Consider the following 88,217-nt stretch of genomic DNA (forward strand, 5'->3'; position numbering starts at 1 on the left):
CGGCCGGCGACAACCTCCGGATCCACGTCTACCACCTGCGACGGCTCCTGGGTGACGAGGGCAGAATCGTCCGGCGCGTGTACGGCTACGCCCTCGACGTCCGGCCCGGAGAGCTGGACGCCGACACTTTCAGGGACATGTCCGATCGGGGACTGGCCGCCTCCGCCGCCAACGACCTGGCCGCCGCGAGCCGTTCGTTCGGCGGCGCGCTGGCGCTGTGGCGAGGCGGCACGTCGTTCGCGGAGGTGCCGCGGCGCGGGCCGATCGGCGCGACGGCCGACGCGCTCGACGAGCGACGCGGCCCTGCTGCCGACATCGGGGCCACTGGCACCGGGGCCACGGCCGGCGCGCTTTCTGGACGTCCTTCTCAGATGAGGCCCGGCCCTCCGGGGCGATCACCGGCCGCGCAGATACCGCCAGCCGAGCACGCCGAACCACAGCATGACGGGCAGGTGAAGGGCGTACCCGAGCTGCTCCATCTCCACCGACGGTCCCCTGACCCCGGTCGTCCACGGGAGCGCGACCGCCGCCAGCCCCGGAAGCACGACGATCGCACCGGCGCGGCGGAGTGCCGTGGGCATCGGGACAGCGGCCGCGGTGGCGGCGGTGGCCGCGACCCACAGCAACCCGGCGAGGTTCACCGTCCACTTGGCGGTGAGGATTGTCGCGGTGGCCGCGGCGGCGACCTCGGGGACGGCGGTCAGCCGGGTGAGCGCCAGGTTGCCCGCGTCGTGGAGCATGCCCGCCAGCCCGGCGGCCGCCAGCAGCCCTCCGGCGAGCACCACCAGGTACGGTCTGGGCGCCCCGGCCGAACCGGCGGCCGTCACCAGCCCCGCGGCGGTCAGCGCCAGCCAGCCCAGCACGTCGAGGGCGAGCTCGATCAGGTGCGGGCCGACCCGCTCGCCCACCGCGGCCAGCGCGGCGGCGGGGTCGGAAGGATTCAGGGTAAGCCCCGATGGCACCGCGACGGCCGCACCGGCGACCATGGCGATGAGCGAGCCCAGCAGCAGTACGCCGGTGAGCCGGTTTCCAGGGTTCGAGTCGGTCATGGACGGGACGGTAGAACCCTGACACAGGGGCAAGGTCAACACGAGAGGTCGAGATGTGGCGGATCGGACAACTGGCGCGCATGGCCGGCGTCTCTGAACGCACCCTGCGGCACTACGACAGGACCGGACTGCTCGCGCCCGCCGCGACGGACCGGGCCACCGGCTACCGCTGGTACGGCGTGGCCGAGCTGTCCCGGCTCGAACGCATTCGCGCGTTGCGGCGCCTCGGCCTGCCGCTGCGCCAGATCGCCGACCTGCTGGAGGCTCCCGAGGCACAGCTGCGGCAGGCCGCGGCCGAGATCCTGACGAGCATCCGGCGGGACATCGCCACCCTGTCCGCGACCGCCGCCCACGTGGAGGACCACCTCGCGACGCCGATGTCGATCCTGCCGCGGCAGACCACGGTGGGCCCGCGCCACCTGCGCGTACACCGCCTGCGCCTCGACCACCCGGCCGGGCTGGCCGCCGTCTGCCCGGCACCGCCCGCGACCCTGCTGACCTGGCTGCGCCGGCTCCCGGCCGGTGGGTTCGACGCGGCGGTGACCACCGACCGCGACGGGGAGCGGCTCGTCCTGCCCGCCCGCACCGTCGTACGCGCCGTCGTCCCGCCCGCCGCCGGTGTGGTCCGGGCCGGGCGGGAGCTGTTCGGCTGGCTGGAGCGCCACCGCCTGGACGTCGCCGGTCCCACCGTGGAGGAGCACCTGGTGGACGCCGACGGCACGCGGGCCACCGTCCTGGAGATCTCCGTGAGCGGGGGTCCGGCGCCGCTCGCGTGACCGCCCGCGAGGTGACGGGGGCGGGGAGGAGCCGTCCGGGCGACGTCTCCTCCCCGCCTTCGATCGAAAGAGTCTCCTCCGATCAGAGGAGCCCTCCGACCTGACCGCCGATCAGAGGAACCCTCCGGCCCGCCCTCCGGTCACCCGCAGGTGGGTGAGATCGCGCCGGTGAGCGCCCGGTTGGCGTCGCGCACCCGCTTGGCGTCGGGCTTGGTCACGGTCCTGTCGTAGGTCATCAGCCCGTTGATCTCGGTCTCGACGTCGGTGGTCTGGGTGTAGATCGCCGCGCTGAGTCCGTCGCAGGCGTGCAGCCTCTCCAGTTCCCTGTTCATGGCGACGTACCGCGTGGTGAGGGCCTCGGGGTCGGGCTCGGTCGCGTAGCCCCAGCCGCCACCGGTCCAGGTGTGTCCGATCACCGGCAGGGCGAGGCCGCCGTACTCGCCGAGAACGGACGCCCTGGTGGCGCTCGGCTGTCCGGGACTGCCGGGCCCCGGGTAGATGTGGTAGTCGGCCACGTCGCCGTTGCCGCCGTCGACCGCGCCGCAGCAGTTGATGCCGCTCATGTTGTTCACCAGCCGTGAGGGGTCCCAGCTCTTGACCTGGTCGGCGAGCCTCGCCTGGTCGTACTGGCCCCAGCCCTCGTTGAGCGTCACCCACATCACGATCGACGGGCTGCTGCGGTGCTGGTCGACCATCTCGCGCGTCTCGGCCTCGAACTGGGCGCGCTCGGCCGCGTTCGAGGTGCCGAACATCGACGGCATGTCCTGCCAGACGAGCAGCCCGAGCCTGTCGGCGTGGTGGTACCAGCGGTCGGGCTCGACCTTCACGTGCTTGCGCACGGCGTTGAAGCCGAGCCTCCTGGTCTCCTCCAGGTCGTACCGCAGCGCCCTGTCGGTCGGCGCGGTGTAGATGCCGTCGGGCCAGAAGCCCTGGTCCAGCGGGCCGATCTGGAAGACCGGCTCGCCGTTGAGCAGGATCCTGGTCCTGCCGCCCACCTGGCCCGTCGAGATGGTGCGCATCCCGAAGTAGCTCTCCACCCGGTCGGCGCCCCTGAGCTCGACGGTGAGGTCGTAGAGGAACGGATTGTCCGGCGACCACAGTTTCGGGTTCGGGACGGGCAGCCGCAGCTCAGTGCCGACGGGGCCCGAGACCCTGCCGACCACCCGGTTCCGGTCGCGGGCGGTGACGACGGCCACCCGGCCGGCTGCACCGGAGGCCGCCACCGTCACCTTGAGGGCCTGCCCGGCCACGTCGGGCGTGGTGTGCACCGCGTCGATGTGCGCCCTGGCGACGGGCTCGATCCACACCGTCTGCCAGATGCCGGAGGCGGGGGTGTAGAAGATGCCGCCGGGGTTGAGGCGCTGCTTGCCGACCGGCTGGCGGCCGGTGTCGGTCCCGTCGGCGACGCCGACGACGAGTTCCTGCTCGCCCTTGGGCTTGAGCGCGTCGGTCACGTCGACCGTGAACCGGTCGTAGCCGCCCTTGTGGGTGCCGACCTGCTTACCGTTGACGTAGACGGTCGACTCCCAGTCGACGGCGTCGAGGTGCAGCAGCAGCCGGTCCTTCTTCCAGGACGGCGGCACGGTGAAGGTCCGGCGGTACCACATCCGGTCCTCGTGCCTGCCGATCCCGGAGAGCGTCGACTCCACCGGGAACGGTACGACGATCCGCTCGGCCAGGTCACGGCCGGACGGGACCGCCTCGCCCGCCTCGGCGGCGGCGAACTGCCAGACGCCGTTGAGGCTGCGCCACCTGTCCCTGGTCAGCTGCGGGCGGGGGTACTCGGGCAGCGGGTCGCGCGGGTCGACGTCCTTCGCCCACCGCGTCCGCAGGGTGTACGTCGAGTTGTTGATCACCAGCGCGTGGGCGAAGGCCTCCAGCAGGATGCCGTCGTCCCGGACGATGCCGCCCTCTCCGTCGTAGGAGGCGCGTACGGCGTTGCCCGCCCGGCCGGGTACCGCGAACCCGAGCTTCAGCCTGATCCTCGTCTCCTCCTCCAGCGCGGCCGCCGTGACCGGCCACCTGGTCCCCGCGACGGTCAGTCCCAGGTGCTCGTGCGCCCCGGCGGGCAGCGGCCTCAGCCGGACGTCGCCGAAGTCGAGCGTGACGGTGTCGCCCGCGGCGCCGACCGTGGCGCCGGCCGGTCCCGGCGGGTCGAAGCCCTCGGGCAGGAAGAACGCCCCGGCGGGCACGATCTCCCTGGCCTGGCTCGGGCTCTGCCAGCGCAGCCGCAGGTGGGCGCCGCCGAAGTGCTCGAAGTACTCGATCCTGATGTCGTACCGTCTCCCGGCCTCCAGGGCGATGGGGGTACCGACCTGCTCGACGTCCCAGTCGTCCACCCAGTGGTCGATCACCACCTGGCCGTCCACCCAGAGCCGGAAGCCGTTGTCGCCGATCATCGAGAACGTGTACGTCTCGGAGTACTCGGGTTCGATCCGGCCCGTCCAGCGGACGGCGACGTCGTCCTCCCTGCCGGTGAGCTCCCTGAGCACCGGGTTGAGGTCGGCCAGCTCGATGGCCGGGTCGACGACCGTGGCCTTGAGCTCGGCGAAGTCGAACGTCCCGGGGGCGGAGTTGAGGTGGTAGTCGCCGCGCAGCCCCTGCCGCCCGGCCTCGGCCGAAACCGAAACCGAAGCCGAGGCCGAGGCCGAGACTGAGGCTGAGGCTGAGGCCGAGACTGAGGCTGAGGCTGAGGCCGCCGGAACCGCGACGACCTGCACGACGAGGGCGAGGATCATGGTCAACAGGAGGGAGGTTCGTCCGCGCATACGGTGATGCCTTCCTGGTCACAGTCGAACAGATGCCGATCCGTTGTGACCTAAAAGAAACATCCCTGACGATCCGCGGTCAAGATATTTGATCGGATTCGTTCATATTCGGTCAGAGATGACCTCGCCGTGCGGCCCCGAGCCTCACTTTCCCTTCGGAGGAGCTTCGAGCGTCACCGGAAAATCTCCGAACAGATCGAGCGTGGGAAGATCCTCGGCCTCGACGACCAGGTCCTCGGGCGGCGGCTCGACGGTCACCCTGGCACCCCAGCCGGTGAAGCGCAGGTCGGAGCCGAGGCCCAGTTCGTAGTTGTCGTTCGTCCGCTGGGAGGTTTTGGTGGTCAGGCGGGTGACCCTGCCCCTGGCGTCGAACCAGAGCGCCCAGGCGAGCTTCTCGCCGCGTTCCGACGGGATCCCGCCGAAGGGCAGGCCGGGGATCTTGGAGGTGTAGATGGTGCCCTTCGCGGCGCGCGGGCCGACGGAGGAGGCGGTGTCGAGCAGTGCCCGCAGCGTGCCCGGCTGGAAGAGATCGACCGTGACGTCCGTGGGACTGGATTCGGGCCATCTGCTGCGCACCCACTTCTTGCCCAGCGGCAGCCTGCCGACCAGCTCACCACCTGAGGTGTAACTCGCGTCTTTGACCCTGATGAGCAGCGTCGGGAAGAGCACATCCGACTTAATCTCCTCCGGGACGTCCGGCGCGTAGTACGTGGTGCTGTCATCCGTCTCCACCAGCCCTCCCCTACGGAATCCGGTGACCCGGTCGGTCCGGATGGTCATGAATCGCTTGCCGTCGGCCGACAGGTGGGTGACCAGGGAAACGGTGACGCCCCTGCCCGGCGCGACCTGGTCGCGGAGCACCTTGACCGGGTCGGGAGCGGCGGCATGGGCGGGCAGCGGCGTAAGGAGAACGAGGCTCGCCACGAGGCCGGCAATAACCCTTTTCATATGATTTCCTTCGGCGTCCGGAGAGGAAGGGAATCCTTCCAATCGAAGATCACGACGCCATCTCGGATCCGCGCTGACCCACATGAACGGGATCCGGACAATCGCGTTCTCCCCCGTTACGGAAGTCACGGAAAAGCGCGTCGGCACCTGGGCGGCGAAAACGGCTCGCGCCCGCGACTTCCCGTCCGCCGGACTGGTCATCTGTCCGCGTCCTGTGTCAGGGTGACCGGCATGTTGGCGATCACCGTACTGACGGAGGGCGGCCACCGGCACGTCCGGGCGAGCGCCGGGAAACTCGCCGAACTGGTCGACCGGCTGGGCGGTCAGGACGACAGGTTCCTGGTCGTCCAGCGGATTCCCGACCTGCCCGAGGTCTTCGTCCAGGTATGGCACGAGAATGGCGGCGACTACACGCTGGAACACCGTGACGGGGCACCCGACCGGCACTTCCAGGCGGTGTTCGACAGGCCCGAGCCGGTGATCGCGGCCATGACCCGCTGGGCGCTCTCGGAGGACGGATGGGACTCCGAAGCGAGCTGGACCCCGTTGGACCTGAACCCGCCCGAACCTCCGCCCCCTCCCGAACTCGACGAGGACGAACGTAAGGCGCTCGACGCGCGCCTTCGTGAGGTGATCGTGGGCGGTTACGCGACGCGGGCACAGCTGGCCGAGATCGCACAGGACCACCTGGTGTCGGGGGACCACCGGCCGGTCTCTCCGGAACAGGCCCGCCTGCTGGTGGACCGGATGTGGCTGGAACGCGTCGAGGAGCAGGCCTCCTGGGAGGGGGAGACGGACCCGGAACGGCTCAGCCGGGCCTTCAACGCCCTGGAGGCAACGGGCATCACGGCGAGGGAGAACTTCACCTGCTGCCGCACCTGCGGCCAGGCGGAGATCGCGGCGACAGGCTCACCGAACGCCCGGGGCTACGTCTACTTCCACAGCGGGTGCACGGACTCGGCCGCGGCCGGACACGGGCTGACACTCCTGTACGGCGGGTTCGACGGCTCGCCGGACACGACGGCGTCCATCGGACGGGAGGTCGCGGCCGCGCTCGGGGAGACCGGCCTCCCGGTGGAGTGGAACGGCGATCCCGCGCGGGCCATCACCGTCGTCCCCCTCGACTGGCGCAGACGCCTCGTCGGCTGAGCACGCCCCCGGCCACACCTCGTCCGTACGTCCCGGACGGGGTCCGGGGGGTGAACCGGTCATGAGCGGTGACGGCAGGACCCCTCACGAGAGAGCGGGCCGGTCAGGCCGGTGCCTGCGCGTAGGAGCCGGACGTCAGGTCCTCCAAAATGTCGGGGGCGGCGGGGTTCCAGCCGAAGATCTTCCGGGCCCGCGACGAGTCCTGCGGTGACGAGCGGGTGAGTATGGCGGCGAGCGGCCCCAGCGCCTCGACCGCCTGCTCAAGGGTGATCGACGTGGCACGGACGCCCGTGAGCTCGGCGACGGCCTCGGCGATCCGCCGCATGGGGGTCCGTTCGACCCCGACGGCGTTGACGACGGTCCCGGGCACGGGGCGCTCCAGCATGGCCAGGTACAGCTCGGCGAGGTCGTCGACGTGCACCGACGACCACTCGTTGGCGCCGTCTCCGACGTAGGTGGCCACGCCCTGCTGCCGGGCGAGGGCCACCAGGCCCTGCAACAGCCCGGACCCGCCCCGGCCGTGGACCAGTGAGGCCCGGATCACCATGCCCGCCACGTGGCCGGCGTCCAGGACCTGCCTCTCCCCGAGGATCTTGTACGGCTGCGGCGAGGTCCGCGGGTCGACGGGGTGATCCTCGTCCGCCGTGACGCCCTGGGTGTCCGGATAGACCAGGCCCGTGCTGGTGTAGAGGAACGTCCCCCCCTCACCCAGCCCGGCCAGCAGCGCCCCCAGGGCGTCGTGCTCGATCTCGCCCATCTCCGGATGGGTGTAGTCCACGGCGGCGTGGACCACGGCCTCGGCGTCGGCGGCGCCCGCGCGCAGGACGTGGAGGTCCCGCAGGTCCCCGGCCACCGCCCTCGCGCCCAGGTCCTCGACCCGCTCGCGAGCCTGGTCGGACCGGGCCAGGGCGGCCACCTCGTGGCCGGCCCGGACGAGACGCTCGGTGACGACTCCGCCGAGATAGCCGCTCGCGCCGGTGATGAAAATACGCATGGGTTTGAATGCCTTTCCGTGGTGATGTGACCGCCGACGCCAAATGGCTTCTGGAGGGCCAGGGCCGGGGAATCCGGCCCTGGGCGTCCCGCCGGTCGCCGACAACCTCACCATCGCGCTCCCCCGGCTCGCACAGCCAGGGACCGGGAGTCCTTGGCTGAGGTCCGGCACCGGGACGTATGGTCGAAGGCATGGACAAGCGTGCTTTGGCGGAGTTCCTGCGCAGCAAGCGCGAGCGGGTCGATCCCTCGGACGTGGGTCTGCCCCGGGGGCCCCGGCGGCGCACGCCGGGGCTGCGGCGCGAGGAGGTCGCCCAGCTCGCCTACGTCTCGGTCGATCACTACACCCGGCTGGAGCAGGCGCGTGGCCGGCATCCGTCACGGCGGGTGCTCGACGGCATCGCCCGCGCGCTGCGCCTTTCCGACCAGGAGCGCTCCCGGCTCTTCCACCTGGCCGGGGAGAGAGGCGAGAACCCGGACGTCGGCCCGGTGCGCGAGGTGCAGCCGAGCACGCTGAACCTGCTCGACCGCCTCACCGACGCCGCCGCGATCGTCGTCGACCAGACCTGCAGGGTGCTGGCCTGGAACCCGCTGGCCGCGGCGCTGTTCGAGGACTTCTCCGCCCTGGCCGGGCAGGAGCGCAACATCATCTGGCGCTACTTCCTGCACCCGGATCCGGAGCAGCGGCACTACGGCATGGGCAGCCCGGGGCGGTTCGTCGTCACGGCGGTCAGCTATCTTCGCCTGGCCGTCACCCGCTACCCCGACAATTCGGAGCTGAAGCTCCTGGTCGACGAGCTGGTGACCGGAAGCGAGGAGTTCGCCCGCCTGTGGAACTCCCACCGGTTCCACATCGAGAGTCACCTGCGCCAGACCGTACGGCATCCGCAGGTCGGGCCGATCGAGCTGGACTTCGACGTCCTGACCGTGCCCGACCAGGAGCAGCAGGTGGTCATCTTCACCGCCGACCCCGGGTCCTCCGCGTACCAGTCCCTCCAGCTCCTGAAGGTCATCGGCACCCAGCGCATGACCGTCGACAGCTGACCCGCGCGTCGGCCCGAGATCACCGGAAGGAACCGCGAGGCCGGGCCGACGCACGCCGGCCGGGCCTCGCCGGTGGTCAGGCCGAAGGCGCGGAAGCCTCCGGCCCCGCCGAGGCCGCGGGGACGGCCGGCCTCGCACCCGGCCTGCCAGGTGTCCCGAAACCCATGGTGTCTCGAAACCCATGGTGTCCCGGCACCCGCGGTGTCCCGGCACCCGCGGCCCGTGATCGTCACGCGCGGCCCGCGATCGTCACGCGCGGCCCGTGATCGGCGGCCGTCAGGAGCGCGCCTTCACGGACCTCAACAGGGCCTTCACGGACCTTCACGGACCTTCACGGGCCCTTGCCCCTGGCGCGGAAGGCTGCCGTCTTGACGCGGTTCTGGCAGGTGGTGCCGCAGAACCGGCGGGTGCCGTTGCGGGAGACGTCCACGTAGACCCGGTCGCAGTGCGGCGCCGTGCACACGCCGAGGCGGTCGTGGTACTCGCTCCCCAGCACGATCGCGAGACCGGTGGCACAGCTCGCCGCCCAGTCGCCCGCCATGGTGCCCCCCGGGCCGTGGAAGTGCAGGTGCCACGACTGCCCGTCGTGGCGTTCGAGCATCGGCCGGGCCCGGCTCTCCTCGAGAAGACCGTTGACCCGCAGGGCGGCGGTGTCGACGTCCCCCGCCGCGAGGGCGTCGAAGACCATGCGCAGCCGCGCCGCGATCCCGACGAGCTCACCGGCCTCCGCCTCGGTGACCTCCCGATGGCCCGGGTAGCCGGTGCGCAGGCCCTCCGCGGCGGCGGCGGCGAGATCGCGCGGCGGCGGGAAGTCGCGGCCCCGTCTCTCTCCCGGGGTCAGCTCGTTGACCAACCCCACCGCCACCCGGACGATCGCATCAGCGTGACTGTTGAAATCCACTTGACCAGTTACATCCTCGCGTTCTAGCTTGTAACTGCCACAAGCTTAGACGACAGTTACAAGGAGACGATGGTGCTCACCCACGATGCCGCACTCGAGTGGATCGCACGATGGGACCGCCAGCAGGAGGGCTACCTGCCCGACCGCGAGGAGCGCTTCACCACGCTGATCGACGCCGTCGAGGCGACGGGCCGCCCCGATCCACTGGTCATCGACCTCGGCTGCGGACCGGGCTCGCTGTCCGCCCGCCTCCTGGAGCGGCTGCCCGAGGCGACGGTGATCTCGGTCGACGCGGACCCCCTCCTGCTCGGCCTCGGCCGGGCCGCCTACCCGCACCTCACCTTCGTCTCCCTCGACCTGCGCACCCCCGGATGGACCGGCTCCCTGGGCCTCAGCGGGCCGGCCGACGTCGCGGTGAGCACCACCGCGCTGCACTGGATCTCCGGTCCCGACCTCCGGAAGATGTACGCCGAGCTCGCCACCGTGCTGCGTCCGGGCGGGCTCCTGCTCAACGGCGACCACATGGAGACCGACGACACCACCCCGGCCATCGCCCGCCTCGAACGCGCCGTGCACGACCGGGAGACCCGGCGCGCGTTCGCCGGCGGCCACCCCGAGGGCTGGCGCCAGTGGTGGGAGGCGGTCGCCGCGGATCCCGCCTTCGCCGAGCTCCACACCGCCCGCACCACCGCGGGCGCCGACCATCACGGCTCGGAGTCCTCCCTGCTCTCCGAACACGTCGACGCCCTCCGCGGCGCCGGATTCACCGAGACCGGCACCCTCTGGCAGCGCGGCCACAACCGCCTCCTCTGCGCCGTCCGCGACTGATCCGGCCACGGCCGGGGTGCCGGCAGCATTCGGGGCCTCGGCTCAGGCGGCGGGGGCCCGTGGCGTCAGGCGAACCTCGACATCCGCGTCCAGGGCACGCGCCAGCCGCTCCAGAACGGGCAACGTGGGAATGGTTCCCCCCGCCTCGAACCGCGCCACGGCCGACTGTGTCATACCCGCCGCACGAGCCAGGTCGTTCTGACTCCAGCCTCGCCCCTCGCGCATCCCCCGGACCGTCTTGCCCAGTTCGTGGGCGAGACGGGTGGCCTCGTACGCCTCGGCCGCGCCCGGCTCGGTCATCCGACGATCCCTGAGCTCTCGCCAGCCCCCCTGCTCGCTCATGCTGTTTCCTCCTCGTCGGCGGTGTGCGCCAGTTCGACACAGCGACCTCGTCGCACTCGCTTTCAACCGAACACAGCCGCCGAAGGCCAAAAGGTGGGCGACCCTGAGGTCCGTCGCGTCAGCGTCGATCGTCGGTGAAGGCCGCGCGCGGGTCCAGGAGCCGACCTCGCGCGTACTCCTCGTCGAAGGCGGCCCGGCCGAGCGCCTCGACGGCGGCGGCGCGCACCTTGGCGAGGTCGGCCGCGTCGTCGGGGTCGGGTACCTGCCCGAGCGACGCGAACGCGGCGTCCGCGACCCCGGCCAGCCGCGCCGCCCGCGCGTGATCGCCCTCGGCCGAGGCCAGCGCGGCGCCCGCCAGGCAGACGTACGGCACGAAGTCGTCCCAGCCGTTGCGGAACACCCGCTCGCGGCCCTCGTCGAACAGCTTCCTCGCCACGTCGAGATTGCCCAGGCCCAGCTCGCAGAACGCGAGGTTGTGGTACTCGGAGTTGACCATCATGGGCCGGTCGAGCGCCTCGTTGAGGGCGATGCTCTCCAGGTACAGATCCCGGGCGCGGAGCAGGTCGCCGGACATGCGCGCCACGGCGGCCAGCACGTGCCTCGGCCGTTCCTCAAGGCTCCGGTCACCGGAGCGCAGCGCGACCGCGAGCGCCTCCCGGGCACGGGTCTCTCCGCCCGGCAGGTCACCGCCGCGGATGGCGACCCGGGCCAGGCTGTAGCGGGCCTCCACCTCGCCCGCCGGGTCTCCGGCCGCCCGGGCCCGCTCGATCTCGGCCTCGCTCATGCGCACCACGGCGTCGCTCTCACCGCGCCGGAAGGCCGAGCGTACGTTCTCACTGAAGTTCATGGATTCTCCCCCACAGGTCCGGCCCGGCCGCTGGAACCCCGTCGGGCCGCGGCCGGACGGTCTCGTTCGTCACCGTGTCCTGAACACGGTCCACTCCTCCACGAGGCGGAAGCCCATCGACTCGTAGAGCGGCCGGCCCATCGCGCTGGTGTGCAGGTAAGCCGCGTCCGCTCCGGCCGCGACGCCGTCCAGCAGCACGGTCTCGGTGATCGACCGGCCCAGGCCGCGGCTCCGCGCGGCCGGGACGACGGCGATGTTGAACACGCCGACCACGCCGGAGGTCAGGATCCCGAGCCCGGTGCCGACGGGCCGTCCGGACTCCTCGGCCAGGTAGCCGGTGACGGGACCGGCGTCGAGCACGCCGCCCTTCATCAACGAGCCGAAGACGTCGTCGGGAGCCTCGAAGCCTTCGGCGAGGGCCTCGGTGTAGAGGTCGCTCTCGGCCGCGCCGACCCGGCGTACCGGCTTCCGCTGTGCCGCGCCGTCCCGGAACGGGATGTCGCTCACGTCGCAGGCCAGCAGCGACAGACCATCGCGTTCGACCAGCCCGTGCCGGGCCGCGAGGCCGGCGACCTCGTCGCCCGCCTCGCCGCGAACCATGATCGACCATGGCACGGCCTTCCCGCCGACCTCGGCCGCCAGCTCGTCGAGCGCCGCGAGATCCGGTTCCGGTGCCGTGTCGTAGGCCGCGTTCAACGTCGCGACGCCCGCGCCGGTCACCGCCGCGCGGGCGGTGCCCCGCTCGGCGTACCAGCCCGCCGGCGTCACCCCGCAGAGGAACCCGATGGCGTCGAAGTACGCCGCCGCCATCCGATCGGCGGTGGTGTCCATGGTCGTCTCCCTCGTGTTCTCCATGGTCGTGTTCTCCATGGTCGGCGGCGATCCGGAGGACTCGCACCGCCGCTCGGACGGCCTCGTCCGCACCCCGTCAGGGCCGTGCGGGTCGTCACGAACATCCCGGGGGGACCAGGAGAAAGAACAGTCGTTCTAGCGCGGCCCAAAGTAGCCGTAACCGGACATTTCAGCAAGCCAGGAGTGGCTCGGCATCACCCCGGGATCCGGCGATGGGACACACCCGCCCGTGGCCCTCTCCTGGCGACGGCGAGCCGCCCGTTCCGCGTCGACGGCATCAACGGCGCGGGAGCCCGACCGCCGCTTGCTCGGCAGCCCCGACGCCACCGGCCGCGCGTTCACCCGCGACGCGCGATGGACGGCCGGCCCGCGCCGGACGGAAGGCGGCACCCGTGAGGTCAAGGCCAATTCTCTACTAACCCTATACAAAAGGTAGGATTAGTAGGCATACTTGCGGCCGTTTGCTTCGTTCTCCGAGGAGCCCCCTTATGCGCCGCGTCGTTGCCCTGTTTGGCGTGCTCGTTCTGATCGGCAGTCTCACCGCCTGCGGGGGAGGTGAGACGAAGGCCGAGAAGGAGCAACTTCGCGTCGGCTACCAGCGGTTCGGCGGGCAGAGCCTGCTCAAGGCCAAGGGGCTCGCTCCGAACGCCTCCTGGTCGCTGTTCGAGAGCGGCCCCGCCCTGACCGAGGCGCTCAAGGCCGGCGCCATCGACATCGGCCAGACGGGTGAGGCCCCGCCGATCTTCGCCGCGGCCGGCGGCACCAAGTTCAAGATCATCGCGACCTCCGAGCCGGTGCCCAAGGGCGAGGCCGTCCTGGTCAAGGAGAAGAACGGCTTCGCCTCCTTCAAGGACCTCAAGGGCAAGAAGGTCGCGCTCAACAAGGGTTCGAACGTCAACTGGCTGCTGGTCAAGCTGCTGGAGGCCAACGACATGAAGATCACCGACATCGAGGTTCAGTACCTCAAGCCGGCCGAGGCGCGTCCCGCGTTCGACAACGACCAGGTCGACGCCTGGATCATCTGGGACCCCTACTTCTCCCTCGCCGAGCAGCCGGGCGTGAAGGTCCTCGCCGACGCCACCGGCCTGGCCAACAACCGCGAGTACCTGCTGGTGTCGCCCGAGGCCCTGCAGAACAAGCCCGACCTGGTACGCGAGTACCTGAAGGTCTACCGCGAGGTCACCGACTGGGGCATCGCCAACCCGGAGGAGCGCGTCAAGCTGCTCGCCCCCGAGCTGAAGATCCCCGAGGACGTCGCCCGCCGCGCCCTGGAGCGCAGCGCCCAGCCGCTCGCTCAGGTGGACGCCACGATCGGCGACGAGCTCCAGCAGATCGCGGACGGCTTCGCCGACCTCACGCTCATCCCCGGCAAGGTCGACGTCAAGAGTCTCATCGACCCGACCTTCTCGGACGTCCTGAAGTGAGGTTCAGGCCACGGAGACTGATCACACCGATCGTCCTCCTCGCCGGGTGGGAGGGCACCGCGCAGGCCGGTCTCCTCTCGCCCGACAAGCTTCCCCCGCCGAGCGAGATCGCGGCGGCGGCCTGGCGGCTGTCCCTGGACGGATCCCTCGGCCTGCACCTGCTGGAATCCCTGGAGCGGGCCGCCCTCGGGCTGCTCATCGGAGGCTCGCTCGGCCTCGTCCTGGGCGCGGTCGCGGGGTTGCTCCGGCTCGGGGACGACCTCGTGGACCCGCCGGTCCAGGCGGCCCGGATGCTGCCGCACCTCGGGCTCGTCCCGCTGCTCATCATCTGGGTGGGCATCGGGGAGTCACTGAAGGTGTCGCTGGTGGCGCTGGGCGCGTTCTTCCCGATCTATCTCAACACCTACGCCGGCATCCGCGACATCGACGAGAGACTGGTCGAGGCCGCCCGGACCTGCGGCCTCACCCAGCTGGAGCGGATCCGGCACGTCGTGCTCCCGGGCGCGATGCCGTCCCTGTTCCTCGGCCTGCGGCTGGCGTTCGCCGCGGGCTGGCTCAGCCTCGTCGTCGGGGAGCAGGTCAACGGGCAGAGCGGCCTGGGCTTCATGATGATGGAGGCCCGCGACTTCAGCCAGACGGAGATCGTCGTACTGGGCCTGGTCGTGTACGCGACCCTCGGCCTGCTGTCCGACCTGGCGTTGCGCACCGCCGAGAGGAGAACGCTGTCATGGCGACGCGGCCTGCAGGCGTCGTAGCCGCCACCGGGGTGCGCCGGGTGTTCGCCGGCACGACGGTCCTGGACGGTGTCGACCTGCGGATCGGGCGGGGCGAGGTCGTCGCCCTGCTCGGGGAGAGCGGATCGGGCAAGAGCACGCTCCTGCGGATCCTGGCGGGACTCGACGAGGAGGCGACCGGCGACTTCACGACCACCGGGTCGAAGGCCGTCGTGTTCCAGGAGCACCGGCTGCTGCCGTGGAAGCGGGTGGCCGACAACGTGGCGCTGGGCGTCCGCGGCCGGGACGCCCGGGAACGCGCGACGACGGCACTCGAGGAGGTGGGGCTGGCCGACCGGGGCGACGCCTGGCCGTCGGAACTGTCCGGCGGGCAGTCCCAGCGCGTGGCGTTCGCCAGGGCACTGGTCCGCGAGCCGGACCTGCTGCTGCTCGACGAGCCGTTCGGCGCGCTCGACGCGCTGACCAGGCTGAAGATGCAGGCCCTGTTCGGCAGGCTGCGCGCCAGACACGGCTTCGCCGCCCTCCTCGTCACCCACGACGTGGAGGAGGCGCTCCTTCTCGCCGACCGGCTCCTCGTCCTGGACAGGGGCCGCATCGCCGAGGAGATCGAGGTCGACCTCGGCCACCCCCGCGCCGTCGACCTCCCCGGCTTCGGCGACCTCCGCCGCCGTCTCCTCACCCTCCTTCACGTCCCGGCCGACCCCGAGGAACCCCAGGCGCACAGCCCCGCCATGCGCGGGGGAGGCCGTTCGGAGGGCTAGGTCGCGCCCGGCGGAATCCGGCGCCGGGCTATGACGGCGCCGGGCTATGACGGCGCCGGACTGTGACGGCGCGGGCACCACGCCGTCACAGCCCGGCCGATGCGACACAGGCGCGGGATCGAGCGGGATCGAGCCGTCGCCGCCCGCCCGGCCGGTGGGACCCCGGTCCCACCGGCCGCCCCGGATCCGCCGTGACCCGGCTTCACCGCTCCCCCGGACAGGCTCCCCGGTGACGGGCGTCAGGTCATCACCGACTCCCCGCCCGGATAGGTGAAGGACGACCGGGGCGAGTAGAAGCCCCACTCGATCTGCAGCGGGTCGGCGGGGCGCAGAGCGTAGACGGAGTGGCTCGGCTCCAGGAACTCCAGTGACACGACCTCGAACGGGTCGACCGGTTCCGCCACGAACGGGTAGACACCGCTGTGCCGCTGCCCGCCGACCTCCGTGATGTAGCGCAGCTGGCCACGGTTGACCGCCGTGCCGGTCTCCCCGACCCGCGCGGTCGTGCGGATCACCGGCACACCGTCCGCTTCGGTCGTCGCGACCAGCTTCCCGTCCGCGACCTCGATCGTGGTACGGCCCACGCTCGCGGGCACGCCCCGGGCGGCGGCGTACTCGCGCACCACCTCGCTGGAGTTGAAGTAGTGCGTCCACCAGCGGCCGGGGGTCTCACCGTCGGGTGCGTAGGCGTCCTCCAGGTCCGGCCCGATGTAGGTGAGCGAGTACGCGCCGAAGCCCGAGGTCTGCTCATCCCGGTCGACGACGTACTGGTTCATGAAGACCTGGCGGTTGGCCGGGGGCTTCAGACCCTCGGGCACCAGGGCCGCGACGGCCTCGGGATCGGCGGGCACCCAGCCGAAGTAGATCATCCGGCTGTTGACGACGAGCTGGGGAGCCACGATTTCGGGCACGGTTTCTCCCTGGTATCGGCGGTATCTAGCCGGAACATATGTCACGTTCCAACGGAGGACAATGACCTTGGTTTCCCGAAAATCCAGGGGGTTCGCACGCTCGGCACCGGCATCGACGACCACACCCGCGACGGCGGAGAACTCCCCCTGGCCCACGAGCCGGCCCGAGGAGCCACGGCCCACGTGAACCCGGTGATCACCGCGCGCCACGTCACCCTCCGGTACCGCGGACCTCACGTCGGCCGTACCGGCCGAGGCTCGACATGACCCCGTCCGGCCACCGTGGCACCCAGCAGGCGGTCGTGAAGGACCCGGCCCTCCGGATCGAGGAGCGTCCACGCCCCGGCCACGAGAAGGCAGGGCAGCCCGATACCGGGCACGAGAGCGAGGACGGGGAAGAACAGCGTGCGAAGAGCCACCTTCCCCGCTCCCGGCCGTCCGCCCGTCCGCGCGTCGATGACGCGTATCCCCAGCAGCCGCTTACCCGGCGTCCGCCCCCACAGGACGTGCTGCGCCCAGACATGGAGGAACACCCATGCCAGGACGGCGACCCCCTCGGGCCGCACCCTGTTCTGGAACACGTGCTCCCCGGCCCGCTCCAGGAGTCCGGTACCCATGCGGGGCGGGAAGCCGATCAGGTATCCGGCCGTCCCCGCGACGGCGCTGAGGACCCTGACGACGATCAGATAGTCGGCCAGGGCCGCGATCGGCCGGCGCCACACCATCCCGTCCCGGGACGCGGCAGGCTCGTCCCCCGTGGCGGGCCGCACCGTCCGGGACGCGGCGAGCAGCAGCGCGGCGGCCGCCAGAGGGCACAGCTGGGTGGTTCCCCAGGCACCGGCCACCGCTCCGAACCAGTCGGCGCCGAACAGCGGGATCGTCTCGCGGCAGATGCCCTGCTCAATGCGCAGAGAGGCGAGAGGCACGATGGCCGCGTTCAGGACGAGGAGTCCCGCCACCCGCCGGCCCACGGTCGCGGGATTCCCGCGGACGAGACACGCGAGAAGTCCGAGGAGGACCAGCAGGGTCGGAACCGCCCACTCCGTCGTGATCTCCATGACCGCTCCGAGGTCATGGCGGAGCGGGGCGAGCGGTGACAGTGTGGACTCACTGCTGAACAGGCACACATAACCCGTAGATCTGATCGGTCTCCCCGTGGATCTGGGCGTACTCCTCAATGCTGAGCCGCTCGCGCCACAGCTCCCACGTCGGGAAGGCCGCGACAGCCGCGGCCGCCACCCACACCGACAGCGCCGACCACGACAACCGGGACATCATGATCCTTTCGCATCGGAAGCGAAACCCTACCGGTACTCCGGACCATGATCACCACGGCGACGGGTCGCGAGGTCATCCGGCAGGCGTTGGCACCGCCCGCGATCCTCAGTCCTCGCCGGGACGGACGAGCCCGCTCTCGTACGCGAAGGCGATGGCCTGTGAGCGGTCGCGCAGCTGCAGCTTGTCCAGCACCCTGCCCAGATGCGTCTTCACTGTGGTCTCCCCGAGGTGGAGCCTGGCGGCGATCTCCGAGTTCGACAGTCCCCGGCCGACGAGGGCGAACACCTCGGCCTCCCTGCCGGTGAGCCGGTCCAGCGCCGGGTGCCGGGGCCGCGGCGCCGGTGCCCGCGTGTACCGGCCGATCACCGACGGGACCACGGCCGGATCGAGCAGGCCGCGCCCGGCGGCCACCTCGCGCAGCGCCTCCAGCAACTGCTCGGGGGGCGACACCTTGAGCAGGAAGCCCGCGACCCCGGCGCGGAGCGCCCCGTCCACGATGGCCTCCTCGTCGAACGTGGTCAGCACCAGCACCTTGATCCCGGGATGCGTCTCGGCGATCGCGCGGGCGGCGGCGATGCCGTCGAGGCCCGGCATGCGTGCGTCCATGAGCACCACGTCGGGTGCCATCGCGGCGGCCAGCCGCACCGCCTCGTCGCCGTCGGCCGCCTCCCCGACGACGTCCATGTCGGGCTCGTCGGAGATCAGCATGCGCAGCCCGGCCCGCATGATCGTCTCGTCGTCGGCCAGCAGTATCCGGATCATCGTGTCCCCTCCGCGAGCGGGAACCGCGCGTACACCTCGAAGCCGCCCTCGGCGCGCGGCCCGGCCCGCAGTTCCCCGCCGAACATGCCCACCCGTTCGCGCATCCCCACCAGGCCGTGCCCGCCGCCCGGCCCCGGCCCTGCCTCTGTCCCCGGCCCCGGCCCCGGCCCCGGCTCGGTGACGCCCCGCCCGTCGTCCACCACCCGGACGCTGACCCCGGCCGGCTCGTACTCCACGGTCACCGTCGCGACCGCCGCCTCCGCGTGGCGCAACACGTTCGTCAACGCCTCCTGCACGATGCGGTACGCGGACATGTCGACACCGAGCGGCAACGGGATCGGCGTACCGGACACCGTGGACGTGACCTGGAGCCTCGCCGAGCGCACCTCCTTCACGAGGTCGTCGACCCTCCGCAGGGACGGAGGCGGTGCCAGCCGGTCGGCCTCGTGGGAACGCAGGAGACCGACCACCTGGCGCAACTCGGTGACGGAACGCCGGCCGAGCTCCTCCACCTGCGACAACGCGTCGTGCTCGACCGGCCGGTCGGCCAACCGGCGCCGCACCACCCCGGCCTGCATGGTCATCACGCTGACCGTGTGCGCCACCGCGTCGTGCAGCTCACGGGAGATGCGGGCGCGCTCCTCCGCCACCGCCGCCCGCGCCCGCGCCTCCCGCTCGGCGGCCAGCTCCGCGGCGAGCGCGGCCAGCTGGCGAGAGCGCGACTGTTCCCGCCGCAGCAACGCGCCGAGACTCCAGGCCGCCCCCACCAGCGCGCCGAAGAAGACGAACTCCCAGGGCCCCTCACCACCCCAGACGAGCGCGACCGCCGGAACCACGGCGGCGCACACCGACGCGACGAGGGAACGACGGGGTTCGGCCCGGTAGGCCGCGTGGACCACGAGCACCAGCTCCGCGATGAGCTGGGCCCCGCCCACCCCCTCCGCGCCGGTCAGCATCGCGTACGGGAACGACAGCATCGCCACGGACATCGCGACGATCGGAAAACGGGCCGCGAGCGGGAAGCAGAGGGCCAGCACCAGGCCGAGACCGGTGGCGGCGAGCCGGTCGTCGGTGCCGCGCGGGTCGCCGTACACCTCGACCAGCGCGAGGACGGCGAACAGCACACCCGCCGCGGTACCCGCGAGCAGCCATCTCCGACGGCTCCATGGTGTGCCCACGCCCGCTCCTCCCATCGCCCGCGCACCGACTCCCGCCGCCCGCGCACCGACTCCTGTCATCCGCGCGTCGACTCCCGTCGCCTGCGCGTCGACGGTAACGAAAGGGGCCGGCTCGCGGATCAGACCCGGGAAGGACGGCGAAGGGTCGCGGGTCGTCTCCGGGGAGGACCCGGCGGCCGGCGGGGTGACTCGGAATCGCATTTCGGACGGCCCGCTAGGCCGATCCGGCCGGATGGTGCGCGCTCGTAGCGTTACGGCAGCTCAAGAGACATCCGAAAGGACACCCCATGGACACCACGTCCGCCGCCTCCGCTCCGCTGCGCCGCCTCGCCGGCGTCGCGCTCGTACTCGCCCCCGTGCTGATGTTCGGCGGCATGCTCACCTCGCCGCCGCAGGCGGACGACTCATCCGCAGGGTATCTGGCCTCGCTGGCCGCCGACCACGGGCTGTCGCTGCTGTCGGCGAACCTGTTCCACTACGCCTGGGTGCTCATCGCGCTCGGCGTGCCCGCGAGCCTGACGCTGCTCCGCGGCCGGAGGGGCCGGGGCCTGACGGCGACCGGCGTGGCACTGTCCATGTTCGGCGCCGTCCAGATGTCCGGCATGCTGCTGTCCGACTGGTTCACCACCGTCATGCCGAACACCGTGCCGCTCGCCGACGCGGTGAAGGTGTTCGACACCGTCGCGGCCGACCCGAGCCTCGTCGTGTGGCGGCTCACCGGGGTCCTGTGCGGCGTCGCCATGCTCCCGCTGCTCCTGGCCGGGCTCGCCCGGGCGGGAGTGGTCGGCTGGTGGACGGTTCCGGTGATCCTGCTGCCGTTCGTGGCGGCGGCGATGCTGCCCCCGGTCGTGGGCGCGGTGGTGGCCCTGGTCTGCTACGCGCCGCTGGTGCTCGTGGGGGTACGGCTCCTGCGCCGCTCGGCCGCGGACGTCGTCCGGGCGGAGGCACTCGCCGCCGCCTGATCGAGAACGAGGAGCCGGTGCCACCGGGACACCGGCTTCCTCGTACGTCATCCGCTGTGAACGTCCACCGGGGAGGTACGCACCTGGCCGATCGGCCGCCTGCGGATGAACCACTCGGCCACGGCGAGGTTGATCACCCAGCCGGCGGCCACGAGCAGTGCCCTGGGGAACTCGCCGGGCGTCCCGAAGATCAGGAACCAGGGCAGGTGGGTCAGCGCCTGCGTACCCGCGCCCAGGCCGATCGCGTACCCGCGGATCATCCAGGCGCGGTGCCGGGCGATGTCCCGCCGCCGGATCGCGGCGAAGGCGAGAACGATGGCCACGAGCATGGCCGAGCCGAACACGAGCCGGAACGCGGCGAGGAGGTCACCGTCACCTTCGGGCCGGGGATAGAACAGGGTCATCCACAGACCCGAAAGCGCCGCGGCGATGCCGCAGATGACCAGGACCCGCCCGGCGCCGCGATGCCACCCCGGCCTCCGGCGACGGAAACGGGGAGCGAACTGGAAAGCCCCCAGGATGGTGTACACGCTGACACTGAGGATGTGCAGCACCACGGGCAGGGGCGCCGCGAAGAACCGCGCGTTCCCCGGCGTGATCTCCGCCCCGGCCGTCAGCTCGGTCAGCCGGGCGGCTCCGGCGATCATCGGAACGGCGCCGAGCAGGATCAGCCCGGCGGGCAGGAGCCAACCCGGCCTGCCCGGCCTACCCGGCCTGCCGGAGGAGGCCGTGGCGACCTCGCGGCCACGGCCGGCTGTGTTCCGGTCATCCGCCGACCGGCCGCCGCGCGGCGACCGGGGGGACGGGAGGTGTCCCGTCGAGCGCTCATCGGTCATGACCCGATCGTGACGGCCGAGACACCGGCGGCTCATCGGGAGAACGGTCCGACCTGAACCGGCCGATCGTCCACCGGCAGGGCGTACTTTCGGCCCAGGTCGCGTGAGGTCGTCGGCCCTGGGGGCCCGGTGGTTCTCGCCACCTCGTCGACCTGCATCGACCGGCCGAACCCGTCAGCCCGCAGCAGTTCACCGTCGTCCGAGCTCGTCCAGGGTCGTCGTCGCCCGGTCGGTCACCCCGCCCGTAGCGCCTGGCCGTACTCCAGATAAACGGTCTCTCCCAGCTCGCGGGCGGTCGCGGCGGCCTTGACCCTGAGCGCCAGACTCTCGATCAGGAGACTGTCCACGTCCTCGATCGGGTGGAAGCCGAAGGCGGTCAGCTCGCCGTCGGCGAAGGTGATCAGTTCGAGCGTCTCGGCGTCGAGCACCCCGCCGTCGAAGACAAAGAGGATCTTGTCCCCCTCGCCCGGAAGCGGCGCCCAGTCAGCCACCAGGAGACGCCCGATCGGCGGCCGGATGCCCAGCTCCTCCCCGACCTCCCGCTCACACGCCGCGTACGGCATCTCCCCGGGCTCGACGTAACCTCCCGGGATATCCAGCTGCTCCTTGTACGACGGCTGCACCAGCAGGATCCGCCCCGCCTCGTCGAAGAAGAGCGCCCCGGCGGCGGCACGAGCCTGGGCGAAGGACGGCGTCTCCTGGTCGTTCATGATCCCGACCATACGGGAACCGGCGCTGTCACATGACGCACGGGCGGCGGGCCAGGTCGCTGAGCAGGTCGCGAAACATGTCACTGTAGAACACGTCCGCAAGATGAAGGCGAGCGGTCTCAGACATGGACCACCTCCACGGTCTTCCCGCACAGTTTGCCCATGTCGTCCTTGTCGGATGTCAGGACGACGACCGGGCGCACCGAACGCAGCGCGGTGGCCGCGACCACGGCGTCGATGGCGTACTCGTGACCGTGCGGACGCGCATCCTGTAGAAGCTCGATCGCCCGTGACGAGATGTCCTCGGTCACAGGCTCGACCTTCAGGCGTGACAGGTACCACCTGAGGCGATCGCTTCCGACGCGAACGTCCTGCGCCTCGATCGGTGTCATCGCGCTGACCACAACCCGGAAATCGTTGTCCTGGGCCTCCCGCACGAACGCGGTCACCCGCCGCCCCGCGCCCGCCCTGACGCCCACCGGTGGACCGCCGGGCGCGGGCGGAGTGCCGGGCGCGGGCGGAGTGCCGGGCGCGGGCGGTGTCAGCCGATCCACGCGCCGGTGGTGAAGTTCCCGGTGTTGATCGCCATGACCGGGATCATGATGGCCATGCTCACCAGCCACACCCAAGGTCTTCGCACCCCCGCGACGCCGATGGCGATCCACAGGGGGAACCAGGTCAGCGATCCCCTGCCGATCGACATGTAGAACGACGACAGGGTGAGGAAGGACAGCACCTGGGGGATGATGTACGCGAACTCCGGCCACTTGCGCCGTACCGCGAGGCAGCCGGCCAGCACCAGCAGCACCGCGGCTGAGATGATCTCCCCGTAGTAGGACGTGGTGAGCGAGGCGACGTCGTCGGACATGTTCCAGGTGTTGGCGAGCGCCTCCCACGGCCAGACGGCGTGCCGGCCCCAGAACCGGTCCTGCACCGAGTTGTAGGCCAGCCAGTCGCCGGTGCGGGTCCACTGGTAGACGCTGTACAACACGAGCGGCACACCGGGGAGCGCGAGCCAGGGCAGCAGGCGCCACCCGCCCGGGCGTTTGCGGCCGTTCTCCGCCACCAGGAACATGACGAGCAGTCCGAAGGCCAGGAACAGGCCGGAGATGCGCACCGTGGCGGCTCCGGCGGCGCACAGCGCGGCGTCCTCCCAGCGGCCGTTCCTGGCGAGCAGCCACGCAGAGACGGCCAGGGCGAGGAACAGCGCCTCCGAGTAGCCGGAGTACAGGAACACGGCGAACGGGCTGAGGAACAGCGCCGCCACCGCGTACCGGCCGCTGCCTGCCGCGTACGTCTCGGCGAGCCGTGACAGCGCCACCGCGAGCACCGCGCTGGCCACCAGCGAGATGATCATCGTGGCCAGCCGGCCGTCCTCGACGACCGGCCGCATCACCCTGATCAGTATCGCCATGCCAGGGAAGAACGCCGGCAGCTTCCCGGCGTCCTGCATGCCCGGGGGGCCGTCGTAGCCGAACTGGGCGATGGCGATGAAGTTCTCGGCGTCCCAGCGGGTGAACCGGTTGAGGAAGGGGTCGGTGGTCCGGCCGGGGCCGGCCAGGTAGGCGTAGATCAGCACACCGACGTGCGACAGCGCCCAGAGGAGCAGGGCCAGCCGGTCGCCGGGGTCGGTCAGGAACCTGGGCACCCACCGCTGCCGCCCGGCCACCTCACCGGTCGACTCGCCGGAAGTCTCGGCGGTCGTCTCGCCGGGACGTGCGCCGGGTTCCGCGTCGGCCGGTTCCGGCTCCGTGATCTTCACCGGCCCGGCGGGCGCACGATCAGTCATGCGAAAATCTTTGTATAGCCGCAAAATTCGGGCAAACCGGTGCCCACAACGTGATCTTTTCGTGCCGGCCCGTCCCCGCTCGTCTCCTGCGAAGACCCCTTCCGCCCGGCGGCGGGACACCCCGCCCCGCCGTGAAACTTCCACGCGGTGCCAGCCGCCGTGCCCGCCGCGGAAGGGGGATATCACGCCCTCGTACCGCAGATGCGGGGCCATCCCCTGGTCGGCGTGCGCGAGGTTGTGGCAGTGGTTCATCCACAAGCCGGGATCGGCCGCGCGGAACGCCACCTCCCACACCTCGCCGGGCCGCACGTCGAAGGTGTCCGGCAATAGATCGTGTACGACCTGCAGACCGCCGGGGACGCCGGCCGGCGCGGAGACGCGCCGCAGTTCGAGGCGGTCATGGCCGCCATCAGGGTGTTTCGTTCAGGGCCGGGACGGCCGCGCAAACAGATCTGGCCCAAGATCGACACCGGACGCACCGGGCGATCAAGGGCCAGGATCTGGCTAAACCCGCAGGCTCACGCCTCGCCGGAGGTCAGCCCCACCGGGCACGACACCCCGGTCCCGCCGATCCCGCAGTAGCCGCCCGGGTTCTTGAAAAGATACTGCTGGTGATACTCCTCCGCGAAGAAGTAGTCACCCGCCGGGGCGATCTCCGTGGTGATGGGGTCGTAGCCCGACTCGGTGAGGACCTTCTGGTAGGCGTCGCGTGAGGTCAGGGCCGACTTCTCCTGCTCGGGTGAGTGGAAGTAGACGGCCGAACGGTACTGCGTGCCGACGTCGTTGCCCTGGCGCATGCCCTGGGTGGGGTTGTGGGCCTCCCAGAAGACGCGCAGCAGCTCCTCGTACGAGACCCTGGTGGGGTCGAAGACGACGCGGACGAGCTCGGTGTGGCCGGTCTGGCCGGTGCAGACCTCCTCGTAGGTCGGGTTCGGGGTGTAGCCGCCCGCGTAGCCGACCGAGGTGGTGATCACGCCCGGGGTCTGCCAGAAGATGCGCTCGGCGCCCCAGAAACAGCCGAGGCCGAAGTCGGCGATCTCGCTGCCCTCGGGGTAGGGCGGGGCGAGCGGGGCGTCCAGGACCGCGTGGCGGCCGGGTGCCGTGATCGGCGTGGGGCGGCCCGGGAGCGCGTTCTCCGGGGACACCATCGTCGTCTTGTCCTTGCCGAACAACCAGCCCATTGTGAACCTCCTCCTGACACGTTCTCACCAGGAGGCAACCGCCGGTGGCCTCCCCGTGTTCCCGTAAGACTCTCTTAACAGAGCAGAAAGTACTACTAAATTGTATTAAACCTAGTAAGGAGCGAAGATAGGATTCATGCCTGAAACGCGCCGTGGAGTCCTGTACGGTATCGCCGCCTACACGATGTGGGGCCTGTTCCCGCTGTACTGGCCGCTCCTGAAGCCCTCGGCCGCCCTGGAGATCCTGGCGCACCGCATCGCGTGGTCCCTGGTCGCCGTCGTCGCCATCCTGGCGGTACGGCGCCACTGGTCCTGGTTCCGCGCGCTCCTGCGCACCCCGCGAAAGCTCGGCCTCCTCGCCCTGGCCGCGGTGATCATCACTGTCAACTGGGCCGTCTACATCTACGCCGTCAACAGCGGGCACGTGGTCGAGAGCGCGCTCGGCTACTTCATCAACCCGCTGGTCAGCGTGCTCTTCGGGGTGCTGCTGCTGAAGGAGCGGCTGCGGCGGTGGCAGTGGGTCGCGGTGGGGCTGGGCACGGTGGCGGTGGTCATCCTGACCGTCGACTACGGGCGCCCGCCATGGATCGCGCTGGTGCTGGCCGCCAGCTTCGGCACGTACGGACTGGTCAAGAAGATCGCCGGGGTGGGCGCCGCGGAGAGCATGACGGTCGAGACGCTGGTGTTGCTGCTGCCCGCGCTGGGCTACCTGGTCTACCTGGGGCAGCAGGGGACGAGCACGTTCGGCAGCGCGGGAGCGGGCCACGCGTTGCTGCTGGCCGGGGCGGGGGTGGTCACCGCCGTCCCGCTGCTCTGCTTCACCGCCTCCGCGATCCGGGTGCCGCTCACCACGATCGGCCTGCTGCAGTACATCGCCCCGCTGCTGCAGTTCCTGTGCGGCGTGTTCGTCATCCAGGAGGTCATGCCGCCCAGCCGCTGGCTGGGGTTCGGCGTCATCTGGCTGGCGCTGTCGGTCTTCACCTGGGACAGCCTCCGGGCGGCCACCCGGGCCCGCCGGACGGCCCCCCGGCCCGTTCCGGTGGAGGAACCGGTATAGGACCGTACAGAAAAGCAAGACCCTCAGGAGCCGCGTACGGCGAGGACCAGAGGGGTGAGGTCCGGGTCGACGCCGGCCTGCTCCAGGGCCGCGGCCAGGGAACGCTCGTAGGTGGGCGTGGCCCCGGCCAGGCGGGCCCGTCCCTCGTCGGTGATCACCGAGTAGACGCCGCGGCGGTCGTCGGAGCAGAGGTCGCGCCGGGTCATCCCGGCCTCCTCCAGGCGGGCGACGAGGCGGGTCACCGAGCTCTGGTTGAGCCCCACGGCCTCGGCGAGCTCCTGCATGCGCATGCAGCCGCCGGGAGCGGTGGCGAGCCGTCCCAGCGCGCGGTACTCCGACAGCCCGAGGCCGTGCCCGCGCTGGAGGGCCTTGGTCAACTCCGCCTCCACGCGCGCGTGCAAGAGGGCGAAACGGTCCCACGACATGGTGATTCCTCCTGGAGTGTTCTATCGGCAGGAGTCTACATGCACGTACAATCTTTGCTTTGGCATGCAAGGAACATCGTGGAAGACGTGCGCAAAACCCAGCCCTGCCGGGTGGGCGAGCCGGGCGATGACCATGTCCGCGCCGACCGGCCCGCACGCTTCACGACGTGATCGCACAGTGTCAAGGCTAACGAAGCCGGCCGGACCACTTCATGGCCACACCCCGGCCCCAACAGGCCACGGTCAGCCGGACCGCTCCACCACGTAGTCGCACAGGGCCAGATAAGCGGTGCGGGCCGGGATGTCGGGGAGGCTCGCGAGGTCCTCGCGGGCGCGGGCGGCCCAGGCGAGCAGCTCGGCGCGGGCGCGCTCCATGGCCGGGTGGGCGCGGAGCAGGCGCAGGGTCTCCTCGACGTCCTCCTCCGCCACCGGACCGGCCAGCAGCTCGCGCAGGCGGGCACCCTCGGGGGCACCGGAGTCGTCCGGGGAAGAGGCGAGCACGTAGAGCACCGGCAGGGTCCGGATGCCCTCGCGCAGGTCGGTTCCGGGGGTCTTGCCCGACTCGACCGACTCGGAGGCGACGTCCAGCAGGTCGTCGCCGAGCTGCCAGGCGACCCCGATCGCCTCGCAGGCCCGGGTCAGCCGCTCGACCACCTCGGGCGAGGCGCCGCTGAGCATCGCGCCGAACCGGCCGGAGGTGGCGATCAGCGAACCGGTCTTGTCGGCCAGCACCCCGATGTAGTGGGCCACCGGGTCGTCGCCGGGGCGGGGGCCGATGGTCTCGCGGATCTGGCCGCGTACCAGGCGGGAGAACGTCTGGGCCTGGATCCTGATGATGTCGGGACCGAGGTCGGCGAGGATCTCCGACGCCTGGGCGAACAGGTAGTCGCCGGTCAGGATGGCCACGGTGTTGTCCCAGCGGGCGTTCGCCGACGGGGAGCCCCGGCGGACCGGGGCCTCGTCCATCACGTCGTCGTGGTAGAGCGTCGCCAGGTGGGTCAGCTCGATCACCACGGCCCCGGGCACCACGCCCGCCGCCTCCGGTGAGCCGAACTGGGCGGCGAGCAGGGCGAGCATGGCCCGGAACCGCTTGCCGCCGGCCTCGATGAGGTGCTTGGACGCCTCCGTGACGAAGGCGTCGTCGCTCTGCACCGAGGACCGCAGCAGCTTCTCGACCTCTGCCAGTCCGGTAGCGACGTCCCGCGCCAGCCGCTCGTCGACGAACGGGAGATCAACCACCGGGGGCGCAGCCATGAAACGTTACTCCTCTAGCGAATGAACAGCGCGGACGCAGCCTGATCCGCGAGATCGAGCACCGGCTGCGGGAAAATCCCCAGCACTACCGTAGCCGCTGCCGCCAGGGCGACCACCGCCGAGGTGCCCACCGTGGGAGCCGCGATGGACGGCCCGTCGGCGGCGGGCTCGCTGAAGAACATCAGCACGATGACGCGGACGTAGAAGAACGCCGCGATCGCCGAGCTGACCACACCCACGACGACCAGCGGCAGGGCGTCTCCGGCGACCGCCGCCGAGAAGACGGCGTACTTGCCGAAGAAGCCGCTCGTGAGCGGGATGCCCGCGAAGGCCAGCAGGAAGAAGGCGAAGATGCCCGCCAGGACCGGGGAGCGCTTGCCCAGGCCGGCCCACCGGGACAGGTGCCCGGCCTCGCCTCCCGCGTCGCGGACCATGGTGACGACCGCGAAGGCGCCGACCGTGGTGAAGCCGTACGCGGTCAGGTAGAACAGGATGGCCGACAGGGCCTGGGCGTTCTGCTCGGCGGCGCCGACCGCGACGATGCCGGTGAGCAGGAAGCCCGCGTGCGCGATCGAGGAGTAGGCGAGCATGCGCTTGATCTCGGTCTGGGTGATGGCCAGGATCGCGCCGACGATCATCGTCAGGATCGCCACGCCCCACATGACCGGCTTCCAGTTCCACTCAAGCCCGCCCAGAGCCACCCAGAAGACCCTGAGCACGGCCCCGAAGGCCGCGACAAGGACGGTGGAGGCCATCAGGGCGGTGACCGCGGTGGGCGCGCCCTGGTAGACGTCAGGCTTCCACGCCTGGAACGGCGCGGCGCCGATCTTGAAGAGCAGGCCGATGCCGAGCATCGCGGTGCCGATCAGCAGCAGCGTCTCCTGGCCGCTGACCGCGCTGAGCGAGTCGCTGATGGCCCGCAGGTCCACCGACCCGGCGTAGCCGTAGACCAGGGCCATCCCGTACAGGAAGAAGGCCGAGGAGAACGCGCCGAGCAGGAAGTACTTGACCGAGGCCTCCTGCGAGAGCAGGCGGCGACGGCGGGCCAGGCCGCAGAGCAGGTACAGCGGCAGGGACATGACCTCAAGGCCGACGAACATGATCAGCAGGTCGTTGGCGGAGGCGAAGAGCAGCATGCCGCCGACCGAGAACAGCAGCAGCGGGTAGACCTCGGTCTGGGCGTACCCGCTGAGGATCGCCTCCTCCTCGTCGGGGCTGCCCGGCACCGCCGCCGCCTGCGCGACGAACTGCTCCTCGTCGTTGATCAGGAGCGTGCTGACGACGGCGAGCACCAGGATGATGCCCCAGATGAACAGGGAGGGGCCGTCGACCGCGACCGAGCCCATCGCCGCCGGGGCGTCCGGCAGGCCGTTGACCGCGTTGAGCACGGTCATCAGGAACGCGCCGACCAGGGCCAGCAGCGTGAGCGGCATGTGGATCGACTTGCGCAGGTAGCGGGGCGCGAACGCCTCGATCAGCACGCCGATGATGGCCGCGCCGAACACGAGCAGCATTGGTGAGAGCAGCGCGTACTCGATCGTCGGGGGTTGGATGATGGCGTCGTTCACTGCCCGGCCCCCTTCTGGTCCGCCACGGCGGGTTTGGGCTGTTCGATGTTGATACTGCTGAGCGTCTTGTCCACCGCGGGGTTGATCACGTCGAGCACCGGCTTGGGGTAGAAGCCCAGGACGAGGAGCACCGCGACCAGCGGGGCCACCACGAAGATCTCGCGCAGGTTCAGGTCGGGCAGGCTCAGCACCGGCTTCTTCGGGGAGTCGGGCAGGACGTGCGCCGCCTCCTCCGGGGAACCGGGCACGGCGACCGCCGGCTCCTTCGGGGCGCCGGTCATCATGCGCTGGTACATCCACAGGATGTAGACGGCCGCCAGGACGACGCCGCTCGTCGCGATGATCGCCGGGACCGGGTAGCGCTGGTAGGTGCCGAGCAGGACCATGAACTCGCTGACGAACGTGGACAGGCCCGGCAGGGAGAGCCCGGACAGGCCCGCGATCAGGAAGGTGCCCGCGAGCAGCGGGGCGACCTTCTGCACGCCCCCGTAGTCGGCGATCCGGCTGGAACCCCGGCGGTAGATCAGGAAGCCCGCGATCAGGAACAGCGCGCCGGTCGAGAAGCCGTGGTTGACCATGTAGAGGGTGGCGCCCGCGCCCGCGTTCGGGGTCATCGCGAAGACGCCCAGCGCGATGAAGCCGAAGTGCGAGATCGAGGTGTAGGCGATCAGGCGCTTCATGTCGGTCTGGCCGATGGCCACGATCGCGCCGTAGACGATGCCCACGACCGCCAGCACGATCACCAGCGGGGTGAAGAACTTCGACGCCTCGGGGAACAGCTCCAGGCAGAAGCGCAGCATCCCGTACGTGCCGACCTTGTCCAGCACGCCCACCAGCAGCACCGCGGCGCCGGCCGGGGCCTGCGCGGCGGCGTCGGGCAGCCAGGTGTGGAACGGCCACAGCGGCGCCTTGACCGCGAACGCGATGAAGAAGCCCGCGAAGAGCCACTTCTGCGTGGTCGGGTCCTGAACGGCCGCGATGAGCTCGGGGAACATGAAGGTGTTCTTCCCGGCGACCACGTAGAGCGCGATCACCGCGACCAGCATGAGCAGGCCGCCGAACAGCGAGTACAGCAGGAACTTCACGGCCGCGTAGGACCGCTGCGCCCCGCCGTACGACCCGATCATGAAGTACATCGGGATGAGCATGGCTTCGAAGAAGACGTAGAAGAGGAAGACGTCGGTCGCCGCGAAGACGCCGATCATCATCGCTTCCAGCACCAGCAGCAGCGCGAAGTAGGTCTTCACCGACCGCTTGGGCGGGGCCGCGGCCCCGGAGCCGTCGGCGTCGTGCCAGGAGGCGAGGATCACGATCGGCACGAGGATCGCCGACAGCGCGATCAGCACCAGGGCGATGCCGTCGACGCCGACGCCGTAGTGGACGCCGAAGCGCGGGATCCACTCGTAGACCTCGGCGAACTGGAAGCGCGTCCCGGAGGCCGGGTCGAACTGGACCGCCAGGACGACGGTCAGCGCGAGCACGACCAGCGAGACCACCAGGGCCAGCTGCTTGGCGAGCTTGTCACTCTTGACAAGGGAGACACCCACCGCGCCCAGAACGGGCACGGCCATCAGGGTCGAGAGCCAGGGCATCACATGTTCCCTACGTAGAGCAGCGCGCCAACGACCACGGCGGCACCGAAGAGGATGGACAACGCGTAGGACCGCACGTAGCCGGTCTGGATGCGGCGCAGCCGCCCGGAGGTCCCGCCGATCCCCGCCGCCAGGCCGTTGACCAGGCCGTCGATGCCGCGGTTGTCGAAGAACACCGCGATGCGGGCCAGCCACTGGCCGGGGCGCATGAACAGCGCCTCGTTCAGCGCGTCGCCGTAGAGGTCACGGCGGGCGAAGGTGGTGAGGAACGAGCCGCGCGGGGCGACCGCGGGCACCTCGGCGGCACCGTAACGGAACCAGGCGAAGGCGACGCCGACGGCGACCAGCGCGAGCGTGGTCAGGCCGGGGACGCTGAGGGGGTGGAACCCGGGAAGCTCCTCGGGCAGGCCGACCGCCGGGGCGAGGAACCTCATGAACCGGTTGTCCAGGACCAGGAAGGCGCCCAGGACGATCGAGCCGATCGAGAGCAGGATGAGCGGCACGGTCATCACCGAGGGCGACTCGTGCGGGTGCGCGTCGTCGGCCCAGCGCTTCTTGCCGAAGAAGGTCATGAAGACCATCCGCGACATGTAGAAGCCGGTGATGCCCGCGCCCAGGACCGCGAGCCAGCCCAGGATCTGGTTGTGGTGCATCGCCGTCTCGATGATGCCGTCCTTGGTGAAGTAACCGGACAGCAGCGGGAAGCCGATGATCGCAAGGTAGCCGACGATGAACGTGGCCGCGGTGACCTTCATCACCGAGAACAGCCCGCCGTACTTGCGCATGTCGACCTCGTCGTTCATGGCGTGCATGACCGAGCCCGCCCCGAGGAACATGTTGGCCTTGAAGAAGCCGTGCCCGATCAGGTGCGCGATGGCGAAGGCGTAGCCCACCGGGCCGAGGCCCGCGCCGAGCATCATGTAGCCGATCTGCGACATCGTCGAGCCCGCGAGGCCCTTCTTGATGTCGTCCTTGGCGCAACCGATGATCGCACCGGCGAGCAGCGTGGCCACACCGACGATCGTCACGACGAGCTGCGCGGTCGGGGCGGCCTCGAAGAAGGCGCCCGAGCGGACGACCAGGTAGACGCCCGCGGTGACCATGGTCGCGGCGTGGATGAGGGCCGAGACCGGGGTCGGGCCCTCCATCGCGTCCAGCAGCCACGACTGCAGCGGCAGCTGGGCCGACTTGCCGCAGGCGCCCAGGAGCAGCAGCAGGCCGATCGCGGTGACCGTGCCCTGCGAGGCGCCGCCGGAGGTGATCGCCCCGCTCACGGTCCCGTGGGTCAGGTCGGCGAAGGCGACCGTGCCGAACGTCGTGAAGACCGTGAAGATCGCGATCAGCAGGCCGAAGTCGCCGACGCGGTTGACGATGAAGGCCTTCTTCGCCGCGGCCGCCGCCGAGGGCTTGAACTGCCAGAACCCGATGAGCAGGTACGAGGCCAGGCCCACACCCTCCCAGCCGATGAACAGGGCGACGTAGTTGTCGGCCAGCACCAGCAGGAGCATCGCCGCGACGAACAGGTTCAGGTACGCGAAGAACCTGCGCCGGTCGACGTCGTGCGACATGTAGCCGATCGAGTAGATGTGGATCAGCGATCCCACACCGGTGATCAGCAGGGCGAAGCTGATCGACAGCGGGTCGATCAGCAGCCCCATGTCGGCGACGCCGGGGATGAACTGGTAGAGCGCGACGCCCTGGCGGCGCTGGGCCTCGGGCAGGCCGAGGATCTGGACGAAGGCGACGACGGCCACCACGAAGGCGCCCAGCGACATCGCGACACCGAGGAGGTGCCCCCAGCGGTCGGTGCGGCGCCCGCCCAGCAGCAGGACCGCGGCGCCGAGCAGCGGAAGCGCGATCATGAGCCAGGAGGCCCCGATCGCACCTCCGGAATGCTGGATGATCTCAGCGGGTTCCACGGCCACCTCTTAGTACTTCAGCAGGTTGGCGTCGTCCACCGACGCGGACCTGCGGGTTCGGAAGATCATCACGATGATGGCGAGGCCGATGACGACCTCGGCCGCGGCCACCACCATCACGAAGAACGCGATGATCTGGCCGTCCAGGTTGCCCTGCTGCCTGGCGAAGGCGACGAACGCGAGGTTGCAGGCGTTGAGCATGAGCTCCACGCACATGAACACCACGATCGCGTTGCGCCGCACCAGCACACCGACGGCGCCGATCGCGAACAGCAGCGCGGAGAGCACCAGGTAGTGAGTGGTCACTTGCCGTCCTCCTGCTGGAGTGCCGCGTCCCTCACATGGACGGGCTCGTCGCCTGGGTCGGAGTCGCGGCTCTGCGCCGCGTCCTTCTCCAGGACCTGCCTGATGAGCGCCGCCTTCGCCGGGTCGGTCGGCGCGAAGCCTTCCTCGATCTCGTGCCGGGCGAGCACCCGGTTGATGGACTTCTCCGCGACCGTGCCGTCGGGCAGCAGGGCGGGCATGTCGATCGCGTTGTGCAGCGCGTAGGTGCCGGGCCCCGGCAGCGGCGAGGGCTGCGGGCCGGTGAAGCGGGCGCGGGCCAGGTCGCGCTGGGTGGCCTTGGGCCGGACCCGCTCGCGGTGCGCCAGCACCATCGCGCCGAGCGCTGCGGTGATCAGCAGCGCCGAGGTGACCTCGAAGGCGAAGACGTACCTGGTGAAGATGAGCTGTGCCAGGGAGGGCACGTTGCCGCCCGCGGCCTTCACGGCCGCGTCGAGGCCGGTGGGCGCGGCGTAGACGGCGTTGCCGACGCCCAGGGCGAGCAGCGCCGCGAAGGACAGGCCCGCGACGGACGCCCAGAGACGCTGCCCCTTGATCGTCTCGACCAGCGAGTCGGCGGAGTCGACGCCGACGAGCATCAGGACGAACAGGAAGAGCATCATGACCGCGCCGGTGTAGACGATGATCTGCACCGCGGCGAGGAAGGGGGCGTCCTGGACGGCGTACAGCACGGCCAGCGACAGCATGACGACGCCCAGCATCAGCGCCGAGTAGACCGCCTTGCGGCTGAAGACGAGCCCGAGGGCCGCCCCCACCGAGACGACCGCCAGCACCCAGAACGTGATGGTCTCACCCATTGTTGCGTCCCAGCCGGTAGTAGTCCTCTTCGGTCTCGCCGAGACGCATGGGGTGCGGCGGGATCTCCATGCCGGGGCCGAGCGGCGCGAGCAGCATCTCCTTGGTGTAGATGAGGCTCTCACGGCTGGTGTCGGCGAGGTCGTACTCGTTGGTCATCGTGAGCGCCCGTGTCGGGCACGCCTCGATGCACAGGCCGCACAGGATGCACCGCAGATAGTTGATCTGGTAGGTGCGCCCGTAGCGCTCACCCGGCGAGAAGCGCTCCTCGTCGGTGTTGTCCGCCCCCTCGACGAAGATCGCGTCGGCCGGGCAGGCCCAGGCGCACAGCTCGCAGCCGACGCACTTCTCCAGGCCGTCGGGCCAGCGGTTGAGCTGGTGCCGGCCGTGGAAGCGCGGAGCCGTGGGCCGCTGTTCCTCGGGGTAGTTGACCGTCTCGACCTTCTTGAACATCGTATGGAAGGTCACGCCGAATCCCTTGATGGGGTTCAGCCAATCAGTTGCTCCCACTGGGAACCTCCTTGCGCGCTACACCGTGGTAGTGCGGCAGGTCGAGCGGCGGCACCGGGAAGCCACCGGCGGACGGCTCGGCTTGGAGTTGCTCGAACTCGGCCTGGACCTGGGCGGCCCTGGCCTCCTTGCGCTTCTGCAGCACGCTGTCGAAGCGCCACCAGATGCCGAAGCAGCCGATCACGACGATCGCGAGCACGGTGAACACGAGCGTCTGGTTGGCGCCCTCCAGCCGCATGGCCTTGACCGTGGCGACGAGCATGATCCAGGCCAGGTTGACCGGAATGAGGATCTTCCAGCCGAGGGCCATCAGCTGGTCGTACCTGACGCGCGGCAGCGAGGCGCGGCACCAGACGAAGAAGGAGAAGACCAGCACCATCTTGATGAAGAACCACAGCAGCGGCCACCAGCCGGTGTTGGCCCCGTCCCACGCGGAGATCGGCCACGGGGCCTGCCAGCCGCCCATGAACAGGGTGATGGAGACCGCGGAGACCACGAAGACGTTGACGTACTCGGCGAGCATGATGACCGCGAACTTCAACGAGTTGGAGTACTCGGTCTGGAAGCCGCCGACCAGCTCGCCCTCACCCTCGGGCAGGTCGAAGGGGACCCGGTTGGTCTCGCCCAGCATCGTGATGACGTAGATCAGGAAGGACGGGATCAGCAGGATCATGTACCAGGACGGCAGCGGGATGTTCAGGCCGCCCAGCGTGAGCGTGCCGCCCTGGGCCTGGGCCGCGACGATCTCCGAGGTGGAGAGGGTCCCGGCGAACAGGAAGACGCCGACGAACGACAGGCCCATCGCGATCTCGTACGAGACCACCTGGGCGCTGGCCCGCAGGCCGCCGAGCACCGAGTAGGGGGAGCGCGAGCCCCAGCCGGCCAGCACGATGCCGTACACGCCGATCGAGGCCATCGCCAGCACCAGCAGCACCGCGACCGGCAGGTCGGTGAGCTGCAGCGGCGTCTGGACCCCGAACATCGAGACCATCGGGCCCATCGGGATGACGGAGAAGGCCAGGAAGGCCGGGACCGCCAGGACGACCGGGGCGATGAAGTAGATCACCTTGTCGACGGTCCGGGGCATCAGGTCTTCCTTCAGCCCCATCTTGAGACCGTCGGCCACCGACTGGAGCAACCCGAACTTGCCCGCCCGGTTGGGGCCGTAGCGGTTCTGCATGCGGGAGATGAGCTTGCGCTCGAACCACACGCCGAACAGCACGCCCAGCATCAGGACGATGAAGATGACGGCGGCCTTGATGATGCTGATCCAGAGCGGGTCCTTGCCGAAGTCGGCGACGCCCGGGAAGTTCGGTTCGGCCGCTACTAGAAGAGTCCGGACATTCATTACCGCTCCTCGTTGGCTTCGCCGGCGGCGCGTGCCTCGCCGGCCGTGGTGCCGGTGGTGCCGGTGCCCGCGACGGTGCTCGCCGGGCCCGGCGTGACCGGGGCGGCGGCGACGGGGGCCACGGGGGCCACGGCGGCGCCTCCGGAGGAGGCGCCGATCCTGACCACGTCACCGGCGACGGCGCGCAGGTCCCGGGTGACCGAGCGGCCCGCGGAGTTGGCGGGCAGCCACACCACCCGGTCGGGCAGGTCGGCGATCCGCACCGGCAGGGTGAGCGAGCCGCGCTCGGTGCTGACGACAACCTCGCCGCCGTCGACCAGGCCGGACTCGGCGGCGGTGGACTCCGACACCAGCGCCTCGGCCGCACGGGCGGTGCCCGCCAGGTACGGCTCCCCGGCCTGCAGACGGCCGTCGTCGAGCAGCAGGTGCCAGCTGGCCAGCACGGCCTCCCCTGCCTCGGGCCGGGCGGCGGACCGGCCGGCCGCCTCGGGGGCGGCGGCCCTGGGACCGCGCCAGGCGCCGATCGCGCCGAGCTCGCGGCGGGCGGCCGCGGGGTCGGGCAGGCCGAGGTGGACGTCCATCGCGTCGGCGATCGAGGAGACGACCCGCAGGTCGCTCATGATCCCCGGAACCGGGATCGCCGCCTCGAAGGTGCGCCCGCGTCCCTCCCAGTCGACGAAGGTGCCCGACTTCTCGGACACCACGGCGACGGGGAGCACCACGTCGGCGCGGTCGGTGACCGCGCTGGCGCGCTGCTCCAGGCTCACGATGAACGGGGTGTTCTCCAGGGCGAGCAGCGCGGCCTGCGGGGCCGGCAGGTCGTAGGGGTCGACACCGGCGACGACGAGGGCGTCGATCTGGCCGTCGAGCGCCGCCGCCAGCATGGCGGTGGTGTCGCGGCCCTCGCCCTCGGGCAGGGAGGCGACGTCCCACGCCCTGGCCACCTCGGCGCGGGCGGTCTCGTCGCCGACCGGGCGGCCGATCGGCAGCAGGTTCGGCAGTGCCCCGGCCTCGATCGCCCCGCGTTCACCGGCGCGGCGCGGGATCCAGGCCAGGCGGGCGCCGGTGGAGTCGGCGAGCCGCAGCAGCGACGACAGCGCGCCCGGCACGGTGGCGAGCCGCTCACCGGCCAGGATGATCGCGCCGGGCTGCCTGATCGCCTCGGCGGCGATGGCGTCCACGGCGGCCAGGTCGTCCAGGACGGCGGTCTCGGTGCCCGGCGCCGCCGGGACCAGGGTGCCGCCCATCTTGGCGAGCCCGGGGCCGGCGAACGGCGCGACCGAGAAGACCTTCAGGCCCTTCTTGCGCGCCGCCTTGCGCAGGCGCAGGAAGACGATTGGCGACTCCTCGTCGGGCTCGAAGCCCGCCAGGAGCACCGCGGGCGCCTTCTCCAGGTCGGCGTAGCGGACCTCGATGCCCTTGCCCGCGACGGCGTGCGCCAGGAAGCGCGCCTCCTCCTCGGAGTGCGGCCTGGCGCGGAAGTCGACGTCGTTCGTGCCGAGGGCGATCCGGGCGAACTTCGCGTACCCGTACGCCTCCTCGACGGTGAGGCGGCCGCCGACCAGCACGCCCGCGCGCCCGCGGGCGGCGGACAGGCCCTTGGCGGCCGCGGCGAACGCCTCGGGCCAGGAGGCCGGGACGAGGCGTCCCTCCTCGTCACGGACGAGGGGGGTCCTCAGCCTGTCGGGCTGGGTCGCGTAGGTGAAGGCCCAGCGACCCTTGTCGCAGTTCCACTCCTCGTTGACCTCGGGGTCGTCCCCGGCCAGGCGGCGGGTGACCTTGCCGCGCCGGTGGTCGGTGCGCAGGGAGCAGCCGCTCGCGCAGTGCTCGCAGGCGCTGGGCGTGGAGACCAGGTCGAACGGGCGGGCCTGGAAGCGGTACGCGGCACCGGTGAGCGCGCCCACCGGGCAGATCTGCACGGTGTTGCCGGAGAAGTAGGACTCGAAGGGGCGGCCGTCGGCGGTGGCCACCTGCTCCTTGGCCCCGCGCTCGAAGAAGTCGATGAGCGGGTCGCCGGCGATCTCGTCGGAGAAGCGGATGCAGCGCGCGCACTGGACGCAGCGCTCGCGGTCGAGCAGCACCTCCGAGGAGAGCGCCACCGGCTTGTCGAAGGTCCGCTTCTTCTCCACGAAGCGGCTCTCGCCCTGGCCGTTGGACATGGCCTGGTTCTGCAGCGGGCACTCGCCGCCCTTGTCGCAGACGGGGCAGTCGAGCGGGTGGTTCAGGAGCAGCAGCTCCATCACGCCGCGCTGCGCCTTCTCGGCGACCGGGGAGGTGAGCTGGGTCTGCACGACCATGCCCTCGGCGACCTCGATCGCACAGGAGGGCTGCGGCTTGGGGAAGCCCCGGCCGTTGCCGGCGTCGGGGATGTCCACCAGGCACTGGCGGCAGTTGGCGGCCGGCTCCAGCAGCGGGTGGTCGCAGAACCGGGGGATCTGGATGCCGAGCAGCTCGGCCGCCCGGATGATCAGAGTGCCCTTCGGGACGCTCACCTGGAAGCCGTCGATGGTGACGGTGACCAGGTTCACCGGCACCTGCTGCGCCGGGGTGGTGGCTTCGACGGTCATGGCGTCTCCTCCGCCGGCCTGGGGACCGGGACGGTGCTGTGCTTGCCGACGTGCTTGCCGGTGGCCTTGGTCCGCGCGCTCACTGGGCACCCCACACCCGGGACGGGGCGTGATCGAACGGGCAGCCGCCGATCTCGAAGTGCTTGAGGTACTCGTCGCGGAAGTGCTTCACCGACGAGTGGATGGGGCTGGTGGCACCGTCGCCCAGGGCGCAGAACGAGCGTCCCAGGATGTTGTCGGCGATGTCGGTGATCGTGGTCAGGTCCTCTTCGGTGCCCTGGCCCTTCTCCAGCCGCTTGAGCACCTGCTTGAGCCAGTAGGTGCCCTCCCGGCAGGGGGTGCACTTGCCGCACGACTCGTGCGCGTAGAACTCCGTCCAGCGGAGCACGGCGCGCACCACGCAGGTGGTCTCGTCGAAGATCTGCAGGGCCCGGGTGCCGAGCATCGAGCCCTTGGCCCCGACGGACTCGAAGTCCAGCGGGACGTCGAGGTGCTCGTCGGTGAAGATCGGGGTGCTCGACCCGCCGGGGGTCCAGAACTTGAGCCGGTGGCCCTCGCGGATCCCTCCGGCCATCTCCAGCAGCTCGCGCAGCGTGATGCCGAGCGGCGCCTCGTACTGGCCGGGCCGGGTCACGTGGCCGCTGAGCGAGAAGATGCCGAAGCCCTTGGACTTCTCGGTGCCCATCCCGGCGAACCAGTCGGCGCCGTTGGCGACGATCGAGGGAACACTCGCGATGGACTCGACGTTGTTCACCACTGTCGGCGAGGCGTACAGGCCCGCCACGGCGGGGAAGGGGGGTTTGAGCCGAGGTTGGCCGCGATAACCCTCCAGCGAGTCGAGCAGCGCCGTCTCCTCGCCACAGATGTAGGCGCCCGCCCCGCTGTGCACGACCAGTTCCAGGTCGAAACCGGAGCCGAACAGGTCGGTGCCGAGATACCCCTTGGCGTACGCCTCGGCCACGGCGGCCTGCAGGCGGCGCACGACGTGCACCACCTCGCCGCGCACGTAGATGAAGGCGTGGTTGGCCCGGATCGCGTACGCCGTGATGATGACGCCCTCGACCAGCGAGTGCGGGTTCGCCATCATCAGCGGGATGTCCTTGCACGTGCCCGGCTCGGACTCGTCGGCGTTGACCACCAGATAGTGCGGCTTGCCGTCCCCCTGAGGGATGAAGCCCCACTTCATGCCGGTGGGGAAGCCCGCGCCGCCTCGGCCGCGCAGTCCGGAGTCCTTGACGGCCTGGATGACGGCGTCGGGGTCCATGCCCAGCGCCTTCTCGGCCGCCGAGTAGTCGCCGTAGCCCTCCAGGGTGAAGGAGTTGGGCTGGTCCCAGTTCGCGGTCAGAACCGGGGTGAGAGTGGTCACTTCGTCTCCTCGCCTGGCAGCCCGTCGCTCCGTGACGAGGCCGCACCGTGCCTGCCGGCACGCTCGTTGCACCCGCACGCGCCGGGGTGACCGGCGCGCCCGCTCGTGGTGGTTCCGCTCCGTGGCACGCTCACGCCTCCGGAGCCTTCCAGCCCTTGGCCTTGGCGATCTTCAGGCCCTCCAGGGAGGCGCCGTTCGCCGAGGGGCCGTCGCCGGCCAGGCCGTCGGGCAGGCCCGCGAGCACCCGCGAGGCCTCCTTGAACGTGCAGAGCTTCTTCGGGCCCCGGGTGGGCGAGAGCTCCTTGCCGTCCCTGAGGTCGTCGACGAGCTGCTTGGCCGAGGCCGGGGTCTGGTTGTCGAAGAACTCCCAGTTGACCATCATCACCGGGGCGAAGTCACAGGCGGCGTTGCACTCCAGCCGCTCCAGCGAGACCTTGCCGTCGGGGGTCGTCTCGTCGTGGCCGATGCCCGCGTGCTCCGACAGCTCGTCCCAGATCTGGTCGCCGCCCATGACCGCGCACAGCGTGTTGATGCACACGCCCACGTGGTACTGGCCCATCGGCTTGCGCTTGTACATCGTGTAGAAGGTCGAGACGCCCACGACCTCGGCCTTGCTCAGGCCGAGGATCTCGGCGCAGAACTCGTGGCCGTCGTCGGAGACGTAGCCGTCCTCCGACTGCACCAGGTGCAGCAGGGGCAGCAGGGCCGACCGCGGCTTCGGGTAGCGGCCGATGATCTCCTTGGCGTCGCGCTCCAGGCGCTCCCGCACTTCCGGCGCGTACCCCTTGGTCACGGTCGCGCTCACCTCCTCGCCGCCCGTGCGGGCGGCCTCGTTCGAGGGCTCACCGCCCAGGGCGGTGGTCGTCCCGAGGGCGCTCTCGCCCGTCAGGCCGGTGCCCGTGCTCGCGTCGAGCGTCTTGTCCGCGGCGTTCGCCGACTCGCCGGCCGGGCCCTTGCTGGCACTCATCGGTCGACACCTCCCATCACCGGGTCGATCGAGGCCACCGCCGAGATGACGTCGGCGACCGCGCCGCCCTCGCACGTCGCGGGCATGGCCTGCAGGTTCGTGAAGGACGGGTCGCGGAAGTGTACGCGGTAGGGGCGGGTCCCGCCGTCGCTGACCACGTGGGCGCCGAGCTCGCCGCGCGGCGACTCGACCGAGGCGTACGCCTGCCCGGCCGGGACCCGGAATCCCTCGGTCACCAGCTTGAAGTGGTGGATGAGCGCCTCCATGGAGCCGCTCATGATGTGCGCGATGTGGTCGGGCGAGTTGCCCAGGCCGTCGGGGCCGAGCGCGAGCTGCGCGGGCCAGCCGATCTTCTTGTCGTCGACCATCACCCGGTCGTTCTTGAGCGGCCCGGAGAGGCGGTCGAGCGCCTGCTCAATGATCTTGAGCGACTCCTCCATCTCGGCCACCCGTACCAGGTAGCGGCCGTAGACGTCGGCGGTCTTCTCCGTCGGGACGTCGAACTCATAGGTCTCGTAGCCGCAGTAGGGCTGCGACTTGCGCAGGTCCCACGGCAGGCCCGCGGCCCGCAGCATCGGGCCGGTGACGCCCAGCGCCATGCAGCCGGTGAGGTCGAGGTAGGCGACGTCCTTGGTGCGGGCGAGATAGACCGGGTTCGCGTCGAGCATCTTGCGCATGTCCTTGATGCGCCCCGGCATGACCTTGAGCAGCTCGCCGACCTTGTCGACGGCGCCGGCGGGCAGGTCGACGGAGACGCCTCCGGGCCGGACGTAGGCCATGTTCATCCGCAGGCCGGTGATGTACTCCATCACGTCGAGCACCATCTCGCGCTCGCGGGACCCGAAGAGGAACGGCGTGGTCGCGCCCAGCTCCATGCCGAAGGTGCCGATGGCCACCATGTGCGAGGAGATCCGGGTGAGCTCCATCATCATCACGCGGATGGCCTGGGCCCGCTCGGGGATCCGGTCGGTGATGCCCAGCAGCCGCTCGACGCCCATGCAGTAGGCGGTCTCGTTGAAGATCGGCGCCAGGTAGTCCATCCGGGTGACGAACGTCGTGCCCTGCGTCCACGTCCGGTACTCGAGGTTCTTCTCGATGCCGGTGTGCAGGTAGCCGATGACCGTGCGGGCCTCGGTGACCGTCTCGCCGTCGAGGTTCAGGACCAGGCGCAGCACGCCGTGCGTGGACGGGTGCTGGGGGCCCATGTTGATGACGAGCTGCTGGTCCTGCTGGCCGGAGAGGGTCTCGACGAGCTCGGTCCAGTCGTTGCCGGAGACGGTGTAGACCTTGCCCTCGGTGGCCTCGTCGTACGTGTCGTCGTACGGGGACCCGATGGTCTCCTTCGTCTCCTGGTAGGGGACGCTCATGTGTAGGACCTCCTCTGGTCCGGCGCGGGGATCTCGGCGCCGCGGTACTCGACCGGGATGCCACCGAGCGGGTAGTCCTTGCGCTGGGGGTGACCGTCCCAGTCGTCGGGCATCATGATGCGGGTCAGCGCCGGGTGCCCGTCGAAGACGATGCCGAAGAAGTCCCAGGTCTCGCGCTCGTGCCAGTCGTGCGTCGGGTAGACCGAGACCGTGGAGGGGATGTGCCGGTCGTCGTCGGGGCAGGAGACCTCGACGCGCAGGCGGCGGTTGTGCGTGATCGAGCACAGGTGGATCACCGCGTGCAGCTCCTGGCCCACCAGGTGGGGGTAGTGCACGCCGGAGACGCCGAGCGAGAGCTCGAAGCGCAGGGCGGGGTCGTCGCGCAGGGCCCTGACGACGTCGAGCAGGCGCTCACGCTTGACGTGGAAGGTCAGCTCGCCGCGGTCGACGACCACGCGCTCGACGGCGTCGCCGAGATCGCCGCCCAGGGCGCGCTCCAGCTCGTCGGCGATCGTGTCGAAGTAGCCGCCGTAGGGGCGGGCGCTGGACAGCTCGGGCTTGCGCCGCACGACGAGGCGGCCGTAGCCGGAGGTGTCGCCGGTGCCCGAGGCGCCGAACATGCCCAGGTGCGCGACCGGCTCCTCCGGCACCTTCGGGAGGTTGTCAGCGGGTTCGCTCGTCATTTGGCGGTCCCCTGGTCGATCAGCGGCAGCGTCCGCAGGGCCTGCAGTTCGAGCTCGTCGATCTGCTTGGCACGGTGCGCGCCGAACTTCGTGTTCTGGATCTTGTCGTGCAGCTTCACGATCGCGTCGATGAGCATCTCGGGCCGCGGCGGGCAGCCGGGGAGGTAGATGTCGACGGGGACGACGTGGTCGACGCCCTGCACGATCGCGTAGTTGTTGAACATGCCGCCGCTGGAGGCGCAGACGCCCATCGCGATGACCCATTTGGGCTCGGCCATCTGGTCGTAGATCTGGCGCAGCACCGGGGCCATCTTCTGCGACAGCCGGCCCGCGACGATCATCAGGTCGGCCTGGCGCGGAGACGCCGAGGCGCGCTCCATGCCGAAGCGCGCCAGGTCGTGCTTGGGACCGCCGGTGGACATCAGCTCGATGGCGCAGCAGGCGAGACCGAACGTCGCCGGCCAGACGGAGTTCTTGCGCGCCCAGCCGGCCACCTGCTCGACCGTGCTGAGCATGAACCCGCTCGGAAGTTTCTCTTCAAGACCCATATCTAGTCCCAGTCCAGACCCTTGCGGCGCCACACGTACGCGTAGGCCACGAGCACGGTGACGATGAACAGCAGCATCTCGATCAACCCGAACATCCCGAGCTGGTCGAACGCGACCGCCCACGGGTAGAGGAAGATGATCTCGATGTCGAACACGATGAACAGCATCGCGGTGACCATGTACTTCAGCGGGAAGCGGCCTCCGCCCACGGGCTGGGGCGTCGGCTCGATGCCGCATTCGTAGGCGTCGAGTTTCGCGCGGTTCCAGCGCTTGGGACCGGTGAAGGGTGCGATCGTCACCGAGAAGATCGCGAATCCCGCCGCGAGAACGGCGAGCACCAGGATGGGTGCGTACAACTCCATCGCTACGCCTCCTCTCCAATCTCCACGCGCGCCGGCGCGTAGCTCTGCGTTTTGGTGTATTTCGAAAGTCTAGGCAGGGCGATCATCGCCCCCGGTTCCAGGTGTCCGGCCCTCGTCGATCTCATGCCGGTGGCGCCACCTTCGACAGTGCGTTGATGATGCGGTCGGACGCGTCACCCCGCCGGTCGGTGAGATTAGCAAGGAGCTTGAGCGCGAACCGCATCAGGTGCGGGTGCGGCAGCGCGTGACGCGTCGCGAAGTTCATCACCCCGCGGTGCCCGATCAGCTCCACGAAGCCTCTGCCGAGGGTGAAGTAACCACCGTATGCGTCTTTCAACGTCTGAGGGTAAGCGCGCAGCACGCGCTCCCGCTGCGCGGGGGTGACCCTGCCGAGCGCCTGCACGATCGTCTCGGCGGCGATGTGGCCGGTCTCCATCGCGTACGCGATGCCCTCGCCGTTGAACGGGTTGATCATCCCGCCGGCGTCGCCCACCAGCACCAGGCCCCGCGTGTAGTGCGGCTGGCGGTTGAAGGCCATCGGCAGCGCGGCGCCCCTGATGGGGGTCGTCATGTTCTCCTCGACGTAGCCCCACTCGGGGGGCATGCCCTTCACCCAGCGCTTGAGCAGGTCGCGGTAGTCCATGCCCTTGAAGGACTCGCTGGTGTTCAGCAGCCCCAGGCCCACGTTGGAGGTGCCGTCGCCGACGCCGAAGATCCAGCCGTAGCCGGGCAGCAGGGTGTCGCCGTCCCACAGCTCCAGCCAGGTCTCCAGGTAGTCGTCGTCGTGGCGGGGGCTCTCGAAGTAGGTCCGCACCGCGACGCCCATCGGGCGGTCCTCGCGCTTGTGCAGCCCCATCGCCAGGGAGATGCGGGTGGAGTTGCCGTCGGCGGCGACCACCAGCCGGGAGCGGTAGGTGACCTCCTCGCCGTCACGCTTGGCGACCACGCCGACGATGTGCCCGCTGCGGTCGTCGAGGACCGGGGCGGTGACGTTCACCCCCTGCAGCAGGCGGACGCCCGCCTTGACCGCGTTGGCGGCCAGGATCTCGTCGAAGTCCTGGCGGGTGCGCACCAGGCCGAAGTCGGGGAAGCTCGACAGCTCCGGCCAGTCGAGCTCGAAGCGCATCCCGCCGCCGACCACGCGCAGGCCCTTGTTGCGGACCCAGCCGGGGGCGTCGATGTCGATCCCCATCGCGATGAGCTGCTTGACCGCTCGGGGCGTGAGCCCGTCGCCGCAGACCTTCTCGCGAGGGAAGGTGGTCTTCTCGAGCAGCAGGACGTCGAGCCCGGCCTGCGCGAGGTGGAATGCGGTTGTCGAACCGGCGGGCCCGGCGCCGACGACGATGACGTCGGCGTCAGCCTCAGCGACTTTCCGCTGTGGGGCGGCTGGCACGGTCACGGGACCTGTCCTGTCCTACACGCTGTGGGGGCCTCGGGGTAAGGGGCCTTTCGTTCCTTTGTGAAGAGCTTCACAAACTTGTCGGGCCGAAGTCTAACGCCTTTGCGGGGCAAAGTGTCAGGCGGGTATGGCCCTCGTCGCCAATCTTCCACGCGGGCGGCTACGCGGGCTTGTACGCGCGGTGCAGGGCCACGATCCCCAGGCTCAGATTGCGCCAGGCAACCCGTTCCCAGCCCGCTCCCTGGATGATCCTCGCCAGCCCCGCCTGGTCGGGCCAGGCCCTGATCGACTCGGCCAGATACTCGTAGGAGTCGTCGTTGGAACCGAAGAGCTTGGCGGCCTGCGGCATCAGCTTCATCAGGTACTGCGAGTATACGAGGTCGAACGACCTGGGCGTCGGGTGCGAGAACTCCAGGATCACCAGCCGCGCGCCCGGCCTGGCCACCCGGTACATCTCCCGCAGCGCCTGCCCGGTGTCGTGCACGTTGCGCAGCGCCGTGGAGATCGTCACCGCGTCGAAGACGCCGTCGGCGAAGGGCAGCCGCAGCGCGTCGCCCGCGACGAAGCTGACGCCCCGCACCCCGCCCCCGGAGATGCCCGAGCCGCCCCTGCGCCGCACCCCGGTGCTCAGCATGCCGAGCGAGAAGTCGGAGGCGATGGCGCGGGCGCCCAGCGCGGTGAACGCGTCGGTGGACGTACCGGTACCCGCGCCGAGGTCGAGGACCAGCTCGCCGGGACCCGCGTCGACGGCCGCGGCGGTGGCCTTGCGCCACAGCCGGACCTGGCCCAGGGAGATAACGTCGTTGACAAGGTCGTAGCGCCTGGCCGTGCGATCGAACATCGCGGCGACCTCGTGCGGCTGCTTGTCCAGAGAAGCGCGCGTCATGACTCCCACCCTAGGCCCGCCCCGATAATCCACGGAAAGTAGTCATTCCATTACGCAGGGCGTGCTAAAAATTGTCGAATGTTTGCCAGAGCCACTTACGCGCTGGTCGCGGCCCTGACCCTGGTTCCCCCCGGGATCGCCGCCGCCGGCACCACGGAGCACGACGGGGTCGTCTCGGCCGATCCGGTCGACACCACCCCCCATGTGCTCGACGGGATCGTGAACGCCATCGCACTGGTGGACGGCACGGTGGTGGTCGGCGGCTCGTTCGGCGAGGTGCGCGAGGCCGGGAGCGCGAGAACGCTGCGGCGCGCCAACCTCTTCGCCTACGAGCTCGCCACCGGCCGGATCCTGCCGGGTTTCGCGCCGCGCCTCGACCGGCCGGTCCAGGCCCTGGCGGCGGGGGTCCGCGGCACCGTCTACGCGGGCGGGCGGTTCACCAGGACCGGCGGCGCGCGGACGCGGGGCCTGGCCCTGCTCCGGCTGTCCGACGGCTCCCCGCTCCCCCGCTTCGGCGCCCAGGTCCGCGGCGGTACGGTCACCAGCCTGGCCAGGCACGGCCGCCACCTCTACGCCGGCGGCGACTTCACCCACGTCGGAGACGTCGCCCGTACGGCGCTGGCCAGGCTCGACGCCGTCACCGGCGAGGTCGACCCGTCCTTCACGATCGAGCCGGGCGCACCCAGGGGAGGCAGGACCAGGGTCCACGCGATCTCCCTCGGCCACGGCAGGCTCGCGGTCGGCGGCGACTTCACCACCCTGGGCGGCCTGCCGCGCGCCCAGCTCGGCCTGGTCGGCGTCGCCCCCCCGGCCTCCACCGCGCGGGGCCTCGCCCCCTCACCGGCCGCGGTGGCGCCGTGGCGGACCGACGCCTACCGGGGCAGGTGCATGGCCGACTTCCCCGGCTACGTGCGAGGACTCGACCTCGCCCCCGACGGGAGCTATCTGGCCGTCGTCACGACCGGCGGGCCCGGGGGCCGCGGCAGGATGTGCGACACCGCCGCCCGGTTCGAGACAGCCCCTCCGTCCGAGACTCGCGCGGTGCGGCCGACGTGGGTGAACCACACCGGGGGTGACTCGCTGTACGCGGTGGCGGCGACGGGGGCGGCCGTCTACGTCGGCGGGCACCAGCGCTGGCTGAACAATCCGGACGGCCACGACTCTGCGGGTCCCGGGGCGGTGGCGCGGCCGGGGATCGGCGCGATCCACCCGCGCACCGGCAGGGCCCTGGCATGGAACCCGACACGGGACCGCGGAATCGGGATCAAGGCATTCCTCGCCCATCCCGGCGGATTACTGGTTGGTAGTGACACAACTCGCCTTGGTCACGAGTACCATGCCCGAGTCGGCATGTTCCCGTTGCCGATCACTCCCGATTCTTAGTGATTCGCTCGCTCACCGCGTCTCTCTGCTTCGACAGCAGGACGTAACTGGCCACACCGCTGACCAGGAATGCGGCGATCAACAGGACCAGGGGCTGGCGCAGGCCGAGGATATAGAGCACTCCCAGGCTCACGATCAGCAGACCGGCCCGGGACGCGGTGTAAACGATGACGGGACGCACGGAGTCAAGGCTACGTCACTCCGCTCAGAACCTCGCGATCGCGGTGGCTGTACGCGTAACTCTTCGCATCCACTGCGAGCACTGCTAGTCTTCCCAAGAGATCTGTTTCGTAAAGAAACACCCACGAGAGTCCCAAAAAGGCTCTATCATATAACAATCGGGCAGGCAGTAGATAACAACCCGTGATCTTTGTTGAAAAGCACGGATAAATCAGGCTTCGCTCGGCACACTGGTTACCTGTCCGCCCGCTGGCAGGAAGCGGGATGCGAGGGGGAGAGATTGTGGAGAGTAGCAGCGAGCGTCTGCTGACGCCCGGAGAGGTTGCCGCCCTCTTCCGGGTCGACCCAAAGACGGTTACACGCTGGGCCGCGGCAGGCCGCATCAGCAGCATCCGTACCCCCGGAGGGCACCGGCGTTTCCGCGAGTCGGAAGTGCACGCCCTTCTGCGTGGAGAGGACGTCTTGACGGCCGAACGGCCGGCAGGCGAGTCCCCGCGCGTCTGACGACTTATGACGTCACACCATCGGTGATCCTGCGCGCCTTACCCGGAAGCCGCAGGGTCACCGTGGAGTCATGTGAAGCAGGACACGACACGGACGGTGACCTCCCCCGTCACCGGGCCACTCGCCCCCTCGGCGCGCTCCGGCCCCCTGATTCCCTGGCGAAGGCCTTCCGACCTCCCCGGCGACGATCTCCCGCCCGGCCCCCTGAGAACTCCCCGGGTGCCCCCAGGTCTCCTAGGTCTCCTGCTCGGCCTTGAAGGCCAGGAACTCCCGCTCCAGCTCGTCGTTCTCCTCCAGCCACCGCCGCCGCCGTTCGGCCCACTCCTCCTCGGTGAGCGACTCGGCCAGCCAGCGGTCGTAGTCGGGATCTCCCGGAGAGACCTCCACATAGGCGTTGCCGATCAGACGCCCGTCCTCGCTGGCCAGGGTCTGCGGCACGCGCAGGGTCCCGTCAGCGAGTCTGATGACGTACATCCCAGATCACCTAGATTCCGTAGCGCCGGTTGAAGAACAACATGACGTTGAGCGCCATCCGCGTGTCGCCGCCCAGCATGTCGACCAGCGCGGGGCGCTGCCGGGAGACGATCGCGGCGAAGGCGTCGGCGAAGAACTCCTTGCGACCCAGGTCGCCCGACTGGAGATGGAACCCTGAGGCCAGCGCGGGGACGCACTGGGCGTAGAGGGCGGCGAACTCCGGGGAGTCGGAGACCCAGTCGCCGTGGGGGGCGTCCACGTCGTCCAGGGCGTGCCCGACCTCGTGCATCATCACGTCGGGGGTGGGCGAGGGCCGGTCCCCCACCACGATCTTGCGGTCGCCGTACGCCCCCGCGCACACGTCCCACGTCGCCCGGCCCGAGGGGAGCGGCGCGCCGCGCAGGTATCCCATGTCGTCGAGGTCGGGCACCCCGCCCGCGCCGACGTAGATGCCGTCGAGCCCCTCGGCCAGCTTGGCCTTCAGCACCTCGGGCAGCCTCGCCAGGCTCTCCACCGCCCGTACGACCTCGGGGGGCGGTGTCTCGCGCCGTGAGTCCCACTGGCGGTGCAGGATGCGCTCCAGGCGCCCGCAGTGGCGCAGGCCGTCGCCCAGGCCGGGGGTGTCGGGGGAGTTGGGCTGGGCCCGGGGAGCCTCGTCGTCGAGCTCGAAGTCCTTCCAGGTGTACTGCGGCCGGTCGGCCACCGGGGCCGTGACCGTGCCGACCCGGCGCTCGGCCTCGCGGGGGACCTCACGCGGAGCCTCCCTGACGGCACTCTCCGCACGCGTGGCCGGACCTCGCTGCCACCACCGCCGTCGATGGCGGCCCTTGTCGCCCGAATGTGCCATCACACCCCCTGGGGAAGTGGCAACGGCTCCACGGTACGGGGTGCGACCCCTGCCAGTCATCCGTAACACGGAGCCGGACCGCAGCAGGTCTCACGATGGCTTACAGTTCGGGCATGCCCCTGCTTGTCGGTCTGGCGATACTCGCCTTCTGGCTCTACTGCCTGTTCGACGTCATCACCACGCCGGACGAGGAGTCCAGGAACCTTCCCAAGCTCCTCTGGGTGCTCATCGTGGTGCTGATGCCGATCGCCGGGGGGACCTTCTGGTTGCTGCTCGGACGGCCGACCGGCCCCAGGGTGCCCCGCCCGCTCCAAACCAACGACAGGCCGCCGCGCCCCGAGGCTCCCAAGGGCCCCGACGACGACCCCGATTTCCTCAAGGACCTCGACCGCCGCCTGCGCGACGACGACTGACCTCTCCCTCCGATCTCTCCCGCCGACGATCGACCGGTGCGGCCGCACGGCCCACCGGGAATTCCGGCATGGAAACTCACCGGGAATCCGGCGTGGAAATCAGCGGGATCCCGGCGGGAAATTCGGCGAAAATTCCGATGTGAAAAATCGGCCCGAGGAAATCTCGGCATCGAGATGATTCTCGATGCCGGGAATCAGGGAACCTCGGCGTAGGAGTGCAGCCCCCCGAGGAAAATGTTCACCCCGACCAGGTTGAACAGCAGGCACGCGAAGGCGACGAGCTGCACGATCATGGCCGCCTTTCCCTTCCAGCCCGCGGTGGCCCTGGCGTGCAGGTAGGCCGCGTAGGCGATCCAGGTGATGAACGCCCAGATCTCCTTGGGGTCCCAGCCCCAGTAACGGCCCCACGCCTTGTCGGCCCAGAGCGCCCCGGCGATGACGGCGAAGGTCCAGATCGGGAAGCCGATCACGATGGCCCGGTGCGCGACCCGCTCCAGGTCCTGCCTGGACGGCAGCCGGACCGCGGTGTCCTTCCTGACCAGGTAGAGGATGCCGGAGACCCCGGCGACGATGAACAGCCCGCTGGCGACGATCGCCGCGGACACGTGGATCGCCACCCAGTACGAGTTCAGTGCGGGCACCACGGGACCGGCCTGCACGTGCAGGTACCGTACGGCGAAACCGAGGCCCAGCGCCGCGGCGACCGTGACGAACGCGCCCAGGAAACGGACCGGGTAGCGGAGCTGCATGAACAGGAACGCGCTCACCGCCGCGAAGCACATCGCGACCACGAACTCGTACATGTTGCCCCACGGCCACCGGTCCACGGCCAGGCCGCGGGTGAGGAGGGAGGCGAGGTTGGTGGCCCAGCCCAGCCAGCTCAGCCCGACGGCCGCCGGCCCCGCCCACACCGCCCAGGCGGGCGGCGCCTTCTCGGCGGGGGCGGCCTCCGCCGGAGCGGAGTCGGCGCCCCCGCCCACGGTGACCGGAACGGGCTGTTTCGCGCGGGCCGAAGCCGTGGCGGACCGTCCGAAGGCCAGGTCGAGGGCGTAAGCGATCATTGCGAAGACGTAGAGCAGAACCGTCGCCAGGATGAGCTGGTCGCTCAGCGTGGCGAGGCCGGCGTCGACCTCAGCGGACATCCTTCACTCCTGAATCGGTAACTCCTGGGTTCAAGGCGGAGACGATCTCGGTGAACTCCTCGCTGAAATCGCCGCCCTCGGTGCGCGTGAGGCCACCCGCCTCGACCCTGTGGTCCTCGTGGATCCGCACCCACACCCTGCGGCGGCGGACGGTCAGGGTCAGGACGAGCCCGACGACGGCGAGGACCGAGGCCACGAGCGCGGGCATCCGGCCCGGGTCGTGGGTGATCTGCAGGGCGATCCACTCCCTGACGCCGGTGAACTCGATCGAGCCGGCGCCGTTCGGGAGGGTGAGTTTCTTGCCGACCGCCAGCGGGTCGGCCTTCATGACCAGCGGCTTCATCTTCTTCAGGCTCGCCGGGTCGAGCTCGTAGACCGACTGAGGCCGGCCGTTCTTCAGCCCCAGGTCACCGGCGAAGGCGCCGTACACCTGGGCGGTGGGGTTGGCGGCGCCGGGGAAGACCGACACCCACTCGGCGCCCATCGGGACGGTCGTCGGCAGGAAGCCGACGAGGATGCCGAGCTGCTCGGGCTGCGCGTCGGGAACCTTGATCACGCACTCGGAGGTGAAGGTGGCGGGCTGGACGACCAGGCAGGGCACCGGCCCGTCGAAGGCGACCTGGCCCTTGCCGTCGGTGATCCTGAAGGTCGGCGCGTAGCCGTGGTCGATCAGGTAGCTCAGCGTGCCGTTGACGTCCAGCGGCTCGTTGACCTTCAGGACGTAGTCGCGCGGGGCGGCGCCGGGGGCGTCCTCGACCTTGAGCCTGGCCTCGTAGTCGAGGGCCTGGCCCGCCTTCTCGCCCTTGGCGATGTAGGTCGCCTGGAAGTCGTCGACGGTGAAGGAGAACGGCTCCAGCGACTCGGCGTTCACCTGCTGGCCGGGCATGTAGCGGTCGTAGGCCGCGACCGTGTTGGCGAAGCCCTCGCCCTCCACGACCAGCACGTTGCCCCGGTAGCCGTACAGCGACCCGGCCCCGACCGCGACCAGCAGGCCGAGCAGGGCCGCGTGGAAGAGCAGGTTGCCGGTCTCGCGCAGGTAGCCCTTCTCCCCGGCGACCCAGCCGGGCCCGGTGGTCACCCGGAACCGCCTGGCGCGCAGCCTCTTCGCGGCCTCCTCGACGGTGAGGTCGGCCTCGAAGGAGGCGTGCTGCGGCAGCCTGCCCAGGTTGCGCGGGGCCGCGGGCGGCTTCCTGCGCAGCTCCCGCAGGTGGGCCGCGGTGCGGGGGAGCACGCAGCCGATCAGCGACACGAACAGCAGCAGGTAGATCGCGGCGAACCAGGGCGCCCTGAAGACGTCGAACAGCCAGAGCCTGTCCAGCCACTCGGCCAGCTGGGGACTGTCCTCGAAGTACTGGAAGACCTTGGCGTCGGAGACGCCGCGCTGCGGCCAGATCGAGCCGGGGATGGAGCCCAGGGCGAACAGGAACAGCAGGATCAGCGCGGTCCGCATCGAGGTGAGCGTCCGCCAGAACCAGCGTGCCCACCCCACGACCCCGAAGCCCGTGGGCCGCCGCGCCTCGCTCACCACTCGCTCCCCCGTCCCCGGGTCGACGGACACCATCAGATCACCGGCTCGAATCCGCCGACCCAGCCCTGGGTCGTCGCGACGAGCTGCTCCCACAGCCCGGTGACGAGCAGCACGCCGACGACGACGAGCATGACGCCGCCCGCCCGCGTGATCAGCTGCGAGTGCCGGCGTATCGCCTTGAACGTCCTCAGCGCCCTGCTGTACGCCAGCCCGGCCGCCACGAACGGCAGGCCGAGGCCGAGCGCGTAGGCGAAGGCGAGGATCGCGCCGCGACCGGCGCTGCCCTCGTTCAGGCCGAGGGTGAGCACGACCCCGAGGGTGGGGCCGATGCAGGGGGTCCAGCCCAGGCCGAACACCAGGCCGAGCAGGGGCGCCCCGGCCAGGCCCGCGGCCGGGAGCCGGTGGATGCGGAAGTCACGCTGCAGCCCCGGGATGATCCCCATGAAGGCCAGGCCGAGCACGATCGTGAGGGCGCCCAGCACCCGCGTGATGATCCCGGCGTTGTGGAACAGGGCCTGGCCGAGGCCGCCGAAGAGCGCTCCCCCGGCCACGAACACGAAGGAGAAGCCCAGGACGAACAGCACGATGCCCGCGACCATGCGCCCCTTGCGGGGGTCGGCGCTCATGCCGGTCACGTACGACAGGTAGCCGGGGACCAGCGGCAGCACGCACGGGGACAGGAACGACACCAGCCCGGCCGCGACCGCGATCGGCAGCGCCAGCGCGAGCGAGCCGCTCGCGACGGTGCCCACCAGGTCGGCGCTCATCGCGGGCCCGGCCGTCGCCCGGAGCCGTTACTTCTCATCGCGGACCTTGGTCACGGCGGAGAGGAGGTCGTTGTACTTGACCGCGCCGAGGGCCCTGGCGGCGATCCGGCCCTGGCGGTCGATGATCAGGGTGGAGGGGATGGCCGCGGGCGGGACCGTGCCCTGGAAGGAGAGCGCGACCTTGCCCGGCTGGTCGAAGATGCTCGGGTAACCGGACCGGTGGCTGCGTTCGAAGGCGAGCGCGTCGGCCTTGCGGTCCTTGAAGTCGACGCCGAGGAACTCCACGCCGTCGGCCTTGGTCTTGGCCGAGATGTCCTTGAGCACCGGCGCCTCGGCCCGGCAGGGCGCGCACCAGGAGGCCCAGAAGTTGAGCACCACGATCTTGCCCTTGTGGGCCGCGAGGGACGCGGTGCCCCCGTCGAGGGTCTCCCCCTCCACGGGCGGGGCGACCTTGCGGTCGGCGGCCTGGAAAAGGGTGATCTTGCCGTCACCGGCCACGAAGCGGGTGTCGCCGGTCTGCGGCTGCGACCCCTGGTTTCCGGCGCATCCGGCCACGGCGATCAGCAGCGCGGCGGCGGCGAAGGATTGTGCGCGCATGGGTGACGGAGGCTCCCTGTACTACAACCGGTAGAGCAATCACTGTACCGGCGGGGTCAGGCGCCCGGCACAGTGGGGCGTTTGACGAGCGCGGCGGCGGGCTCGCTGTATCCGACGCCGATCAGGCGGTTTCCCTCGAAGGAGAAGCTCGTGAGGCTGGCGAGACCGCACTGCCTGCGGCGCGGGTCGTGCGGCAGGCGCCTGCCCTCGGCGGCGAGCCTGATGGTCCAGATCGGGAGCTGATGGCTGACCATGATCGCCTCATGGCCGCGCGCCGCGTCGCGGGCGGCGTCGATCGCGGCCCTCATCCGGCTGACCAGGTGGGTGTAGCGCTCCCCCCAGGAGGGGCGGAGCGGGTTCCACAGATAGCGGTAGAAGCGCGGGTTGCGGAAGAGGCCGTCGCCCCTGCCGAGGGAGAGGCCCTCGAAGATGTTCTCGGCCTCGATGAGCCGTTCGTCGACCGTGACGTCCAGGTGGAAGGTCTCGGCGAACGGGGCCGCCGTCTCCTGGGCACGCTCCAGCGGCGAGGAGAACAGCGCGGTGACGTCACGTCCGGCGACCGTCTTCGCCACCGTCTCGGCCATCTGGCGGCCGTTGTCGGAGAGGTGGTAGTCGGGGAGCCTGCCGTACAGGACGTTAGCGGGATTGTGCACCTCACCGTGGCGCAGGAGGTGAACGACGGTGGTCTCAGCCATGGTGTCGCCAGCCTACCGACAGGTAGGGGTTGGCGGCCGGGCAGGTGGGCCACTCGGGGCGGATGGGGCGGGATAGGGTCAACCGCGTGAGCCCTCTCGCGCTCGCCCTCGTCCTCTCCTCCGCCGTCGCCCACGCCTGCTGGAACCTGATGAGCAAGCAGGCGGCCGAGGCCGACGGCGTGGTCTTCGTCTGGATGGTGGCCGCCGCCTCCGCGCTGCTCTGGACGCCGGTCGCGGTGGGCTACCTCCTCCTCGGCGGCCCCGGCCCGTCCTGGACCGGCCTCGGGGTGATCGCCGCGAGCACCACGCTGCACCTGGGCTACTTCATGCTGCTGCAGCGCGGCTACCGGCACGGCGACCTGTCGATGGTCTACCCGATCGCCCGCGGCACCGGCCCGCTGCTGGCCAGCCTGGTCGCCGTCCTGTTCCTGGGCGAGCGGCCGGGGCCCGCCGGCGTCACCGGCATCCTGCTGGTCGGGACGGGCGTCCTCCTGCTCGGCGCGGCGCGCGGGCCCAGCCGCCGGGATCTGAGCGGGATCGGGTTCGGGCTGGCCACCGGGGTGTTCATCGCGGCGTACACCGTCTGGGACAAGCAGGTCGTCAGTGCCTTCGCGGTCGCGCCGATCCTGCTCAACTACGGCGGCGACCTCGGCCGCGCCCTGGTCCTGACCACTCCGGCGCTCGGCTCCCGCCGCAGGGGCCTGATCCTGCCCGTCTGGCACGAGCACCGGGCCCGGGTGCTGGGCGCGGCGGTGCTGATGCCCCTCTCCTACCTCCTGGCGCTGACCGCGTACACGTTCTCGCCGATCAGCGCGGTGGCTCCGGTACGGGAGGTCAGCGTGCTCGTGGCGGTGGTGCTCGGCGGCAGGCTGCTCGCCGAGGGCGACCTGCCCCGGCGGCTCCTGGCGGCCTGCGTCATCGTCGGCGGCGTGGTGACGATCGCCCTCAGCTGACGGCGCCTGTCGGCGCCTGGCACCGAAGACCGCTGGAGACCGAAAGTGAACGAAGGCCGGAAGGCGCCGGAGACGTCACCCGGAACCGACGGGACCACCTGGGGAGGCCATTGTCGGGCTCGTCGCCGGCCTTACCGGCTCGGACACGGGGCCGCGGAAGTCGGCGGAGACGGCCTTCAGCGCCTCGACCGCGGCGCGGATGGCCGGGCGGCGCGCGGCGTCGCTCCGCCAGAGCGCGTAGATCCTGCGCGTCGGGCGCGACCGGATCGGGACGACCCGCACCCCCGGCGGGACGAAGTCGCGGCCCAGCCGGGGGATGATCGCGCACCCCTGCTCCGCCGCGACGAGGGCCATCTGGGTCGGGTACTCGTCCGTCATGCAGGTGATGTCCGGCTCCAGCTCGGCCGAGCGCAGCGTGTGGACGAGCCAGTCGTGGCAGACCGTGCCGGGCGCGGAGCTGATCCACCGCTCCCCGGACAGCTCGGCGAGCTCGATCTCGGGACGGGCCGCCAGCGGGTGGGACGCGGGCAGGATCACGTCGGCGATGTCGTCGAAGAGCGTGGCCCTGGACAGCCCTTCGGGGATCGCGACCGGGCGGTTCATCCAGTCCTGGATCACCGCGAGGTCGAGCTCACCCCTGGCCACCTCGCGGATCTGCCGCTCCGGCTCGCGTTCCATGAGCTGCAGGCGCAGGTCGGGGTGGCGGGTGCGCAGCAGGACGAGCGCGGCGGGCATCAGGCCCCGGGCCGCGGTGGGGAAGGCGCCGATGCTCAGCCGCCCCACGACCTCACCGCGCAGCGCCTCGAAGTCGGCCTCCGCCGTCTCGACCAGCGCGAGGATGCGCTCGGCGTGGTCGGCGAGCAGCCCGGCCGCGTCGGTCAGCCGCACCCCGCGCCCGTTGCGCTCCAGCAGGGTCGCGCCCGTCTCCCGCTCCAGCTTGGCCAGCTGCTGGGAGACCGCGGAGGGGGTCACCATCAGCGCCTCGGCCGCGGCGCCCACGGAGCCGTAGACGGAGACCGCGTGCAGGGCCTTGAGCCGGTTGAGATCCAACATGTAAGCAATCCTAAACGGCACCAGGCAGAAAGTCTCACTTGTGCTGAAATATCGTCGGAAACGACGATTGGTGGATGCGTACCCGGCACCTTCTCCTCGCCGTCGGCCTCGCCGCCATGTGGGGCTTCAACTTCGTGGTCATGGAGGCCGGGCTCCGGCACTTCCCCCCGCTGCTCTACGTGGCGCTGCGCTTCCTGCTGGCCGCCTTCCCCGCCGTACTCCTCGTCGGCGGCCCCGGGGTGCCCTGGCGGAAGGTCCTCGTGGCCGGGGCCACCCTGGGCATCGGCCAATACACCCTGCTGCTGATGGGCATGCGGGCGGGCATGCCCGCCGGGCTCACCTCGCTCGTCGTCCAGATCCAGGCGGTCTTCACCGCCGTCCTGGCGGTCTTCCTGCTGAAGGAGCGGCTCACCCGGCGGCGGATCACCGGCATGGCGGTCGCGTTCGCCGGCCTGGTGCTAATCGCCGCCGACCTGGGCACCGGCGGCCCCATCGGCGCGTTCCTGCTGGTCGTCGGCGCGGCCTTCTTCTGGAGCGCGGGCAACATCGCGATCAGGAGCGCCGCGCCGCCCGACTCGTTCCGCTTCATGGTCTGGATCTGCGGGGTCGCGGCCATCCCGATGACGGCCCTGGCCCTGCTGGTGGAGGGGGTACCCCGGCTGGAGTTCTCGGTGGAGGGCAGCCTGTCGGTGCTCTACGTGTCACTGATCGCCACCCTTGGCGGCTTCGCCATCTGGGGCTTCCTGCTCAAGCGCTACGACGCCTCGGTGGTCGCCCCGTCGTCCCTGCTCATCCCGCCCTTCGGCATGGCCTCGGCCGCCCTGTTCACCGGCGAACCCCTCACCCCCGCCAAACTCACCGCCGCCGCCCTGATCATCTCCGGCGTCCTCTACGCCGGCACCCGCTCTTCCCCTTCTTCGGCACCCGCTCCTTCCGTTCGCTCCGAAACGGGAGAGAATGAAATGAGGGCAACGGAGATGATCTGAATGAACACACCGAGTGACGGAGACGATGTTACGGTGACCGACGTGAGCGCCGCACTCGACTACTGGCCCTCCCCGCCCCCATGGGGATGGACCGCCGACGACCTCGACAACCTTCCGGCAGAGGGACCGAACGGCGAGCCCGATTTCTTCAAGCACGTCGAACTCATCGATGGAGCCCTCGTCTTCATGTCCCCCCAGAAACGCTTCCACGAGCGTGTGCTGTTCGGCCTTCGCGTGGTCCTGAACGCCCAGGCTCCCGAGCACGTCGCGGCCGTGCTCCAGATGGACGTCAAGCTCGGCCACCGGATGCGTCCCTGCCCCGACGTCGTGGTCGTCGACGCGAAGGCCGCCGATGACGACGAGCGGACGTTCTACACCCCCGCCGAGGTGCATCTCGCCGTCGAGGTGGTCTCCCCCGAATCCGAGGATCGCGACCGAAAGACCAAGCCGTCCCGCTACGCCGAAGCGGGCATCGTGCACTTCTGGCGGGTGGAGAACAACGGCGGCTCCCCCGTGGTCTACGTCTACGAGCTCGACCCTGCCACCCACACGTACGCCCTCACCGGCATCCACCACGACCGCCTGACCGTCCCGGTGCCCTTCCCGATCACCATCGACCTCGGCGACCTGCCCCGGTAGGGGGGCCGCCTCGACGTGGCCGGGAAACGCGGCCCAGGTGCCAACTCGGGACGCCCCATGAGCCTCGTACATCGAGCGAGCCCCGGCGAGCGCCCGTGCGCTCCTTTCCGCACGGGCGCTTCAGCTACGGCGCCCAACCGCCGACGGCCCCGCCAGAATCGCTTCAGCGTCCCAGAGGACCATGGGCGGCCCGGCAAAAAGCGACTACGGTCCGCTGGGCGTACGGCGAGACGAGCCGTGTGCGGAGGTGGGTGGGTGTTCCGGGCGGCTTATAAAAATCCGCAAGCAGCGCGCCCGCCAGGCCGGAGGCCTGACACACCAGAGCCGCCACCAACGACGGCCGCCCGGAGCGCCCACCCACCGGAGCACGAACCCACCTCACACACCGGCCAGGCATCCAGAGAACACCCACAAGAGCACGAACCCGCCCGACATGCTCAAACGGAAGCCTGAGCGGCGGCCTTCGCGGCGGCCGGAAGGGCGTCGGTGATGCGGGAGAGGGCCTCGTCGTCGTGGGCGGAGGACAGGAACCACGCCTCGTACGCCGACGGCGGCAGGTAGACGCCCTGGTCGAGCATCGCGTGGAAGAACGCCCGGTGGGCGGCGGTGTCCTGCTTCTGGGCGACGGCGAAGTCGGTGACCCGCTCGTCGGTGAAGAAGACCGAGAACAGGCTCCCGGCGCGCTGCAGGCGGTGCGGCACCCCTGCCGCGGCCAGGGCGTCGGAGGTGGCGCGGCCGATGACCAGCGCCGCGGCGTCCACCCGGTCGTAGACCCCCTCGTCGCAGGCGCGCAGGGTGGCCAGACCGGCCGCGCAGGCCAGCGGGTTCCCGGACAGGGTGCCCGCCTGGTAGACCGGCCCCTCCGGCGCGAGGTGGGCCATCACGTCCGCGCGCCCGCCGAACGCGGCGGCGGGCAGCCCGCCGCCCATGACCTTGCCGAAGGTCATGAGGTCGGCGTCGACCGGGTCGAGCCCGTACCAGCCGGACTCCGACACCCGGAAGCCGGTGAGCACCTCGTCGACGATCAACAGCGCGCCGTGCGCGGTGCACAGCTCGCGCAACGTGGCGTTGAACCCGTCGAGCGGCGGGACGACGCCCATGTTGGCCGGGCACGCCTCGGTGATCACGCACGCGATGTCGGCGCCGAAGGTCTGGAAGGCCTCCGTGACCGCCTCGACCGAGTTGTACGGCAGCACCACGGTGTCGGCGGCCGAGGCGCCGGTCACGCCGGGGGTGTCGGGCAGGCCGAAGGTCACCACGCCGGAACCGGCCGAGGCGAGCAGGGCGTCGACGTGGCCGTGGTAGCAGCCCGCGAACTTAACGATCTTGGAGCGGCCGGTGAACCCCCGGGCCAGCCGCACGGCGGACATGGTCGCCTCGGTGCCGGAGCTGACCAGCCGGACCTTCTCCACCGGCTCGACCCGGGCGACGATCTCCTCGGCGAGCTCGACCTCGCCGGGCGTCGCCGTCCCGAACGAGGTGCCGTCGCGCAGCGCCTCCTGCAGGGCCTCGATCACGGCGGGGTGCCGGTGGCCGAGGATCATCGGCCCCCACGAGCAGACCAGGTCGACGTAGCGGTTGCCGTCGACGTCGGTGATGTAGGGGCCCTGCCCCGAGGTCATGAAGCGCGGCGTGCCGCCGACGGCGCCGAAGGCTCGGACCGGGGAGTTGACGCCCCCGGGGACGATCTCACGTGCGCGGGCGAACAGGGCCTCGGAGTTCTCAGTACGGCTCACGCCCTACAGGGTAGTCACCGCGGGACGGACCTCCGCCCGCCTCGTCCGGGCGCCCTCTGTCCTCCCTGACCGGAACTCCGGTTATCGGGGCATCCGCCTCAGGACCGCAGGACAGCGTGCGCGGAACCCCTCGCGCACGGTGACGACGACCGGCTCACTCGCAGGTGTCGGCGAGCCAGTCGAGGACGCGCAGGGGGTCGGGCAGCGGCCGTCCGTCGGGCGGGCGCAGCCACGAGCCGGACCCGCCGGTCGGCAGCAGCGAGGGCGGGGCGAGAACGTAGCTGTCGCGGCAGTGCCAGCGCAGGCCGGGCATCTCGTCGATGGTGGACGGGCCGAAGTCGAGGGCGCAGGTCCACCACTCGTCCTCGTCGTCGGAGACGTTCCTGGTGGCCACATAGAACAGGGCCCGGTCGCCGTTGACGGCGACCGGGCCCGAGGTTGCTCCGGCGGAGTCCATGTTCGCGAGGGTGGTGCGCCCCGCGGCGAGCGGTACGTCGAAGACGTCGAACACCCGCCCCGTGGGCAGGACCACGTTCGCCTCCGGCTCGTACCGCCACCAGTTGGTGAGCAGGGTCGGGTCGGTGGTGGCCTGCATCTGCCAGGCCCGCGAGAGGGGGTGCGCCCCCGGGTCGGGACAGCCGACCCGGTCGCAGGAGCAGGATCGCGAACCGCCCTTCAGCGGCCTCGCGCCGGGACAGCTCGCCCAGCCGAGGGCGGCGTACTCCAGCACAGAGTTGATCATCTGCTTCGGATGAGCATGTCGTCTGCTTCGACGAACCATCGGTACCCCGACCATTGTGTCCTCCGTCGTCCGCGCACCCCGCGTGTCACCCGGATGCGATCGACCTGTCCCACTCTGGTCAGTGAAGAACGTCAAATACCCAGGGTCTACGCCACCTGGGACACATCCGCACCGGTTATCGCACTCTAACGCACACGCTTCTCCATCAAGCGACGAACCTCCAGTTCTCGGCACGTGCCGTCGGTCTCATCTCAGCTTCGCGACCATCCGGCCGACCACCTCGACCGGTCTCGTCCCAGCTCCGCGACCACCCCGGCCGACCATCCCGGCCGACCATCCCGGCCGGTCTCATCTCAGCTTCGCGGCCACCTCGGTCGCCCAGTAGGTGAGGATCATGTCGGCGCCCGCCCGGCGGATCGCGACCAGCGACTCCATGATCGCCCGGTCCCGGTCGATCCAGCCGTTCGCCGCCGCGGCCTCGATCATGGCGTACTCGCCGCTGACCTGGTACGCCGCCACCGGGACGTCCACGGCGTCGCGCACCTGGCGCAGGATGTCGAGGTAGGCGAGAGCGGGCTTGACCATGACGGCGTCGGCGCCCTCGTCGAGGTCCAGCCGCACCTCGCGCAACGCCTCGCCGACCGGTCCCGCCGGGTCCTGCTGGTAGGCGTTGCGGTCGCCGAACTGCGGAGCGCACTCGGCCGCCTCGCGGAACGGCCCGTAGAACGCCGAGGCGTACTTGGCCGAGTACGCGAGGATCGGGATCTGCTCGAAGCCGTCGCCGTCGAGGGCCGCCCTGATCGCCGCGACCTGGCCGTCCATCATGCCGCTCGGCGCGATGACCTGCGACCCGGCCCGCGCCTGGGCCACCGCCGAGGCGGCGTAGCGCTCCAGGGTGGCGTCGTTGTCGACCTCCCCGTCCGGGGTCAGGATGCCGCAGTGCCCGTGGTCGGTGAACTCGTCCAGGCAGGTGTCGGTCATCACGACCAGCGCGTCGCCCACGTCGGCGACCAGGTCGGCGACGGCGAGCTGGACGATCCCCTCCGGGTCGTCGGCCGCCGACCCCCGGCCGTCCTTCACCGCGGGGACGCCGAACAGGATCAGCCCGCCGACCCCGGCCTCGGCGGCCTCGTGGGCGGCCTTGCGCAGCGAGTCGCGGGTGTGCTGGAACACCCCGGGCATCGAGCCGATCGGGTTCGGCTCGGCGATGCCCTCCTTCACGAACATCGGCAGCACCAGCTCGGCCGGGTGCAGCCGGGTTCCGGCCACCATCCGGCGCATCGGTGCCGTACGGCGGAGCCTGCGCGGTCGCGCGACAGGGAACTGGGCCGTCATGCTGTCTCCCCCTCTCCCCGGCCGGTAGGGGACTGCGGGCCGGAGGAGCTCGGTCGTGTGTTCATGGCTCGCCGCTCGACGCGGCGCGACGCCGGTCGGCGTGTGACGCGGCGCCGACCGCAGTACCGATCATCGCGACGACGGTCACGCCCCGTGGCGCTCGCCCGGGGCCGTCGAACGCGGCCCGCCCGCCCGTCGTGCGCGGGCGGGCGTCACCTCCAAGGTTACTCGGCGCGTCTCAAGGTCACTTGAAGCGTTTCGAGGTCACTTGGCGCGTCTCAAGGTCACCTGAAGCGTTTCGAGGTCACTTGGCGCGGCGCCGGGCACCCCGCCGGGTCTGCGAGGGCCTGCGGGGGACGTCCCCCGCCATCACGGCCGCCTGCCGCTGCTTGGCACCATACTCCGCCAGCGCCGCCGCGAGGGCGGAAGCCGAGGGTTTGTCGGCCATCACGTCGACGCGGAGCCCGAACTCCTCGGCGGTCTTCGCGGTCTGCGGGCCGATCACGGCGATGACCGTGACGTTGTGCGGCTTGCCCGCGATGCCCACCAGGTTGCGGACGGTGCTCGACGAGGTGAACAGCACCGCGTCGAACCCGCCGCCCTTGATGGCCTCGCGGGTCGGGGCGGGCGGCGGCGCGGCGCGGACGGTCCGGTAGGCGGTCACGTCGTCGCACTCCCAGCCCAGCTCGGTCAGCCCGGCCACGAGCGTCTCGGTCGCGATGTCGGCGCGCGGCAGCAGCACCCGGTTGATCGGGTCGAGCATCGAGTCGTACGGGGGCCACTCGGCCAGCAGGCCCTCCGACGACTGCTCGCCGGACGGCATCAGGTCGGGCTTCACGCCGAAGCTCACCAGCGCCCGCGCCGTGCTGTCTCCCACGGCCGCGACCTTGAGCCCGGCGAACGCGCGGGCGTCCAGGCCGTACTCCTCGAACTTCTCGCGTACGGCCTTGACCGCGTTCGCGCTGGTGAAGGCCACCCACTCGTAGCGTCCGGTGACCAGGCCCTTGATCGCGCGGTCCATCTGCTGCGGGGTGCGCGGCGGCTCGACGGAGATCGTGGGGACCTCCTCGGGCACCGCGCCGTACGAGCGCAGCTGCTCGACCAGGCCGGCCGACTGCTCCTTGGTCCTGGGCACGAGCACCCGCCAGCCGAACAGCGGCTTGGTCTCGAACCACGACAGCCGGTCGCGCATGCCGACGGCCTCGCCGACCACGATCAGCGCGGGCTCGGTCATCCCCGCGTGCTTGAGGTCGGGCGCGAGCCTGCCCAGCGTGGTCACCACGGTGTGCTGCTCGGTGGTGGTGCCCGCGCCGCTGACCGCCACGGGCGTCGAGTCGGGCCGGCCCGCCGCGACCAGCGCCTTGCCGATCGGCACGGCCTCCGCGACGCCGTTGTAGATCACCAGGGTGCCCGCCCCGGTGGCGTACGCCGACCAGTCGTCGATCTGGGTCGCGTCCACGACCCGGAACTCGGGCACCGACACCGCGGCGGGGATCCCCGCGTAGGTGAGCACCGCCGTCGCCGGCGGCACGCCGGGCACGATCTCGAAGTCCACCTCCGCCTTGGCGCAGGCCGCGACCTCCTCGGTGATCGAGGAGAAGAACATCGGGTCGCCCGCGCACAGCCGCACGACGGCGCTGCCGCCCTTGGCGGTCTTGACGGCCTTCAGCGAGACGGCGCCGTCCTCGGCCACGTCGACGACGTCGACGCCCTCGCGGCAGTGGCGCAGCAGCGGGCCGTACGCCTCCCGGTCGAGGATGACGACGTCCGCCTTGGAAAGCAGGTCGGCGCCGCGCAGCGTGAGCAGGCCCGCGTCACCGGGGCCGGCGCCGACGAAGGCGACGAACCCGGAAGGGCGCTCGAAGGTGGTACTTCCGGAGCTCAATGTGCTCGCTCCCCTATCAACGTGCCGGCCCCCTCCGCGATCATCTCGGCCGCGAGGTCGCGGCCGAGATCCGTGGGCGCGGAAGAGCTTCCGGCGGCGGACTTGCGCACCGCGCGCCTGCCGTCGACGGCGACGACAGCGGCGGTAAGGATCAGGTCGGACCCGCTCTCGGCCGAGTACGCGCCCACCGGGGCGGCGCACCCCGCCTCCAGGGCGTTGAGCACCGCGCGCTCCGCGGTGACCGCGGCGCGGGTGCGCGGGTCGTCGAGCACGCCCAGCAACTCGATCAGGTCGGAGCGGTCGGAGCGGCACTCCACGGCCAGCGCGCCCTGGCCGGGCGCGGGCAGCATCTCCTCGACCTCGAAGACCTGGGAGATCTCGGCCTCGCGGCCCAGCCGTCCGAGCCCGGCGGCGGCGAGCACGACCCCCTGCAGCTGGCCGGAGGTCACCTTGCCGATGCGGGTGTCCGCGTTGCCGCGGATGGGCACGTAGTCAAGATCAGGGCGGATCGTCCTGAGCTGAGCGATCCGGCGCGGGGAACCCGTGCCGATCTTCGCGCCGGGCTGCAGGTCGGCCAGCTTGGCGACGCTCACCAGGGCGTCCCTGGGGTCGTCGCGCGGCGGGATCGCCGCGATGACCACGCGCGGGTCGGGCGTGGTGGGCAGGTCCTTCAGCGAGTGCACCGCGAGGTCGATCTCGCCCTCGATCAGCTTGTCGCGCAGCGCGCTGACGAAGACACCCGTGCCACCGAGCTGCGTGAGGTCGGCCTTGGTCACGTCCCCGAAGGTGGTGACGCCGACCAGCTCGACGGCCGCGCCGGTCAGCTCGGTGAGGCGGGCGGCGACCAGGCCCGACTGCGTCGTGGCCATGACGCTCCGCCTGGTGCCCAGCCGGAGCGGAGGGGAAACGCTGCTCACAGGCCTGCCTCCTTCTTGCTCGGCTCGGTGTTCTTACCCGGCCCGGCGTCGATCGTCTCGATGCGCCGCACCGCTTCGGGCACCTTCGGGTCAAGATTGAACAGCTCGCGCAGCGCCTCGGCGTAATGATCGCCCGCCGGCGACTCCGCCAGCTGCTTGACGCGCACGGTGGGCTCGTGGAGCAGCTTGTCGACCACGCGCCTGACGGTCTGGCCGACCTCGTCCCTGACGCGCCCCTCAAGATCGGGGAGCCGCGCGGCGAGCCGCCCGAGCTCCGCCTCGACCACCTGGGCAGCCTTGCTCCGCAGCGCCACCACGGTCGGCGTGACGCGCGCGGCGCGCTCGGCCGACAGGTAGGCGGTGACCTCCTCGGCGACGATGCCGCGCACGGCGGTGACCGCCTCGGCGCGACCGCCGTCGTCGGTGCCGGCGTCGGCCTCGCCCTCCTGCATGGACTCCAGGTCGACCAGCGTCACACCGGGCAGCCGCCGTACGGCGGGGTCGATGTCGTGCGGCAGGGCCAGGTCCAGCAGGAACGTCTCGCGGGGGGTCACCATGTCGGCCGTGATGACCACGTCGGTGGCGCCGGTGCAGGAGATGACCAGATCGGCCTCCGCCAGCTCGGCCGCCAGGTCGCCGAACGCGGCGGCCCTGCCGCCGACCGTCTGCGCCAGCCGTACGGCGCGGTCGTGGGTCCGGTTGACCACCACGATGTCGGTGACGCCCGCCCGCTGCAGGGTCGCGGCCGACAGGGCGCTCATCGAGCCCGCGCCCACCACCAGGGCCCGCCTCCCCTGGAGGGGGCCGAGGGTACGCTCGGCGAGGGTGAGCCCCACGCCGACGAGCGAGGCGCCCGCCCGGTCGATGCCGGTCTCGGTGTGCGACCGCTTGCCCACCCGCAGCGACTGCTGGACGAGCTCGTTGAGCGCCGGGCCGAGGGTGCCCTCCTCCTGGGCGAGCCTGAGCGCCGAGCGCACCTGGCCGAGGATCTGCCCCTCGCCCAGGACCATCGAGTCGAGGCCGGAGCCGACCGAGAACAGGTGCTCGACGGCGCGGTCCTCGTAGTGCACGTAGAGGTGGGAGACCAGCTGCTCCATGGAGACGCCGGAGTGGGTGCTGAGCAGCCGGGAGAGCGAGGTCACCGCGGCGTGGAACCGGTCGACCTCGGCGTAGATCTCGACCCGGTTGCACGTCGAGACGATCATGGTCTCGGCGACGTGGACGTCCTGCTGGACGTCCCGCAGCAGCTTCACCAGCGACTCACCGGAGACGGAGACCCGCTCCAGCAGGGCCACCGGTGCCGTCCGGTGGCTCAGGCCGACGACGAGAACGCTCATCGGCCCTCTCCCGCCTTCCGGCCGCCCCCGCGGGCTCCGGGGCTTCGGGAGCCCCGAGAGCTCGGGGAGGGGAGACGGCCGGCCGGGGACGCGGCGCTCGCCGCACTACTGGTCACCCTGCTCATGATCGCCGTGCCTGTGCTCCCCGTCTCCGTATTCGTCCTCATACGTGCAATGTTCATGGTGCTCGTCGGGGTCGTCCGGGAAAGTCGGGAGATGCCGTGCCCGTCGGCTCGTGCGCCGTGCCTCTTCACAAGTCCACCGCCTCGGGCCACTCCTCGGCCATCGCGGGCCCCCCACTCATCCGATCCGCCTTGCGCTGCTCATGGAACGCCAGGATCTGCAATTCAATCGATAGGTCGACTTTACGGATATCGACGCCTTCTGGCACGGAAAGGACGACGGGGGCGAAGTTCAGGATGCTGGTGACCCCTACGGCGACGACCCGGTCGGCCACCTGCTGGGCCGCCACGGCCGGTGTCGCGAGCACCACGATCGACACTCCCCGCCGTCTTATCACGGCCTCCAGCTCGTCGATGTGCTCCACATTCAATCCCGCGATGTGGTCGCCCACCACTTCGGGGTCGGCGTCCAGCAGCGCCGCGACCCTGAACCCGCGGGAGACGAACCCGCCGTAGTTGGCGAGCGCACGCCCGAGGTTACCCACTCCGACGATGGCCACGGCCCAGTCCTGGGTGAGACCCAGCTCACGGGAGATCTGGTAGATGAGGTACTCGACGTCGTAGCCGACCCCGCGGGTGCCGTACGACCCCAGGTGGGAGAGATCCTTGCGAAGCTTGGCCGAGTTGACGCCCGCCGCGACGGCCAGGTCCTCCGAGCTCACGGTCGCCAGGCCACGCTCGGCCATGCCGTTCAGCGCTCGCAGATAGAGCGGCAGCCGGGCGACGGTCGCCTCGGGGATGCCGCGTTCGCGGGCTTGGGACAGACGGCGGATCACGTGCCGGAACTCCAGGGGGACAGGCGGCCGGCGCGGCCCGGACGCGACGGATGACGAGGTGAAACCACTGTCATTCAGGTTAGTCCTTTTGTGAACCGATGCACAAAGTGAGTGTTCACAATCTTGGCCGCGTCCCCCGCCGGCCCGTCGTCCGCCCCCTCGTCAGGCCACTGACCTGCGTATTCAGCGGGTACGGGCCCCGCCGTCACCGGTTCCTCGATGCCGCCGGACCGGACCCCCGCCCTCGGCCGCGGTTCGGCTACCGTGGCGGTCATGTCACCGCGAGACCATCGCATCACCCTGCTCGGCAAACCCGGTTGCCACCTGTGCGACGACGCGCGGGCGGTGATCGAGCGGGTCGCCGCGGACCTCGGCGTCCCGTGGGAGGAGCGCGACATCACGGCCTCCGAGGAGGACCAGGCCCGCTACTGGGAGATGATCCCGGTCACCCTCGTCGACGGGGTGCAGCACGACTTCTGGCGCGTGGACGAGAACCGCCTGCGCGCCGCCCTCGGCGCCCCCGACGCCTGAGGGCCACGCGGGTGGCCAGGTCTTCGCCGAGGTCACGCCCGCCGCCGCCCTCGACGCCTGAGGTCCGCGCGGGTGGCCAGCCGGCGGACCACCCGCGCCGCGCTCACGACCTGAAGGCGGTCGGGAGCGGCATCACCTTTGCGGCGTTCACGGTGAGTTCGATCACATTGGTGGCGAGCACCATCGCCTGGCGCTCGGTGACGAAGCGCTGCGTGTGGGGCTGGCGCTGGTGGTCGCCGTAGGCGACCTCGTCCCGGTAGAGCTCGTAGACGATGCGCTGGAGCGGCGCCGACTTCACCGAGTGGCAGGTGTAGACGAGCGTGTCGGGCTCGGAGCGGCGCACCGCCTCGACGGTCTCGTCCGCGAGCCGGTCGAACCTCTCCCCGGTGCCGTCGAGCAGGGTGAAGACGGTCAGCAGGCCGAAGATGCTCGGCGAGGGACGGTTCGAGCCGCCCTGCGGGTCACCCGCACCGCCCGGAATTCCCGGCCCGCCCGGATACATGGCACCGGTCGAGGGGGTGGCGCCGAACGCCTGGTCGTAGCCCGGGGAGCCGCCCCGGTCGTAGCCCCTGGAGCCCCCGCGCCCCTGCTCGGCCCCCGGTGAGGGCGCGCCGCCGAAGGCCTGGTCGGCGGGCATGGGCTGGAGGCTGCCCGGCCTGCCGGCACCGGGCGCGCCCGGCATGCCGAACTCACCCGTGCCGGGGCCCGCGGACCTGCCGAACTCACCGGCGCCGGGACCCACGGGCCTGCCGAACTCACCGGTTCCTCCGGGCCTGCCGAACTCGTCCGTGCCTCCCGGCATGCCGAACTCGCCGGTGCCAGGCCCTGCGGACCTGCCGGAACCGGGGGCGCCGTGCCTGCCGAACTCGTTGGCCGGGATGTTGTACTCACCGGTCGCGGGGCCGGGCACGCCCGGCATGCCGAACTGGCCGGTGACCGGCGGCGGCTGCCTGCCGGGATCACCGCCGCGCCTGCCGGGGTCACCGCCGGGCGGCTGGTCGGCGGGCGGCATGCCGTACTCGCCCGCCATGAACATCCCCGTGGCGGGGCCGCCGAACCTGTCGTCGGGCGGGGAGGGTTGCTGCCGCATGCGCGCAGCGTAGTCGACGTCCTGCTCGCCCGCGCGGTACTCGGCCACGAGATCACCGAGGCCGGAGCGGCGGGGTGTCTCCTCGGCCAGGGCGCGGGCGGGAGGGCTCTCCGGGGTCACGCGGCGCCCGGCGACCTGCACGTCGCGGGGCTGGTACTCGGGGCGGCTCGGCCTCGGGGGGCGGTCCTCCCACTCGTCGTCCGCGTCGTCGTCATCGTCGTCCTCGTAGGGCGCGAGCGGGCGGAGCATGGCGTACCAGACCGCGGCGGCCGTGACGAAGAGCAGGAGCGCGGTGAACATGCCGGGCACCGCGAAGCTGACGGCTCCGACGAGGGCGAGGCCCGTGGGGGCGAGCACCAGGAGTGCGTGCATGTTGTCGGCGTCGTAGTCGTCACCGCCGCGCCAGCGCAGGACCGCCAGCAGCAGCCCGCCCAGCAGCGCGAGCGCGACGATCACGTGGACGGCCCCGAGCAGGTAGGCCGGGGGCAGGTTCCAGTGGCGGCTGCCCAGCGGGAGGACCTTGGCGAAGTCCTTCTCCTGCAGGATCGGGTCGACCGCGAGGATCACCGTGGCGATGACGGTGAGGGCGATCCCCAGGAGCCAGGAGGAGAACCTGGCCGTGCTCTTCCTGGCCAGCAACTGGATGACCCCGACGGCGAGCCACAGGGGCGCCAGCATGGATCCGGTCAGTTGGTAAATACGGAACGTGCCCGACCCAAACCCGATCAGGTAACCGGTGGCGATTACTGCGAGTGAGACGGAGAGAGACGCCGTCGTGATGCTCCAGGCGATCAGCCAGCCTTTGGGCTCACTCCGGAGGCGACTGACGAGAGCACCGGTGGCGATGGCTGCGAGCAATGCACCGGCGAAGGCGATGACAGCGACGAGGACTTCCATGGTGTCTCCAATGCTGCCGGACATTACCCCCCAACCGGTAGCCGAACCCTTGGCGGGCTACCGGAGCCGGTCAGAAACAACCGACCCCACACCGTATCCGGCGGTTACCCCCAGTCACGACGCTTCGAAGTGGATTGTGCAATTACCCGTTCATTTCTAGAGTGATCGAGCACGCCGTACCCCCTCCCCTCAGGGATACCGGATGCCTGAAACGTGGCCGCTCGCAGGGCACCTCCCCACGACAGTGGGGGTAGCCCAGCCCGTCCGCAGCAATGACCTCACCGTGCGTGAGGATGCCTCCGAAGAACTCCGGAGGCTCGTTTTGCGTGCCAAAACCGGAGACACGGATGCTTTTGGCACGCTCTACGATCGTTACCTCACCCTGGTGTACCGCTACGTCTACTTCCGGGTCGGCTCACACCCGCTGGCCGAGGATCTCACGAGCGAGACCTTTCTCCGCGCGCTCCGCCGGATCACGGACTTCACGTGGCAAGGGCGTGATTTCGGGGCCTGGCTCGTGACCATCGCGAGGAACCTGATCACCGATCACTTCAAGTCCGGCAGGTACCGCCTTGAGGTCACGACGGCCGAGGTGATCGACACCCCGCTCGACGGCCCGCACATCCCGGAGAACGCCGTCGTCACCGCGATGATCAGCGATCGGGTGCTCACCGCCGTCCGCGACCTCGGTCCCGAGCAGCAGGAGTGCGTGGTGCTGCGCTTCCTGCACGGCATGTCACTGGCGGAGACCGCGCTCATCATGGGCAAGAAGAGCGGCGCCATCAAGGCGCTCCAGTTCCGCGCGATCCGCGCCCTGGCCCGCGCGCTGCCCTCGGACCTCGGCTGAAGCCGAAACCGAGGCGAAGCCGAAACCGAGGCGAAGCCGAAGCTGACACCGGGTCGTCGTCTCCCCGCCGCGACCGCCACGTCCGAAACGATGTTCCCATGCCGATGCCGTGCGACGCGTAACCTGCCGTGCCGAGTCGTCGTTAGGCAAGTGACACCGATGGATCATGAGCTGGGGGCGGCAGGGAGCGTTCATGGGGAAGTGGCTGCCCGGATTCTCTCGGAGGTCGCAGGCGCGCATTCAGGATCGCGTGTCACGACTCGGCGCCCGCATGGCGGCCACCCCCCGGCCCGAGTTCAACGCCAGGCTCCGCGAGCAGCTCACGCAGTCTCCCCCCGGGGAGGACGACGTCCCCGAGCGGCGGCCGGCGGGCCCCCGCCACTCCCGGCGGAGATCCCGCGTGGGGCTGTTCCCCCAGTTGCTGAGCATCGCCATGGTGGCCTCGATGCTGGTCTCCGGCGTGTGGACCTACCGGTCGATGCCCGGCGACACCTTCTACCCCCTCAAGCGCGCCGCCGAGAGGACGCTGTTCCACCTGAGCAGCGACGACGCCGAACGGGCCGACCGCTCCTTCGGCTACGCCGAGACCCGCGCCCGCGAGGTCAAGGAACTCCTGGGCTCCGGAGAGGGCGCGGGAGAGCGTGAGGACGTGATCGGCGAGACCCTCCAGGCCATGGAGGACACCACGCGCTCCGCGGTGACCTCCCTGCGGCAGATGCGGCGCCGCGACTCCGCGAGCGCCAAGGAGCTCAAGCGCTTCGTCCAGAAACAGCGCACCCAGATCGCCGGGATGATCCCCAAAATGGGCGCGGAGAACCAGCGCAAGGCCCACGTCTACCTCAACTACATCGAGGGCCTGGCCCCACCTGAGTAGCCGGTCCGGGACGGGACCGCTCTCGCCTTCCCGGACCCGTACCACCGCGAACGGTCCCGTCCCGGACCGTGACCACCGGAACCCGCCTTCCGGTTCCGCTCACCGCCGACGGTCCCGGCGTTGACGCACTCGCGTCCCGACCGTGCCAACGGAATCCGGCCCCCGGCCACGCCCGGCACGCGTGATGTCGTACGACGCCGAAACGTCACGTCCGGCTCATACCGACGCTACCGATCTCACCCCTCTGTCCCGGTTAAGCTGAGGTGCTATGAGGCGGCTACTACGACGGCGGGACGAAGCGGAGACGGCCAGGCGGGCGACGGTCGGTGAGGTCGCGGCGGGCGAGGTCGCCGCCGCGGCCGCCGTGGCGATGCCGATGGCCGCGCCCGACCCGGTGTCCGCCGCCTTCTTCGACGTCGACAACACCATGATGCGCGGCGCCTCCATCTACCACTTCGCCCGCGGCCTCGCCTCCCGGGGCCTGTTCACCAGCAAGGATCTGTTCAGGTTCGCGATGGGCCAGTTGGTCTTCCGGATCCGCGGCGACGAGAACCCCGCGCACATCGACGAGGCCAGGGAGACCGCGCTGGCGTTCGTCGCGGGCAGCAAGGTCGAGGAGATCGTCCGGCTCGGCGAGGAGATCTACGACGAGGTGATGGCGGACCGCATCTGGGCGGGCACCCGCGCCATCGCGCAGGCACACCTCGACGCGGGCCAGCGGGTCTGGCTGGTCACCGCGACCCCGGTGGAGCTCGCCAGGGTGATCGCCCAGCGCCTCGGCCTGACCGGCGCGCTCGGCACCGTCGCCGAGACCGAGAACGGCGTCTACACCGGCCGCCTGGTCGGCGACCTGCTCCACGGTCCCGCCAAGGCCGAGGCCGTCAGGGCGCTGGCCCGCAGGGAGGGGCTCGACCTGTCGCGCTGCTCCGCCTACAGCGACTCGGCCAACGACCTGCCCCTGCTCTCCCTCGTCGGCCACGCCACCGCGATCAACCCGGACGCCGAGCTGCGCGAGTTCGCCCGGCAGAACAGCTGGGACATCAAGGACTTCCGTACGGGACGCAAGGCGACCATGATCGGCCTGCCCATCGCGGCGGGCGCCGGAGCCGTCGCGGGCGGCATCGCCGCCGCCGTCGCACTGCGCCGCTACTACCGTTCCAGCCGCTGATCTCTCGCCTCTCTCGCCGTGAGGCCGGGGGGTCAGAAGAAGGGCGGGAAGGCGTGGCCGCGCCTGAGCCGGAGCTCGTCGAGCTGCTGCTGGACGACCTCCCTGACCTGGTCGGTGAGGTTGAAGACCAGCATGGGGTCGTCGGCGTCGGCGGGGTCGAGCTCGTCGGTGCGGATCGGCTCGCCGAAGCCGATCATCCACTTCGACGGGAGCGGGACCAGCCCCAGGGGCCCGAGCCAGGGGAACAGCGGCGTGACCGGCAGGTAGGGAAGGCCGAGCACCCTGGCCAGGGTCCGCAGGTCACCGATCTTGGGGTAGATCTCCTCAGCGCCCACGATGGCGCAGGGCACGATCGGCACGCCCGCGCGGATGGCGGAGGCGACGAAGCCGCCCCGGCCGAAGCGCTGCAGCCGGTAGCGGTCGGAGAACGGCTTGCCGACCCCCTTGAAACCCTCGGGGAAGACGCCGACGACCTCGCCCTTGCGGAGCAGCCGGTCGGCGTCCTCGCGGCAGGCGAGGGTGTGGCCGGTCTTGCGTGACAGGTGGCCGAGCACCGGGAGCCGGTAGACCAGGTCGGCCCCCAGAAGTCGGAGCGCGCGACGGCCCGGGTGGTCGTCGTACAGGGCCACCTGCAGCATGAGCCCGTCGAGCGGGACGGTGCCCGAGTGGTTGGCCACGATCAGGGCTCCGGAGTCGCCGGGCACGTTGTGCATGCCCACGGTCTCGGTGCGGAACCAGTGGCGGTACAGCGGGCGGATCAGCTCCAGCAGCACCCTGTCGGTGAGCTCGGGGTCGAACCCGAACTCGTCGACCTCGTAGTCTCCGGTCACCCGGCGGCGCAGGAAGGCGAGCAGCTCGGCCAGCCGGCGATCGTCGTCCTCCTCACCGGACGTGGCATGGGGCGTACGGGGGAAAGGTCCGCCGGACGTGGCGTGGGACGTATCGGAGAAAGGTCCGCCGGACGTGGCGTGGGACGTGCCGGAAAAGGATTCGCCGGACGCGGCGGAGAGGTGTTCGCGGGAGGCCTGGGTCCTGGTGATGGGGATCACCTCGGCGTCCCCGCCGCCGTCCACCGCCTCGCTCACCCCGTCACCGGCCGGGACACCATGTCCAGCAGGGCGGCGGGAAGGCCTCCGGCCAGGTCACGCGCGCGGAGGAAGTCTGCGAAGGCGGACGCGGTGGAGAACTTCGGCCTCCAGCCGAGCGCCGCGGACAGCGCGGTGGTGTCGACCACGCGCCCGTGGCACATCAGGCGGAGTTGCTCGGTGGAGAACCCGACCAGTCCCGCGCTCCGGGCGAGGTCGCCCATGAAGCGGAAGACGGGCGAGGGGACGGGCATCGGGAGCAGGCCCGCCCTGCGCGCGCACTGCGACAGGAGCAGCACGCCGTCTCCGGCCACGTTGAACGTGCCGGGGTGGTCCTCCATCGCCGTCCGCCGCAGCACCTCGACCGCGTCGTCCTCGTGGACGAACTGCAGCCGCGGGTCGAACCCGAGCACGGTCGGCAGGAGGGGCTGGGTGAAGTAACGCGTCAGCGGTGAGTCGACGCCTGGTCCCATGAAGTTGGCGAACCTGAGCGTCGACACGGTCACGTCGCGGCGCCGCCTGGCGAAGCCCCGGACATACCCCTCCACCTCGGAGGCGTCCTTGGCGTAACCACGGCTCGGCGGCTCTCCCGGCTCGGCGTCCTCGGTGAAGACCGCGGGGTCGTGCGGGGAGGAACCGTAGACGGCGGTGGTCGAGCGCACGACGACGCGGCGGACCGTCGCGGACCGCTGACAGGCACCGAGCAACTGCATGGTGCCGATGACGTTGTGCTCCTTCATCAGCGCGCGGCCGCCGCTCCTGGGAGGAGCGCTCACCAGACTCATGTGAACGACGGTGTCGATGTCGGCGGCCGCGATCACCTGGGCGATGTCGGGGCTGCGCAGGTCGACGCGGACGAACTCCGTCCGGCCGAGAGGTACGCCGCCATCACGTGAGAGCGAGGGCGGCGGCACCGTATCCACTCCGATGACCCGGTCGATGTCCGGGTCATCCGCGAGAACGCTCGCCACTCGGGCGCCGATGTGGCGCGAGACCCCGGTGACAAGCACGGTGTGGGTCATCGGCGCCTCGCAGATCCGCGCTACTTCTTGTTACGCCGCTGGATGCGGGTCTTCTTGAGAAGCTTGCGGTGCTTCTTCTTCGCCATGCGCTTACGGCGCTTCTTGATCACAGAGCCCACGGGACCCCCAGGTAGCTGGTAGCCGAGAATGTCGAACCGGTGCGCGAGAGCACACCGGCACAACAGACTACCGGCGATCCACGGTAGATCGCCCCTGGGGGGACCCCGGGCGCATGAACTCACGACGTGGCGACCACGTCGCTACCCCGACGAGACAGGGGCCGGCTCTTCGGCGGTCGTACCGGAAATCGTGTCCCGGTCAGACCGGAAGGAGCAGACCACGAGCGCTCGGCGCGCTTGGCTCACCTCACGGCCGGATCGTTCCCCCCGGCCGCTCGGCTCGACGCGTCGAGCCCACCCTGTCTCAACCTGCCTCGATGTAGGCATCCCTCAGATAATCGTGAACCGCCTGCTCCGGCACCCGGAAGGATCGACCGACCCGGATGGCCGGCAGCTCGCCCGAATGCACGAGTCGGTACACAGTCATCTTGGACACCCTCATGACAGTGGCCACTTCTGCCACCGTCAGGAACTTCACCTCGCTGAGAGGTCTTTCGCCTGCACCCATCGGACGCCTCTTCCGCACGTGTATCCGGGTTATCCCCACTGGTGCCATTGCTCACGCACGTGTACTGCCGTCAGCGTAAGTCGGGACCCCTGTCACGCAAACCCCCTATTTTCTCAGCCTTCGGAGTCCCGCGTCAGCGAAACAGCTGAAATCGCTGGCCAGCAGCCGGACCGTGCCCCTCGCATTGATCTTGGAACGGACCAACTGTCTCCCATTAGAGTCGCCCACAATCACCAAAAAGTTGGCAAACGGTCGGCGAGGTGCGTGGAATGCAGGCGCGAAATGCCCGTATAGGGATGTCCTAATTTGCGCATCCCTCGTCTCAGAGGGCTCGCACGACCCTCTCGACCAGGTGGTTCGTCAGCGGTTCGTAATACCTCGGTAGCACGTTGTCATCGAGCGGGACGGTGACCGCGATCTTGCCCTCGGCCTCCCCGACGAAGAGGGCGGGGTCGTTGCTGTCGGCGAACCCCACCGTGAGGATGCCCGCCTCGCCCGCCGCCCCGGCCCAGCCGTGGTCGGCGATCACCAGGTCGGGACGGTCCGCGCCCAGCTCGGCGATCATGGCACGCATCGGGGCGGGGTCGTGGGTGTGCACGAAGGCGCCCTTGTCGTCGAGCATCGCGACGTCGTCCAGATAGCGGATCTTGCGCCTGCGGCCGAACCCGCTGCCCCAGTAAGACCAGCCCTCGGCCGGGGCCATCAGGGTCACGCCGCGCGCCCTGAGCATCCGGCCCACGGCCATGTGGATGGTGAGCAGGCCGGTGGGGTGCCCGGTGGCGATCAGGACCCTGGGGTTCTCCCCCCGGAGCACCCCGGCGATCGTGTCGCCCATCTTCTCGACCGCCTCGATCGTGCGGTCGGGGTCGATGGTGTCCTGTCCCTCCCGGTGCCTGGGATCGGCCACGACCCCCGCCGACTTGGCCATCAGCTCCAGCACGTCCCGGTAGGACCAGGCGCCGTCCATCGTCAGCCCGAACATGTAGTGCGGATCACGGTTGGACAGCGACCGGTAGTGGTCCAGGTTGTTCTCCCGGCTGGTCGCCACGTCACCGGCGATCCGGGTCCGGATCAGGTGCTCACGAAGCTCAGCGCGCGTCATCGGTTCCTCAGTCCAGTTTGCCGGCAGACCTGTGTACGGGCCGTGTGTCACGGGAGGGGGTCGAGCCCGTGGAAGGGGAAGACGGCGTTTCTCGTCGCCATGATGGCCCGGTCGATCGGGTCTGCTGGGTCATAACCCGTGGAGAAATCGCGAAATTCCGGATCTCTGCCGTCGGTCAGCGTGAGCGGCGCCGTCTGGTTGGTCCGTTCCTTGACGAACGTACGCCACGCCTCGGGAGTGGCGGTCCCGGGGTCGAGGGGGTGGCCCGCCACCTCGGCGATCAGGTGGGTCCACGCCCGGGGGACGACCTGCACCAGCTCGTACCCCCCGCCGCCGGTCACGATCCACCGCCCGCCCGCGGTCTCGTGGGCCAGCTCGTGCAGCGCCGCGTACGCGGCCCGCTGGCCGTCCAGGCTGAGCATGAGATTGGCCAGCGGATCGAGGGCGTGGCTGTCGCAGCCGTGCTGGGTGACCAGGACGTCGGGGGCGAACTCCCGCAGCAGTGGCGGGACCACCGCGTGGAAGGCCCTGAGCCAGCCACTGTCGCCGCATCCGGCGGGCAGGGCCACATTGACCGCGGTGCCCTCCGCGCCGCGCTCCTCGGGGAACCCCGTGCCGGGGAAGAGGGTGCGTGGGCTCTCGTGGAGGCTGATGGTGAGAACCCTGGGGTCGTCGTAGAACAGCGCCTGCACGCCGTCGCCGTGGTGCACGTCCACGTCCACGTAGGCGATCCTGGACGCCCCCTGGGCCAGCAGCCAGGCGATCGCCGCGCCCGGGTCGTTGTAGACGCAGAAGCCGCTCGCCGCGGAGGCCATCGCGTGGTGCAGGCCGCCCGCGACGTTGACCGCGTGCTCGGCCTCGCCGCTCCACACCGCGCGGGCGGCGGCCAGGCTGGCGCCGGTGATCAGCGCGGACGCCTCGTGGACGCCGGGGAAGGCGGGATTGTCCGTGGTGCCGATCCCGTAGGCCACCTCGGGCCGTCCGGTGGCGGAGACCCGTTTGACGGCCTCGATGTAGTCGCGCTCGTGGACGAGCGCCAGCTCGTCGTCGGTGGCGGGGACGCAGCCCGCCATCTCCACCCGGTCCAGCACGCCGAGCTCCCTGGCCAGCGCCATGGTCAGCTCGACCCGCACGGGCGCGAGCGGGTGCCCCGGGCCGAAGTCGTACGAGGTGAGCGCATCGTCCCAGACAACCCGCACGGACCGGCTCATGCGCACTCCCTGTCTGGTCGCGACGCCGCGCGTCACGGCCGATCTTCCTGCTCCCGGATCGACGTTACCGCACGTGTACGGAATGGCGTTTACGCAGCCGTCTCGGAGGACGAGCCCGTTTTCATCTCAGCGCAATATCCCGATTTATTGCTATTAACGAGCACGTTTGGCAGGCCGCGTCAGCGGCCCGGACGTCCCCGGAATGGCCGTACCCCCGCGGGGAGGTCAAACAGGTCAGGCGGGTTCAGACGGAGGAGACCCGGCGCAGTCCCCTGACGGCGGGGACCAGCAGGAGGGCGGCGCACCCGGCGACCGCCACGATCGAGGACCCGGTCAGCAGCTGCGGCGCTCCCACGAGCCCGGCCACCGGCCCGGCGAGCACCTGGCCGATCGGGATGAACAGGGTCGAGCCGGCCACCTCGTACGCGGTGACCCGGTTGAGCGCCTCCGCCGGGACCTGGGTCTGGATGCTCGTGGCCCACATGACCGACCAGAACGCCCATCCCGCGCCGCCGATCACGTGCGCGGCCATCAGGACCGCGGCCGGCGACGCCACGGCGATGGAGAGCGGCTCCAGGGCGAACCCGAACAGGCCGATCGCGCCGGCCATCAGCGGCCGTCCCGGACGGACCCGCATGGCGACCAGGCCGCCGACGATGGTGCCCGCGCCGGAGGCGGACATGACCAGGCCGTAGGCGGTCTCGCCGAGCCGCTCGCTGATCAGCACCGAGCCCAGCGGGATCATCGGGCCGAACAGCGTGACGCCGAAGACCGCCCAGACCAGGATCACCGACCACATCCAGGTCCTGGAGCGGAACTCCTGCCACCCCCCGCGCAGGTTGTGCCACATCGACCGCTCGGCGACCGGCCCGGCCACCACCGGCAGGCGCAGGAGGAGCAGGCACACCGCGCTGACGGCGAACCCCGTGGCGTCGATCGCGAAGACGACGCCGACCCCGGAGAAGCCCACGATGGCCCCGGCCACGCCCGGACCGGCCAGCAGCATGATCGACTCGGAGACGCGTAGGGTGGCGTTGGCCTTCTGCACGTCCCGTGCCACGCGCGGGACCGTGCTGGAGACGCCGGGCTGGTACATCGCGGCGGCGACGCCGTTGATCGCGGAGATGACGAGGATCTGCCAGAGCTCCGGCCTGCCGAAGACGAACAGCGCCGCGCTGACCCCCTGGCTCACCACCCGGACCGTGTCGGCGCCGATCATCATGCGGCGCGGCGTGAACCTGTCGGCGAAGACCCCGCCGAACAGGATGAGCACCGCGAAGGGCGCCATCCACGCGGCCAGCGCCAGCCCCACCCCCGTGGGGCCGTAGCCGAGCCCGCCCACGCCCACCGCCGTCGCGAACGGGACCATCGCGGCCCCGAGCATGGAGACCGACCTGGCGGTGAAGAAGAGCAGGAAGCTCCGCGTCCAGACGGCGGGCCCGGCCTGCTCATCCTGCCTGCCAGCCGATACGGCCTGCTCCACGATCGCCTCATCTCCCCGGGTTCCGTGGGAGATGATGCCCTATGCAGGAAAGTTTCCTAATAGAGGGGGTGGGCTCAGCTCTCGGCCCGGCCCGGCCCGGCCTCCGGATCGGCTCTCGGCCCAGCCCTTGGCTCAGCCTCCGGACCGGCTCTCGGCTAGGCCCTTGGCTCAGCCCCCGGACCGGCTCTCGGCCCGGCCCCCGGCTCAGCCCTCGGCGAGCTGGCGTCCCCGGTCCCTGGCGGCCTCGATGGCGGCCAGGAAGGCGGCGCGGACGCTGTGCCGCTCCAGCTCGGCGATGGCCGCGATGGTGGTGCCGCCCGGCGAGGTGACCGCCTCGCGGAGGATCACCGGGTGCTCCCCCGAGTCACGGAGCATGATCGCCGCCCCGACGATCGACTGGGTGACCATGTCGAGGGCGGCGGCGCGGGGCATGCCGAGCAGGATTCCGGCGTCGACCATGGCCTCGACCAGGTAGAAGAAGTAGGCGGGACCGCTGCCCGACAGGGCCGTGGCCGCGTCCTGCTGCGACTCGGGGATGCGCAGCACCTTGCCGACCGGGCTGAACAGGGCCTCGGCCCGCCTGAGGTGCTCCTCGGAGGCGTGCGCGCCCGCGGAGATCACGCTCATCGCCTCGTCGACCAGCACCGGCGTGTTGGACATGACCCGGACCACCGGGATCTCGGCGCCGAGCCGCGCCTCGACGAACGAGGTCGTGATGCCCGCCGCCGCCGAGACGACCAGGCGGTCGGCCGGGATGTGCCCCGCGATCTCGGCGAGCAGGGACCCCATGTCCTGAGGCTTGACCGCGAGAATGATCGTGTCGGCGTCCTTGGCCGCCTCGGCGTTGGAGGCCACCCGCACGCCGTACCGCTCCGCGAGGGCCCGGCCCCGCTCGGCGCGCCGCGCCGTCGCGATCACGTCGCCCGGCTTGAAACCGGCCCTGAGCAGCCCGGACAGCAGGGCTTCCCCCATCTTGCCGGTGCCGAGAATCGCGATCATGTGAGCACCTCGAAATCGTGTATCGGAACTCCCCGCAGCCTATCGGCCCCGTCACCGGGGAATCATTTCTCATGACGGTCGCCGCCGACGCGCGATCGTGGACGTACACCGGCGGGAAGGGAGGTCCGGCAGCGCGATGTCAGAGTCTCCTGAACCTCTTCGGACCCCGATCCGTCTTAGGGGTATGCGTATGATCGCGACCTCTATCCTGGCCGGAAGCCTCCTGCTGGCGCTGGGCTGCGGCGCCGAACCCAGCGCCACGGTCACCGCCGCCGACCCCTCGCGGCCGGTGAGCCAGGCCACCTCAGTCCCCGGCGGCCCCTCCGAGCCCGCGGGCCACAGCGTGGCCCCCCGGAGCGAGCCCACGAGCGGTGCCCCCAAGCCGACGAAGCCCGAGGGGCACACCGACAACCCCCGCAAGGTCAGATGGCTGAAGGCCAAGCCGTCGAAGGACGGCCGGAGCCTGCGGATCACCTGGTGGTCCGGGGTGGAGCCGTGCAACGTGCTCGACCGGGTCACCGTGCGCGAGACCTCCAAGCGGGTGACCGTCACCCTCTGGGAGGGCCCGAGCAGCAAGGCCCAGAACGTCGCCTGCATCGAGATCGCCATCCAGAAGGTGACGACCGTCAAGCTCAAGAAGCCCCTCGGCGCCCGCAAGGTGGTCGACGGCTCCCGCTAGGTAGGACAGACCCCCGCCAAGAGCCGCCCGCCGGAGCAACGCCCCGGCGGGCGGCTCTCGCGCGTTCCGAGGAGCCACTCCAAGGCCCCGTGTCAAAGCCCCGCCCCGAGGACCCACTCCAAGACTCCAAGGCCCTGTGTCAAGGACCCGCCCCGAGCCCCCACTCCAAGACCCCGCCTGCGGCCGGACGTCGGGTCGCGAACCCGGTCACCGTCCGGGAACGATCGCGCGCCCTCCCTCGTCGGAGGGGATACGACCATCACCGTGTTTTCCCGGAATCGGGAATGCCCCCGCACGGCCGAGGGTTGAGCCCAATAGACTCAAGTCGTTTGACAAACCTCACACGAGGTTCCACTATGAGTCTCATCGACTCAACTTTGACTACAAGGACGTACTCATGGCACGTGCGGTAGGTATCGACCTGGGGACGACCAACTCCGTCGTCTCGATTCTTGAGGGCGGTGAGCCCACCGTCATCGCCAACGCCCAGGGTTCGCGGACCACGCCGTCCGTGGTCGCGTTCGCGAAGAACGGCGAGGTCCTCGTCGGAGAGGTCGCCAAGCGGCAGGCCGTCACCAACGTCGACCGGACGATTCGCTCGGTCAAGCGCGAGATGGGCACCAACTGGTCCGTCGAGATCGACGGCAAGAAGTCCAACCCGCAGCAGATCAGCGCCTTCGTGCTGCAGAAGCTGAAGCAGGACGCCGAAGCCTACCTGGGCGAGAAGATCACCGACGCGGTGATCACCGTTCCCGCCTACTTCAACGACGCCCAGCGCCAGGCCACCCAGGAGGCCGGCACCATCGCCGGCCTGAACGTGCTGCGCATCATCAACGAGCCCACCGCCGCCGCGCTGGCGTACGGCCTCGACAAGGAGAAGGACGAGACCATCCTCGTCTTCGACCTCGGCGGCGGCACCTTCGACGTGTCCCTGCTCGACGTCGGCCAGGAGGACGGCCACGGCTTCGTCGAGGTCAAGGCCACCAGCGGCGACAACCACCTCGGTGGCGACGACTGGGACCAGCGCGTCGTGGACGAGCTGGCCAACCGGTTCAAGAACGCGCACGGCGTCGACCTGACCAAGGACAAGATGGCGCTGCAGCGCCTGCGCGAGGCCGCGGAGAAGGCCAAGATCGAGCTCTCCAGCCAGTCGGAGACCTCCATCAACCTTCCCTACATCACCGCCTCGGCCGAGGGTCCCCTCCACCTGGAGGAGAAGCTCACCCGCGCCGAGTTCCAGCGGATCACCTCCGACCTCCTCGAGCGCTGCAAGGGCCCGTTCAACCAGGTCGTCAAGGACGCCGGGATCAAGGTCTCCGACATCGCCCACGTGGTGCTCGTCGGCGGCTCGACCCGTATGCCCGCCGTGGCCGAGCTCGTCAAGGAGCTCACCGGCGGCCAGGAGCCCAACAAGGGCGTCAACCCGGACGAGGTCGTGGCCATCGGCGCCGCCCTGCAGGCCGGCGTGCTCAAGGGCGAGGTCAAGGACGTCCTGCTGCTCGACGTGACCCCGCTGAGCCTGGGCATCGAGACCAAGGGCGGGATCTTCACCAAGATCATCGAGCGCAACACCACGATCCCGACCAAGCGCTCCGAGGTCTTCACCACGGCCGAGGACAACCAGCCGTCGGTGCAGATCCAGGTCTACCAGGGCGAGCGCGAGATCGCCGCGTACAACAAGAAGCTGGCCACCTTCGAGCTGACCGGCATCGCCCCGGCGCCGCGCGGCATCCCGCAGATCGAGGTCACCTTCGACATCGACGCCAACGGCATCGTCAACGTCTCCGCCAAGGACCTCGGCACCGGCAAGGAGCAGACGATGACGATCACCGGCGGCTCCGCGCTGCCGAAGGACGACATCGAGCGCATGATGCGCGAGGCCGAGTCCTACGCCGAAGAGGACAAGAACCGCCGCGAAGAGGCCGAGACGCGCAACAACGCCGACTCGCTCGTCTACCAGACCGAGAAGTTCCTCGGCGAGAACGCCGAGAAGGTCCCGGACGACATCAAGAACGAGGTCAACGAGGCCGTCACCGAGCTCAAGAAGGCTCTGGAGGGCACCGACTCGTCCGTGATCCGCGCCTCCGCGGAGAAGCTCGCCACGGTCAGCCAGAAGATGGGCTCCGCCATCTACGCCCAGGCGCAGGCGTCGGAGACCCCGACCGGCGCTCCCGGCGCCGACGCCGCCGACGGCGGTCAGAAGGCCGACGACGACGTGGTCGAGGCCGAGATCGTGGACGACGAGCCGAAGCGCGACAACGACGCCAAGTGACGGGCGGAAAGCCGAGGGGAGCACCAGCGTGAGCACGCGCGAGAACGGTTCCGAGGAGGAGCCGGTGATCCGCGACAACCGGAAGATCGACCCGGAGACGGGGCAGGTACGCGAGACGGGCCCGGCCGAGGCCGCGGGTCAGACGGGTCAGAACGACAGGGAGCAGGCGGCCGACACGTCGTCGTCCTCCCTGGCGTCCGACCTGGCCTCGATCGAGCTGGCCACCCAGCTCGCCGAGCGCACCGCGGACCTGCAGCGCCTTCAGGCCGAGTATTCCAACTATCGCAAGCGGGTCGAGCGGGACCGGGTCGCGGTCAGGGAGCAGGCGGTGGCCGGCGTGCTGGCCGAGCTGCTGCCGGTCCTCGACGACATCGGCCGGGCCCGTGACCACGGGGAGCTGACCGGCGGCTTCGCCAAGGTGAGCGAATCACTGGAGGCGGCCACCGGGAAGCTGGGGCTGAGCACCTTCGGCGCCAAGGGCGAGCCGTTCGACCCGACGGTGCACGAGGCTCTGATGCACAGCTACTCCCCCGACGTCACGGAGCCGACCTGCGTGGAGATCCTGCAGCCCGGTTACCGGATCGGCGAGCGAGTGCTCCGCCCCGCGCGCGTCGCGGTCGCGGAGCCAGAAGAGCCCGCCGCGGACGACAACTGACACCCCCACATCTGATCTCTGAGAAGGAACGTAGATGAGCACCAAGGACTACCTGGAGAAGGACTACTACGCCGTCCTTGGTGTGCCGAAGAGCGCTACGGCCGATGAGATCAAGAAGGCGTACCGGAAGCTGGCCAGGAAGTATCACCCGGACGCCAACCCCGGAAGCTCGGCGACCTCCGAGAGCACCGCCAGGTTCAAGGAGGTCTCGGAGGCGTACGACATCCTCTCCGACACCAAGCGCCGCAAGGAGTACGACGAGGCGCGGACGCTGTTCGGATCGGGCGTCGGCGGCTTCCCGGGGGCGGGGGGCGCCCAGCGCGGGGGTGGTTTCCCGTTCGACCTGGGGGACCTGTTCGGGGGGACCGGCCAGCAACAGCAGCAGAGCGGCGCCGGGGAGCGCATCGGCGACATCTTCGGCGGGCTCTTCAACCGGGGCGGCGCGAGCCGCCCCGGGGGGACGACGACCAGGGCGCGGCGCGGCCAGGACATCGAGTCCGAGGTCACGCTCTCCTTCTCCGAGGCGGTGGAGGGCACCACGGTGTCGCTCCGCCTGACCAGTTCCTCCGCGTGCTCCGGCTGCGGGGGCACCGGCGCCAAGGCCGGCACCGTCCCGCGGGTCTGCCCGACCTGCGAGGGCACCGGGGCGGCCAGCCGCAACCTCGGCAACTTCGCCTTCTCCGAGCCGTGCCGCGACTGCAAGGGCCGCGGCCTGCTGGTGGACGACCCGTGCCCGGTGTGCGACGGGAGCGGGCGGGGCAAGAGCACCCGTACGATCCAGGCCCGCATCCCCGCGGGGGTCGGCGACAACCAGCGCATCAAGATCAAGGCCAAGGGCGCGCCCGGCGAGAACGGCGGTCCGGCCGGTGACCTCTACGTCCTGATCCACGTCAAGCCGCACCCCGTGTTCGGCAGGACGGGCGAGAACCTGACGGTCACCGTCCCGGTGACCTTCACCGAGGCCGCGCTGGGCGCCGAGATCAAGGTGCCGATCCTGAAGGGGCTGCCGGTCACGCTGCGCATCCCCGAGGGCACCCCCAACGGCCGCACCTTCCGGGTGCGCGGCAGGGGCGTGGCCCGCAAGGACGGCACCAAGGGCGACCTGCTCGCCACGATCGAGGTCCTGGTGCCGCAGAAGCTGGAGGACAAGGCGAGGGGCGCCCTTGAGGAGTTCCGCGACGCCACCTCGGGTGGTGACCCGCGGGCGGACCTGATCGAACTGGCCAGAAGCGAGTAGCCATGGAAGCCAACTATTTCGATCTGTCGGACGACACACCCGTCTACGTGATCTCGGTGGCCGCCCAGCTGTCGGGCCTGCACCCGCAGACCCTGCGCCAGTACGACCGTCTCGGCCTGGTCAGCCCGGGCCGGACGGCCGGCCGCGGACGCCTGTACTCCACCCGCGACATCGTGATGCTCCGCGAGGTCCAGCGGCTCTCCCAGGAGGAGGGCATCAACCTCGCGGGCATCAAACGCATCCTGGTCCTCGAGACGGAGGCCCTGCGCCTGCGTGACGAGAACCACCGCCTGCGCGCGGAGATGAACATGATCCGCGCGCTCATCCAGTACCAGCTGCCCCCCGCCTGAGACTCCGTCCCACGTCCCGCGTCCGGGGGACGCGCCGGGCCGGCGTCGCCATCGACACAGCACTTTCGAGTGAGGCCTGACAAGCATGGACTACAAGCTCACCCAGAAGAGCCAGGCGGCGGTCTCCTCCGCCATCAGGCGGGCGGCCGCCGAGGGCAACCCCGAGGTCGCTCCCGCGCATCTGTTCACCGCGCTGCTCGCCCAGACCGGCGGCACCGCCGTACCCCTGCTCGAAGCGGTGGGCGCCGACTGGAAGCAGCTGCGGGTCGAGGCCGAGAAGCAGCTCGCGGCCCTGCCGAAGGCGCAGGGCTCCACGGTCAGCGCCCCGTCGAGCTCCCGGCAGCTCCTCACCGTGATGAACACCGCGGCCCAGCGGGCGCGCGGTCTTGAGGACGACTACGTCTCGACCGAGCACCTGCTGGTAGGTCTCGCCGCCGACGGCGGCCCGGTCGCCACGCTGCTCAAGGCGAACGGCGCGAACCCGAACGCGCTGCTCGACGCCTTCGAGAAGGTTCGCGGGCACGCCAGGGTGACCAGCGAGACGCCCGAGGACACCTACCAGGCGCTGGAGAAGTACGGGATCGACCTGACCGAGCGGGCCAGGGCGGGCAAGCTCGACCCGGTGATCGGCCGCGACTCGGAGATCCGGCGCGTCATCCAGGTGCTCAGCCGCCGTACGAAGAACAACCCGGTGCTCATCGGCGAGCCCGGGGTCGGCAAGACCGCGGTCGTGGAGGGGTTGGCCCAGCGGATCGTCGCGGGCGACGTCCCCTCCAGCCTGCGCGACAAGCGCCTGATCGCGCTCGACCTCAGTGCGATGGTCGCCGGCGCCAAGTTCCGCGGCGAGTTCGAGGAGCGTCTCAAGGCGGTGCTCGGCGAGATCAAGGAGAGCGACGGCCAGGTCGTCACCTTCATCGACGAGCTGCACACCATGGTCGGCGCGGGTGCCGCCGAGGGCGCGATGGACGCGGGCAACATGCTCAAGCCCATGCTGGCCCGCGGCGAGCTGCGGATGATCGGCGCGACCACGCTGGACGAGTACCGCGAGCGCATCGAGAAGGACCCCGCGCTGGAGCGGCGCTTCCAGCAGGTCTACGTGGGCGAGCCCACCGTCGAGGACACCATCGCCATCCTGCGCGGCCTCAAGGGCCGCTACGAGGCCCACCACCAGGTCCAGATCTCCGACGGCGCGCTCGTGGCCGCCGCCGCGCTCTCCGACCGCTACATCACCTCCCGCTTCCTGCCCGACAAGGCGATCGACCTCGTCGACGAGGCGGCCTCGCGGCTCCGCATGGAGATCGACTCCCGTCCGGTGGAGATCGACCAGCTCCAGCGCAACGTCGACCGGATGAAGATGGAGGAGCTGGCGCTCGCCAAGGAGACCGACGAGGGCAGCCTGCAGCGGCTGGAGCGGCTCCGCAAGGAGCTCGCCGACCGCCAGGAGGACCTCAACGCCCTGGTCGGCCGCTGGGAGCGGGAGAAGGCGGGGCTCAACCGGGTCGGCGACCTGAAGAAGCAGATCGACGAGGTGCGGAGCGCCGCCGAGCGCGCGCAGCGCGACGGCGACTTCGAGGCCGCCTCGCGGCTGATGTACGCCGAGGTGCCCAAGCTGGAGGCCGAGCTCGCCGAGGCCAGCAAGGCCGCCCAGCCCGAGGACGCCATGGTCAAGGAGGAGGTCGGCTCCGACGACATCGCCCAGGTGATCTCCTCGTGGACCGGCATCCCCGCGGGCCGGCTCCTTGAGGGCGAGACCGCCAAGCTGCTCCGTATGGAGGAGGAGCTCGGCAGGCGGCTGATCGGCCAGCGGCAGGCGGTCGAGGCGGTCTCCGACGCCGTACGGCGGGCGCGGGCGGGCATCTCCGACCCGGACCGGCCGACCGGCAGCTTCCTGTTCCTCGGCCCGACCGGCGTCGGCAAGACGGAGCTGGCCAAGGCGCTCGCGGACTTCCTGTTCGACGACGAGCGGGCGATGGTCCGCATCGACATGAGCGAGTACGGCGAGAAGCACAGCGTCGCGCGCCTGGTGGGCGCCCCTCCCGGCTACATCGGCTACGAGGAGGGCGGGCAGCTCACCGAGGCCGTGCGGCGCAGGCCCTACGGCGTGGTGCTGCTGGACGAGGTCGAGAAGGCCCACCCGGAGGTCTTCGACATCCTGCTCCAGGTGCTCGACGACGGCCGGCTCACCGACGGGCAGGGCCGGACGGTCGACTTCCGCAACGTGATCCTGATCCTCACCTCCAACATCGGCTCGCAGTTCCTGGTGGACCCGGGCATGGCGAAGGAGGCCCAGCGGACCGCCGTGATGGCCGCGGTCAGGAGCTCGTTCAAGCCGGAGTTCCTCAACCGGCTCGACGACGTGATCCAGTTCGACGCGCTCGGCACCGAGGAGCTGTCCAGGATCGTGGACCTGCAGGTGCTCCACCTGGCCAGGCGCCTGGCGGACCGGCGGCTCATACTGACCGTGACCCCGGCGGCCCGCGACTGGCTGGCGCTGACGGGCTACGACCCGCTGTACGGCGCGCGCCCGCTCCGCCGCCTCGTCCAGTCCGCGATCGGCGACAAGCTGGCCAAGGAGGTGCTCTCCGGCGAGGTCCAGGACGGCGACGAGGTGCTGGTCGACCTCGACGAGACGAACGACTCCCTGGTCATCGGCCCGGTGAGGACCTGACGACGGCCGGACGGCGACCGGGCGGCGACCGGGCGGAGCCCGGTAATGGCTTGACCACCATTGGGCTAAGCCCGCCCCTGGGCGAGACCCCCCTGTTACGTTCGGTTTCCATCGGATTACCGAACGCAACAGGGGGATGCGCATGTCGAACTCATCACGGAACGTCCGAGGAATCCTCGCGATGGCGGTGCTCACTGTCGGTGCCGGCCTGACGATGGTCTCTCCGGCGTCGGCGGAGGTGGGGGGGGGGGCCGCGGGGGGGCCCCCCGGGGGGGGGGGTAAGGGGCCCCCCGGGGGGGCCCGGGGGGGGGGGGGCGGCCCCCCCCACCCCGAGGGTGGCCCCGCCCCCCCACCCCCCCACGCCCCCCCCC

The 88,217-nt window shown here is 70.6% G+C and carries 85 protein-coding genes and 3 pseudogenes (1 of these 88 only partly in view); 26 read left to right on the forward strand and 62 right to left on the reverse strand.

All coding sequences use genetic code 11. The annotated features are described in order from the left end of the window. Nucleotides 1-287 (forward strand): annotated as a pseudogene (locus ACFYWM_RS27950) (winged helix-turn-helix domain-containing protein); its annotated part reaches 169 nt to the left of the window's first position; the annotation flags it as partial. A gap of 108 nt (nucleotides 288-395) precedes the next feature. Here ACFYWM_RS27950 and ACFYWM_RS27955 read toward each other — a convergent pair. Next, complete coding sequence (locus tag ACFYWM_RS27955) at nucleotides 396-1,049, reverse strand: hypothetical protein (RefSeq protein ID WP_389919201.1); 654 nt, start codon at nucleotides 1,047-1,049, stop codon at nucleotides 396-398. 53 nt (nucleotides 1,050-1,102) lie between these two features. Between ACFYWM_RS27955 and ACFYWM_RS27960 the strand changes: the two genes are divergently transcribed. Further along, a complete protein-coding gene (locus ACFYWM_RS27960; protein ID WP_389919204.1) occupies nucleotides 1,103-1,825 on the forward strand; it encodes a helix-turn-helix domain-containing protein in 723 nt (240 codons plus the stop codon). A 140-nt stretch (nucleotides 1,826-1,965) separates the two neighbouring features. On the opposite strand, the gene ACFYWM_RS27965 is transcribed toward ACFYWM_RS27960, so the two are convergent. Both ACFYWM_RS27965 and ACFYWM_RS27970 read right to left on the reverse strand, forming a co-directional pair. After that, nucleotides 1,966-4,593, reverse strand: a complete 2,628-nt coding sequence (locus ACFYWM_RS27965; protein ID WP_389919206.1) for a PA14 domain-containing protein — start codon at nucleotides 4,591-4,593, stop codon at nucleotides 1,966-1,968. Nucleotides 4,594-4,737: 144 nt separating this feature from the next. Beyond that, nucleotides 4,738-5,541: a hypothetical protein gene (locus tag ACFYWM_RS27970; RefSeq protein WP_389919208.1), complete on the reverse strand. Its 804-nt coding sequence runs from the start codon at nucleotides 5,539-5,541 to the stop codon at nucleotides 4,738-4,740. Between the two features lie 231 nt (nucleotides 5,542-5,772). Here ACFYWM_RS27970 and ACFYWM_RS27975 point away from each other — a divergent pair, with 231 nt between their 5' ends. Further along, a complete protein-coding gene (locus ACFYWM_RS27975; RefSeq protein ID WP_389919211.1) occupies nucleotides 5,773-6,690 on the forward strand; it encodes a DUF6891 domain-containing protein in 918 nt (305 codons plus the stop codon). A gap of 103 nt (nucleotides 6,691-6,793) precedes the next feature. On the opposite strand, the gene ACFYWM_RS27980 is transcribed toward ACFYWM_RS27975, so the two are convergent. Further along, nucleotides 6,794-7,684: an NAD-dependent epimerase/dehydratase family protein gene (locus ACFYWM_RS27980; RefSeq protein WP_389919214.1), complete on the reverse strand. Its 891-nt coding sequence runs from the start codon at nucleotides 7,682-7,684 to the stop codon at nucleotides 6,794-6,796. Between the two features lie 191 nt (nucleotides 7,685-7,875). On the opposite strand from ACFYWM_RS27980, the gene ACFYWM_RS27985 reads away from it, so the two are divergent. Then, complete coding sequence (locus ACFYWM_RS27985; protein WP_389919217.1) at nucleotides 7,876-8,727, forward strand: helix-turn-helix transcriptional regulator; 852 nt, start codon at nucleotides 7,876-7,878, stop codon at nucleotides 8,725-8,727. 331 nt (nucleotides 8,728-9,058) lie between these two features. Here the strand turns inward: ACFYWM_RS27985 and ACFYWM_RS27990 are convergent, their stop codons facing one another. Continuing rightward, a complete protein-coding gene (locus ACFYWM_RS27990; RefSeq protein WP_389919219.1) occupies nucleotides 9,059-9,628 on the reverse strand; it encodes a CGNR zinc finger domain-containing protein in 570 nt (189 codons plus the stop codon). Between the two features lie 69 nt (nucleotides 9,629-9,697). Here ACFYWM_RS27990 and ACFYWM_RS27995 point away from each other — a divergent pair, with 69 nt between their 5' ends. Continuing rightward, a complete protein-coding gene (locus tag ACFYWM_RS27995; protein WP_389919221.1) occupies nucleotides 9,698-10,456 on the forward strand; it encodes a class I SAM-dependent methyltransferase in 759 nt (252 codons plus the stop codon). 42 nt (nucleotides 10,457-10,498) lie between these two features. Here ACFYWM_RS27995 and ACFYWM_RS28000 read toward each other — a convergent pair whose 3' ends face one another. The 3 genes from ACFYWM_RS28000 to ACFYWM_RS28010 all read right to left on the reverse strand — a co-directional run bounded on the left by ACFYWM_RS28000 (nucleotide 10,499) and on the right by ACFYWM_RS28010 (nucleotide 12,500). After that, a complete protein-coding gene (locus ACFYWM_RS28000) occupies nucleotides 10,499-10,798 on the reverse strand; it encodes a helix-turn-helix domain-containing protein (protein ID WP_389919224.1) in 300 nt (99 codons plus the stop codon). A 118-nt stretch (nucleotides 10,799-10,916) separates the two neighbouring features. Continuing rightward, on the reverse strand, nucleotides 10,917-11,645 hold the full coding sequence (locus ACFYWM_RS28005) for a hypothetical protein (protein ID WP_389919226.1): 729 nt from the start codon (nucleotides 11,643-11,645) through the stop codon (nucleotides 10,917-10,919). A gap of 69 nt (nucleotides 11,646-11,714) precedes the next feature. Further along, a complete protein-coding gene (locus ACFYWM_RS28010; RefSeq protein WP_389919228.1) occupies nucleotides 11,715-12,500 on the reverse strand; it encodes a GNAT family N-acetyltransferase in 786 nt (261 codons plus the stop codon). 512 nt (nucleotides 12,501-13,012) lie between these two features. Here ACFYWM_RS28010 and ACFYWM_RS28015 point away from each other — a divergent pair. From ACFYWM_RS28015 to ACFYWM_RS28025, 3 genes are read left to right on the forward strand one after another with little or no spacing between them, the layout of a single operon-like run. Continuing rightward, nucleotides 13,013-13,921 (forward strand): aliphatic sulfonate ABC transporter substrate-binding protein, encoded by a 909-nt coding sequence (locus tag ACFYWM_RS28015; RefSeq protein ID WP_389919230.1) that lies wholly within the window; start codon nucleotides 13,013-13,015, stop codon nucleotides 13,919-13,921. Continuing rightward, complete coding sequence (locus ACFYWM_RS28020) at nucleotides 13,918-14,676, forward strand: ABC transporter permease (RefSeq protein ID WP_389919234.1); 759 nt, start codon at nucleotides 13,918-13,920, stop codon at nucleotides 14,674-14,676. Before ACFYWM_RS28015 ends, ACFYWM_RS28020 begins: the two co-directional genes overlap by 4 nt. Beyond that, on the forward strand, nucleotides 14,649-15,416 hold the full coding sequence (locus ACFYWM_RS28025; RefSeq protein WP_389919237.1) for an ABC transporter ATP-binding protein: 768 nt from the start codon (nucleotides 14,649-14,651) through the stop codon (nucleotides 15,414-15,416). The genes ACFYWM_RS28020 and ACFYWM_RS28025 overlap by 28 nt, the downstream gene beginning before the upstream one ends. 239 nt (nucleotides 15,417-15,655) lie before the next feature. On the opposite strand, the gene ACFYWM_RS28030 is transcribed toward ACFYWM_RS28025, so the two are convergent. From ACFYWM_RS28030 to ACFYWM_RS28050, 5 genes are all read right to left on the reverse strand, one after another. Then, nucleotides 15,656-16,327: a hypothetical protein gene (locus ACFYWM_RS28030; RefSeq protein ID WP_389919239.1), complete on the reverse strand. Its 672-nt coding sequence runs from the start codon at nucleotides 16,325-16,327 to the stop codon at nucleotides 15,656-15,658. Between the two features lie 233 nt (nucleotides 16,328-16,560). Then, nucleotides 16,561-17,385: an RDD family protein gene (locus tag ACFYWM_RS28035; RefSeq protein WP_389919242.1), complete on the reverse strand. Its 825-nt coding sequence runs from the start codon at nucleotides 17,383-17,385 to the stop codon at nucleotides 16,561-16,563. Nucleotides 17,386-17,434: 49 nt separating this feature from the next. After that, a complete protein-coding gene (locus tag ACFYWM_RS28040) occupies nucleotides 17,435-17,602 on the reverse strand; it encodes a hypothetical protein (RefSeq protein ID WP_389919245.1) in 168 nt (55 codons plus the stop codon). A gap of 108 nt (nucleotides 17,603-17,710) precedes the next feature. Beyond that, entirely contained in the window at nucleotides 17,711-18,367 is a 657-nt protein-coding gene (locus ACFYWM_RS28045) for a response regulator (protein ID WP_389919248.1), read from the reverse strand. After that, complete coding sequence (locus ACFYWM_RS28050) at nucleotides 18,364-19,545, reverse strand: sensor histidine kinase (protein ID WP_389919251.1); 1,182 nt, start codon at nucleotides 19,543-19,545, stop codon at nucleotides 18,364-18,366. Before ACFYWM_RS28050 ends, ACFYWM_RS28045 begins: the two co-directional genes overlap by 4 nt. A gap of 287 nt (nucleotides 19,546-19,832) precedes the next feature. Here ACFYWM_RS28050 and ACFYWM_RS28055 point away from each other — a divergent pair, with 287 nt between their 5' ends. Further along, nucleotides 19,833-20,507 carry a hypothetical protein gene (locus ACFYWM_RS28055; RefSeq protein WP_389919254.1) on the forward strand — a complete coding sequence of 225 codons (675 nt, stop codon included), beginning with the start codon at nucleotides 19,833-19,835 and terminating at the stop codon, nucleotides 20,505-20,507. A gap of 47 nt (nucleotides 20,508-20,554) precedes the next feature. Here ACFYWM_RS28055 and ACFYWM_RS28060 read toward each other — a convergent pair whose 3' ends face one another. The 6 genes and pseudogenes from ACFYWM_RS28060 to msrA all read right to left on the reverse strand — a co-directional run bounded on the left by ACFYWM_RS28060 (nucleotide 20,555) and on the right by msrA (nucleotide 25,023). Then, complete coding sequence (locus tag ACFYWM_RS28060) at nucleotides 20,555-21,343, reverse strand: DUF2306 domain-containing protein (protein ID WP_389919256.1); 789 nt, start codon at nucleotides 21,341-21,343, stop codon at nucleotides 20,555-20,557. A gap of 233 nt (nucleotides 21,344-21,576) precedes the next feature. Then, a complete protein-coding gene (locus ACFYWM_RS28065) occupies nucleotides 21,577-22,053 on the reverse strand; it encodes an NUDIX domain-containing protein (protein ID WP_389919259.1) in 477 nt (158 codons plus the stop codon). 119 nt (nucleotides 22,054-22,172) lie between these two features. Beyond that, nucleotides 22,173-22,502, reverse strand: coding sequence for a DNA-binding protein (locus ACFYWM_RS28070; RefSeq protein ID WP_389919262.1), 330 nt, complete (start codon nucleotides 22,500-22,502; stop codon nucleotides 22,173-22,175). A gap of 92 nt (nucleotides 22,503-22,594) precedes the next feature. Further along, nucleotides 22,595-23,842, reverse strand: a complete 1,248-nt coding sequence (locus ACFYWM_RS28075; RefSeq protein ID WP_389919413.1) for a mannosyltransferase family protein — start codon at nucleotides 23,840-23,842, stop codon at nucleotides 22,595-22,597. A gap of 219 nt (nucleotides 23,843-24,061) precedes the next feature. After that, nucleotides 24,062-24,169 (reverse strand): annotated as a pseudogene (locus ACFYWM_RS28080) (multicopper oxidase domain-containing protein); the annotation flags it as partial. 191 nt (nucleotides 24,170-24,360) lie between these two features. Continuing rightward, nucleotides 24,361-25,023 (reverse strand): peptide-methionine (S)-S-oxide reductase MsrA, encoded by a 663-nt coding sequence (msrA, locus tag ACFYWM_RS28085; RefSeq protein WP_389919265.1) that lies wholly within the window; start codon nucleotides 25,021-25,023, stop codon nucleotides 24,361-24,363. A gap of 136 nt (nucleotides 25,024-25,159) precedes the next feature. Here msrA and rarD point away from each other — a divergent pair, with 136 nt between their 5' ends. Then, entirely contained in the window at nucleotides 25,160-26,080 is a 921-nt protein-coding gene (gene rarD, locus ACFYWM_RS28090; RefSeq protein ID WP_389919272.1) for an EamA family transporter RarD, read from the forward strand. A gap of 23 nt (nucleotides 26,081-26,103) precedes the next feature. On the opposite strand, the gene ACFYWM_RS28095 is transcribed toward rarD, so the two are convergent. The 18 genes from ACFYWM_RS28095 to ACFYWM_RS28180 form a co-directional block, all read right to left on the reverse strand. Then, entirely contained in the window at nucleotides 26,104-26,505 is a 402-nt protein-coding gene (locus ACFYWM_RS28095) for a MarR family transcriptional regulator (protein WP_350968985.1), read from the reverse strand. Nucleotides 26,506-26,748: 243 nt separating this feature from the next. Further along, nucleotides 26,749-27,759 carry a polyprenyl synthetase family protein gene (locus ACFYWM_RS28100; protein WP_389919276.1) on the reverse strand — a complete coding sequence of 337 codons (1,011 nt, stop codon included), beginning with the start codon at nucleotides 27,757-27,759 and terminating at the stop codon, nucleotides 26,749-26,751. A 14-nt stretch (nucleotides 27,760-27,773) separates the two neighbouring features. Then, nucleotides 27,774-29,327 (reverse strand): NADH-quinone oxidoreductase subunit NuoN, encoded by a 1,554-nt coding sequence (nuoN, locus tag ACFYWM_RS28105; protein ID WP_389919278.1) that lies wholly within the window; start codon nucleotides 29,325-29,327, stop codon nucleotides 27,774-27,776. Further along, nucleotides 29,324-30,919 carry an NADH-quinone oxidoreductase subunit M gene (locus ACFYWM_RS28110; protein WP_389919281.1) on the reverse strand — a complete coding sequence of 532 codons (1,596 nt, stop codon included), beginning with the start codon at nucleotides 30,917-30,919 and terminating at the stop codon, nucleotides 29,324-29,326. Before ACFYWM_RS28110 ends, nuoN begins: the two co-directional genes overlap by 4 nt. After that, entirely contained in the window at nucleotides 30,919-32,781 is a 1,863-nt protein-coding gene (nuoL, locus tag ACFYWM_RS28115; RefSeq protein WP_389919415.1) for an NADH-quinone oxidoreductase subunit L, read from the reverse strand. Before nuoL ends, ACFYWM_RS28110 begins: the two co-directional genes overlap by 1 nt. Nucleotides 32,782-32,847: 66 nt before the next feature. Beyond that, entirely contained in the window at nucleotides 32,848-33,144 is a 297-nt protein-coding gene (gene nuoK / locus ACFYWM_RS28120; protein ID WP_389919284.1) for an NADH-quinone oxidoreductase subunit NuoK, read from the reverse strand. Beyond that, entirely contained in the window at nucleotides 33,141-33,977 is an 837-nt protein-coding gene (locus ACFYWM_RS28125; protein ID WP_389919287.1) for an NADH-quinone oxidoreductase subunit J, read from the reverse strand. Before ACFYWM_RS28125 ends, nuoK begins: the two co-directional genes overlap by 4 nt. Then, on the reverse strand, nucleotides 33,970-34,485 hold the full coding sequence (nuoI, locus tag ACFYWM_RS28130) for an NADH-quinone oxidoreductase subunit NuoI (protein WP_389919290.1): 516 nt from the start codon (nucleotides 34,483-34,485) through the stop codon (nucleotides 33,970-33,972). The genes ACFYWM_RS28125 and nuoI overlap by 8 nt, the downstream gene beginning before the upstream one ends. After that, a complete protein-coding gene (nuoH, locus tag ACFYWM_RS28135) occupies nucleotides 34,472-35,833 on the reverse strand; it encodes an NADH-quinone oxidoreductase subunit NuoH (RefSeq protein ID WP_389919292.1) in 1,362 nt (453 codons plus the stop codon). Before nuoH ends, nuoI begins: the two co-directional genes overlap by 14 nt. Beyond that, on the reverse strand, nucleotides 35,833-38,400 hold the full coding sequence (locus tag ACFYWM_RS28140; protein WP_389919293.1) for an NADH-quinone oxidoreductase subunit G: 2,568 nt from the start codon (nucleotides 38,398-38,400) through the stop codon (nucleotides 35,833-35,835). The genes nuoH and ACFYWM_RS28140 overlap by 1 nt, the downstream gene beginning before the upstream one ends. A 79-nt stretch (nucleotides 38,401-38,479) precedes the next feature. Continuing rightward, nucleotides 38,480-39,766, reverse strand: a complete 1,287-nt coding sequence (gene nuoF / locus ACFYWM_RS28145; protein ID WP_389919294.1) for an NADH-quinone oxidoreductase subunit NuoF — start codon at nucleotides 39,764-39,766, stop codon at nucleotides 38,480-38,482. 130 nt (nucleotides 39,767-39,896) lie between these two features. Then, entirely contained in the window at nucleotides 39,897-40,559 is a 663-nt protein-coding gene (nuoE, locus tag ACFYWM_RS28150) for an NADH-quinone oxidoreductase subunit NuoE (protein ID WP_389919418.1), read from the reverse strand. Between the two features lie 170 nt (nucleotides 40,560-40,729). After that, nucleotides 40,730-42,100 (reverse strand): NADH-quinone oxidoreductase subunit D, encoded by a 1,371-nt coding sequence (locus tag ACFYWM_RS28155; protein ID WP_389919296.1) that lies wholly within the window; start codon nucleotides 42,098-42,100, stop codon nucleotides 40,730-40,732. Further along, nucleotides 42,097-42,783 carry an NADH-quinone oxidoreductase subunit C gene (locus tag ACFYWM_RS28160; protein ID WP_389919299.1) on the reverse strand — a complete coding sequence of 229 codons (687 nt, stop codon included), beginning with the start codon at nucleotides 42,781-42,783 and terminating at the stop codon, nucleotides 42,097-42,099. Before ACFYWM_RS28160 ends, ACFYWM_RS28155 begins: the two co-directional genes overlap by 4 nt. After that, nucleotides 42,780-43,331: an NADH-quinone oxidoreductase subunit B family protein gene (locus ACFYWM_RS28165; protein WP_030916695.1), complete on the reverse strand. Its 552-nt coding sequence runs from the start codon at nucleotides 43,329-43,331 to the stop codon at nucleotides 42,780-42,782. Before ACFYWM_RS28165 ends, ACFYWM_RS28160 begins: the two co-directional genes overlap by 4 nt. A 2-nt stretch (nucleotides 43,332-43,333) precedes the next feature. Next, entirely contained in the window at nucleotides 43,334-43,693 is a 360-nt protein-coding gene (locus tag ACFYWM_RS28170) for an NADH-quinone oxidoreductase subunit A (protein WP_362862500.1), read from the reverse strand. A gap of 121 nt (nucleotides 43,694-43,814) precedes the next feature. Further along, nucleotides 43,815-45,092: a geranylgeranyl reductase family protein gene (locus ACFYWM_RS28175; protein WP_389919303.1), complete on the reverse strand. Its 1,278-nt coding sequence runs from the start codon at nucleotides 45,090-45,092 to the stop codon at nucleotides 43,815-43,817. 160 nt (nucleotides 45,093-45,252) lie between these two features. After that, entirely contained in the window at nucleotides 45,253-45,978 is a 726-nt protein-coding gene (locus ACFYWM_RS28180; RefSeq protein WP_389919306.1) for a demethylmenaquinone methyltransferase, read from the reverse strand. 78 nt (nucleotides 45,979-46,056) lie between these two features. Between ACFYWM_RS28180 and ACFYWM_RS28185 the strand changes: the two genes are divergently transcribed. Beyond that, the gene (locus ACFYWM_RS28185; RefSeq protein ID WP_389919308.1) at nucleotides 46,057-47,361 is read left to right on the forward strand and encodes a delta-60 repeat domain-containing protein; all 1,305 of its coding nucleotides are present in this window, start codon (nucleotides 46,057-46,059) and stop codon (nucleotides 47,359-47,361) included. Here the strand turns inward: ACFYWM_RS28185 and ACFYWM_RS28190 are convergent. Further along, a complete protein-coding gene (locus ACFYWM_RS28190; RefSeq protein ID WP_389919311.1) occupies nucleotides 47,345-47,542 on the reverse strand; it encodes a DUF4229 domain-containing protein in 198 nt (65 codons plus the stop codon). The genes ACFYWM_RS28185 and ACFYWM_RS28190 overlap by 17 nt on opposite strands. A gap of 263 nt (nucleotides 47,543-47,805) precedes the next feature. Between ACFYWM_RS28190 and ACFYWM_RS28195 the strand changes: the two genes are divergently transcribed. Next, the gene (locus tag ACFYWM_RS28195; protein ID WP_012887349.1) at nucleotides 47,806-48,045 is read left to right on the forward strand and encodes a BldC family transcriptional regulator; all 240 of its coding nucleotides are present in this window, start codon (nucleotides 47,806-47,808) and stop codon (nucleotides 48,043-48,045) included. A 234-nt stretch (nucleotides 48,046-48,279) separates the two neighbouring features. Here the strand turns inward: ACFYWM_RS28195 and ACFYWM_RS28200 are convergent, their stop codons facing one another. Next, nucleotides 48,280-48,519 (reverse strand): hypothetical protein, encoded by a 240-nt coding sequence (locus ACFYWM_RS28200; protein ID WP_389919314.1) that lies wholly within the window; start codon nucleotides 48,517-48,519, stop codon nucleotides 48,280-48,282. A 10-nt stretch (nucleotides 48,520-48,529) separates the two neighbouring features. After that, nucleotides 48,530-49,366, reverse strand: a complete 837-nt coding sequence (locus ACFYWM_RS28205) for a hypothetical protein (protein ID WP_389919317.1) — start codon at nucleotides 49,364-49,366, stop codon at nucleotides 48,530-48,532. A gap of 113 nt (nucleotides 49,367-49,479) precedes the next feature. Here ACFYWM_RS28205 and ACFYWM_RS28210 point away from each other — a divergent pair, with 113 nt between their 5' ends. Beyond that, the gene (locus ACFYWM_RS28210) at nucleotides 49,480-49,779 is read left to right on the forward strand and encodes a PLD nuclease N-terminal domain-containing protein (protein WP_389919319.1); all 300 of its coding nucleotides are present in this window, start codon (nucleotides 49,480-49,482) and stop codon (nucleotides 49,777-49,779) included. A gap of 194 nt (nucleotides 49,780-49,973) precedes the next feature. On the opposite strand, the gene ccsA is transcribed toward ACFYWM_RS28210, so the two are convergent. Genes ccsA through ACFYWM_RS28235 form a run of 5 tightly spaced genes read right to left on the reverse strand, consistent with a single transcriptional unit; the run spans nucleotide 49,974 to nucleotide 54,508 of the window. Then, on the reverse strand, nucleotides 49,974-50,921 hold the full coding sequence (gene ccsA / locus ACFYWM_RS28215) for a cytochrome c biogenesis protein CcsA (RefSeq protein ID WP_389919322.1): 948 nt from the start codon (nucleotides 50,919-50,921) through the stop codon (nucleotides 49,974-49,976). Continuing rightward, the gene (locus tag ACFYWM_RS28220) at nucleotides 50,911-52,446 is read right to left on the reverse strand and encodes a cytochrome c biogenesis protein ResB (protein WP_389919325.1); all 1,536 of its coding nucleotides are present in this window, start codon (nucleotides 52,444-52,446) and stop codon (nucleotides 50,911-50,913) included. The genes ccsA and ACFYWM_RS28220 overlap by 11 nt, the downstream gene beginning before the upstream one ends. 35 nt (nucleotides 52,447-52,481) lie before the next feature. After that, nucleotides 52,482-53,216: a cytochrome c biogenesis CcdA family protein gene (locus ACFYWM_RS28225; protein ID WP_389919328.1), complete on the reverse strand. Its 735-nt coding sequence runs from the start codon at nucleotides 53,214-53,216 to the stop codon at nucleotides 52,482-52,484. Nucleotides 53,217-53,243: 27 nt separating this feature from the next. Beyond that, nucleotides 53,244-53,813: a TlpA family protein disulfide reductase gene (locus tag ACFYWM_RS28230; RefSeq protein WP_389919331.1), complete on the reverse strand. Its 570-nt coding sequence runs from the start codon at nucleotides 53,811-53,813 to the stop codon at nucleotides 53,244-53,246. Between the two features lie 56 nt (nucleotides 53,814-53,869). Then, nucleotides 53,870-54,508: a histidine phosphatase family protein gene (locus ACFYWM_RS28235; RefSeq protein WP_389919334.1), complete on the reverse strand. Its 639-nt coding sequence runs from the start codon at nucleotides 54,506-54,508 to the stop codon at nucleotides 53,870-53,872. 86 nt (nucleotides 54,509-54,594) lie between these two features. Between ACFYWM_RS28235 and ACFYWM_RS28240 the strand changes: the two genes are divergently transcribed. Further along, the gene (locus tag ACFYWM_RS28240) at nucleotides 54,595-55,461 is read left to right on the forward strand and encodes an EamA family transporter (protein ID WP_389919337.1); all 867 of its coding nucleotides are present in this window, start codon (nucleotides 54,595-54,597) and stop codon (nucleotides 55,459-55,461) included. A 75-nt stretch (nucleotides 55,462-55,536) separates the two neighbouring features. On the opposite strand, the gene ACFYWM_RS28245 is transcribed toward ACFYWM_RS28240, so the two are convergent. Beyond that, nucleotides 55,537-56,514 carry a LysR family transcriptional regulator gene (locus ACFYWM_RS28245; RefSeq protein ID WP_389919340.1) on the reverse strand — a complete coding sequence of 326 codons (978 nt, stop codon included), beginning with the start codon at nucleotides 56,512-56,514 and terminating at the stop codon, nucleotides 55,537-55,539. Between the two features lie 74 nt (nucleotides 56,515-56,588). Here ACFYWM_RS28245 and ACFYWM_RS28250 point away from each other — a divergent pair, with 74 nt between their 5' ends. Beyond that, entirely contained in the window at nucleotides 56,589-57,500 is a 912-nt protein-coding gene (locus ACFYWM_RS28250; protein ID WP_389919342.1) for an EamA family transporter, read from the forward strand. A gap of 42 nt (nucleotides 57,501-57,542) precedes the next feature. Further along, complete coding sequence (locus ACFYWM_RS28255; RefSeq protein WP_389919344.1) at nucleotides 57,543-58,139, forward strand: Uma2 family endonuclease; 597 nt, start codon at nucleotides 57,543-57,545, stop codon at nucleotides 58,137-58,139. A 437-nt stretch (nucleotides 58,140-58,576) separates the two neighbouring features. Here ACFYWM_RS28255 and hemL read toward each other — a convergent pair whose 3' ends face one another. The 7 genes from hemL to ACFYWM_RS28290 form a co-directional block, all read right to left on the reverse strand. Beyond that, entirely contained in the window at nucleotides 58,577-59,875 is a 1,299-nt protein-coding gene (hemL, locus tag ACFYWM_RS28260; protein WP_389919347.1) for a glutamate-1-semialdehyde 2,1-aminomutase, read from the reverse strand. A gap of 154 nt (nucleotides 59,876-60,029) precedes the next feature. After that, a complete protein-coding gene (locus tag ACFYWM_RS28265; protein WP_389919350.1) occupies nucleotides 60,030-60,671 on the reverse strand; it encodes a bifunctional DNA primase/polymerase in 642 nt (213 codons plus the stop codon). Nucleotides 60,672-60,965: 294 nt separating this feature from the next. Then, the gene (hemB, locus tag ACFYWM_RS28270) at nucleotides 60,966-61,952 is read right to left on the reverse strand and encodes a porphobilinogen synthase (protein ID WP_389919352.1); all 987 of its coding nucleotides are present in this window, start codon (nucleotides 61,950-61,952) and stop codon (nucleotides 60,966-60,968) included. Nucleotides 61,953-62,256: 304 nt separating this feature from the next. Beyond that, nucleotides 62,257-63,837, reverse strand: coding sequence for a uroporphyrinogen-III synthase (locus tag ACFYWM_RS28275; protein ID WP_389919354.1), 1,581 nt, complete (start codon nucleotides 63,835-63,837; stop codon nucleotides 62,257-62,259). Beyond that, nucleotides 63,834-64,754, reverse strand: a complete 921-nt coding sequence (gene hemC / locus ACFYWM_RS28280) for a hydroxymethylbilane synthase (protein ID WP_389919357.1) — start codon at nucleotides 64,752-64,754, stop codon at nucleotides 63,834-63,836. Before hemC ends, ACFYWM_RS28275 begins: the two co-directional genes overlap by 4 nt. Continuing rightward, nucleotides 64,751-66,091, reverse strand: coding sequence for a glutamyl-tRNA reductase (locus tag ACFYWM_RS28285; RefSeq protein ID WP_389919359.1), 1,341 nt, complete (start codon nucleotides 66,089-66,091; stop codon nucleotides 64,751-64,753). The genes hemC and ACFYWM_RS28285 overlap by 4 nt, the downstream gene beginning before the upstream one ends. A gap of 250 nt (nucleotides 66,092-66,341) precedes the next feature. Then, the gene (locus ACFYWM_RS28290; RefSeq protein ID WP_362690118.1) at nucleotides 66,342-67,049 is read right to left on the reverse strand and encodes a redox-sensing transcriptional repressor Rex; all 708 of its coding nucleotides are present in this window, start codon (nucleotides 67,047-67,049) and stop codon (nucleotides 66,342-66,344) included. A gap of 273 nt (nucleotides 67,050-67,322) precedes the next feature. Between ACFYWM_RS28290 and ACFYWM_RS28295 the strand changes: the two genes are divergently transcribed. Continuing rightward, on the forward strand, nucleotides 67,323-67,580 hold the full coding sequence (locus ACFYWM_RS28295; protein ID WP_350968947.1) for a glutaredoxin family protein: 258 nt from the start codon (nucleotides 67,323-67,325) through the stop codon (nucleotides 67,578-67,580). A gap of 103 nt (nucleotides 67,581-67,683) precedes the next feature. On the opposite strand, the gene ACFYWM_RS28300 is transcribed toward ACFYWM_RS28295, so the two are convergent. Next, on the reverse strand, nucleotides 67,684-69,348 hold the full coding sequence (locus ACFYWM_RS28300; RefSeq protein ID WP_389919362.1) for an antibiotic biosynthesis monooxygenase: 1,665 nt from the start codon (nucleotides 69,346-69,348) through the stop codon (nucleotides 67,684-67,686). A gap of 421 nt (nucleotides 69,349-69,769) precedes the next feature. Between ACFYWM_RS28300 and ACFYWM_RS28305 the strand changes: the two genes are divergently transcribed. The 3 genes from ACFYWM_RS28305 (at nucleotide 69,770) to ACFYWM_RS28315 (ending at nucleotide 72,456) form a co-directional block, all read left to right on the forward strand. After that, nucleotides 69,770-70,414, forward strand: coding sequence for a sigma-70 family RNA polymerase sigma factor (locus ACFYWM_RS28305; RefSeq protein ID WP_389919365.1), 645 nt, complete (start codon nucleotides 69,770-69,772; stop codon nucleotides 70,412-70,414). Nucleotides 70,415-70,664: 250 nt separating this feature from the next. Continuing rightward, the gene (locus ACFYWM_RS28310; protein WP_389919368.1) at nucleotides 70,665-71,288 is read left to right on the forward strand and encodes a DUF5667 domain-containing protein; all 624 of its coding nucleotides are present in this window, start codon (nucleotides 70,665-70,667) and stop codon (nucleotides 71,286-71,288) included. A 268-nt stretch (nucleotides 71,289-71,556) separates the two neighbouring features. After that, on the forward strand, nucleotides 71,557-72,456 hold the full coding sequence (locus ACFYWM_RS28315; RefSeq protein ID WP_389919371.1) for an HAD family hydrolase: 900 nt from the start codon (nucleotides 71,557-71,559) through the stop codon (nucleotides 72,454-72,456). A gap of 32 nt (nucleotides 72,457-72,488) precedes the next feature. On the opposite strand, the gene ACFYWM_RS28320 is transcribed toward ACFYWM_RS28315, so the two are convergent. From ACFYWM_RS28320 to proC, 8 genes are all read right to left on the reverse strand, one after another. Continuing rightward, on the reverse strand, nucleotides 72,489-73,541 hold the full coding sequence (locus ACFYWM_RS28320) for a lysophospholipid acyltransferase family protein (RefSeq protein WP_389919373.1): 1,053 nt from the start codon (nucleotides 73,539-73,541) through the stop codon (nucleotides 72,489-72,491). Continuing rightward, nucleotides 73,538-74,563 (reverse strand): NAD-dependent epimerase/dehydratase family protein, encoded by a 1,026-nt coding sequence (locus tag ACFYWM_RS28325; protein ID WP_389919375.1) that lies wholly within the window; start codon nucleotides 74,561-74,563, stop codon nucleotides 73,538-73,540. Before ACFYWM_RS28325 ends, ACFYWM_RS28320 begins: the two co-directional genes overlap by 4 nt. Nucleotides 74,564-74,583: 20 nt before the next feature. Beyond that, nucleotides 74,584-74,682, reverse strand: a complete 99-nt coding sequence (locus tag ACFYWM_RS28330; RefSeq protein WP_018654693.1) for a 30S ribosomal protein bS22 — start codon at nucleotides 74,680-74,682, stop codon at nucleotides 74,584-74,586. Nucleotides 74,683-74,986: 304 nt separating this feature from the next. Beyond that, nucleotides 74,987-75,190, reverse strand: coding sequence for a helix-turn-helix domain-containing protein (locus tag ACFYWM_RS28335; protein WP_012887307.1), 204 nt, complete (start codon nucleotides 75,188-75,190; stop codon nucleotides 74,987-74,989). A gap of 322 nt (nucleotides 75,191-75,512) precedes the next feature. After that, complete coding sequence (locus tag ACFYWM_RS28340; protein WP_389919377.1) at nucleotides 75,513-76,292, reverse strand: phosphatase; 780 nt, start codon at nucleotides 76,290-76,292, stop codon at nucleotides 75,513-75,515. A 47-nt stretch (nucleotides 76,293-76,339) separates the two neighbouring features. Further along, nucleotides 76,340-77,503 (reverse strand): acetoin utilization protein AcuC, encoded by a 1,164-nt coding sequence (locus tag ACFYWM_RS28345; protein ID WP_389919380.1) that lies wholly within the window; start codon nucleotides 77,501-77,503, stop codon nucleotides 76,340-76,342. 244 nt (nucleotides 77,504-77,747) lie between these two features. Beyond that, entirely contained in the window at nucleotides 77,748-78,986 is a 1,239-nt protein-coding gene (locus ACFYWM_RS28350; RefSeq protein ID WP_389919382.1) for an MFS transporter, read from the reverse strand. Nucleotides 78,987-79,190: 204 nt separating this feature from the next. Further along, nucleotides 79,191-79,985 (reverse strand): pyrroline-5-carboxylate reductase, encoded by a 795-nt coding sequence (proC, locus tag ACFYWM_RS28355; protein ID WP_389919385.1) that lies wholly within the window; start codon nucleotides 79,983-79,985, stop codon nucleotides 79,191-79,193. 190 nt (nucleotides 79,986-80,175) lie between these two features. On the opposite strand from proC, the gene ACFYWM_RS28360 reads away from it, so the two are divergent. From ACFYWM_RS28360 to clpB, 6 genes and pseudogenes are all read left to right on the forward strand, one after another. Beyond that, nucleotides 80,176-80,664, forward strand: coding sequence for a hypothetical protein (locus tag ACFYWM_RS28360; protein WP_389919387.1), 489 nt, complete (start codon nucleotides 80,176-80,178; stop codon nucleotides 80,662-80,664). A 397-nt stretch (nucleotides 80,665-81,061) separates the two neighbouring features. Beyond that, nucleotides 81,062-82,936, forward strand: a complete 1,875-nt coding sequence (gene dnaK / locus ACFYWM_RS28365) for a molecular chaperone DnaK (protein WP_389919390.1) — start codon at nucleotides 81,062-81,064, stop codon at nucleotides 82,934-82,936. A 28-nt stretch (nucleotides 82,937-82,964) separates the two neighbouring features. Beyond that, the gene (gene grpE, locus ACFYWM_RS28370) at nucleotides 82,965-83,591 is read left to right on the forward strand and encodes a nucleotide exchange factor GrpE (RefSeq protein WP_389919393.1); all 627 of its coding nucleotides are present in this window, start codon (nucleotides 82,965-82,967) and stop codon (nucleotides 83,589-83,591) included. A 34-nt stretch (nucleotides 83,592-83,625) separates the two neighbouring features. After that, a complete protein-coding gene (gene dnaJ, locus ACFYWM_RS28375; RefSeq protein ID WP_389919395.1) occupies nucleotides 83,626-84,828 on the forward strand; it encodes a molecular chaperone DnaJ in 1,203 nt (400 codons plus the stop codon). A 2-nt stretch (nucleotides 84,829-84,830) separates the two neighbouring features. Continuing rightward, nucleotides 84,831-85,083 (forward strand): annotated as a pseudogene (locus ACFYWM_RS28380) (heat shock protein transcriptional repressor HspR); the annotation flags it as partial. A 180-nt stretch (nucleotides 85,084-85,263) separates the two neighbouring features. Further along, nucleotides 85,264-87,846 (forward strand): ATP-dependent chaperone ClpB, encoded by a 2,583-nt coding sequence (gene clpB, locus ACFYWM_RS28385; protein WP_389919397.1) that lies wholly within the window; start codon nucleotides 85,264-85,266, stop codon nucleotides 87,844-87,846. Nucleotides 87,847-88,217: the final 371 nt, after the last annotated feature.

Origin of the sequence: Streptosporangium sp. NPDC002721, assembly GCF_042888905.1 — a bacterium.
Classification (GTDB): Bacteria; Actinomycetota; Actinomycetes; order Streptosporangiales; family Streptosporangiaceae; genus Streptosporangium.

Excerpts from the sequence above, each read along its gene's own strand:
- ACFYWM_RS27955 (WP_389919201.1), bottom strand. The coding sequence starts at position 1,049 with ATGACCGACTCGAACCCTGGAAACCGGCTCACCGGCGTACTGCTGCTG.
- ACFYWM_RS27960 (WP_389919204.1), top strand. The coding sequence starts at position 1,103 with ATGTGGCGGATCGGACAACTGGCGCGCATGGCCGGCGTCTCTGAACGC.
- ACFYWM_RS27965 (WP_389919206.1), bottom strand. The coding sequence starts at position 4,593 with ATGCGCGGACGAACCTCCCTCCTGTTGACCATGATCCTCGCCCTCGTC.
- ACFYWM_RS27970 (WP_389919208.1), bottom strand. The coding sequence starts at position 5,541 with ATGAAAAGGGTTATTGCCGGCCTCGTGGCGAGCCTCGTTCTCCTTACG.
- ACFYWM_RS27975 (WP_389919211.1), top strand. The coding sequence starts at position 5,773 with ATGTTGGCGATCACCGTACTGACGGAGGGCGGCCACCGGCACGTCCGG.
- ACFYWM_RS27980 (WP_389919214.1), bottom strand. The coding sequence starts at position 7,684 with ATGCGTATTTTCATCACCGGCGCGAGCGGCTATCTCGGCGGAGTCGTC.
- ACFYWM_RS27985 (WP_389919217.1), top strand. The coding sequence starts at position 7,876 with ATGGACAAGCGTGCTTTGGCGGAGTTCCTGCGCAGCAAGCGCGAGCGG.
- ACFYWM_RS27995 (WP_389919221.1), top strand. The coding sequence starts at position 9,698 with ATGGTGCTCACCCACGATGCCGCACTCGAGTGGATCGCACGATGGGAC.
- ACFYWM_RS28000 (WP_389919224.1), bottom strand. The coding sequence starts at position 10,798 with ATGAGCGAGCAGGGGGGCTGGCGAGAGCTCAGGGATCGTCGGATGACC.
- ACFYWM_RS28005 (WP_389919226.1), bottom strand. The coding sequence starts at position 11,645 with ATGAACTTCAGTGAGAACGTACGCTCGGCCTTCCGGCGCGGTGAGAGC.
- ACFYWM_RS28010 (WP_389919228.1), bottom strand. The coding sequence starts at position 12,500 with ATGGAGAACACGAGGGAGACGACCATGGACACCACCGCCGATCGGATG.
- ACFYWM_RS28025 (WP_389919237.1), top strand. The coding sequence starts at position 14,649 with ATGGCGACGCGGCCTGCAGGCGTCGTAGCCGCCACCGGGGTGCGCCGG.
- ACFYWM_RS28035 (WP_389919242.1), bottom strand. The coding sequence starts at position 17,385 with ATGGAGATCACGACGGAGTGGGCGGTTCCGACCCTGCTGGTCCTCCTC.
- ACFYWM_RS28040 (WP_389919245.1), bottom strand. The coding sequence starts at position 17,602 with ATGTCCCGGTTGTCGTGGTCGGCGCTGTCGGTGTGGGTGGCGGCCGCG.
- ACFYWM_RS28045 (WP_389919248.1), bottom strand. The coding sequence starts at position 18,367 with ATGATCCGGATACTGCTGGCCGACGACGAGACGATCATGCGGGCCGGG.
- ACFYWM_RS28055 (WP_389919254.1), top strand. The coding sequence starts at position 19,833 with ATGGACACCACGTCCGCCGCCTCCGCTCCGCTGCGCCGCCTCGCCGGC.
- ACFYWM_RS28060 (WP_389919256.1), bottom strand. The coding sequence starts at position 21,343 with ATGACCGATGAGCGCTCGACGGGACACCTCCCGTCCCCCCGGTCGCCG.
- ACFYWM_RS28065 (WP_389919259.1), bottom strand. The coding sequence starts at position 22,053 with ATGAACGACCAGGAGACGCCGTCCTTCGCCCAGGCTCGTGCCGCCGCC.
- ACFYWM_RS28075 (WP_389919413.1), bottom strand. The coding sequence starts at position 23,842 with ATGACTGATCGTGCGCCCGCCGGGCCGGTGAAGATCACGGAGCCGGAA.
- msrA (WP_389919265.1), bottom strand. The coding sequence starts at position 25,023 with ATGGGCTGGTTGTTCGGCAAGGACAAGACGACGATGGTGTCCCCGGAG.
- rarD (WP_389919272.1), top strand. The coding sequence starts at position 25,160 with ATGCCTGAAACGCGCCGTGGAGTCCTGTACGGTATCGCCGCCTACACG.
- ACFYWM_RS28095 (WP_350968985.1), bottom strand. The coding sequence starts at position 26,505 with ATGTCGTGGGACCGTTTCGCCCTCTTGCACGCGCGCGTGGAGGCGGAG.
- ACFYWM_RS28100 (WP_389919276.1), bottom strand. The coding sequence starts at position 27,759 with ATGGCTGCGCCCCCGGTGGTTGATCTCCCGTTCGTCGACGAGCGGCTG.
- ACFYWM_RS28110 (WP_389919281.1), bottom strand. The coding sequence starts at position 30,919 with ATGCCCTGGCTCTCGACCCTGATGGCCGTGCCCGTTCTGGGCGCGGTG.
- nuoL (WP_389919415.1), bottom strand. The coding sequence starts at position 32,781 with ATGATCGCGCTTCCGCTGCTCGGCGCCGCGGTCCTGCTGCTGGGCGGG.
- ACFYWM_RS28125 (WP_389919287.1), bottom strand. The coding sequence starts at position 33,977 with ATGGGTGAGACCATCACGTTCTGGGTGCTGGCGGTCGTCTCGGTGGGG.
- nuoH (WP_389919292.1), bottom strand. The coding sequence starts at position 35,833 with ATGAATGTCCGGACTCTTCTAGTAGCGGCCGAACCGAACTTCCCGGGC.
- ACFYWM_RS28140 (WP_389919293.1), bottom strand. The coding sequence starts at position 38,400 with ATGACCGTCGAAGCCACCACCCCGGCGCAGCAGGTGCCGGTGAACCTG.
- ACFYWM_RS28155 (WP_389919296.1), bottom strand. The coding sequence starts at position 42,100 with ATGAGCGTCCCCTACCAGGAGACGAAGGAGACCATCGGGTCCCCGTAC.
- ACFYWM_RS28160 (WP_389919299.1), bottom strand. The coding sequence starts at position 42,783 with ATGACGAGCGAACCCGCTGACAACCTCCCGAAGGTGCCGGAGGAGCCG.
- ACFYWM_RS28165 (WP_030916695.1), bottom strand. The coding sequence starts at position 43,331 with ATGGGTCTTGAAGAGAAACTTCCGAGCGGGTTCATGCTCAGCACGGTC.
- ACFYWM_RS28170 (WP_362862500.1), bottom strand. The coding sequence starts at position 43,693 with ATGGAGTTGTACGCACCCATCCTGGTGCTCGCCGTTCTCGCGGCGGGA.
- ACFYWM_RS28180 (WP_389919306.1), bottom strand. The coding sequence starts at position 45,978 with ATGACGCGCGCTTCTCTGGACAAGCAGCCGCACGAGGTCGCCGCGATG.
- ACFYWM_RS28185 (WP_389919308.1), top strand. The coding sequence starts at position 46,057 with ATGTTTGCCAGAGCCACTTACGCGCTGGTCGCGGCCCTGACCCTGGTT.
- ACFYWM_RS28195 (WP_012887349.1), top strand. The coding sequence starts at position 47,806 with ATGCGAGGGGGAGAGATTGTGGAGAGTAGCAGCGAGCGTCTGCTGACG.
- ACFYWM_RS28200 (WP_389919314.1), bottom strand. The coding sequence starts at position 48,519 with ATGTACGTCATCAGACTCGCTGACGGGACCCTGCGCGTGCCGCAGACC.
- ACFYWM_RS28205 (WP_389919317.1), bottom strand. The coding sequence starts at position 49,366 with ATGGCACATTCGGGCGACAAGGGCCGCCATCGACGGCGGTGGTGGCAG.
- ACFYWM_RS28210 (WP_389919319.1), top strand. The coding sequence starts at position 49,480 with ATGCCCCTGCTTGTCGGTCTGGCGATACTCGCCTTCTGGCTCTACTGC.
- ccsA (WP_389919322.1), bottom strand. The coding sequence starts at position 50,921 with ATGTCCGCTGAGGTCGACGCCGGCCTCGCCACGCTGAGCGACCAGCTC.
- ACFYWM_RS28225 (WP_389919328.1), bottom strand. The coding sequence starts at position 53,216 with ATGAGCGCCGACCTGGTGGGCACCGTCGCGAGCGGCTCGCTCGCGCTG.
- ACFYWM_RS28230 (WP_389919331.1), bottom strand. The coding sequence starts at position 53,813 with ATGCGCGCACAATCCTTCGCCGCCGCCGCGCTGCTGATCGCCGTGGCC.
- ACFYWM_RS28235 (WP_389919334.1), bottom strand. The coding sequence starts at position 54,508 with ATGGCTGAGACCACCGTCGTTCACCTCCTGCGCCACGGTGAGGTGCAC.
- ACFYWM_RS28245 (WP_389919340.1), bottom strand. The coding sequence starts at position 56,514 with ATGTTGGATCTCAACCGGCTCAAGGCCCTGCACGCGGTCTCCGTCTAC.
- ACFYWM_RS28250 (WP_389919342.1), top strand. The coding sequence starts at position 56,589 with ATGCGTACCCGGCACCTTCTCCTCGCCGTCGGCCTCGCCGCCATGTGG.
- ACFYWM_RS28265 (WP_389919350.1), bottom strand. The coding sequence starts at position 60,671 with ATGGTCGGGGTACCGATGGTTCGTCGAAGCAGACGACATGCTCATCCG.
- hemB (WP_389919352.1), bottom strand. The coding sequence starts at position 61,952 with ATGACGGCCCAGTTCCCTGTCGCGCGACCGCGCAGGCTCCGCCGTACG.
- ACFYWM_RS28285 (WP_389919359.1), bottom strand. The coding sequence starts at position 66,091 with ATGAGCGTTCTCGTCGTCGGCCTGAGCCACCGGACGGCACCGGTGGCC.
- ACFYWM_RS28295 (WP_350968947.1), top strand. The coding sequence starts at position 67,323 with ATGTCACCGCGAGACCATCGCATCACCCTGCTCGGCAAACCCGGTTGC.
- ACFYWM_RS28300 (WP_389919362.1), bottom strand. The coding sequence starts at position 69,348 with ATGCTGGCGCCCCTGTGGCTCGCCGTCGGGGTCATCCAGTTGCTGGCC.
- ACFYWM_RS28305 (WP_389919365.1), top strand. The coding sequence starts at position 69,770 with ATGCCTGAAACGTGGCCGCTCGCAGGGCACCTCCCCACGACAGTGGGG.
- ACFYWM_RS28315 (WP_389919371.1), top strand. The coding sequence starts at position 71,557 with ATGAGGCGGCTACTACGACGGCGGGACGAAGCGGAGACGGCCAGGCGG.
- ACFYWM_RS28325 (WP_389919375.1), bottom strand. The coding sequence starts at position 74,563 with ATGACCCACACCGTGCTTGTCACCGGGGTCTCGCGCCACATCGGCGCC.
- ACFYWM_RS28335 (WP_012887307.1), bottom strand. The coding sequence starts at position 75,190 with ATGGGTGCAGGCGAAAGACCTCTCAGCGAGGTGAAGTTCCTGACGGTG.
- ACFYWM_RS28340 (WP_389919377.1), bottom strand. The coding sequence starts at position 76,292 with ATGACGCGCGCTGAGCTTCGTGAGCACCTGATCCGGACCCGGATCGCC.
- ACFYWM_RS28345 (WP_389919380.1), bottom strand. The coding sequence starts at position 77,503 with ATGAGCCGGTCCGTGCGGGTTGTCTGGGACGATGCGCTCACCTCGTAC.
- proC (WP_389919385.1), bottom strand. The coding sequence starts at position 79,985 with ATGATCGCGATTCTCGGCACCGGCAAGATGGGGGAAGCCCTGCTGTCC.
- ACFYWM_RS28360 (WP_389919387.1), top strand. The coding sequence starts at position 80,176 with ATGATCGCGACCTCTATCCTGGCCGGAAGCCTCCTGCTGGCGCTGGGC.
- dnaK (WP_389919390.1), top strand. The coding sequence starts at position 81,062 with ATGGCACGTGCGGTAGGTATCGACCTGGGGACGACCAACTCCGTCGTC.
- dnaJ (WP_389919395.1), top strand. The coding sequence starts at position 83,626 with ATGAGCACCAAGGACTACCTGGAGAAGGACTACTACGCCGTCCTTGGT.
- clpB (WP_389919397.1), top strand. The coding sequence starts at position 85,264 with ATGGACTACAAGCTCACCCAGAAGAGCCAGGCGGCGGTCTCCTCCGCC.